This is a genomic window from Aeromonas sobria, from assembly GCF_050266975.1.
In the GTDB taxonomy this organism is placed as follows: Bacteria; Pseudomonadota; Gammaproteobacteria; order Enterobacterales; family Aeromonadaceae; genus Aeromonas; species Aeromonas sobria_B.
Map to the genome: position 1 here is coordinate 1 of NZ_JBKISU010000010.1, position 111,566 is coordinate 111,566.

The 111,566-nt window shown below is 63.7% G+C and carries 108 protein-coding genes and 1 other RNA gene (1 of these 109 running past the window's edge); 73 read left to right on the top strand and 36 right to left on the bottom strand.

Translation table 11 applies throughout. The features are described 5' to 3' along the window. Both ACLHZ1_RS07405 and ACLHZ1_RS07410 read right to left on the bottom strand, forming a co-directional pair. Nucleotides 1–205: helix-turn-helix domain-containing protein (locus ACLHZ1_RS07405; protein WP_427261549.1), on the bottom strand; the 205-nt coding region annotated here is incomplete at its 3' end. Between the two features lie 126 nt (nucleotides 206–331). Next, on the bottom strand, nucleotides 332–1,177 hold the full coding sequence (locus ACLHZ1_RS07410; RefSeq protein ID WP_427261550.1) for an endonuclease/exonuclease/phosphatase family protein: 846 nt from the start codon (nucleotides 1,175–1,177) through the stop codon (nucleotides 332–334). A 108-nt stretch (nucleotides 1,178–1,285) separates the two neighbouring features. On the opposite strand from ACLHZ1_RS07410, the gene ACLHZ1_RS07415 reads away from it, so the two are divergent. Continuing rightward, nucleotides 1,286–1,510, top strand: coding sequence for a hypothetical protein (locus tag ACLHZ1_RS07415; protein ID WP_427261551.1), 225 nt, complete (start codon nucleotides 1,286–1,288; stop codon nucleotides 1,508–1,510). 7 nt (nucleotides 1,511–1,517) lie between these two features. Here ACLHZ1_RS07415 and yciA read toward each other — a convergent pair whose 3' ends face one another. From yciA to ACLHZ1_RS07440, 5 genes are all read right to left on the bottom strand, one after another. After that, nucleotides 1,518–1,952: an acyl-CoA thioester hydrolase YciA gene (gene yciA, locus ACLHZ1_RS07420; protein ID WP_111873572.1), complete on the bottom strand. Its 435-nt coding sequence runs from the start codon at nucleotides 1,950–1,952 to the stop codon at nucleotides 1,518–1,520. Between the two features lie 94 nt (nucleotides 1,953–2,046). Further along, on the bottom strand, nucleotides 2,047–2,868 hold the full coding sequence (locus tag ACLHZ1_RS07425) for an NAD-dependent epimerase/dehydratase family protein (protein ID WP_427261552.1): 822 nt from the start codon (nucleotides 2,866–2,868) through the stop codon (nucleotides 2,047–2,049). A gap of 305 nt (nucleotides 2,869–3,173) precedes the next feature. Next, nucleotides 3,174–4,172, bottom strand: coding sequence for a LacI family DNA-binding transcriptional regulator (locus ACLHZ1_RS07430; protein ID WP_408773117.1), 999 nt, complete (start codon nucleotides 4,170–4,172; stop codon nucleotides 3,174–3,176). A 166-nt stretch (nucleotides 4,173–4,338) separates the two neighbouring features. Then, nucleotides 4,339–6,234 carry a transglycosylase SLT domain-containing protein gene (locus ACLHZ1_RS07435; RefSeq protein ID WP_427261553.1) on the bottom strand — a complete coding sequence of 632 codons (1,896 nt, stop codon included), beginning with the start codon at nucleotides 6,232–6,234 and terminating at the stop codon, nucleotides 4,339–4,341. 72 nt (nucleotides 6,235–6,306) lie between these two features. Further along, nucleotides 6,307–8,817 (bottom strand): putative bifunctional diguanylate cyclase/phosphodiesterase, encoded by a 2,511-nt coding sequence (locus ACLHZ1_RS07440; protein WP_427261554.1) that lies wholly within the window; start codon nucleotides 8,815–8,817, stop codon nucleotides 6,307–6,309. Between the two features lie 349 nt (nucleotides 8,818–9,166). Here ACLHZ1_RS07440 and hpf point away from each other — a divergent pair, with 349 nt between their 5' ends. Then, nucleotides 9,167–9,517 carry a ribosome hibernation-promoting factor, HPF/YfiA family gene (gene hpf, locus ACLHZ1_RS07445; RefSeq protein ID WP_427261555.1) on the top strand — a complete coding sequence of 117 codons (351 nt, stop codon included), beginning with the start codon at nucleotides 9,167–9,169 and terminating at the stop codon, nucleotides 9,515–9,517. 99 nt (nucleotides 9,518–9,616) lie between these two features. On the opposite strand, the gene ACLHZ1_RS07450 is transcribed toward hpf, so the two are convergent. From ACLHZ1_RS07450 to tamA, 3 genes are all read right to left on the bottom strand, one after another. Next, on the bottom strand, nucleotides 9,617–10,129 hold the full coding sequence (locus tag ACLHZ1_RS07450) for a VC2046/SO_2500 family protein (protein WP_427261556.1): 513 nt from the start codon (nucleotides 10,127–10,129) through the stop codon (nucleotides 9,617–9,619). A 175-nt stretch (nucleotides 10,130–10,304) separates the two neighbouring features. Continuing rightward, complete coding sequence (gene tamB / locus ACLHZ1_RS07455; protein ID WP_427261557.1) at nucleotides 10,305–14,063, bottom strand: autotransporter assembly complex protein TamB; 3,759 nt, start codon at nucleotides 14,061–14,063, stop codon at nucleotides 10,305–10,307. Beyond that, the gene (tamA, locus tag ACLHZ1_RS07460) at nucleotides 14,060–15,832 is read right to left on the bottom strand and encodes an autotransporter assembly complex protein TamA (RefSeq protein WP_427261558.1); all 1,773 of its coding nucleotides are present in this window, start codon (nucleotides 15,830–15,832) and stop codon (nucleotides 14,060–14,062) included. The genes tamB and tamA overlap by 4 nt, the downstream gene beginning before the upstream one ends. A 516-nt stretch (nucleotides 15,833–16,348) precedes the next feature. Between tamA and ACLHZ1_RS07465 the strand changes: the two genes are divergently transcribed. The 10 genes from ACLHZ1_RS07465 to mltB all read left to right on the top strand — a co-directional run bounded on the left by ACLHZ1_RS07465 (nucleotide 16,349) and on the right by mltB (nucleotide 26,007). Further along, entirely contained in the window at nucleotides 16,349–16,735 is a 387-nt protein-coding gene (locus ACLHZ1_RS07465; protein ID WP_427261559.1) for a hypothetical protein, read from the top strand. An 87-nt stretch (nucleotides 16,736–16,822) separates the two neighbouring features. Continuing rightward, nucleotides 16,823–17,101, top strand: coding sequence for a peptidylprolyl isomerase (locus tag ACLHZ1_RS07470; RefSeq protein WP_427261560.1), 279 nt, complete (start codon nucleotides 16,823–16,825; stop codon nucleotides 17,099–17,101). 124 nt (nucleotides 17,102–17,225) lie between these two features. After that, nucleotides 17,226–17,879 carry a DUF1499 domain-containing protein gene (locus ACLHZ1_RS07475; RefSeq protein WP_427261561.1) on the top strand — a complete coding sequence of 218 codons (654 nt, stop codon included), beginning with the start codon at nucleotides 17,226–17,228 and terminating at the stop codon, nucleotides 17,877–17,879. A 55-nt stretch (nucleotides 17,880–17,934) separates the two neighbouring features. After that, a complete protein-coding gene (locus tag ACLHZ1_RS07480; RefSeq protein WP_408794586.1) occupies nucleotides 17,935–18,522 on the top strand; it encodes a carboxymuconolactone decarboxylase family protein in 588 nt (195 codons plus the stop codon). Further along, nucleotides 18,519–20,723, top strand: a complete 2,205-nt coding sequence (locus ACLHZ1_RS07485; protein WP_427261562.1) for an FAD-dependent oxidoreductase — start codon at nucleotides 18,519–18,521, stop codon at nucleotides 20,721–20,723. The genes ACLHZ1_RS07480 and ACLHZ1_RS07485 overlap by 4 nt, the downstream gene beginning before the upstream one ends. Beyond that, a complete protein-coding gene (locus ACLHZ1_RS07490) occupies nucleotides 20,723–21,883 on the top strand; it encodes an ABC transporter substrate-binding protein (RefSeq protein WP_427261563.1) in 1,161 nt (386 codons plus the stop codon). Before ACLHZ1_RS07485 ends, ACLHZ1_RS07490 begins: the two co-directional genes overlap by 1 nt. Further along, nucleotides 21,884–23,521 (top strand): ABC transporter permease, encoded by a 1,638-nt coding sequence (locus ACLHZ1_RS07495; protein WP_427261564.1) that lies wholly within the window; start codon nucleotides 21,884–21,886, stop codon nucleotides 23,519–23,521. Continuing rightward, entirely contained in the window at nucleotides 23,518–24,186 is a 669-nt protein-coding gene (locus tag ACLHZ1_RS07500) for an ATP-binding cassette domain-containing protein (RefSeq protein WP_427261565.1), read from the top strand. Before ACLHZ1_RS07495 ends, ACLHZ1_RS07500 begins: the two co-directional genes overlap by 4 nt. 49 nt (nucleotides 24,187–24,235) lie before the next feature. After that, nucleotides 24,236–24,844, top strand: a complete 609-nt coding sequence (locus ACLHZ1_RS07505) for a CDP-alcohol phosphatidyltransferase family protein (RefSeq protein WP_427261566.1) — start codon at nucleotides 24,236–24,238, stop codon at nucleotides 24,842–24,844. 80 nt (nucleotides 24,845–24,924) lie between these two features. Then, nucleotides 24,925–26,007 (top strand): lytic murein transglycosylase B, encoded by a 1,083-nt coding sequence (mltB, locus tag ACLHZ1_RS07510; protein ID WP_427261567.1) that lies wholly within the window; start codon nucleotides 24,925–24,927, stop codon nucleotides 26,005–26,007. A 45-nt stretch (nucleotides 26,008–26,052) separates the two neighbouring features. On the opposite strand, the gene ACLHZ1_RS07515 is transcribed toward mltB, so the two are convergent. Beyond that, nucleotides 26,053–26,535, bottom strand: coding sequence for a MarR family winged helix-turn-helix transcriptional regulator (locus ACLHZ1_RS07515; RefSeq protein ID WP_427261568.1), 483 nt, complete (start codon nucleotides 26,533–26,535; stop codon nucleotides 26,053–26,055). Nucleotides 26,536–26,629: 94 nt separating this feature from the next. Here ACLHZ1_RS07515 and ACLHZ1_RS07520 point away from each other — a divergent pair, with 94 nt between their 5' ends. Next, nucleotides 26,630–27,511 (top strand): DMT family transporter, encoded by an 882-nt coding sequence (locus tag ACLHZ1_RS07520; RefSeq protein ID WP_427261569.1) that lies wholly within the window; start codon nucleotides 26,630–26,632, stop codon nucleotides 27,509–27,511. 84 nt (nucleotides 27,512–27,595) lie between these two features. Here the strand turns inward: ACLHZ1_RS07520 and pgm are convergent, their stop codons facing one another. Together pgm and seqA are read right to left on the bottom strand one after the other, a co-directional pair. Beyond that, nucleotides 27,596–29,245, bottom strand: a complete 1,650-nt coding sequence (gene pgm, locus ACLHZ1_RS07525; RefSeq protein WP_427261570.1) for a phosphoglucomutase (alpha-D-glucose-1,6-bisphosphate-dependent) — start codon at nucleotides 29,243–29,245, stop codon at nucleotides 27,596–27,598. Nucleotides 29,246–29,341: 96 nt separating this feature from the next. Next, nucleotides 29,342–29,863, bottom strand: coding sequence for a replication initiation negative regulator SeqA (gene seqA, locus ACLHZ1_RS07530; RefSeq protein ID WP_427261571.1), 522 nt, complete (start codon nucleotides 29,861–29,863; stop codon nucleotides 29,342–29,344). Nucleotides 29,864–30,150: 287 nt separating this feature from the next. Between seqA and ACLHZ1_RS07535 the strand changes: the two genes are divergently transcribed. Genes ACLHZ1_RS07535 through fldA form a run of 4 tightly spaced genes read left to right on the top strand, consistent with a single transcriptional unit; the run spans nucleotide 30,151 to nucleotide 32,071 of the window. Beyond that, the gene (locus ACLHZ1_RS07535) at nucleotides 30,151–30,915 is read left to right on the top strand and encodes an alpha/beta fold hydrolase (RefSeq protein ID WP_427261645.1); all 765 of its coding nucleotides are present in this window, start codon (nucleotides 30,151–30,153) and stop codon (nucleotides 30,913–30,915) included. A gap of 56 nt (nucleotides 30,916–30,971) precedes the next feature. After that, complete coding sequence (locus tag ACLHZ1_RS07540; protein WP_408794559.1) at nucleotides 30,972–31,193, top strand: DUF2788 domain-containing protein; 222 nt, start codon at nucleotides 30,972–30,974, stop codon at nucleotides 31,191–31,193. Between the two features lie 17 nt (nucleotides 31,194–31,210). Continuing rightward, nucleotides 31,211–31,507, top strand: coding sequence for a LexA regulated protein (gene ybfE / locus ACLHZ1_RS07545; protein ID WP_041997752.1), 297 nt, complete (start codon nucleotides 31,211–31,213; stop codon nucleotides 31,505–31,507). 39 nt (nucleotides 31,508–31,546) lie between these two features. Beyond that, on the top strand, nucleotides 31,547–32,071 hold the full coding sequence (gene fldA / locus ACLHZ1_RS07550) for a flavodoxin FldA (protein WP_041997751.1): 525 nt from the start codon (nucleotides 31,547–31,549) through the stop codon (nucleotides 32,069–32,071). Between the two features lie 40 nt (nucleotides 32,072–32,111). On the opposite strand, the gene ACLHZ1_RS07555 is transcribed toward fldA, so the two are convergent. Further along, nucleotides 32,112–32,630, bottom strand: a complete 519-nt coding sequence (locus tag ACLHZ1_RS07555; protein ID WP_408794556.1) for a DUF4442 domain-containing protein — start codon at nucleotides 32,628–32,630, stop codon at nucleotides 32,112–32,114. A 242-nt stretch (nucleotides 32,631–32,872) separates the two neighbouring features. Between ACLHZ1_RS07555 and fur the strand changes: the two genes are divergently transcribed. Then, nucleotides 32,873–33,301, top strand: a complete 429-nt coding sequence (gene fur / locus ACLHZ1_RS07560) for a ferric iron uptake transcriptional regulator (RefSeq protein ID WP_408794554.1) — start codon at nucleotides 32,873–32,875, stop codon at nucleotides 33,299–33,301. A gap of 105 nt (nucleotides 33,302–33,406) precedes the next feature. Here the strand turns inward: fur and glnS are convergent, their stop codons facing one another. From glnS to nagE, 3 genes are all read right to left on the bottom strand, one after another. Next, nucleotides 33,407–35,068 (bottom strand): glutamine--tRNA ligase, encoded by a 1,662-nt coding sequence (gene glnS / locus ACLHZ1_RS07565; RefSeq protein WP_427261572.1) that lies wholly within the window; start codon nucleotides 35,066–35,068, stop codon nucleotides 33,407–33,409. A gap of 409 nt (nucleotides 35,069–35,477) precedes the next feature. Continuing rightward, nucleotides 35,478–38,141 (bottom strand): beta-N-acetylhexosaminidase, encoded by a 2,664-nt coding sequence (locus ACLHZ1_RS07570; RefSeq protein ID WP_427261573.1) that lies wholly within the window; start codon nucleotides 38,139–38,141, stop codon nucleotides 35,478–35,480. A gap of 140 nt (nucleotides 38,142–38,281) precedes the next feature. Continuing rightward, a complete protein-coding gene (gene nagE / locus ACLHZ1_RS07575) occupies nucleotides 38,282–39,736 on the bottom strand; it encodes an N-acetylglucosamine-specific PTS transporter subunit IIBC (protein ID WP_427261574.1) in 1,455 nt (484 codons plus the stop codon). Between the two features lie 262 nt (nucleotides 39,737–39,998). On the opposite strand from nagE, the gene nagB reads away from it, so the two are divergent. From nagB to nagC, 3 genes are read left to right on the top strand one after another with little or no spacing between them, the layout of a single operon-like run. Beyond that, a complete protein-coding gene (gene nagB, locus ACLHZ1_RS07580; RefSeq protein WP_427261575.1) occupies nucleotides 39,999–40,799 on the top strand; it encodes a glucosamine-6-phosphate deaminase in 801 nt (266 codons plus the stop codon). Between the two features lie 9 nt (nucleotides 40,800–40,808). After that, on the top strand, nucleotides 40,809–41,954 hold the full coding sequence (nagA, locus tag ACLHZ1_RS07585) for an N-acetylglucosamine-6-phosphate deacetylase (protein WP_427261576.1): 1,146 nt from the start codon (nucleotides 40,809–40,811) through the stop codon (nucleotides 41,952–41,954). A gap of 4 nt (nucleotides 41,955–41,958) precedes the next feature. Then, on the top strand, nucleotides 41,959–43,173 hold the full coding sequence (gene nagC / locus ACLHZ1_RS07590; RefSeq protein ID WP_427261577.1) for a DNA-binding transcriptional regulator NagC: 1,215 nt from the start codon (nucleotides 41,959–41,961) through the stop codon (nucleotides 43,171–43,173). Nucleotides 43,174–43,370: 197 nt separating this feature from the next. Here nagC and ACLHZ1_RS07595 read toward each other — a convergent pair whose 3' ends face one another. The 3 genes from ACLHZ1_RS07595 to aspS all read right to left on the bottom strand — a co-directional run bounded on the left by ACLHZ1_RS07595 (nucleotide 43,371) and on the right by aspS (nucleotide 47,899). After that, a complete protein-coding gene (locus tag ACLHZ1_RS07595; RefSeq protein WP_427261578.1) occupies nucleotides 43,371–44,996 on the bottom strand; it encodes a phosphoethanolamine transferase in 1,626 nt (541 codons plus the stop codon). 304 nt (nucleotides 44,997–45,300) lie between these two features. Further along, on the bottom strand, nucleotides 45,301–46,041 hold the full coding sequence (locus ACLHZ1_RS07600; protein WP_427261579.1) for a YebC/PmpR family DNA-binding transcriptional regulator: 741 nt from the start codon (nucleotides 46,039–46,041) through the stop codon (nucleotides 45,301–45,303). A 79-nt stretch (nucleotides 46,042–46,120) separates the two neighbouring features. Next, a complete protein-coding gene (gene aspS / locus ACLHZ1_RS07605; RefSeq protein ID WP_427261580.1) occupies nucleotides 46,121–47,899 on the bottom strand; it encodes an aspartate--tRNA ligase in 1,779 nt (592 codons plus the stop codon). A gap of 418 nt (nucleotides 47,900–48,317) precedes the next feature. Here aspS and ACLHZ1_RS07610 point away from each other — a divergent pair, with 418 nt between their 5' ends. The 8 genes from ACLHZ1_RS07610 to ACLHZ1_RS07645 all read left to right on the top strand — a co-directional run bounded on the left by ACLHZ1_RS07610 (nucleotide 48,318) and on the right by ACLHZ1_RS07645 (nucleotide 56,162). Continuing rightward, nucleotides 48,318–49,178, top strand: a complete 861-nt coding sequence (locus ACLHZ1_RS07610) for a DUF72 domain-containing protein (protein ID WP_427261581.1) — start codon at nucleotides 48,318–48,320, stop codon at nucleotides 49,176–49,178. Between the two features lie 253 nt (nucleotides 49,179–49,431). Continuing rightward, nucleotides 49,432–50,175: a carboxy-S-adenosyl-L-methionine synthase CmoA gene (gene cmoA / locus ACLHZ1_RS07615; protein ID WP_427261582.1), complete on the top strand. Its 744-nt coding sequence runs from the start codon at nucleotides 49,432–49,434 to the stop codon at nucleotides 50,173–50,175. After that, nucleotides 50,172–51,149, top strand: coding sequence for a tRNA 5-methoxyuridine(34)/uridine 5-oxyacetic acid(34) synthase CmoB (gene cmoB, locus ACLHZ1_RS07620; protein WP_427261583.1), 978 nt, complete (start codon nucleotides 50,172–50,174; stop codon nucleotides 51,147–51,149). Before cmoA ends, cmoB begins: the two co-directional genes overlap by 4 nt. Nucleotides 51,150–51,231: 82 nt before the next feature. Next, the gene (locus ACLHZ1_RS07625) at nucleotides 51,232–51,990 is read left to right on the top strand and encodes an ATP-dependent zinc protease family protein (protein WP_427261646.1); all 759 of its coding nucleotides are present in this window, start codon (nucleotides 51,232–51,234) and stop codon (nucleotides 51,988–51,990) included. Between the two features lie 3 nt (nucleotides 51,991–51,993). Next, on the top strand, nucleotides 51,994–53,532 hold the full coding sequence (locus ACLHZ1_RS07630; RefSeq protein ID WP_408794524.1) for an inactive transglutaminase family protein: 1,539 nt from the start codon (nucleotides 51,994–51,996) through the stop codon (nucleotides 53,530–53,532). 3 nt (nucleotides 53,533–53,535) lie between these two features. After that, nucleotides 53,536–54,501 (top strand): alpha-L-glutamate ligase-like protein, encoded by a 966-nt coding sequence (locus ACLHZ1_RS07635; protein WP_408794521.1) that lies wholly within the window; start codon nucleotides 53,536–53,538, stop codon nucleotides 54,499–54,501. 175 nt (nucleotides 54,502–54,676) lie between these two features. Further along, entirely contained in the window at nucleotides 54,677–55,585 is a 909-nt protein-coding gene (locus ACLHZ1_RS07640; RefSeq protein WP_427261584.1) for a hydrogen peroxide-inducible genes activator, read from the top strand. 112 nt (nucleotides 55,586–55,697) lie between these two features. Then, a complete protein-coding gene (locus ACLHZ1_RS07645; RefSeq protein ID WP_427261585.1) occupies nucleotides 55,698–56,162 on the top strand; it encodes a C40 family peptidase in 465 nt (154 codons plus the stop codon). Nucleotides 56,163–56,202: 40 nt separating this feature from the next. Here the strand turns inward: ACLHZ1_RS07645 and ACLHZ1_RS07650 are convergent, their stop codons facing one another. Continuing rightward, entirely contained in the window at nucleotides 56,203–56,496 is a 294-nt protein-coding gene (locus tag ACLHZ1_RS07650) for a hypothetical protein (RefSeq protein WP_427261586.1), read from the bottom strand. 243 nt (nucleotides 56,497–56,739) lie between these two features. On the opposite strand from ACLHZ1_RS07650, the gene ACLHZ1_RS07655 reads away from it, so the two are divergent. Next, a complete protein-coding gene (locus ACLHZ1_RS07655; protein WP_427261587.1) occupies nucleotides 56,740–58,146 on the top strand; it encodes a coniferyl aldehyde dehydrogenase in 1,407 nt (468 codons plus the stop codon). A 62-nt stretch (nucleotides 58,147–58,208) separates the two neighbouring features. Here ACLHZ1_RS07655 and cysM read toward each other — a convergent pair whose 3' ends face one another. Next, entirely contained in the window at nucleotides 58,209–59,099 is an 891-nt protein-coding gene (gene cysM / locus ACLHZ1_RS07660) for a cysteine synthase CysM (RefSeq protein WP_427261588.1), read from the bottom strand. A gap of 175 nt (nucleotides 59,100–59,274) precedes the next feature. Between cysM and ACLHZ1_RS07665 the strand changes: the two genes are divergently transcribed. From ACLHZ1_RS07665 to ACLHZ1_RS07695, 7 genes are all read left to right on the top strand, one after another. Next, complete coding sequence (locus tag ACLHZ1_RS07665; protein ID WP_427261589.1) at nucleotides 59,275–59,532, top strand: GNAT family N-acetyltransferase; 258 nt, start codon at nucleotides 59,275–59,277, stop codon at nucleotides 59,530–59,532. Beyond that, nucleotides 59,522–60,103 carry a nucleotidyltransferase family protein gene (locus ACLHZ1_RS07670; RefSeq protein WP_427261590.1) on the top strand — a complete coding sequence of 194 codons (582 nt, stop codon included), beginning with the start codon at nucleotides 59,522–59,524 and terminating at the stop codon, nucleotides 60,101–60,103. The genes ACLHZ1_RS07665 and ACLHZ1_RS07670 overlap by 11 nt, the downstream gene beginning before the upstream one ends. 99 nt (nucleotides 60,104–60,202) lie before the next feature. After that, nucleotides 60,203–61,972 carry a SulP family inorganic anion transporter gene (locus ACLHZ1_RS07675; RefSeq protein ID WP_427261647.1) on the top strand — a complete coding sequence of 590 codons (1,770 nt, stop codon included), beginning with the start codon at nucleotides 60,203–60,205 and terminating at the stop codon, nucleotides 61,970–61,972. Nucleotides 61,973–62,051: 79 nt separating this feature from the next. Then, nucleotides 62,052–63,398, top strand: a complete 1,347-nt coding sequence (locus tag ACLHZ1_RS07680; protein ID WP_408794504.1) for an MATE family efflux transporter — start codon at nucleotides 62,052–62,054, stop codon at nucleotides 63,396–63,398. Between the two features lie 11 nt (nucleotides 63,399–63,409). Beyond that, a complete protein-coding gene (locus tag ACLHZ1_RS07685) occupies nucleotides 63,410–64,000 on the top strand; it encodes a hypothetical protein (protein WP_427261591.1) in 591 nt (196 codons plus the stop codon). A gap of 268 nt (nucleotides 64,001–64,268) precedes the next feature. After that, the gene (locus tag ACLHZ1_RS07690) at nucleotides 64,269–64,487 is read left to right on the top strand and encodes a YdcH family protein (protein WP_042042935.1); all 219 of its coding nucleotides are present in this window, start codon (nucleotides 64,269–64,271) and stop codon (nucleotides 64,485–64,487) included. Between the two features lie 178 nt (nucleotides 64,488–64,665). Next, complete coding sequence (locus tag ACLHZ1_RS07695) at nucleotides 64,666–66,462, top strand: MOSC N-terminal beta barrel domain-containing protein (protein ID WP_427261592.1); 1,797 nt, start codon at nucleotides 64,666–64,668, stop codon at nucleotides 66,460–66,462. Between the two features lie 78 nt (nucleotides 66,463–66,540). Here the strand turns inward: ACLHZ1_RS07695 and htpX are convergent, their stop codons facing one another. The 5 genes from htpX to bioB all read right to left on the bottom strand — a co-directional run bounded on the left by htpX (nucleotide 66,541) and on the right by bioB (nucleotide 71,294). Further along, entirely contained in the window at nucleotides 66,541–67,416 is an 876-nt protein-coding gene (gene htpX / locus ACLHZ1_RS07700; protein ID WP_427261593.1) for a protease HtpX, read from the bottom strand. Nucleotides 67,417–67,491: 75 nt separating this feature from the next. Beyond that, nucleotides 67,492–68,199: a dethiobiotin synthase gene (gene bioD, locus ACLHZ1_RS07705; RefSeq protein WP_427261594.1), complete on the bottom strand. Its 708-nt coding sequence runs from the start codon at nucleotides 68,197–68,199 to the stop codon at nucleotides 67,492–67,494. Between the two features lie 44 nt (nucleotides 68,200–68,243). Beyond that, nucleotides 68,244–69,056, bottom strand: a complete 813-nt coding sequence (gene bioC, locus ACLHZ1_RS07710) for a malonyl-ACP O-methyltransferase BioC (protein WP_427261648.1) — start codon at nucleotides 69,054–69,056, stop codon at nucleotides 68,244–68,246. A gap of 4 nt (nucleotides 69,057–69,060) precedes the next feature. After that, nucleotides 69,061–70,218: an 8-amino-7-oxononanoate synthase gene (gene bioF, locus ACLHZ1_RS07715; protein ID WP_427261595.1), complete on the bottom strand. Its 1,158-nt coding sequence runs from the start codon at nucleotides 70,216–70,218 to the stop codon at nucleotides 69,061–69,063. Then, a complete protein-coding gene (bioB, locus tag ACLHZ1_RS07720; RefSeq protein ID WP_427261596.1) occupies nucleotides 70,215–71,294 on the bottom strand; it encodes a biotin synthase BioB in 1,080 nt (359 codons plus the stop codon). Before bioB ends, bioF begins: the two co-directional genes overlap by 4 nt. A 191-nt stretch (nucleotides 71,295–71,485) precedes the next feature. Here bioB and bioA point away from each other — a divergent pair, with 191 nt between their 5' ends. Further along, complete coding sequence (bioA, locus tag ACLHZ1_RS07725; RefSeq protein WP_427261597.1) at nucleotides 71,486–72,760, top strand: adenosylmethionine--8-amino-7-oxononanoate transaminase; 1,275 nt, start codon at nucleotides 71,486–71,488, stop codon at nucleotides 72,758–72,760. A 131-nt stretch (nucleotides 72,761–72,891) separates the two neighbouring features. Next, complete coding sequence (locus tag ACLHZ1_RS07730) at nucleotides 72,892–73,701, top strand: HAMP domain-containing protein (RefSeq protein ID WP_427261598.1); 810 nt, start codon at nucleotides 72,892–72,894, stop codon at nucleotides 73,699–73,701. A gap of 209 nt (nucleotides 73,702–73,910) precedes the next feature. On the opposite strand, the gene ACLHZ1_RS07735 is transcribed toward ACLHZ1_RS07730, so the two are convergent. Beyond that, nucleotides 73,911–74,252, bottom strand: a complete 342-nt coding sequence (locus tag ACLHZ1_RS07735; protein ID WP_427261599.1) for a hypothetical protein — start codon at nucleotides 74,250–74,252, stop codon at nucleotides 73,911–73,913. Nucleotides 74,253–74,427: 175 nt separating this feature from the next. On the opposite strand from ACLHZ1_RS07735, the gene asnS reads away from it, so the two are divergent. Further along, nucleotides 74,428–75,828: an asparagine--tRNA ligase gene (asnS, locus tag ACLHZ1_RS07740; RefSeq protein ID WP_427261600.1), complete on the top strand. Its 1,401-nt coding sequence runs from the start codon at nucleotides 74,428–74,430 to the stop codon at nucleotides 75,826–75,828. Between the two features lie 77 nt (nucleotides 75,829–75,905). On the opposite strand, the gene ACLHZ1_RS07745 is transcribed toward asnS, so the two are convergent. The 3 genes from ACLHZ1_RS07745 to ACLHZ1_RS07755 form a co-directional block, all read right to left on the bottom strand. Next, nucleotides 75,906–76,910 (bottom strand): NADP-dependent oxidoreductase, encoded by a 1,005-nt coding sequence (locus tag ACLHZ1_RS07745; RefSeq protein WP_427261601.1) that lies wholly within the window; start codon nucleotides 76,908–76,910, stop codon nucleotides 75,906–75,908. Between the two features lie 175 nt (nucleotides 76,911–77,085). After that, complete coding sequence (locus tag ACLHZ1_RS07750) at nucleotides 77,086–77,883, bottom strand: SDR family NAD(P)-dependent oxidoreductase (RefSeq protein WP_427261602.1); 798 nt, start codon at nucleotides 77,881–77,883, stop codon at nucleotides 77,086–77,088. Between the two features lie 117 nt (nucleotides 77,884–78,000). Further along, the gene (locus ACLHZ1_RS07755) at nucleotides 78,001–79,092 is read right to left on the bottom strand and encodes an alkene reductase (protein WP_427261603.1); all 1,092 of its coding nucleotides are present in this window, start codon (nucleotides 79,090–79,092) and stop codon (nucleotides 78,001–78,003) included. A gap of 232 nt (nucleotides 79,093–79,324) precedes the next feature. On the opposite strand from ACLHZ1_RS07755, the gene ACLHZ1_RS07760 reads away from it, so the two are divergent. From ACLHZ1_RS07760 to ACLHZ1_RS07805, 10 genes are all read left to right on the top strand, one after another. Then, entirely contained in the window at nucleotides 79,325–79,921 is a 597-nt protein-coding gene (locus tag ACLHZ1_RS07760) for a TetR/AcrR family transcriptional regulator (RefSeq protein WP_427261604.1), read from the top strand. A gap of 349 nt (nucleotides 79,922–80,270) precedes the next feature. Then, entirely contained in the window at nucleotides 80,271–81,614 is a 1,344-nt protein-coding gene (locus ACLHZ1_RS07765; RefSeq protein WP_408773205.1) for an anaerobic C4-dicarboxylate transporter, read from the top strand. 360 nt (nucleotides 81,615–81,974) lie between these two features. Beyond that, the gene (locus ACLHZ1_RS07770; protein ID WP_041997705.1) at nucleotides 81,975–82,289 is read left to right on the top strand and encodes a hypothetical protein; all 315 of its coding nucleotides are present in this window, start codon (nucleotides 81,975–81,977) and stop codon (nucleotides 82,287–82,289) included. 447 nt (nucleotides 82,290–82,736) lie between these two features. Next, nucleotides 82,737–83,087, top strand: coding sequence for an ArsC family reductase (locus ACLHZ1_RS07775; protein WP_427261605.1), 351 nt, complete (start codon nucleotides 82,737–82,739; stop codon nucleotides 83,085–83,087). A 22-nt stretch (nucleotides 83,088–83,109) separates the two neighbouring features. Further along, entirely contained in the window at nucleotides 83,110–84,237 is a 1,128-nt protein-coding gene (gene dapE, locus ACLHZ1_RS07780) for a succinyl-diaminopimelate desuccinylase (RefSeq protein ID WP_427261606.1), read from the top strand. Between the two features lie 26 nt (nucleotides 84,238–84,263). Further along, entirely contained in the window at nucleotides 84,264–84,983 is a 720-nt protein-coding gene (locus ACLHZ1_RS07785; protein WP_427261649.1) for a M15 family metallopeptidase, read from the top strand. Continuing rightward, nucleotides 84,980–85,129 carry a hypothetical protein gene (locus ACLHZ1_RS07790; RefSeq protein ID WP_084205416.1) on the top strand — a complete coding sequence of 50 codons (150 nt, stop codon included), beginning with the start codon at nucleotides 84,980–84,982 and terminating at the stop codon, nucleotides 85,127–85,129. The genes ACLHZ1_RS07785 and ACLHZ1_RS07790 overlap by 4 nt, the downstream gene beginning before the upstream one ends. Before the next feature lie 207 nt (nucleotides 85,130–85,336). Beyond that, on the top strand, nucleotides 85,337–87,067 hold the full coding sequence (locus ACLHZ1_RS07795) for a potassium/proton antiporter (protein WP_111873617.1): 1,731 nt from the start codon (nucleotides 85,337–85,339) through the stop codon (nucleotides 87,065–87,067). A gap of 25 nt (nucleotides 87,068–87,092) precedes the next feature. Beyond that, a complete protein-coding gene (locus tag ACLHZ1_RS07800; RefSeq protein ID WP_427261607.1) occupies nucleotides 87,093–88,196 on the top strand; it encodes a beta-N-acetylglucosaminidase domain-containing protein in 1,104 nt (367 codons plus the stop codon). 10 nt (nucleotides 88,197–88,206) lie between these two features. After that, nucleotides 88,207–89,415 (top strand): cation:proton antiporter, encoded by a 1,209-nt coding sequence (locus ACLHZ1_RS07805; RefSeq protein WP_427261608.1) that lies wholly within the window; start codon nucleotides 88,207–88,209, stop codon nucleotides 89,413–89,415. Nucleotides 89,416–89,484: 69 nt separating this feature from the next. Here ACLHZ1_RS07805 and ACLHZ1_RS07810 read toward each other — a convergent pair whose 3' ends face one another. After that, entirely contained in the window at nucleotides 89,485–90,117 is a 633-nt protein-coding gene (locus ACLHZ1_RS07810) for a LysE family translocator (protein ID WP_408794443.1), read from the bottom strand. A 163-nt stretch (nucleotides 90,118–90,280) separates the two neighbouring features. Between ACLHZ1_RS07810 and ACLHZ1_RS07815 the strand changes: the two genes are divergently transcribed. The 3 genes from ACLHZ1_RS07815 to ACLHZ1_RS07825 all read left to right on the top strand — a co-directional run bounded on the left by ACLHZ1_RS07815 (nucleotide 90,281) and on the right by ACLHZ1_RS07825 (nucleotide 92,918). Then, nucleotides 90,281–91,903, top strand: a complete 1,623-nt coding sequence (locus ACLHZ1_RS07815) for a methyl-accepting chemotaxis protein (RefSeq protein ID WP_427261609.1) — start codon at nucleotides 90,281–90,283, stop codon at nucleotides 91,901–91,903. A gap of 176 nt (nucleotides 91,904–92,079) precedes the next feature. Beyond that, a complete protein-coding gene (locus ACLHZ1_RS07820; protein ID WP_408794437.1) occupies nucleotides 92,080–92,610 on the top strand; it encodes a DUF1523 family protein in 531 nt (176 codons plus the stop codon). Next, nucleotides 92,607–92,918, top strand: coding sequence for a winged helix-turn-helix domain-containing protein (locus ACLHZ1_RS07825; RefSeq protein WP_408794435.1), 312 nt, complete (start codon nucleotides 92,607–92,609; stop codon nucleotides 92,916–92,918). The genes ACLHZ1_RS07820 and ACLHZ1_RS07825 overlap by 4 nt, the downstream gene beginning before the upstream one ends. Before the next feature lie 25 nt (nucleotides 92,919–92,943). Here ACLHZ1_RS07825 and ACLHZ1_RS07830 read toward each other — a convergent pair whose 3' ends face one another. After that, nucleotides 92,944–93,420 carry a hypothetical protein gene (locus tag ACLHZ1_RS07830; protein ID WP_427261610.1) on the bottom strand — a complete coding sequence of 159 codons (477 nt, stop codon included), beginning with the start codon at nucleotides 93,418–93,420 and terminating at the stop codon, nucleotides 92,944–92,946. A 221-nt stretch (nucleotides 93,421–93,641) separates the two neighbouring features. On the opposite strand from ACLHZ1_RS07830, the gene ACLHZ1_RS07835 reads away from it, so the two are divergent. Continuing rightward, on the top strand, nucleotides 93,642–94,328 hold the full coding sequence (locus tag ACLHZ1_RS07835) for an RluA family pseudouridine synthase (protein WP_427261611.1): 687 nt from the start codon (nucleotides 93,642–93,644) through the stop codon (nucleotides 94,326–94,328). A gap of 67 nt (nucleotides 94,329–94,395) precedes the next feature. Here the strand turns inward: ACLHZ1_RS07835 and udp are convergent, their stop codons facing one another. Continuing rightward, nucleotides 94,396–95,151 carry a uridine phosphorylase gene (udp, locus tag ACLHZ1_RS07840; RefSeq protein WP_427261612.1) on the bottom strand — a complete coding sequence of 252 codons (756 nt, stop codon included), beginning with the start codon at nucleotides 95,149–95,151 and terminating at the stop codon, nucleotides 94,396–94,398. A 444-nt stretch (nucleotides 95,152–95,595) separates the two neighbouring features. Here udp and ACLHZ1_RS07845 point away from each other — a divergent pair, with 444 nt between their 5' ends. Continuing rightward, the gene (locus ACLHZ1_RS07845) at nucleotides 95,596–95,934 is read left to right on the top strand and encodes an outer membrane protein assembly factor BamE (protein WP_041997680.1); all 339 of its coding nucleotides are present in this window, start codon (nucleotides 95,596–95,598) and stop codon (nucleotides 95,932–95,934) included. Between the two features lie 127 nt (nucleotides 95,935–96,061). After that, nucleotides 96,062–96,694, top strand: coding sequence for an NAD(P)H-binding protein (locus ACLHZ1_RS07850; protein WP_427261613.1), 633 nt, complete (start codon nucleotides 96,062–96,064; stop codon nucleotides 96,692–96,694). 103 nt (nucleotides 96,695–96,797) lie between these two features. Here ACLHZ1_RS07850 and ACLHZ1_RS07855 read toward each other — a convergent pair whose 3' ends face one another. Together ACLHZ1_RS07855 and ACLHZ1_RS07860 are read right to left on the bottom strand one after the other, a co-directional pair. Continuing rightward, nucleotides 96,798–97,157, bottom strand: coding sequence for an RnfH family protein (locus tag ACLHZ1_RS07855; RefSeq protein ID WP_427261614.1), 360 nt, complete (start codon nucleotides 97,155–97,157; stop codon nucleotides 96,798–96,800). Further along, nucleotides 97,150–97,584, bottom strand: a complete 435-nt coding sequence (locus ACLHZ1_RS07860; RefSeq protein WP_408773233.1) for an SRPBCC family protein — start codon at nucleotides 97,582–97,584, stop codon at nucleotides 97,150–97,152. The genes ACLHZ1_RS07855 and ACLHZ1_RS07860 overlap by 8 nt, the downstream gene beginning before the upstream one ends. A 157-nt stretch (nucleotides 97,585–97,741) precedes the next feature. On the opposite strand from ACLHZ1_RS07860, the gene smpB reads away from it, so the two are divergent. The 17 genes from smpB to ACLHZ1_RS07945 all read left to right on the top strand — a co-directional run. Continuing rightward, nucleotides 97,742–98,230, top strand: a complete 489-nt coding sequence (gene smpB / locus ACLHZ1_RS07865; protein ID WP_041997675.1) for an SsrA-binding protein SmpB — start codon at nucleotides 97,742–97,744, stop codon at nucleotides 98,228–98,230. Between the two features lie 220 nt (nucleotides 98,231–98,450). Then, nucleotides 98,451–98,810, top strand: a transfer-messenger RNA (tmRNA) gene (gene ssrA, locus ACLHZ1_RS07870). A gap of 179 nt (nucleotides 98,811–98,989) precedes the next feature. Then, a complete protein-coding gene (locus tag ACLHZ1_RS07875) occupies nucleotides 98,990–100,240 on the top strand; it encodes an integrase domain-containing protein (RefSeq protein ID WP_427261615.1) in 1,251 nt (416 codons plus the stop codon). A 103-nt stretch (nucleotides 100,241–100,343) separates the two neighbouring features. Continuing rightward, nucleotides 100,344–101,159, top strand: coding sequence for a hypothetical protein (locus ACLHZ1_RS07880; protein ID WP_427261616.1), 816 nt, complete (start codon nucleotides 100,344–100,346; stop codon nucleotides 101,157–101,159). Between the two features lie 206 nt (nucleotides 101,160–101,365). Then, a complete protein-coding gene (locus ACLHZ1_RS07885) occupies nucleotides 101,366–101,584 on the top strand; it encodes a helix-turn-helix transcriptional regulator (RefSeq protein WP_427261617.1) in 219 nt (72 codons plus the stop codon). A gap of 9 nt (nucleotides 101,585–101,593) precedes the next feature. Further along, nucleotides 101,594–102,040, top strand: coding sequence for a hypothetical protein (locus tag ACLHZ1_RS07890; protein ID WP_427261618.1), 447 nt, complete (start codon nucleotides 101,594–101,596; stop codon nucleotides 102,038–102,040). 13 nt (nucleotides 102,041–102,053) lie between these two features. Next, nucleotides 102,054–102,653: a BRO-N domain-containing protein gene (locus ACLHZ1_RS07895; RefSeq protein ID WP_427261619.1), complete on the top strand. Its 600-nt coding sequence runs from the start codon at nucleotides 102,054–102,056 to the stop codon at nucleotides 102,651–102,653. 40 nt (nucleotides 102,654–102,693) lie between these two features. Beyond that, the gene (locus ACLHZ1_RS07900) at nucleotides 102,694–103,269 is read left to right on the top strand and encodes an ash family protein (RefSeq protein ID WP_427261650.1); all 576 of its coding nucleotides are present in this window, start codon (nucleotides 102,694–102,696) and stop codon (nucleotides 103,267–103,269) included. Continuing rightward, nucleotides 103,266–103,691, top strand: coding sequence for a hypothetical protein (locus tag ACLHZ1_RS07905; RefSeq protein ID WP_427261620.1), 426 nt, complete (start codon nucleotides 103,266–103,268; stop codon nucleotides 103,689–103,691). The genes ACLHZ1_RS07900 and ACLHZ1_RS07905 overlap by 4 nt, the downstream gene beginning before the upstream one ends. Then, nucleotides 103,688–103,846, top strand: a complete 159-nt coding sequence (locus ACLHZ1_RS07910) for a hypothetical protein (RefSeq protein ID WP_427261621.1) — start codon at nucleotides 103,688–103,690, stop codon at nucleotides 103,844–103,846. The genes ACLHZ1_RS07905 and ACLHZ1_RS07910 overlap by 4 nt, the downstream gene beginning before the upstream one ends. Next, on the top strand, nucleotides 103,843–104,100 hold the full coding sequence (locus ACLHZ1_RS07915) for a hypothetical protein (protein ID WP_427261622.1): 258 nt from the start codon (nucleotides 103,843–103,845) through the stop codon (nucleotides 104,098–104,100). The genes ACLHZ1_RS07910 and ACLHZ1_RS07915 overlap by 4 nt, the downstream gene beginning before the upstream one ends. Further along, the gene (locus ACLHZ1_RS07920) at nucleotides 104,097–104,255 is read left to right on the top strand and encodes a hypothetical protein (RefSeq protein ID WP_335862956.1); all 159 of its coding nucleotides are present in this window, start codon (nucleotides 104,097–104,099) and stop codon (nucleotides 104,253–104,255) included. The genes ACLHZ1_RS07915 and ACLHZ1_RS07920 overlap by 4 nt, the downstream gene beginning before the upstream one ends. Further along, entirely contained in the window at nucleotides 104,248–104,604 is a 357-nt protein-coding gene (locus tag ACLHZ1_RS07925) for a hypothetical protein (RefSeq protein WP_427261623.1), read from the top strand. The genes ACLHZ1_RS07920 and ACLHZ1_RS07925 overlap by 8 nt, the downstream gene beginning before the upstream one ends. Then, nucleotides 104,601–107,423, top strand: a complete 2,823-nt coding sequence (locus ACLHZ1_RS07930) for a DUF927 domain-containing protein (RefSeq protein WP_427261624.1) — start codon at nucleotides 104,601–104,603, stop codon at nucleotides 107,421–107,423. The genes ACLHZ1_RS07925 and ACLHZ1_RS07930 overlap by 4 nt, the downstream gene beginning before the upstream one ends. A gap of 407 nt (nucleotides 107,424–107,830) precedes the next feature. Continuing rightward, nucleotides 107,831–108,721 carry a hypothetical protein gene (locus ACLHZ1_RS07935; RefSeq protein ID WP_427261625.1) on the top strand — a complete coding sequence of 297 codons (891 nt, stop codon included), beginning with the start codon at nucleotides 107,831–107,833 and terminating at the stop codon, nucleotides 108,719–108,721. Nucleotides 108,722–110,138: 1,417 nt separating this feature from the next. Beyond that, complete coding sequence (locus ACLHZ1_RS07940; RefSeq protein ID WP_427261626.1) at nucleotides 110,139–111,068, top strand: hypothetical protein; 930 nt, start codon at nucleotides 110,139–110,141, stop codon at nucleotides 111,066–111,068. A gap of 341 nt (nucleotides 111,069–111,409) precedes the next feature. Beyond that, nucleotides 111,410–111,566, top strand: partial view of a MarR family winged helix-turn-helix transcriptional regulator gene (locus tag ACLHZ1_RS07945; protein ID WP_427261627.1) — the 5' end (the start) only. The gene runs 278 nt beyond the window's last position; only the first 157 of its 435 coding nucleotides appear in the window; the start codon lies at nucleotides 111,410–111,412; its stop codon lies off the right edge, out of view.

The window sequence follows — 111,566 nt, forward strand, 5'->3', positions numbered from 1 at the left end:
CCTCCTCTTTGAACTCAGCAGAGTAAGCCTTGGTCGTGATGGTCAAGCCAGCTTCACCACTGGCTTTCCAGTGCTCAGTCCAGCGGCGAACGGCGCCATGATCGACCCCAAACAGGGCGGCCGTCTTCTTGGCACCGTCATGACCGTTGAGATAGTGAAGAACGACCTGACGTTTGAAGTCGGTCGAGTATTTTTGCTTTCCCATAGAAACGAAGAACCCCTACTCGTTGGGCGTCCAACTTTCGGGGTTCACTTCACAAAGGGTGGTTTTTTTGTATCCGATGACGGCCCGTGGAACAGCGCCAGTGGGCCGACGAGCCCAGGCTGCGGCTCAAGGGGTCAGGGTCTGGGCGGCGAAACGGGCCATGATGGGGTTGTGATCCGAGGCCTGCGTGGCCGGGCTCGTCACCTCGACCAGATCCAGACTCCGATAGTAGAGATGATCCAGAGGACGACCGAAGGCGCGGCGGCGCAGATCCGGTGCCGGGATCGCCTCCTGCAGTCCCAGCTCCTCCACCAGCTTGCCGAGCCAGTACTCGCGCTTCTCGCTCCAGGTATTGAAATCACCGGCCAGGATCACGGGACCCTGATGACGGTGTACCAGGGCGGTCAGATCGTTGAGCTGCTCCCGGAAGGTGGCCATGCCGAGCTCGAAGTTGACCGCATGCAGGTTCACCACCAGGACACCATCGGGATCCCCCTGCAGGGGGTAGAGGCTCACCAGCCCGGACTTGGGAATGCGCACCAGCGGCTCCGGTGAGCGCACGCCGCAGACGAAGGCCTGGGGCGTCTTGGCCACCGTCATCACCCCGAACGAGACACCACCCTGGGTGAAGGCTTGCAGCTGCTGCCACTGGAAGCGGCCGGCCTGCAACCAGGCGAGCATCTCGGGACGGGTCGCCGACTCTTGCAGCAGCAGCAGATCCTGATCCCTGGCGAAGGCATCCATCCCCTCGCGCCATTGCTTGCGCTGGCCCTTGTAGAGATTCCAGACGGTGACGCCGAATTCCCTGGGCAGCGCCTCGGCGGCCAGTGCCACCAGGGGCGGTTGATGACAGCTCAGATTGGGCACTATGCCTTGGGCCGTCACCAGGTGATCCTTGGACGGCACCTCGAAACAGCCAACCAACCCCAGGGTCAGCAGTGAGGTTCCCAGAATGCGGTAACTATTTTTCATTGATTAACAACCATCTGCCTTTTCTTTGCATACAGCTTCAACAAAACATCACGGCTGCCGACTAGGCTGAACATTCGCGCCCAAAACCGAGCAACAGCGGAGAGCAGCATGTCCAGACAACAGCAATACCGAGTGACCTTCTACGATCAGCAGGGCAATTGCCATCAGGTTGAGTTGTCCACCCGATATCAGATCAGGCGAGACCCGCAGTGCGATCTCTGTGTGTTCGACACGAACCTGTGCGTGGGGTCTGAGGAGATGCTGGAGAGCATGATACGGCAAAAAACCGGGTTTGAGCAGGAAATCTCCATCATCAACGCCCGGCTGATCTGATGCCCGATCACACGGGGACGGCGCGCGGCTTGCCCTGATCGTCGATGGCGACGTAGGTAAATACCCCTTCGGTGACGCAGTAGCGCTGGGCATCATTCTCCCGCAGCACCGGCTTGACCCAGACCTCCAGCTTGAGGCGCATCGAGCTGCGCCCCACCTGCAGACAGGTGCCATAACAGCAGACCACGTCGCCCACCTTGACCGGACTGTGGAAGGTCATGCCCTCCACCGAGACGGTGCAGATCCGTCCCTTCGCCAGCTCCTTGGCCATGATGCCGCCACCTATATCCATTTGGGACATGATCCAGCCACCGAAGATATCCCCGTTGGGGTTGGTGTCTGCCGGCATGGCCAGGGTGCGCAGCAAGAGCTCTCCCTCGGGGTGACGCTCACTGGCGGTATGTCTGGCGGCGGGCTTGGCGGTATTGGTATCGACCATCATTACGACTCTCTATGACTGGAATGGCGGCATGATAGGGGCCAGCCCCGCCCTTGGCAAACCCAATGGCGGTTCGCCGTCCCCTGACGCCCCCGCCTCAGGCCAGGGCACCCGCCTCGCTCGCCAGCCAGGCCAGGGGATCCGGCACCCCATAGACGAACCCCAGTTCACGGCAGATGCGCTCCCCATGCAGGGGGAGAAACTCGCCGTCCGGCTCGACAAAGCAGGGAGCCGCCAGGCCAAGACGCAGGGCCGCCGCCCGGTAAAACGCACCTCGGGAGGGGTGACCCGGGGCACTCAGGGTGTAACACTGACCCCCTTCCCCTCTGGCCAGCAACAGCTGACAGGCGGCCACCAGATCCTGCTGATGCACCAGGTTGACCGCCTGGGCCGCGCCGCTGACCGTCTTGCCGGCGAGGAAGCGACCCGGGTGACGCCCAGGACCATAGAGGCCTGCCGGGCGCACTACCAGCGCGCTCTCTATGCCGGCGGCCAGCACGGCCCGCTCCGCCGCCAGCATCCGCTGCCCTCGCTCGCTCCGGGGCGCCGCCGCTTCCTCTTCCCCCTGGCCCGGCCCCCATACCGAGGTGGCACTGACAAACAGCAGGCGCCGCACTCCCCCTGCCTTCGCCAGGGCGCACAGGCTGGCCATGGCGGCCGGATAATCATCCACCTTGCCTGGCGGCACACAGACCACCAGCGCTTCGACCCGCAGAGGCCAGGGGGCATCCATCTGCGCCGAGATCAGCAGCGGATGGGCGTCCAGCCCCTCCCCCGTCAATCGATCGCACTTCTCCTGACTGGTCGCCGTCACGGCCACCTCCCACCCTTCCTCCCGCCAGGCGCGGGCCAGGGGCAGACCGAGCCAGCCGGCCCCCACTATGCCAATCCTGGCGCTCTTACCTTGCTGTCGTGGCATGTACTCTGTCATCGATCACCTCTGCTGGCCCAATGGTACCCCGCCACCTCCTGGGTCGGCGGTGAAAAAGGCAAAAAAAAACGGCCATCCATGATGACCGTCGAAAGTAACGAAGGAAATAGCTGGATAACCAGTCATCTCCCACAGCGGGAAAATCGGGAGCCGAGGCCCCTAATTCGTGGAGCCCATGCTAGTGATCTGCCGTGTAAAAAGCTATGAAGCAGATCACAGTTGAAAGGGATTTCTGAAAACGCTTTCAATTTTGAGAGGAAGAATGGCCCACATGGGGCCATTTTACCGCTCGATCAGGCGACCGACTCCCGGGGGATCAATTCCGCCTCGAACTTGAGGGCCAGCCCGGTGACGGGCTTGTGATCCAGCAGGCTGAGAGCCAGTTCCGCGGCCCTGCCCCCCATGGCCTCTATCGGATAACGCACCGTGGTGAGCTTGGGATAGATGTAGCGGGCATAGGGGATGTCATCAAAGCCGACCACGGAGATCTGCTGGGGGATCTTGTAGCCCCGCTCCAGCAGGCAGGAGATGGCGCCCGCCACCATGGCATCGTTGAACCCCAGCACGGCGGTGAAGTCGACACCCCGGCCCAGCAGCTCCGTCATGGCCACATAGCCGCCGTTCTCGTCGGCGAAGGCGCGGCCAATCAGGTCGGGATTGACCTCGATCCCCGCCCGCTGCAGGGCATGGGTATAGCCCGCCATCCGCTGCTGGCCGTCGACGAAGGCCTCGTCGTCGGAGGTAACGAAGGCAATCTTGCGGTGGCCCGCATCCAGCAGGTGCTGACAGGCGGTGGTGATGCCGGCCTGGTTGTCCAGCCAGACGCAGCGATCCTCCGCCCCCGGCACCTGGCGGTTGATGAAGACCACCGGAGTCGGCCCCGCCACCAGCTCGCTCAGCTCCTCGTCGGGGAGCGCCTTGCTGTGCAGGATCAGGGCGTCGCACTGGCGCTGCAGCAGCGCCTGGATGGCGTGGCGCTCCCGCGCCGCATCGTGGTTGCCCGACATCACTATGGTGAACTTGTCGGCACGGTCGACCACGGTTTCGATGCCGCGCATCATCTGGGCGAAGAAGGGACCGCCGCAGAGATCCCCCACCAGCACGCCGACACAATTGGAACGTTTGCTCACCAGGGCCTGGGCAAAGCTGTTGGGGCGAAAATTCAGCTCCTTCATGGCCGCCAGCACCGCCTCCTTCTTGTCGGGGGCGACCTGGGCCGTGCTGTTGATGACACGGGACACGGTCGAGATGGAGACATTGGCCAATCGGGAAACGTCTTTAATCGTTGCCACTCTCAATTCCTTCTTTGGGGGGTTCACCGCGCTGGGCTTGCCATTATAGCGACTCGTTCAATCCGGAACGCGGCGCCCGATCACCTGACAGGTATCTATTTGTAACAAAGCGTTGCCCCATGATACCCCCATCCAGGCCGGATGGGGATCTCACGTCCATCATGGGTCAATATTGGTGGCGCAACTCACGCTCCGACAGGAAGCGCAGGGGCTGCCCCAGTCTGTGCTGATAGATGAGGTCGAACGACAGCACATTCTGCACATAGTTTCGGGTTTCCCGATAGGGAATGCTCTCGACCCAGACATCTATCGGCTTGTCGGTGTGGGCATCGCGCCAGCGTTTGACCCGGCCTGGCCCTGCGTTGTAGGCGGCGGCGGCCAGGATGCGGTTGCCGTCATACACATCCAGCAAGCGCTTGAGATAGGCGCTGCCCAGGCGAATGTTGAGCTGGGGATCGAACAGCTGCTGGGGATCCCGGTAAGGTACCCCCAGCTTGCCGGCGGTCTCCTTGGCCGTGGCCGGCATCAGCTGCATCAGGCCCCGCGCGCCCACCGGCGACTGGGCCAGCGGATAGAGGGCGCTCTCCTGGCGGGAGATGGCATAGAGCAGGCTGGTATCCATGGTGCGCTCGCGCGCCATCTGGGAGAAGGTGCGTCGCAGCGGCAGCGGGAAGCGCAGATCCAGGGCATCCCAGGCCTCGGCCCGGATGCTGGCGAGGATCGCCAGCTCGTGCCAGCCCTGGTTGAGGGCGACGTGGCCGAACTCGATGCGCTGGGCCACGGGGTTGCGATCCATGTTATGGACCCACTCGGCGCGCGCCGCCGCAATCTCATTCATGGCGAGCAGCTCCTTGACCCGGGAGAGGAAGGGCCAGCGCCGGGCCGCGCTGTGCCAATCCGGGGCCCTCATCTGCGGCTCGTTCTTGAGGCGATAGGGCACCCCGCTGCGCTGGGCCGCCAGGAAACCATAGAAGCCACGCAGCCCCGCGGTCTCACGATAGAGGGTTTGCGCCGGTTGCTGCTGGCCTTGTGCCTCCTGGGCCCGGGCCAGCCAGTAGCGCCAGCGATCCTCTTTTTGCAGCGCCATCGGCATCTGCTTGACCCAGGCGGACAGGCCACGCCAATCCTGCTCCCAGACCGCGAGGCGCGCCCTCAGCTCCACCAGATCCGGCTGCGCCCTCACCTGAGTATCGACCCAGGCCCGCTGCTGCGGGGCGCGGTCCAGCAGGTAACGGCGGGCGATGGCATGCTCCACCGGCTTGAGCTCCAAAGCGGTCAGCGCGAAGCGGTTGCGGTAGCTGGCCAGGGTCCCCAGCACCCGATCCGGTTCGCTGTTGGCGTAACGGGCCAGCCCCAGCAGCAGCAACTGGCGCGAGTGGCGTTCACGGTTGAAATAGACGGGGTTCATCACCTTGGCCGGCTGACTCAGCAGGCTCGCCATCAGGGTGCCATGGGGCTTGAGCCCGGCCCCCAGCTGGTTGGCAAGATGGGTCACCAGGTTGTCATTGCCCGCCTCGAAGGCGAGCATCATCCGCGACCAGACCGCCCCCTGGCTGCGCAGTCCGGCCCCTTGCCAGAGGCTGAACAGGGGATCGCAGGCATCCGGGCGCGACTCGCCGCTCTGCCACAGCTTGCCCGCTTCACGCAGCGCCTCGTCGCGATGGCCCGTGTAGTAGCGCGCCTGATAGTGCATGCAGCGCAGATCGGTGGAGTTGGGCAGCTTGGGATAGAACTGCAGGAAGCGGGACCATTGACCGCTCTGGGCCAGATGGGTCAGGTAGCTGCGCTCGAGCCGGTTGGACTGGGGAGTGTCGCCGTGGTCACGGATGAAACGGGTCACCGCGCCATAATCGGCCGCCCCCGGACGAAAGGCGAGCCGGTAGTAGTCCAGATAGGGCAGCAAGGGGTAGTGGCTCAGCTGGTTTCTCAGGGTCTGGAAGCGGGCCATGTCGTTGGCGCGAACCGCGTCATAGGCCTGGCGATAGCGCAACTGATCCATGGTCTGCGCCATGGCCCCCGGCACCAGGAGGGCGGATAGCAGGATTCCCCAGACGACTCTCACTCGAATTCTCCCTAAAATCGGGCGCCCAATGGCGCCCTGACGAACCCTCATTCTACCCCTAAACCAGGCGGGCTACAGCTCCGGGATCAGGGTATTTCTCACCTCGTGGCGCCCGCCCACCCGCCGGACATAACGCTCCAGATAGGGAACCGGCAGCGGCTTGGAGGCCAGATAGCCCTGATAGAAGTGGCACCCCTGGGCCCGCAGAAACTCCAGTTGCTGGCGCGACTCCACTCCTTCCGCCGTCACGTTGAACCCCATGTGGCGCGCCATGGCGATCACCGCCTCGACGATGGCCATGTTGTCGCCATCCCGGGGAATGTCCTGAATGAAGGAGCGGTCTATCTTCAGCTCGTCGGCGGGCAGGCGCTTGAGGTAGCTCAGGGAGGAGTACCCGGCGCCGAAATCGTCGATGGCGAAGCTGATGCCCAGCTGCTTGAGCTCGGCCATCTTGTTGATGGTGTTCTCCGCATGGCCCAGCACCACGGACTCGGTGATCTCCAGGTTCAGGCACGCCGGATCCATGCCTGTCTTCTCCAGCACATCATGGATGCACTCGACGAAGTCGTGGGCGTGAAACTGCTTGGCGCTGACGTTGACCGACAGCTGGGGAATGTGGATGCCGCTCTCCTCCCAGCTCACATACTGGCTGCACGCCTCATGGAGCACCCAGTTGCCGATGTCGACGATGAGATCCGTCTCCTCGGCGATGGGGATGAACTCGGCGGGAGAGACCAGGGCTCGCCCGGGTGGCTGCCAGCGGATCAGCGCCTCGACCCCGATGAGATCCCCCCCGGCCACCAGATGCTGGGGCTGGTAGTGCAGGGTCAGCTCCCCTCCGGCGAGGGCGCTGCGCAGCTCGTTGTGGATGAGCAGGCGTCTGTCCGCCTGGTGCTGCATGGCAGCATCGAAGAAGCGGCGGGTCTTGCGACCGGCCGACTTGGCCTGATACATGGCGGTGTCCGCCTGCTTGAGCAGATCATCCACCCCCTGATCCCGACCCGGGAACAGGGTGATGCCGACGCTGGCGCCGATGTGCAGCATCTGGCCCCCCTGGTGGTAGGGGGCGGCAATCTCGCCGATCAGCCGCTCGGCGATGAGATCGGCCTGCATCTCCGCCTGGGGCGGGCTGCTGGAGAGGGCGGGCAGCAGCAGCACGAACTCGTCTCCCCCGAGGCGGGCCAGGCAATCCCCCTGGCGCACCAGGCGGCGCAGCCTGGTCGCCACCTCCTTGAGCAGCCAGTCTCCGCTGGCGTGGCCGAGGGAGTCATTGATGGTCTTGAAGTGATCGAGATCGATGAACAGCAGGGCGCCGATCAGGTGATCCCGGCTCGCCGCCACGAAGCTCTGTGCCAGCGTCTCGTGCAGCTGGCGCCGATTCGGCAGGCCGGTCAACTCGTCGTAATAGGCGAGATCCTGGATGCGGCGCTCGGCGGCCTTGCGCTCCGAGATATCCTCGAAACAGATGACGAAATGGCTGATCCGCCCCTTGTCATCCTGCACCGGGGTGACTATCTCCCACTGGGGATAGACATGGCCCCTGGCGTGGCGGCGCTGGGTCTCCCCCTGCCAGCGACTCAGGCTGTCGAGCTCATAGCCCAGCCCCCCCTGACTGGGCCAGAGATCCCTGCCCAGCCGCTTGCCGAGCACGGTCTGGCTGTCATAGCCGGTGATCTGGCCGAAGGCATGGTTGACTCGCAGGATCTTGTAGTCGGGATCCGTGATGATGATGCCTTCATGGGTCTCGAATGCCACGGCAGAGAGCCGCAGCTGGGCTTCGCTCTGCAGCCGCTCCAGCTCGGCCACCATGCGCACCGAGAAGATGGTCAGCACGGCGGCCAGGTTCGGGATGGCGACGGAGCCGGAGAAGAGCAGGGCCAGATGCCCCAGGATCTGGCCATGGCGATCGCACAGGGGATGGCCGTGATAGGTCTGTCCCACCGCGAGCCAGGGGTGGGCCGGCAGCGGCGCCTCGAGCACCCGGGTGCAGGCCTGGCGCGTCTCGTAGAGGCGCCGGCAGGGCATCTCCTCCAGCTGGTAATGTCCCAGGGTGGCGCCATGGCTGGCGATCACCCTCAGCTGCTGCAGCTCGCCAAGCTCCGCCAGCCAGACCGCATCGGCGTCGAGGATCTCGGCCAGCTCGTTGACAAGGGTGTCAAAAAAGTCCATTCCCGTCTTGGCGGAGAGGGCCTGGGCCAGCTGGGCCAATAGGGGGTCTTGTACCAGCAGGGGGGAGCGTGCGTCATTGAGTCGCACGGGGAAAGGGGCTTGAGTAGAGACTTCTATGGGGCTGACCCAGCCGCAGCAGAGACCCTGCGCCACCAGGTACTGGCCGCGCCAGAGGAAATGATGGGCCTGGCCTGAGGCGTCGTGGAGGTGGCCGATAAACTGGCCCGGCGTGTCGCCCCGCTGCAACCCGGCGAGAAATTCGGCGAAACCCGCCTCGTCGGCAGGATCCAGAGTGCCGCACCAGGGGTGGGCCCCCTCCCCTTGCCAGAGCTGGTTGGAGGCATGATCCGACACCCGCCACTGGCCCTGGGCCGGCTCATAAAACCACATCATCTGAGTGGCCTGCTGCTTCATGTACGACTCCACCTGTAGTCTCTGCCCTGAAATGGCCAGGGTCCCGAGATCGCCCTCGTCTTCCCGGCACTGGTGGGGATGAACAAGAGGGGAAGGAGGCGATGGGTGAAACCTGATTTCAAATCGGCAGACTGCGCTGCCAGAAGGGGCAGATACGATCCAATTCGCCCATACTGCCTGCCCATTTCATACAGCTCAAGCGCTTTTTGGTACAGAAGCCGAAAAGATCACAATTTGCAGCGCGGCGAACGGCAAAGGACAATTAATGTGACACAGATCACATTAACTGGCCGCACCATGGGTATTCTGGAGGTGAAGAGACAAGCAAGACGACCCGAAGGGGGCCAATATGAAAATTGAAATCACCAGTAAAATCATTGAGATCACCCCGGCAATCCGCGAGCGCATCGAATCTCGCTTCAACAAGCTCGAACGTCTTCAGGTGCCGCTCATCACTCCCCATGTGATCGTCTCCAAGGAAAGGTTGATGTTCAACATCGAAGCCACGGCCGGTATTCCCAACGGTAAGCTGTTTGCCCAGGCCGAGCACGAGGACCTCTACGCCGCCATCAATGAGCTGGGACAGAAACTCGAGCGCCAACTCAATCGTCACACCGAGAAACCGCTGGCTCGCCGCGCGCAATCCCCCCTCAAGGAGCAGGTCGAGCCCCAGGAGGCGGATGTGGAAGCCGACGCGTGATATGACAAAATAGTCAGTTGGAGAGATAAAGGCGGCTTGACCGCCTTTTTCTATGGTTGTTATTTGGCATTTCCCCTGGGGAGCCGTGCCTGGGGTCTCTCAACTCTGCCAGTGCAGACCCGCATCCACCCCCGCCGCCAGCCGATCGAGCAGGGGCAGCATCACCAGGGGCTGGGCCTCGCGCCCCTTGTTTGGCAATGACCACCCGGCCTGCACCCGCTCGCGTCCCAGGGCGCTCAGGTTGTCGAACACCGTCGGATCCAGCAGCGGCCGCCGCCCCGCCAGCGGCTGGGGGTGGAGGGCAAGCCAGAGTCTGGCATCCACCATGCTTCCCCCCTGTTGCAATCGCTCGGTGAGGTGGGCACTGCTCGCCGGCGTGTCGCTGTGCAGGGGGGTGGCCGGTGCCAGGCCGAACCGGGCGCGCCAGTCAATCTCCTCCCGGGGGAGGCTATCGGCCTCATCGAACCAGGGCTGCTCCTCCACCGCCTCGGTGAGCAGGGCCAGGTGCAGGCGAAAGTCGGCGCGATCGCCGCGCAGCAGATCCTGATTGAGGCGCTGATCGAGCTGGCTCTCATCGACCAGTAGACGTTCACGGATGGCGTTGGGTAACATGGCGAGCCAGGATGGGGACAGGTCCCCTGTTATCGGCGCCGGCTGGCCAAAGTTGAGGAAAGATGCCAGACGCCCGCCCCATAGACCCAGCCCCCCTCCAGCAACACGGGGCAAGGGCCGCCGCAATATAAAAAGAGAGGGGAGGCCAGGCCTCCCCTCTCTGCGGCTTCGCGGATCAGAGGGTGAAGCGGTAGAAGATATCCACCGCCTGGGCCACCCCACTCATGGCCTGCAGATAGAGCCTCGGCAGCACCTCGTAGCGCAGCTTGAACTCGGCGATGGGGCTGAACACCCCGACGCCGTACTGGAACTGCAAGCCCGGCAGCAGGTAGGCCGAGAGCGTGACCTGGGTGTCATCGCCGCTCCCCTCGGTATCGAGGGCGACACTGTTCATGCCCAGGGCCTCACCGATGTCGGAGACCACGCCGCCCACCTGACCGACCGCCCCCGCCACCAGCAGGCCGTTGAAGCCACCATCCTCGCCGCCGGTTTGCAGCCCCTTGCCCCGCAGCAGGTAGGAGAGCTGCTCGGACTGGGGCATCTGGGGCTCGGAATAGACGGTGATCTTCGGCTTGGCGGCCGGCCCCGTCACCCGGACCCCCACGGTCACATTGTCCTCGATGGTATCCGGATCCCGATAGGTCTCTATGTTGAGATAGGGCTTGTCCAGCGGGCCGGAGAAGATGATGCGTCCCTCCTTGATGATCAGGTTCTGGCCATAGGCCTTGAAGCGTCCCTCCTTGAGCTCCAGTTGACCCGCACCGGCCAGGGGCTTCTCCGGCTCTTGGAGCAGGCTGATCCCGCCGGTGACCCGGGTCTTGAGCCCCATGGCCTCGAGGCGAATGTCATTGCCGAGCACCACGGCCACCTTCATCTCGAGGGGCAAGGCGGTCTGTTCCACCGGCGGTGCCAGCTCGTCATAGATGATGGTGACGTCATCCGAGCGCGCCACCGCGCTCTCCGGCAGGTTCTTCACCAGGATCCGCGCCCAGGGGATCTCTATCTTGCCGGTCACCCGGGTCTGCTCCCCCAGGCTGATGGCGAGATCCGGCGAGACCCGCACCCGGCCCATGCCAGGGTACTGCGCCTCCAGCTCCTTGCCCTGTATGGTCAGGCTGCCCTCGATGGGGGCCTTGGCCCAGCTCAGCCAGCCCCCCAGGGCAAGCGGCCCCTTGCCCACCAGCATGCTGCCGTCCAGCTCGGCCCGGTTGCCCTCTATCTTGAGGCGGGTCTTGAGCTGCTTGAGGGTCACCATGTCGGTATGGGTCTGCACCTCCCCCTCCACCAGGTTGAGCTGGCCAAACAGCAAGGGGGTCTGCAGGGTGCCATCGAAGCGGGCATCGGCGCTGATCACCCCAGCCAGAGAACGTACCTCGGGGATCAGCGGCGCGAACGGGCTCAGCCTCAGGCCATCGAACTTGAGCTGGCCCGACAGGGTGCCACGGCCGCTGGGATCCAGGATGACCAGATCTGTGTCTATGGTGCCTATGTCGGCGGAGACGAAGTCCAGACGCAGGTTGGCCTGCCTGGGCTCAAGGTCGAAGCCGACGGCGAGCCGCTGATAGGAGGTCTTGATGGCATCGGCGACGAAGGTGCCCGGGGTGGTGCGCAGGGTGGCATGTACCCTGGGTTGATCCCCCTTCCAGCTGGCGCGCCCGTCGGCCGACAGCACCGCCTGCCACTGGAAGTTGTCCGGCAGCCAGGGGCGCAGACGCTTGAGATCAAACTCGGTCAAGGCAAAGGCCAGCTCCCCCTGGGCGGCCGACACCTGGCTGCCCTTGACGCACAGACTCGCTTGCTGGGAGCCGAGGCAGAGATCGCTCATGGCCAGGCGCAGCTTGTCGAGGTCGAGATCCAGGTTCCAGGGTGCCTTGAGCTGCCAGCGCTTCATGGGGGTCCTGAGGTTGAGCTCGGTCAGGGCGCCGCGCCAGTGCTCCTGCTGCAGACCGCCATTGAGCCGCAGGCTGGCGGCCAGGGGAGAGCCCTTGCTGTCGAAGGAGAGCCGGTGACGGCTGAGGTCCCCATCGAGATCCAGGGTTATCTGTCTGAGGGTGCTGTCGCCCTGGGTCAGGTTCGCCACCGTCAGGGCCAGCTTGCCGGCCGGCACCTCGCCTATCACAGCATTGCCGTTGAGGGCGATGCCCTTGAGCTCGGTATCGGTATAGAAGAGGCGCTTCGAGGTCAGGGCCGCGCTGATCCTGGGGGTCTGCTGATTGCCCCCCAGGGTCAGGGTACCGTTGAGATCGCCGCGCAGCCCAGGGTAGAGACCGGCGAGATCCGGCGCAGCCAAACGGGCATCGAGCTGCCACAGGGCCTGGCTGAGCTTGCCCCTGGCCTGCAGCTGGTTGGGGCCGGTCTGCAACGCGAAGGCGGGGATCTGCCAGTTCATGGCGTCATCACCGCTGAGCTGGCCCGTGATGGCGAGGGGATACTTGTTGAGCTTGCCGTCCACCTTGAGGGCCGGCACCTTGAGCTGCCAGTGGCCGTCATCACCCAGCACGAATTCGCTCTCCACCCGACCGGCCAGGGAGCCTTTGATCTCGGGCACCAGCTCGGCGGGGTCGATCCCCTTGAAGCTGGTCACCCCCTGCCACCGTACGCCCTGGCGCCAGGCGAGCTTGCCATCGAGCTTGAGCTCCCCCTGCAGGGCATTGAGCAGCAGATCGATGCTGCTGAGCTGCTCCAGGTTGCCCTTGCCCTTGAGGGCCAGCTTGAAGGGGGGCACGTCCGTGCCCTGGCCCGAGGTATTCAAGGCAAACTGGTAACCAGACAAGGCCCCCTTGGCCGTCAGGCTCCCCTTCTTCAGCTGGTAGCTGGGCTCGTCTTCCGCCGGCTTGTGCAGCGGCCAGTTGAGGCCTGGCCAGTTCAGCTTCACATCGAAGGGCAGGTCCGGCTCCAGGGCCTGCAGGGTTCCCTTGAGAGTGGCCGCCACCGGCCCACTGGCATCGAGGGTCAGGGCCAGCTTGCCCACCGAGCCCCCCAGGGTCAGGGTCGCCCGCTCCCCCTTGAGCTGGTTGTCGAGCAGTGCCTTGCGCGCCTTGGCGGTCAGGGTCAGGTCCAGGGGGTAGTCATCTTGCAGACTGACCTGGCCCTTGAGGTCGAGGTCGGCCATGGCATGGCGCAGGAAGAACTGGGTGATCTCGATGCGCTCCCCCTCCCCCGAGGCCGAGAGCTGCAACTTGTCGATGGCCTCTTTCAGCTCCCCTTGCCGGTAACTGAAGTCGGTGAGCAACAGCCCCTCGAGGCGCAGGGGAAAGGGCAGGGAGACCTTGGGCAGTTCGATGGCGATGTCGCCCTGGGGCGAGCTGGCCTCCAGGGTGGGGCTGGCGGGAACAGGCTCGGGGGCCGCCCCCTTGGGGGCCACCGCCTTCTCGTCCGACGCGGGCGGGGGCGTCTCGGCCAGGGTGATCCCCAGTCCGTCTAGCACGGGGCCGCGCACCGTCAGGCCCTGTCGGTCCAGCGTGGCACCGATGTCGAGATCCTTGAGAGCCAGCCTGAGCCCAGGCACGTCCACATCCAGGCCACTGACCTTGAGGGCGTCTATCTGGATGCGCAGGGGCAGCGGGCGCCAGACGAAGGGCTCGCCGGGGGGCTCGTCGCTCGGCGCCGACTCGGCCACCCTGACCACGGGGTCGGTCAGGGTCAGGGCGCGGATCCAGAGCTGACCTTGCAGCAGCTTGCCCAGATCCCAGTCGAGCACGGCGCGCTCTACCCTGGCATCCACCAGATCGTCCTGCCAGCCGACCCCTTCCAGGGTCCAACCGTAACCGAGCTGGCCCGATACCAGCTCCCCCTTGAGGGCCGGCAGCGCCGCCTTGGCCTGCTGCCAGAGCCATTTGTTGCCCTGGTGGGTGAAGCCGAGCAGGCTGATGCCGATGAGCAGCAGGAAGATGAGCCCCATCAGCCAGAGGAAGAGTCGTTTCAACCAGATCATAATTCAGGCCCCAGGGCAAAGTGCAGGCGCAAGGGTTTGTCCTCCTCCGAGATGCCCACCGCCAGATCCAGCCTGACCTGACCGATGGGAGTGACCCAGCGTACCCCGACCCCGGTGCCTATCTTCCAGGCCTCCTGGTAGTCGTCGGTGGCGGTGCCGCCATCCACGAACAGGGCCCCCAGCCACTTGTCGCTGAAGCGGTAATTGTATTCGCCGCTGACGGCCGTGGTGTAGCGTCCCCCCAGCAGCTGGCCGTCCTCATCCCGCGGGCCTATATCCTCGTAGCTGTAGCCGCGCACCGTCTGATCGCCGCCGGTGAAGAAGCGCAGGGAAGGGGGCACCAGGGAGAAATCATCCCCTATGATGGCCCCCTGCTCGGCCCGAAACAGGAAACGGTTGTTCTCCCCCAGGGTGCGCAGCCACTTGGTGCGTCCCCAGGCGCGCATGAAGCGGATATCCGAGCCCCAGGTGGGATCGGAGAACTCCAGGGTCAGCTGCTGCCTGTCCCCCCAGTCCGGCACCAGGTTGCCGCGCATGCGCAGTCGCGACCAGGAGACGCCGGGGATCAACAGCAGGCTGTTGCCCGCATCCGAGCCCTGCTCGTAGCGTTCGTTCTCGAGGCGCACGAATACGTCCCTGTCCCAGGCGTCCGGGCGCCGCTTCCAGCGGTGCACCCCGAAGGTGGTCAGGTCGGAGCGGGTGTCATTGTTGTTGGTGTAGCGATAGCCCGCCTGCAGCGAGTAGTAATCCTGCAGCGGGTTCTTGCCAATCACCGGGATCTGGTAATCGAAGCTGACGTCGGCCTGGGGCGCCGAGACCTTGGCGGTGGCGTTGAGACTGTGACCGTAGCGGTTGATCCAGGGCTTCTCCCAGGCGGCACTCACCCTGGGCCCCACGTCGGTGGCATAGCCGATGCCCGTCTCTATCTCGTGCTGGGTGCGCGGCGCCAGCGTCACCTGAATGGGGACCTGGTTGCCCTCGGCCTCACTGATCAGGGGCTTGAGATCCACCTGCTTGAACAGCTTGGTCGAGGAGATGTCCTGGGAGGTCTCCGCCATCTTGATGGCAAGATAGGGGTCGCCGCGCTTGATGCTGACCAGGGGCTGGATCAGACGCAGCTCCTCCGGGGTCGCGCTGTAGCGCACCTCGCCGAAGTGGTAGCGGATGCCGGAGCGAAACACGATGTAAATCTCGGCGGTGCCCTTCTCGGGATAGACCCTGACCTGGCTTTTGCTGATGCGGGCGTTGAAGTAGCCCCGGGCCAGCCCCAGGCTGCCCAGATCCGCCTTGATGGATTCATACTTGCCGTGGTTGAGGGGCTCCCCCTCCTTGAGGGGCAGATTGTCCAGCAGCTCGCTGTAGATCTCGTCGCTGCCCGCATCCCCCTCCAGCAGCACATCCAGCCGGGAGATGATCACGGGTTCCCCCGGCTCCACCGTCACCGTCACCTTGGAGGGCGTCTTCTGGTCCCGGCTCAACTTTACCTTGGGCTGGTAATAGCCATAGACCTGCAGCGCCTGCTCGGTACTCTCGATGATCTTGGCCCGGGCGGGCCTGAATTGCCGCTCCTGGTAGACGGGCAGGGCGTTGAGATAGGCCTCGACGTTCTCTTTATTGGCGCCCTTGAGCCCCTTGACCTGGTAGGTCAGCTTGGCCGCCATGGCGGGAGAGGCGAGGCAGCCGAGGCAGAGCATCAGCCAGAGCCAGGCGCGCACCCGGCGGCGCGGCTGCGATTTACCCGCAGGTATGGGCAGATTGCATCCTGTCAAACGTCAACTTCCCCGAATTCATGCTCAAGCGAACGATGCGGATCTCATCGCGGTGATAATGGCCACGCCAGGGCGAGGCGGAGTCATCCTACCATAGTCATTGGCGGGATTCAGACCCATCAGCGACCTGGATTTGCCATAAAACAGCACCCTTTGGCGATAAATCAACCTTCACTGATGAAATTGGCAGCGCCTCTGACCAATTGCTGCGCAGCCAGGCGCCATTTGCGCACGGGCTGGCACGACAGAAACTGTCGGCGTTAACTGTCGCCGTTGGCAGGCGCAATATTGAATCCCCATCCGGCCATGGCAGCCCGGGCAGAAAAGCAAGTCATGGCTGGCCTCCCCTTCCCCTCCCTCAGCCAGCTCTCCCCCGAGGGTGGATGATTTACTCGTTAGCAATCAATTGATTAGAAAACAAAAACGAGGCACTCGCTCGCCCTAATCTATTTATCCCGCTCACTCGCCGCCCAAGATTGCGCCACACTGCCCCCATCATCCATGAGGAGTCACCCCATGACAGCACGCAGCGAACAACTGGCCGACCACATCGCCGAGCGACTCGAATTCATCACCTTCCTCGCCTGCTGCAGCGCCCTGCTGGCCCTGCTGTGCGGCATGACGGGGCAGCAGGCCCTCGCCTTCACCGCCCTGAACCTTCCCTTTGGCCTCGCCATCCTGCTCGGCAGCGCCCTGCTGGCGCCCCTGGCCCTCCACTGGCGCCTGCCGCTCACGGCGGCGCTGCTGCTCGGCTGCGCCCTCACCGCCCTGCAACTGGGGGGCGAATGGCTCGATCCCCTGGCGCTCTGGAGCCTGCACGGCCTGCTCGGCCTCGAGCTGCTGTGGCAGTCCCGCCATCCCAGGGCCAGGATCCCGGCTGACGGGGAGCGACAATTGCGCTAATCTTGCGCCCCAGCCGGCCGGGCCCCATGAGCCACTCCCAGATGAGACTCACCCCGGCCGCCCCGCAAGATGCAACGAGGAGATCCCATGAACAAGGCCTGCGCCCAACACATTCTGGTCAAGACGGAGAAGGAGTGCCTGGAGATCAAGAGCAAGATCGACAAGGGCGCCGATTTTGGCCAGATGGCCAAGCGCCACTCCACCTGCCCCTCCGGCAAGCGCGGCGGCGATCTGGGGGAGTTCAACAAGGGGGACATGGTCAAGGCGTTCGATGATGCCGTGTTCAAGGGGGAGCTGCTCAAGGTGCTCGGCCCCATCCGCACCAAGTTCGGCTTTCACCTCATCAAGGTGCTCTATCGCAACTGATGACCCCGGGGGCCGTCCCCGCGCGGCCCCTTCTCTCCCTTATCCTGCCCGCTCAATCTAAAAATAAATTAACCTTATCAGTTAATTAGGTTTATCCTTTGGCCAGTTTCCCAAGGGTTATTCCATGCTGCCCCTCCCACTGCTTCCCCTGCTGGCCTGGTTGCTGCCACTCTCTGGCGCCCTGGGCAGCCGCGTCGCCCTCTGGCCCTGGTGGGTCGGCTTCCTCCTCTGCCTGGCTGGGGCCCTCGTCGCCCTCTGGCTGCTGCTGCGCCTGCCCTGGCATCCCAGGCCATACTGGGCCGCGCTCGGCGCCCTGCCCCTGCTGCTGCCCATCGGGTTCCTGACCCTGGCGCTGCGCGCCCCCTTGCTCAACGACGTCAGCACGGATCCCCTCCATCCCCCCAGGCTCGACTGGGCACACCAGCTGCGCACCGACGCCGATCTGCCCGTCAATGGGGCGCCGCTGAAATTTTCCGGCGACAACCCCGCTCCTATCTATACCCGGGCCAGCCGGGAGCGGGTGCTCGCCGAGGCCGCCAGCCTGATGCAGGCATCGGGCTGGCGGATCAGGGAGAGCGAGGAGGGACTGGAGGCCGTGGTGACCAGCCCCTGGTTCGGCTTTCAAGACGATGTGGCACTGCGCCTGTTCGAGGGGCAAAGGGAGCTGCGCATCGACATGCGATCCGCCTCTCGCCAGGGCCGATCCGATCTGGGGGCGAATCGGGCCCGGATCCAGGACTTCCTTGTCCGGCTGCAGGCCCGCCTGGCCACCCCCTGACCCCCATCCAGAGACGCCACGCCCCATGGCGCGGCAAGAGCAGTAGAGGAGCAGTATGCGCATCCAGCTCAAAGCAGACCGGGACTATGCCTGGTTCATCAAACCCTTTTTCTGGTTGCAGCGACGCAACTATGGCCAGGTGCTGATCCCGGGCAAGTGCTGGGGCCGATCCCCTCGCCTGTTCGCCGCCGTCGCCACCCTGTACGGCGTCATCAACCGCAAGCGATCCCCCATCGACCCCGTGCTGCGCTCCCTGGTGACGGTGCGGGTCTCCCAGCTCAACTGGTGCCGCTTTTGCGTCGACATCAACGCCATGACCCTGGTCAAGCGGGCGGGCTCCGGCGAGAAGGTGGAGGCCCTGGCCCGCTGGCGCGAAAGCCCCTTGTTCGATGCCCGCGAGCGGGCCGTGCTGGACTACACCGAGGCCATGACCGGGCTCGACGGGGTGAGGGACGAGCAGGCCGCGCGCCTCAAGACCTGGTTCGATGACGATGCCCTGGTGGAGCTGACCGGCCTCATCGCCTTTCAGAACATGTCGGCCAAGTTCAATGCCGCCCTCGACGTGCCGGCCCAGGGCTTTTGCCAGCTCCCGGTGCAACCGGACGCCGGCGACCCGCCCCCCCGGGAGGAGAACCCCTCATGAGACGCGCCAAGCTGGGATTGCTGCTGCTGATGGCCCTGCTCATCGGCGCCTTCTTCGCCCTGGATCTGGATAGCTACCTGACCCTCTCCGCCCTGCAGGCGCGCCAGAGCGCGCTCGAGGGCTGGGTGGACGCTCACTTCTGGCAGGCCAGCGCCCTCTTCTTCGCCGTCTATGTGCTGAGCACCGCCCTCTCCCTGCCCGGTGCCAGCCTGCTGACCCTGTTTGGCAGCGCCATCTTCGGGGTCGGCTGGGGACTGCTGCTGGTCTCGTTTGCCAGCACCCTGGGCGCCAGCCTGGCCTTTCTCAGCGCCCGCTTCCTGCTGCGGGACTGGGTCCTGCGCCGCTTTGGCGACAAGCTGTCGCAGGTGGATGCGGGCATGGCCAAGGATGGCCCCTTCTACCTGCTGAGCCTGCGCCTCATTCCCCTGTTTCCCTTCTTTCTCATCAACTTGCTGATGGGGCTGACCGCCCTGCCCCTGCGCACCTTCTACTGGGTGAGCCAGCTCGGCATGCTGCCCGGCACCCTGGTCTATGTGCTGGCGGGCAGCCAGCTGGCCCAGCTCACCAGCACGGGCAACATCCTCTCCCCCGGGCTCATCGCGGCGCTCTGTCTGCTCGGGCTGCTGCCCTGGCTGGCCCGCGCCGGCCAGGGCCTGCTCGCCCGGCACCGACTCCATGCCAGGTTTCGCCGGCCCGACCACTTCGACTACAACCTGGTGGTGATCGGCGCCGGGGCCGGTGGCCTGGTGACCAGCTATATCGCCGCCGCCGTCAAGGCGCGGGTGGCCCTCATCGAGCGCCACCAGATGGGCGGGGACTGCCTCAACACCGGCTGTGTCCCCTCCAAGGCGCTGATCCGAAGCGCTCGCTTCGCCGCGCAGCAGCGCAAGGGGGCGGAGCTTGGCTTCAGCCAGAGCCAGGCCCGTGCCGATTTCGCCGCCGTGATGGCGCGGGTGGCCCGGGTGATCACCGAGGTGGCGTCCCACGATTCGGTCGAACGCTACGAGGCCCTGGGGGTGGAGTGCATCCAGGGGGAGGCGCGCCTCGTCTCCCCCTGGGAGGTGGAGGTGGGCGGCAGGCGCCTGGCCAGCCGCCACATAGTGCTCGCCACCGGCGCCCGGCCCCTGGTGCCCGACCTGCCGGGGCTGTCCGAGGTGCCCTATCTCACCTCGGATAACCTGTGGCAGCTGCGCGAGCCCCCCCGCCACCTGCTGGTGCTCGGCGGCGGCCCCATCGGCTGCGAGCTGGCCCAGAGCCTGGCCCAGCTCGGCATCCGGGTCTCCCTGATCGAGCTGGCGGATCAGCTGCTGCCCCGGGAAGAGGCCGAGGTCGCCGCCCTGCTGCAGCGCCAGATGGCCGAGGATGGGGTCCATCTGCTGCTCGGCTGGCGCGCCGAGCGGGTGGAGCCTCTGGCGCAGGATCACGTCCGCCTGCACCTGCGCCGGGGGGATGAGAGCTGCCGGCTCGAGGGCGATCGACTGCTGCTGGCCCTGGGCCGGGTCGCCAATGTCGGCGGCTTGGGTCTGGAGGACTTGGGGGTCGAGCTGACGGCCCGGGGCACGGTCGCCGTGGATGGCTTCCTCGCCACCAACTACCCCAGCATACTGGCGGTGGGGGACGTGGCCGGCCCCTACCAGTTCACCCACTTCGCCGCCCACCAGGCCTGGTACGCCGCGGTCAATGCCCTGTTCGGCCAGTTCAGGCGATTCAAGTCGGACTATCGGGTGATCCCCGCCGCCACCTACACCAGCCCCGAGGTGGCCAGGGTCGGCCTCAATCGCAAGGAGGCCGACGCCCAGGGCATCCCCTTCGAGGCGACCCGCTTCGAGCTCAAGGAGCTGGACAGGGCCATCGCCGACGGCGAGACCCAGGGCTTCATCGAGGTGCTGACCCCGCCCGGCAAGGACAGGATCCTCGGCGCCACCATCGTCGGCCCCCACGCCGGGGAGCGCATCGCCGAATTCACCCTGGCCATGCGCCATCGGCTCGGCCTTGGCAAGGTGCTCGCCACCATCCACGCCTACCCCACCCTGATGGAGGGCAACAAGTACGTGGCCGGCCAGTGGCGCCAGGCCCATCAGCCGAAAGCCCTGCTGCCCTGGCTGGCCCGCTACCACCACTGGCGCCGCCGTGGCAAACTGGACGCCAGACAACATCCGCTGCAAACGGGTCCCGCCGCTAACCCCCACAAGGAGTCATGATGCCCATTCGCCACCTTCCTGCCCTGGCCGTCACCCTGCTCCTGCTCTGGGGCGGCCAGGCCCTGGCCGAAAACCCGTCCCCCTGGCAGGAAATCCAGGCCGAGGCCAGGGGAGAGACCGTCTACTTCAACGCCTGGGGCGGCAGCCCCGAGATCAACCGCTACCTCGCCTGGGCGGCCGGGGAGCTGGCCCGTGACCATGGCGTCACCCTGGTCCAGGTGAAGGTGGATGACATCGCCCAGAGTGTCAGCCAGCTGCTCGCCAACAAGCAGGCCGGAAAGAGCAAAGGGGGCCCCATCGACCTGCTCTGGGTCAATGGCGAGAACTTCAAGGCCCTCAAGGACGAGGGCCTGCTCGGCGCCCCCTTCAGCCAGGGGTTGCCGAACATGGCCCTGGTCGACCTGAGCCTGCCGGTGAGTGAGGACTTCACCGTGCCGGTGGAGGGGCTGGAGGCCCCCTGGGGGCTGGGCCAGCTCAACTTCATGGTCGATAAGGCGCAGGTGGCCAGGCCGCCACGCTCGGCCCAGGCGCTGCTGGCCTGGGCCAGGGCCAATCCGGGCCGCTTCAGCTACCCCAAGCCGCCCCAGTTTCATGGCTCCAGCTTCCTCAAGCAGATGCTGCTGGAGTTGACCCCAGACCCTGCCCCCCTCTACCAGGCGGCGGATCAGGCGGCGTTCGACCAGGTCACGGCGCCGCTCTGGGCCTGGCTCGATGCCCTGCATCCCCATCTGTGGCGCCAGGGGCGGGCCTTCCCCGCCAGCGCCGCCGAGACCCGGCAACTGCTCGACGATGGCGAGCTGGCCATGGCCATCAGCTTCAATCCCCAGGAGGCCATGGGGGCGGTGGCCAATGGCAGCCTGCCCGCCTCCGTCACCGCCGTCGCCATGGAGAAGGGGGCGCTCACCAACAGCCATTTCCTCGCCATCCCCTTCAATGCCAGCGCCCGGGCCGGGGCCCAGGTGGTGGTCAACTTCCTGCTGAGCCCCGCCGCCCAGGCCCGCAAGGCCGATCCCGCCTTCTGGGGCGATCCCAGCGTGCTCAGGCAGGAGAGCCTGCCGCAGGGCACGGCGCCCGCCCTGCGCTTCAAGGCCAGGCCTGAGCCCCACCCCAGCTGGCAGCTGATGCTGGAAGCGGCCTGGGCCGAGCGTTACGGCCACTAGATGCACCGGCTGATCCTGACAGTGACGGGACTGCTGCTCTGGCTCCCCCTGCTCGCCGGCCTGCTGCTCCTGCTGGGCCAGGGGCTGACCCCGGCCCCCTGGCTCCGGCTCCTTGCCCAGCCCGGGCTCTGGACCTCCATCGGCCTCAGCCTCTGGACCGCCCTCGCCGCCAGCCTGATCAGCCTGCTCCTGGTCGCCCTCCTGCTGGCCCACGGCGAGGGGCGCGGCCTTGCCCTGCTGCGCCGCCTGCTCTCGCCGCTGCTGGCCATGCCCCACGTCGCCTTCGCCATCGGCTTTGCCTTCCTCATCGCCCCCTCCGGCTGGTTGCTGCGGCTCGTCTCCCCCGCCCTCACCGGTTTTGTGCTGCCGCCGGACTGGCAGACCCTGCACGATCCCTGGGGCCTGGGTCTCATCGCCCTGCTGGTGCTCAAAGAGACCCCCTTCTTGCTGCTGATGGCCCTCGGCGCCCTCGATCCCGCCCTGACCGCCCGCCAGCAGTGGCTGGGGCAGAGCCTGGGGTTTCGGCCGCCCCAGATCTGGTGGCGCCTGATCCTGCCCAGCCTCTGGCCCAGCCTGCGCCTGCCCCTCTACGCGGTGGCGGCCTATGGCCTGGCGGTGGTGGATCTGGCCCTGCTGCTCGGCCCGACCCAGCCCGCCCCCCTGGCGGTGCGACTCTGGCGCTGGTATCAGGACCCGGATCTCCATTGGCGACCCCTGGCCAACCATGGCGCCCTGCTGCTGTTTGGCCTCAACCTGCTGCTGCTCGCCCTCCTGCGCGCCCTGGAGTGGGCCCATCTGCACGGGGGCAAGGGGCTCATGCTCGATGGCCGGCGCCAGGCCAGTCCCTCCCGGCTGGCCCCCGCCCTGGCCCTGGCCCTGACCACCCTGCTGCTGGCGACAAACCTGCTGGTGCTGGCGGCCCTGCTGCTCTGGTCCCTCACCCGGCGCTGGCCCTTTCCCGCCCCCTGGCCCAGCCAGTGGAGCGGCCACCACTGGCAGCAGGCCATGGCAGAGCTGGCCCAGCCCCTTGCCCACAGCGCCTGGCTCGCCCTGCTCAGCGCCCTGCTGGCCCTGGTGCTGGTGGTACTCGCCCTGGAGGCCCAGCGGGGCCGCCGCCCCTGGCCGCTCTGGCTCATCTGCCTGCCATTGCTGCTGCCCCAGGCCAGCCTGCTGTTCGGCGTCAGGCTCGGAGCGGACTGGCTCGGGCTGCCGGTGGGCATGGGGCTGGTGTTCTGGAGCCAGCTGCTGTTCGTCTACCCCTATGTCTACCTCTGCCTGTACGGGCCCTACCGCCAATTCGACGATCGCCTGACCCAGGCGGCGGCCACCCTGGGCGCCCGTCCCTGGCAGGCCTGGTGGCGGGTCAAGGGACCCCTGCTGCTGCGCCCCCTCGCTTTCGCCTGCGCCGTGGGGGCCGCCGTCAGCCTGGCCCAATACCTGCCCACCCTGCTGTTTGGCGCCGGGCGCGTCATCACCCTCACCACCGAAGCCGTGGCCATCGGCTCCGGCCTCAACCGCCGTCTCGCCAGCCTCTACGGTTTGCTGCAACTGGCGCTGCCGCTGCTGATCTACGCCCTGGCGCTCTGGCTGCCCCACAGGGCCGGTCGCGCCTCCCATCAACTGGAGCCAACCCCATGACGGAGCCCCTGCACCTGGCCCCTCTCACCCTCTGCCTGCACGGCAACCCCCTGCTGCAACTGCCCCCCTGCCCCATCGCCCCCGGCGAGGTGCTGACCCTGATGGGGCCAAGCGGCTGCGGCAAGAGCTCCCTGCTGGCCGGAATAGCCGGGGTGCTGCCCAAAGGCGGTCCCCTCGCCCTGCACGGGGAGATCCGCCAGGGCGAGCGGCTGCTCTCGCCCCTGCCCGCCTACCAGAGACGCGTCGGCATCCTGTTTCAGGAGGATCTGCTGTTTGCCCATCTGACGGTGGCCGAGAACCTGATGTTTGGCATGCCCGCCCACATCAGGGGGAAGGAGCGCCGCGCCCGGGCCCTGGCGGCGCTGGCCAGGGTCGAACTGGCGGGCTTTGCCGAGCGCCATCCCGCCGCCCTCTCCGGGGGGCAGAAGGCGAGGATCAGCCTGCTGCGGGCCCTGCTGGCCGAGCCCGCCGCCCTCTTGCTCGACGAGCCCTTCGCCCGGCTGGACAAGCCGCTGCAGGCCGCCTTTCGCGCCCTGGTGTTCGACGAGATAGCGGCGCGCGCCATCCCGGCCATCCTGGTCAGCCACGACGAGGAGGATGCCCCCGCCACCATACTGGATCTCGGCGCCCTGGCGGCGGCTCCGGGCAGGGGCAGCCCTTGCTGACCCGCCATCTGATAATCCCTATGCACCCTGATCCCGACAGGAGGATCCCTTGCTAGATCGCTACGCCATCGTGCTGATCCGTCGCCCCCTCAACGCCCTCGCCAGGCCCCTGGCTCGTCTGGGGATCAGCGCCAACCAGATCAGCATCGGCGGATTTGTCATCGGCATGCTGAGCCTGCCCCTGCTCGCCCTTGGCCAGTTCGAGGCGGCCCTGCTCTGCATCGTGCTCAACCGCATCATGGATGGTCTGGATGGCGCCATCGCGCGCCTCCAGGGCATCACGGATTGCGGCGGCTTTCTCGACATCACCCTGGACTTTATCTTCTATGCCGCCGTGGTGCTGGGCTTCGCCCTGGCCGATCCCGCCAACCATGCCCTGGCCGCCGCCACCCTGCTGTTCGCTTTTATGGGCACGGGGTCGAGCTTCCTCGCCTTCGCCATCATGGCGGGCAAGCGGGGCATAGCGAACCCCGTCTATCACCACAAGTCCCTCTATTACCTGGGGGGGCTGACCGAAGGCAGCGAGACCATAGGGGTGTTCGTGCTGATGTGCCTGTGGCCCCACTGGTTTGCCCCCCTGGCCTACGGTTTCGCGGCCCTCTGCCTGGTCACTGTGCTGACCCGGCTCTGGAGCGGTTACCACACCCTCAAGTCCTGAACCTGGCCATGGTGGTGCTTGCGCATCGCCATGGATCCACTACCATGGCGGCATCCCGTTTTTGTGCCGTTGGAAGCCCTATGCACCGTTTCATCCCCTTTGTCCTTCTCCTCCCCCTGATCTCCGGGTGCAGCAGCGCCGCCAACACGCCGGCACAGGCCCCCGCCCCCAAGGCAAAAAGCGGAGGCAGTTTCCTCATCACGCCCCCGCCCAAGCAGACGGCCGGGGTGCTGGCAGGGGATTTCGCCACCAATCCGGCGGTGGATCAGTTCATCGCCATGATGGTCAGCAAGCATGGCTTCGACCGTGCCGAGCTGCACCGGGTGCTCTCCCAGGCCTCTCGCGAGCAGTGGATCATCAATCTGATGGATCGTCAGGCCCCGGTCTCGACCGCGCCAAGCGGCCCGAACGGCGCCTGGAACCGCTACCGCGCCAAGTTCATCACCCCGGACAATGTGCAAAACGGTGTCAACTTCTGGCGCGAGTATGAGACCGAGCTCAATCGTGCCTCTGCCCAGTACGGGGTGCCCCCGGAGATCATCGTCGGCATCATAGGGGTGGAGACCCGCTGGGGCCGGGTGATGGGCAAGACCCCCATCCTGGATGCCCTGGCCACCCTGGCATTCGACTACCCCCGCCGTGCCAGCTTCTTTCGCGGCGAGCTGGAGCAGTTCCTGATCATGACCCGCAACGAGGGAATAGACCCGAGCGAACCGACCGGCTCCTACGCGGGCGCCATGGGCTATGGCCAGTTCATGCCCTCCAGCTTCCACGGCTATGCGGTGGATTTTGACGGCAACGGCCACACCAACCTCTGGGATCCGGTGGATGCCATCGGCAGCGTGGCCAACTACTTCAAGGCCCACGGCTGGCGCAAGGGGGATCAGGTTGCGGTGCGGGCCCAGGGCCAGGCGCCCGGCTTCGAGACCGGCTTTCAGACCAGCTACAGCCTGGATACCCTGCGCCGGGCCGGCCTCTCCCCCATCGGCCCCCTCGGTGCTCACAGCAAGGCCAGCCTGCTGCGCCTGGACGTGGGCAAGAGCTACCAGTACTGGTACGGCCTGCCGAACTTCTACACCATCACCCGCTACAACCACAGCACCCACTACGCCATGGCGGTGTGGCAGCTGGGGCTGGCGGTCAAGGCCGCCCGCGGCTACTGACAGCGCACCCTGCCAATGCAAAACGGGCCCGACGGGCCCGTTTTGCTATTCGTTTTCCAGCAGCCAGCGCTTGAGCAAGGCGGCCAGCTGTCCCTGCTCTTCCTGGGTCAGCGGGGCCAGCAGGCGCCGCTCGTTGGCCACGTGGCGCTCCACCGCATAGTCCACCAGCTCCCGCCCCGGCTCCGTCAGGCAGACCAAGAGGCTGCGCCTGTCATCGGGGGCCGCCTGGCGCACGATGAGGCCGCGCTGCTCCAGCTTGTCGAGCCGGGCCGTCATGGCCCCCGAGCTCAGCATGGCGGACTGGTAGAGGGCGGTCGGGGTCAGCGGTTCACCGGCCCGGCGCAGGGTCGCCAGTATGTCGAAGTCCGAGCCCAGCAGGCCGCACGCCTTGAGCTCTTCGCTCACCTCGCGCCCGGCGATGGCCGCCATGCGCGCCACCCGCCCCAGCACCCCCATGGGGGTGCAGTCGAGATCCGGTCGCTGCCGCGCCCACTGGGCCAGCAAGAGGTCTACATGATCACTGTCCATTCCGGCTCCATTATCTTTACGAAAAGATACTTGATAATAAACCAACTCATGGCTAATTTATCTTTACTTAAAGATACTTTGTTGCGAGACAATCATGCCACTGCTGATCGCCCTGCTCGCCCCCCTGCTCTGGGGCAGCACCTATGCCGTCGTCAGCCTCTACCTGACCGACTACTCCCCCTACTGGGTGGCCGTGTGGCGCGCCCTGCCGGCCGGGCTCCTGCTGCTGCTGTGCCATCCCCGCAGGCCGCCCCTCACCTGGAACCGGCAGTTCCTGCTGGCGTTTTGCAACATCACCGCCTTCTTCGCCCTGCTGTTCGTGGCGGCGTACCGCCTGCCGGGCGCCGTGGCGGGCACCCTGGGCGCCACCCTGCCCCTCGTCCTGATGGGGCTGGCCTGGCTGCAGGATGGTGTCAGGCCGACCCTGAAGTGGCTGCTGCTGGGGATGATGGGACTCGCGGGTGTGCTCCTGCTGCTTAACCCCTCCGCCAACCTGGATCCCGTCGGCGTGGCGTGCGCCCTGCTCGCCACCCTGCTCATCGGCCAGTCCAGCCGCTGGATGCAGCGCTGGCCGGTGAGCGATCTGCTGGCGCTCACCGCCTGGCAGCTGCTGCTCGGGGGGCTGATGCTGATCCCGATCGCCTGGTGGTTGGCGGGCCCCATGCCGCTGCCGCAGCCGGCGAGTGCCCCCGGGCTGCTCTGGCTGGTGCTGCTCAACACGGCGCTGGCCTACTGGGCCTGGCTGTGGGGACTCAAGCGCCATGGCCCCGAGTTGATGGGCATGCTGGCCCTCACCAACCCCATGGTGGCGGTCTCCTTCGGCGTGCTGCTGGTCGGCGAGACGCTGGACGGTTGGCAGTGGCTCGGCATCGCGGTGATCCTGCTCTCCCTCTTCCTGATGAAGCTGCCGACCCGGCCTCTCTTCAAGGGCAGGCAGGCGGCCAAGGCTTGTCCCGACCAGCCGGGAAATGGCTGATCGGGCACCAGATCCCCGTCAGGCAGATAGCAAAGAGGAGCCATTATGGCTCCTCTTTATGCGCTTCAGCGACTGGCCTCAGGCTCAGACGCCGGCCTTGGCCAGGGCCGCGGAGACGATCTGCTGGGCCTCCTGCTGGATGAGGTCAAGGTGCGCCTCGCCCTTGAAGCTCTCCATGTAGATCTTGTAGATGGACTCGGTGCCGGACGGACGCGCCGCGAACCAGCCGTTCTCGGTCACCACCTTCAGGCCACCGATGGCGGCATCGTTGCCGGGGGCGCGGGTCAGCTTGGCGAGGATGGGCTCACCTGCCAGGGTCGAGGCCTCCACCAGCGCCGGATCCAGCTTGGACAGCACCGCCTTCTGGGCGCTGTTGGCCGGGGCGTCGATACGGCGGTAGCTGGAGCGGCCAAATTTGGCCTCCAGCGCATCGTAGTGGGCCTGGGGATCCTTGCCGGTGACCGCCAGAATTTCAGCCGCCAGCAGCGCCAGGATGAAGCCATCCTTGTCAGTGGTCCAGACGGTGCCGTCCTTGCGCAGGAAGGAGGCGCCCGCGCTCTCCTCGCCGCCAAAGCCGAACTCGCCGCTGAAGAGGCCATCCACGAACCACTTGAAGCCGACCGGCACCTCTTTGAGGGTACGGCCGATCTCGCCGGCGACCCGGTCAATCATGGAAGAGGAGACCAGCGTCTTGCCGACCGCGGCCGCCTTGGGCCAGCCGGTGCGATGGGTGAACAGATACTGGATCGCCACCGCCAGGTAATGGTTCGGGTTCATCAGCCCCGCCTGGGTGACGATGCCGTGACGGTCGTAGTCGGGGTCATTGCCAAGGGCGATGTCGAACTTGTCTTTGAGGGCAATCAGGCTGGCCATGGCAAACGGGCTGGAGCAATCCATCCGGATCTTGCCGTCCTTGTCGAGCGTCATGAAGGAGAAGGTGGGATCGACGCGATAGTTGACCACCTCGATGTTCAGATCGTAGCGCTTGGCGATCACGTCCCAATAGGCCACGCCGGAGCCGCCCAGCGGGTCCACCCCTATCTTGATGCCAGCCTGCTTGATGGCGGCCAAGTCCAGCACGTTCTCGAGATCATCCACATAGGGGGTGACATAGTCATGTTCCACCACGAATTCGCTCGCCAGGGCCTCGGCGAACGGCATCCGCTTCACACCGGCCAGACCGGCTTCCAGAATGGCGTTGGCTCTGTCTTCCACCCACTTGGTGATCTCCCCTTCGGCAGGACCGCCGTGGGGGGGGTTGTACTTGAAGCCACCGTCTTCCGGCGGGTTGTGGGACGGGGTGATCACCACGCCGTCAGCGCGCGCAGCGGGTTTGCTGGCGTTGTGGCGCAAAATGGCGTGGGAGATGACCGGGGTCGGCGTGAAGCCCAGACCCGCCTGGATGCGGGTCTCGACGCCGTTGGCCGCCAGCACTTCCACCGCGCTGGAGAAGGCGGATTCAGACAGGGCGTGAGTGTCCATGCCCACAAACAGCGGGCCCGTGATACCGGCCTGCTGGCGATACTCCACCAGCGCCTGGGTCACCGCCAGGATATGGGATTCGGTGAAGGCGTTGTGCAGGGCGCTGCCACGGTGGCCAGAGGTGCCAAAAGCCACCCGCTGCTCGGGGCGGCTCATGTCCGGCTTGTTGAGGTAGTAGGCGCTGACCAGACGGGGGATGTTGGTCAGGTCACTTAAACGAGCCGGCTGACCGGCGTGAGCATGCTGTGCCATGGCGTTTTCCTTGCTTGCTAACTGCTTGACGAAACAGGCCCGGGTGAGGGCCCCGCACATTCAAAGATCAGAATCCATTGAGCCCAGGGCTCCTCATCACACCAGGGCGCAGGCCTCTGCGATCAGGGCCTCGTCATAGCCCATGCTGGCCATCAGCTGGGCCACCATGTTCTGCTTGCGGCTGGTGTTGGTGTTGGTGATGACCCAGAAGGGGGTCTCGGGCACCGGCTTGGGCTTGGTGGTGCTGCCGCTGGCGCGCAGGGCTTCCGGGTCCTGGGAGAAATAGACGCGCTTGCGCCCCTTGATCTCGGTGGCCTGGGTGAAGCCCGCCGGATCGTCCCGATAGAGGGTGCTGAGCAGCATCATGAAACGATTGATGGACTTCTCCTCCTGCTGCAGTGCGCCCGAGGCCAGCAGGCGCGTCAGCGCCTCGCCCACGGCGGCCGGTTGCGGCTCGGCGGGGGGGGTATCGGCCAGGACGGATGCAGGCGGTATCGCCTTGATGCGGGTAGGCTGCTCCAGCAGGCGGCGCAATATGTCGGAGGCACTCTCACCTATGTGGCGGGTCTGGCTGGCGATATAGAAGTAGAGATCGTCATCAAGTTCGATGGTTTTCATAGGGTTGGCGCTGGACTCACGAAAAGTGGGATGGGGCGATTATACATAGCCAGACCCGACGGCCCAAGCGGCCCGTCAGATGTGCATGAAACTCCACGAGAATACGGCATAATGGCGGGCCAAGTGTGTGATCCTCCGCACTGAGTCGCCTATTCGGGGCCATTTTTTTGAAAAAAAACCACAAAAAAATCCCCACCAAGGAATGAAATCCTTTTCTTTCAGTGCGTTAAAAAACAGGCGAAACAGCCCACGACCGACAAGGTGTCATTTTGCAACAACACTCATTATTGAACTTCAAGGAACAGGGCCAGGGCCCGGCCGTGGTGCTGATCCATGGCCTGTTCGGCAGCCTGGACAACCTGGGCCTGCTGGCCCGTCCCCTCGGCGAGCACTATCGCGTCATCAGCCTGGATCTGCGCAACCACGGCGGCTCCTTTCACTCAGGCGAGATGAGCTACCCGCAGCAGGCGGCGGATGTGCTCGCCCTGCTGGATCGGCTCGGGCTTGAACAGGTGGCCCTGGTCGGTCACTCCATGGGGGGCAAGGTGGCCATGCAGGTCGCCAAGCAGGCCCCCCACAGGGTCAGCAAGCTGGTGGTGGCCGACATGGCCCCGGTGGCCTATCCCCATGCCCGCCACCAGAATGTGTTTGCCGGCCTCAACGCCACCCTGCGCCAGCCGGTGCAGAGCCGCAGCGAGGCCGACGCCCTGCTGGCTCGCCACATCGAGATCCCCGGGGTGCGCCAGTTCCTGCTCAAGTCTTTTGCCAAGACCGATGCGGGCTGGGGCTGGCGCTTCAATGTGCCGGCCCTTGAGCGCAACTACGCCAACATCATGGGCTGGCCCGATGCCGACTCCCGCTTCGAGGGGCCAACCCTGTTCATCAAGGGCGGCGAGTCGGACTATATGTTGCCCGCCTATACCGAGACTGTGATGGTGCAATTCCCTGCGGCAAAGGCCCGGGTCATCGCCGGAACCGGCCACTGGCTCCACGCCGAGAAGCCGGTTTTGTTCAACAAACTGGTTGTGGATTTCCTGTCTACAGGCGGTTAACAGTTTCAAATCCTTTGTGATATAGTGCCGCCCGTCATAAGGAGTGTGCGCAATCCATGCTGAGCCAACATATTGAACTGATCGAGAGTCTGGGCCTGAAACTGTTCTTCGTGGCCATTTTTCTGTTGATTGGTCTGGCTATCCAGGACGTACTCAAACGAGGCAACGTGCCCCGTTTCGGTCGCTTCATCGTCTGGCTGGTACTGTTTTTAGGTTGCGCGGGTTTTGTCGCCAAGGGGCTGATCGAACTGAGCTGGGAAGGCTCGGGTCTCGGCTAACTGCTCATAGATGAAGTATGGCCAAACAGCAAACTGATCGAACAACACTGGATCTGTTCGCAAATGAGAAGCGCCCCGGCAGGCCAAAGACCAACCCACTCCCCCGCGAGACCCAGCTCAAGATCAACAAGCGCAATCAGCTCAAGCGTGATCGGGAGAATGGACTGAAGCGGGTAGAGTTAAAGGTGGAGGCCGAGTTGCTGGAGCGCCTGAACCAACTTGCGCTGCAACAGAACGTCAGCCGCGCCGAGCTGATCCAATCTATCCTGAAGCAACAGATCGACTCTGCCCTCGTGGCGGGTCAGCTGATCTGACCGTTAAGCATCAACACCAGATACGGGTAACGAAACACTATGGCAAGTGTAGGTCTGTTTTTCGGCAGCGATACCGGTAATACCGAAGCTGTCGCCAAGATGATCCAGAAAGAGCTGGGCAAACAACTGATTGAAGTCCGTGACATCGCCAAGAGCAGCAAGGCCGACATCGACAGCTTCAGTCTGCTGATGTTCGGCATCCCGACTTGGTACTACGGCGAAGCCCAAGCCGATTGGGACGACTTCTTCCCGGAACTCGAAGAGATCGACTTCACCGACAAGCTGGTCGCCATCTTCGGTTGTGGCGATCAGGAAGACTATTCCGAGTACTTCCTCGACGCCATGGGCACCCTGCGTGACATCGTCGAGGCCAAGGGTGCCATCATCATAGGCCACTGGCCAACCGCAGGTTACGACTTCGAGGCCTCCAAGGCCCTGGTCGATGACAAGCACTTCGTCGGTCTGGGTATCGATGAAGATCGCCAACCCGAGCTGACCGCCGAGCGCGTCAAGGGCTGGTGCAAGCAGATCCATGAAGAGATGTGCCTCGCCGAACTCGAGTGAGACACTTCTGTTGAAACAACGGCCCATCCGGGCCGTTTTTTTATGGCATTTTTCTGTCGGCAGACGCCGTCATGCTTCCCGATGTCCCCGTCTCTCTGTGCTCCTTGCGCTGGCGCACATAGAGGGTGCGCCTGATCTCGGCCACCAGTTCGCCCTTCTGATCCTGGACCAGCACGTCGAACTCGGGAAAATGCTTGTCCCCCTGGCGGGTCGCCGCCGCTATCTCGGCCAGCTTGGCCTCGGTCAGATTGAACTCGGCGATGAGCTTGCCCTTGCCCGGCTTGATGTAGTTGATGCTGCCCGCCTTGTCCCAGACATAATAGTGGTTCTTGAAATAGCCCATCAGCATCAGCGGGTAGATGGGATCCGTCATGGCGAACATGCTGCCGCCAAACTGGGTCCGGTTGGCATTCTTGTTCCACCAGCGGGACTTGAGCGTCACCCGGCAGAAACGAAAGTCATCGCTCAGGGTTTCTATCTTGATGCCGGCACCCCAGAATGGGGGCCAGGCGTTGAGGGCGCGGCGCACCCAGGCCGCATTGTCAAAAAGCCAATCCATGGATCTCATCCGACCAGACAAACAGGTGTTACATTTTAACAACAATTAGCAGGCAAGCAAGGGGAGGAAAATAATCCAACCCCAGTCTCTCGACGGAAAATAGCCGCTAAACCCTTTGAATTACTGGGTTTATTTTTTGTGACCGTACGACCTATAATGACATTGGATCTGAGTTCAAGGTTGCCATTCCCGCGCCAGTCACTCAGAATAACCCCACCTTCGAGAATGCGAATAAGTTGAATATGCCAGACAATAATCAAGCGTTAAAAAAGGCCGGGCTCAAAATCACCCTGCCGCGCGTCAAGATCCTCGAGATCCTGCAGCAGCCGGAATGCCAGCACACCAGTGCCGAAGACCTCTACAAACGACTGATCGATCACGGTGAAGAGATTGGTCTGGCGACCGTGTATCGCGTTCTCAACCAGTTTGATGATGCCGGCATCGTCACCCGCCACCACTTCGAGGGCGGCAAGTCGGTATTCGAGCTGGCCACCCAGGAGCACCACGACCACCTGGTCTGCCTCGACTGTGGCAAGGTGATCGAGTTCTCCGACGAGGTGATCGAGCAGCGTCAGCGCGACATCGCCAAGCACCACAACATCCGGCTGACCAACCACAGCCTCTACCTGTATGGTCACTGCGCCAACGGTGACTGCAAACACGACGAATAACGCCGTCGGCCGTGAGCAGCCATGAAAAAGCCAGCATCACGCTGGCTTTTTTTGTGTCCGCAGTCCGGACCAGAGTGGCAGGGTCTCCCCTGCCCTTCTGATTCATCAGGCCTCGGCCTTGCCCCAGACGTCGCGCAGGGCGACTGTGCGGTTGAACACCAGGTGCTCAGGGCTGGAGAGCTTGTTGTCGGCGCAAAAATAGCCTTCGCGCTCGAACTGGTAGGCAGACTCCGGCTGGGCGTCCTTGAGGGAAGCCTCGACCCGGGCGCCCTCGATGATCACCAGAGATTCCGGGTTCAGGGCCCCTTCGAAGTCCTCTTCGGCGCCCGGGTTCGGCACCTTGAACAGACGGTCATAGAGGCGCACTTGCGCCGGCAGGGAGTGAGTGGCGCTGACCCAGTGGATCACCCCCTTCACCTTGCGGCCATCGGCCGGATCCTTGCCCAGGGTCTCGGGATCGTAGGAGCAGTAGATGCAGGTGACCTTGCCGTCGGCATCCTTCTCGATGCGCTCGGCCTTGATCACATAGGCGTTGCGCAGACGCACTTCCTTGCCCAGCACCAGACGCTTGAACTGCTTGTTCGCTTCCTCTTTGAAGTCCGCCTCGTCGATGAAGATCTCGCGGGTGAAGGGAAGCGTACGGCTGCCCATCTCCGGCTTGTTCGGATGAACCGGCGCCGTCAGCACCTCGTCGGCGGTCAGGTTCTCGATCACCACCTTCACCGGGTGCAGCACCGCCATGGCGCGGGGGGCATTCTCGTTGAGATCGTCGCGAATGCAGGCTTCCAGCATGCTCATCTCGACGATGTTGTCCTGCTTGGTCACGCCGATGCGCTTGCAGAACTCGCGGATGGCGGCCGGGGTATAGCCACGGCGGCGCAGCCCGGAGACGGTCAGCATGCGCGGATCATCCCAGCCATTGACGTGCCCCTCGGTCACCAGCAGGTTCAGCTTGCGCTTGGACATGACGGTGTATTCGAGGTTCAGGCGGGAGAACTCGTACTGACGGGGGTGGCAGTCGATGCTGATGTTGTCCAGCACCCAGTCATACAGGCGGCGGTTGTCCTGGAACTCCAGGGTGCACAGGGAGTGGGTGATCCCCTCCAGGGCGTCCGAGATGCAGTGGGTGAAGTCATACATGGGGTAGATGCACCACTGGTCACCGGTCTGGTGATGGTGGGCAAACTTGATGCGGTAGATGACGGGGTCACGCATCACCATGAAGGGGGACGCCATGTCGATCTTGGCGCGCAGGCAGGCGGCGCCTTCGGCCATCTCGCCGTTCTTCATCTTGGCGAACAGGGCCAGGTTCTCTGCCACGGAGCGATCGCGGAACGGGCTGTTCTTGCCCGGCGCGGTCAGGGTGCCGCGGTACTCGCGCATCTGCTCGGCAGAGAGCTCGTCCACATAGGCCAGCCCCTTCTCGATGAGCTCGACGGCGTAGCCGTGCAGCTTGTCGAAATAGTCGGAGGAGTAGCGGATCTCGCCGCTCCACTGGAAGCCGAGCCACTGCACGTCCCGCTTGATGGACTCGACGAACTCTATGTCTTCCTTGACGGGGTTGGTGTCATCGAAGCGCAGGTTGCACTGGCCCTGATAGTCGCGGGCGATGCCGAAGTTCAGGCAGATGGACTTGGCATGGCCGATGTGGAGATAACCGTTCGGCTCGGGAGGAAAACGGGTCTGCACGCTCTTGTGCTTACCGCTGGCCAGATCCTCATCGATGATCTGACGAATAAAGTTGCTCGGGCTGTTCGCCTCAGTCATGGCTCACCTCAAAATGCGCGTCACTGGCGAGGGACGAGCCACTGGCTCCGATCCCCCGCCGTCAAGCCGGGTATGATCCCCTATTCGGGCGCCCGCCTCAACCTGAATTTTGCCCTTTCGGCCCAGGCGGCGGGCCATGACGGACAAGCGGCGTCAGGGAGGGTGGGCCCCCGGCGCCCCCCCCCATCGAGGGCCGTCCCGGCCGCCATGGGCACAAGGCCACGCCCCCATGCTGACCGGCAGGCAAAAAAAGACCCCGCACCAGGCGGGGTTGAAGGTGATGAAAACATCAAAACAGACTCACACACAACAAAGGTTCACACGCAGAGTCAACCTTTCCCAAGGCTGGCGACGCCGGCCTTGAGAAAGGCGGGTCTTGGACCCGCCTCGCGCTATGGTTTGCAGGCTGTCAGTTCAGCTCGGTCACCCGGCTGGTGCGCTTGCCATCGAAGCTGGTGGTGCGCAGCCAGACCTTGCCAGTGACGGTCGGCTTGGCCGCCGCGTCATAGGCGGTCCAGGTGGTGCCGTCCAGGCTGTACTGGATGGGCAGACCCGGCAGGTCCACGTTCGCTTCAAGCTTGCCGTTCACCACCTTGGCGCCCGGCACCGAGAGGCGGTACTCGACACCGGCCTGATCCAGTTTCGGCAGCTGGCGCTGGGCCAGGGCGTTGGCGAACTGGTTCCACTCCTGGTTCAGGGCAGCCTTGTTGACGTGCTTGGTCTCGCCGGAGAACTCGCGGCCCTTCACGTAGTCGAGCTCGAAGCCGCCCTTGTGCCAGGCACGCTCGGCCACGGAGAAGATACGCGGATAGACCATGTACTCGTACTGGGCGTCGGTGCGCACGGTTTCGCTCCACAGCTGGCCTGAGATCCCCTTGAACTTGACGCCATCCTGGTCGCCCTTGGCCACGAAGGCATTGCCGTCACGGTCCACCGAGGTCTCGGCGTTCTGGGGCAGGTTCTCCGGGGCGAAGGCGAACACCTTGCGGGTGTCATTGAAGCGGGTCGCCCAGTAGTAGCCGCGCTCGGCCGGATGCACCTCGTTCGGGAAGTCGAAGTAGAGGTAATCGGGGTTGGAGAGCACCACCTCATAGCCCTTGTGCGCCCACTTCATCGCCTCGTTGAAGCCACCCCAGTAGAGGGTTTCCCAGAAGTTGACCCGGGTGTTGTCGGTGGCGAAGTCCTTGGCGCCGCTGGCGTATTTCAGGCCATCTTCCCAGGCTTGCAGGGTGGAGAAGCCGTGGCTCTTGACCATCTCGCTCACTTCCTTGGCAAAGTACACCGGCAGCTCGCCCACTTCCTTGATCTTGCCCTCGTCGATCATCTTCTGGCACAGGGGGGACTTGCCGAACGGCTTGTCCTGCTTGCTGGAGTCGACGTTGCCCTTCCAGGCCACCAGATCGGCGGCCGGGGTGACGGCCGGATCCTGATAGCCGCCGCCCTGCATGATGTTCTTCGCCTCGTCACCACCGTAGTGCCAGGCGGTCAGGGGCTGACCGGCGGCCTGGTGCATCTGGGCCACTTCGTCCATCACCTTGGCCACGAAGGTGGCGGCGCCCGGCTGGCAGGGGTTGATGAAGGACATCTTGTCGTAGAACTGCACAGAGGTGACGTTGGAGGTATCGTCCGGGTCGGTCAGACGGAACTGGTTCGCCTCGGCCTCCTTGCCCTCGGCCATCAGACGCTGGTAGCGCGCCTCCATGGAGACCACGGCGGCACGGGCGTGGGCCGGCATGTTGATCTCGGGGATCACGGTCACGCCGCGGGCCTTGGCATAGCGCACCAGATCGATGTAGTCGGCCTTGCTGTAGAAGCCGGAGCCCTGGTTGTCGCTGCTGGGGCCTGAGCCCAGCTGCGGCATCAAGCACTGGGTCTCGGACTCGTCATGGCAACGCTGGCTGCCCACCTCGGTCAGCTCCGGCAGGCCCGGGATCTCGATGCGCCAGCCCTCATCGTTGGTCAATCCCAGGTGCAGCACGTTGAGCTTGGTGGCGGACATCTGGTCAACCAGCTTCTTCAGGGTCTCGGCGCTTCGGAAGTGACGGGCCACGTCGGTCTGCATGCCGCGGTATTCGAAGCGCGGCGCATCCTCGACGCTCATCTGGCTCACCAGCTTGTCATCCACTCCCAGCAGGGAGATCAGTGACTGGGCACCCCAGAAGGCCCCGTCGATGTCGCGACCCTGAATGACAGCGCCTTTCGTCCCTATGGTCATGTCGTAGCCTTCGGCCTGCTTGACCTTGCTGCCGAGCTTGATGGTGACCGGGTAGCCGGTGTCGGAGAGGGTAACACCCAGCCTGGTCAGTTGCGCCTTGATGGCATCGGCACGGTCGGTCGGCAAGTCGAGGGCATCGAGCTTGATGGTGGAGAGATCCACCTGCGGGCCCGCCTTGACCACCTGCTTCTGTGGGGTCGGCAGGATCTTGTTGTCCACCTTGGCCGCCGGCAGCAAGGTGCTGGTCTGGTTGGCGGCGAAGCGGGTCTCGCTGTTCATCAGGACGTTGTTGTCGTCCTTGGTGCGCTTCCAGCCGTCGGCCGGCATCGGCTTCTCGTAGCTGCTGGCGTCGTCGATGTTGCTCATGCTGGCGATCACCTTGGGCTCGGCGCCCTCGGCGGAGACATACCAGTTCGGCATGATGTCTGATTCGAACAATACCCAGTATTCCACCACCAGGGGCACCTCGACCGTGGCATCCTTGGCAAAACCCTGGAACTTCTCGGTTGGCGTCAAACGATAGAGGTCGCCGGTCAGGTGGGTGATGGTGAACTGGTCGTTATCCACCCGCTGAATGCGGCGAATGGAGGAGACATAGATGCTCCAGTCCTTGGAGGTGACGTCGGCACCGGTATGGGTCAGGTGCAGCTTGGCCACGCCGCAACTGGCCCACTCGGAGCCCAGCGCCTGACAGTCGAGGCCGGCGCCGGCACCGTCATTGGTGACGACTTCGTACTTGACGACGAGGTTGCTGGCGAGGGAATCGACCACGGCTTGCCTAGCGGCATCGGCGGCCAGTGCAGGGCCGGTGAAAACGGTAGACATGGCAATGGCTAACAGAGAATGTTTCAAGTTCATAACTGCTGCTCTCATTTGAAGTAAAGGTTGGATTGTCTTGGCTTTTTTATATGGGGCCCCAAGGCGGGGCCCTCAGTTATGTCAACAATGGACTTAGGCTTGAACGGACGGGCAGGGACAGACGCCCGTCCGGGTAACACTTAACGCAGGGCTTTCATCTCACCGGCGATGATCTCGGCCAGGGGGCCCAGAATCACCTGCAGGTTCTGCTCGCCGAGCTTGACCACACCGGCAGCGCCCAGGGCCTTGAGCTGACGCTCGTCGACGATGCTGCGATCTTTCAGGGTCAGACGCAGACGGGTGATACAGGCATCGATGGTGACCAGGTTGTCATGACCACCCAGCACTTCCAGGTACTGCTTGGCCAGTTCGGTACGGTCGGTGATCTCGGCCTTGGCCGGGATGGCTTCGTCGTCTTCGCGACCCGGGGTCTTCAGGTTCAGCTTGACGATGACCAGACGGAACACGCTGTAGTAAACCCCGAAGAACACCAGGCCTTGCAGCAGCAACATGTACCAGTTGACCGCCAGCGGGTTGCGGCTGGAGAGCACCATATCCACCAGACCGGCGCTGAAGCCGAAACCGGCAATCCACTGCATGGACGCGGCGATGAACACGGAGACACCGGTCAGCACGGCATGGATGACGTACAGCACGGGGGCCACGAACATGAAGGAGAACTCGAGCGGCTCGGTCACCCCGGTGAAGAAGGCGGCGAAGGCGGCGGCGATCATGATGGACGCAACCTTCTCCTTGTTCGCCTTCTTGGCGGTGTGATAGATGGCCAGCGCGGCGCCCGGCAGACCGAACATCATGATGGGGAAGAAGCCCGCCTGGTACATGCCGGTCACACCAGCGACGGCTTTACCGGCATCGATGGAGGATTGGCCACCCAGGAAGTTCGGGATGTCGTTGATGCCGGCCACGTCGAACCAGAACACCGAGTTCAGGGCGTGGTGCAGACCGATGGGGATCAGCAGGCGGTTGAAGAAGGCGTAGATACCGGCACCGGTGGAGCCCATGCCGACGATGGATTCACCGAAGTTCACCAGGCCACCGTAGATGACAGGCCAGATGGCCATCAGCACGAAGGAGACCGCCATCATGACCACTGAGGTGATGATGGGCACCAGACGACGACCAGAGAAGAAGGCCAGCGCCTTGTGCAGCTCGACGCTGCTGAAGCGGTTGTAGAGCTCGGCGGCGATGACGCCACACAGGATACCGATGAACTGGTTGCTGATCTTGCCAAAGGCAGCCGGCACCTGATCGGCCGGGATGCCCTTGAGCTGGGCCACGGCGCCCGGGCTCAGCAAGGTGGTGACCACCAGGAAGCCGACCAGACCCGCCAGGGCGGCGGAGCCGTCTTTGTCCTTGGACATGCCGTAGGCGACGCCGACGGCGAACAGGATGGGCATGCTGTCGATGATGGCGGCACCGGCCTTGATCAGGAACGCCGCCAGAGGGCTGCCGCCACCCCAGCCGTTCGGGTCAATCCAGTAACCAATCCCCATCAGGATCGCGGCGGCAGGCAAGACCGCTACCGGCACCATCAGGGCACGGCCGATCTTCTGTAAATAACCGAGAATGTTCACGGCTCCTCTCCTTAGTTAAGGTTTTGCTAGAAATTAAGTGCTTATTACGTTTGACGCATAAGCCATCAAGGCTTGATTGGCAGTCTAGGTCTTTTATTTCGCTGCGCAAATTAATAAAGCCGCAATCGTGATCATTGTCACCCAAATGAGATAAAGGTGGCCGATACATGTGGCTTAGTTCGCAATCTTTATTTACGCTATAAAACAACTAGAAACCCGCTACCGCGCCCATGCCGGTAACAACCGAATAGAGGTACTCGAAATGCGCCTGATCCCCCTCAAGTCTGCCAACCAGGTCGGTCTGTGGTCTGCCCGTTACATCGTCGACCGCATCAACGCCTTCCAGCCGACTGCCGAGCGCCCCTTCGTATTGGGTCTGCCCACCGGCGGCACGCCGCTCAACACCTACAAGCGCCTGATTGAGCTGCATAAGGCCGGCGAAGTGAGCTTCGAGCACGTGGTGACCTTCAACATGGACGAGTATGTCGGCCTGGCGGAAGATCACCCCGAGTCCTACCACAGCTTCATGTACAACAACTTCTTCAATCACGTCGACATTCGCCCGGAAAACATCAACATCCTCAACGGCAACGCCGAGGATCTGGTGGCAGAGTGCAAGCGTTATGAGGACAAGATCAAGTCCTACGGCAAGATCAACCTCTTCATGGGCGGCGTCGGCAACGACGGTCACATCGCCTTCAACGAGCCGGCCTCTTCCCTGGCCTCCCGCACCCGGGTCAAGACCCTGACCGAGGACACCCGCATCGCCAACTCCCGCTTCTTCGGCGGCGACATGGAGCAGGTGCCCAAGCTGGCGCTGACCGTGGGCGTCGGCACCCTGATGGATGCCGAGGAGATACTGATCCTGGTGACGGGTCACGGCAAGGCGCTGGCCCTGCAGGCCGCGGTGGAAGGTTGCGTCAATCACATGTGGACCATCTCCACCCTGCAGCTGCATCCGAAGGGACTCATGGTGTGTGACGAGCCTTCCACCATGGAGCTGAAGGTCAAGACGGTGCGCTACTTCCAGCAGCTGGAAGCCGACAACATCGGCCGTCTGTAAGGAGGCAACATGTACGCATTGACCAACTGTACCCTCTACACCGGCAGCGATGTGCTGACCGGGCACGGGGTGCTCATCGATGGCGACCACATCGTCGCCATCAAGCCCCTGGCGGACTTGCCCCGGGACGTGGCCCGCCACGATCTGAACGGTGCCAACCTGAGCGCCGGCTTCATCGACGTGCAGCTCAATGGCTGTGGCGGCGTCATGTTCAACTCGGCGATCACGGTCGAAACCCTGGCCACCATGCAGGCGGCCAACCTGAAATCCGGCACCACCAGCTTCCTGCCGACCCTGATCACCAGCCCGGATGCGGACATGAAGCAGGCGGTCGCCGTGACCCGCAGCTACATGCAGGCCCGTGCCAACGAGGTGCTGGGACTGCATCTGGAAGGGCCCTACACCAACCTCAAGCGCAAGGGCATACACCCGGCGGATCAAATTCGCCAGCCTGCCGACGAGATGATCGATTTCTTCTGCGCCAACGCGGACGCCATCGCCAAGATCACCCTGGCCCCCGAGCGCAACAGCCCGGAGCACATCCGCCGCCTGGCGGAGGCCGGCATCCTGGTCTCCGCCGGTCACACCGCCGCCAGTTACGAGCAGGCCATGGCCGGGTTTGACAGCGGCATGCGCTTTGCCACCCACCTCTACAACGCCATGACCCCGACCGTGAACGGGCGCGAGCCCGGCGTGGTGGGCGCCATCTATGACAGGGATGACGTCTATACCGGGGTCATCGTCGACGGCCATCACGTGCACTGGGCCAATGTGCGCCTCGCCCACAAGGTGCTGGGGGAGCGACTGGTGCTGGTCACCGATGCCACCGCCCCGGCCGGTGCGCCGGAAGGCTTTGAGAAATTTGATTTTTGTGGCGCCACCGTCTATTTCCGTGATGGTCAGTGCGTCGATGAGAATGGTACACTCGGCGGTTCTGCCCTCACCATGATCGAAGGGGTGGAGAATCTGGTCAAACAGGTGGGGCTGCCCCTCGCCGAAGCGCTGAGAATGGCCACCCTATACCCTGCACGCGCCATTGGATGGGACTCACGTCTCGGTAGTATCCAGGTCGGCAAGATAGCCAACCTCACCGTCTTTGATCAGGACTTCAGGGTCCTCGGGACCGTGGTTAACGGACACTACACACAACAGTGACATCATGACTGGCGGACAAATAGCAAACGTAGATCTCATCAAGCAGGTAAACAGCGCGGCCGTGTATCGGCTCATCGACCTGCAAGGCCCCATCTCCCGGGTCAAGATTGCCGAATTGAGTCACCTGGCCCCGGCCAGCGTGACCAAGATCACCCGGCAACTGATCGAGCATGGCCTGATCAAGGAGACCTCGCCGCAAGCCTCGACCGGCGGGCGACGCGCCATCTCCCTGACCACCATCAAGAGTCGGTTCCAGTTTGTGTCCGCCAAGTTGGGTCGGGGCTACCTGCACCTCTCCTTGTACGATCTCGATGGCAAGGAACTCGATCAGCACCTCACCGAGGTGACCGAGATCGACCAGCAGCCCGTGGTCGACATGCTGCTGCGGGAGATTGGCGCCTTCATCGATGCCCATCAGGAGCGCAGCCGCAACCTCATCAGCATCGCGCTGACCATGCCGGGGCTGGTCAACCCGGAATCGGGCATGGTCATCTACACCCCCAAGTACCAGATCCGCAACCTGGCCCTTGCCAAGCTGCTGGAAAACCACTTCAACCTGCCCTGCTATGTCGGCAACGACACCCGCTCCCTGGCCCTGGCCGAACACTTCTTCGGCGAGTCCCGCGACTGCATGGACTCCATTCTGGTGAGCGTTCACCAGGGGGCGGGTTCGGGCATCATCACCAAGGGCAAGGTGTTCCTCGGTCAGAACCGCAACGTTGGCGAGATTGGTCACATTCAGGTGGAGCCACTTGGCAAGCGTTGCCACTGCGGCAACTTCGGCTGCCTGGAGACCATCGCCTCCAACGAGGCCATCGTCGACAAGGTGAAGGAGCTCATCAGCCGCGGCCACCAGAGCAGCCTGCAGGACAAGTACATCAGTATCCAGGAGGTGTGCAAGGCCGCCCTGGCCGGGGATGAGCTGGCCCGCAGCGTGATCGAGAACGTGGGGGAGCACCTGGGACGGGCGGTGGCCATCACGGTCAACCTGTTCAACCCCCAGAAGGTGCTGATCGCCGGCGAAATCACCGAGGCCGAAGAGATACTCATCCCCGCCATCCGCCGCTGCGTCGAGCACCAGTCCCTGCCGAGCTTTCATCGCGGCCTGCCCATCGTCAAGGCGCGTTTCCAGAACCAGCCCACCATAGGCGGCTTCGCCCTGGTGAAGCGGGCCCTGCTGGAGGGGGATCTGCTGCAGATCATCATGGAGCAGAAGTAAGGGCCAGACCTTGCGAGACAACAACGGCAGCCAGTGGCTGCCGTTTTTTATGCTCTTTTTGCCGGATCACCTCGCCCGGCACGACCTAAACAGGCCCAGCTTGCCGTCATAGACCCGGGTCTGCACATCCATGATGCCGAGCATGGCGCGGGGCAACAGGTTGTCGCGTTCCATCAATCCGACTCACCCACTCTGACTCACCCTGCCCGGCACGGCTTGAACAAATCCAGCTTGCCGTTGTAGGCCTCGGTCTGCACATCCATGATGCCGAGCATGGAATGAAACAGGTTGTCATGGGAGAAGCGCTTGCTGGCTGCCTCCTGGCGCAGGCAATCCAGATTGAGCTGACGGTCCGCCTGCAACTGGGGCGAGAACCAGGTCAGCAGCGGCACCCGGGTCTGATCGTCCGGTGCGAACTGGTAAGGGGTGCCGTGCAGATAGAGCCCCATGGCGCCGAGGGATTCACCGTGATCCGACAGGTAGACCAGCCCCACGTTGTACTGGCTCTCCAGGCGCTTGAGCTTGTCGATGAGCCGGGCCAGCACCTTGTCGGTATAGCGGATGGTGTTGTCATAGGTGTTCACCAGCGCTTCGTTGCTGCAGTTTTCGATGTCGCTGCGCGGGCAGTCCGGCAGGAAGACGCGATCGGCGGCCGGGTAGCGGCGATAGTAGGTGGGGCCATGGCTGCCCATCAGGTGGAAGGCCACCAGCTTGCTCCCCTCCCGGCTCTGCATCCCGGCGATCTGCCGATCCAGCCCCTGCAGCAGCACCTCGTCATGGCAGGCATCCCCCGAGCAGTATGCGGGGAACGCCTTGGGCTCTATCTCTATGGTGGGGACGTTTTTGCACACCCCCTTGCAGCCGCCGTCGTTCTCCTTCCACAGCACCGAGATCCCGGCATGCTGCAGCACGTCCAGCAGGCCGTCCTGGGACTTGGCCAGGGTCTCGTCATAGCCGCGCCGGGTCAGGTTGGAGAACATGCAGGGCACGGAGAGCGCGGTGGCGGTGCCGCAGGCGCGCACGTTCCTGAACGAGATGACATCCGCCTCCTTCGCGGTGAAGCCGTTGGTCTGCTTCTGGTAGCCGTTGAGGGAGTAGTTCTGGCTGCGGGCCGTCTCCCCCACCACCAGGAACATCAGGGTCGGCTTCTCATGCTGGCCGATCACCCTGGCATCTGTGCCTATCTGCTGGTAGGGAATGGGGGTGGCGAAGAGCACATCCCGGGCGTACTTGTAGAGACCGTGCACATAGTTGGCGGGCACTATCTCCTTGCCGAGGGACTTGTTGTTGCGCCCCACCGAGGCGTAATCCTGGTAGTAGAGGGCGGCCACCCCCGTCAGGAGCAGCAGGGAGAGGGCGATACTCCCGAGGCGCAGCGCCAGCCCCTTGAACCAGGGACGGGGATATTCAATCTTCACCCACAGCAGGGCCAGCACCGGCAGCACGGCGGTGAGCAAAAACCAGAGCAGCACGGAGCCGTTGAGGTAGGAGCCCGCCTCCCCGCCGTTGGTCTCGATGACGTTCTGCACCATTCCTATGTCGAAGATCACCCCGTATTTGAGCATGGCGTAGCTCGCCAGGGAGCCGGTCATGATGAGCAATATGAAGAAGGGCTTGAGCAGATAGCGAAAGGTAAAGGGCAGGAACACCCCGTTGAGGGCCGCCACCAGCACCAGGGGGATGGAGAGGACAAACCCCGCCTTGACGTGCTCGAGGGCGGTGAGAATGCGATAAAAGTGCAGAAAGATGGGCCAGTTGAACGCCAGTGCAAACAGCAGCACCAGCAACAGATTGACCTTGATCACTCCCAGAGTGGGGCGCATAGAGAGACTCCGACAAAACAGTGTGAACTGAAGCCCGCCAGCGGGCTTCGTTGTGAAACTCCCGGCGCACTTCCCTGACAGACAGGGCAAGCGCCGGAAAGGTCCGGATGGAGTCATCCTAGAGAGGCAAACTTAAGTGGGAATTAAGGGGGAGCATCGAAGGGTGGCGGGCAGAGGCGCACGTTGACGGACAAAAAAACGGCAGCCTGCGGGCTGCCGTTTAGAGGGTGATTGCCGGCCTGATGCCAGGCCAGCTACCACAGTGGGAAGAGGAAAGACACCGAGGTGCCCCTTAACCCGATGATTACAGGGTCGCGGCGATCTCGTCGGAGATGGAGCCGTTGTGGTACACCTCCTGCACGTCGTCCAGGTCTTCCAGCATGTCGATGAGGCGCATCAGCTTGGGCGCGGTCTCGGCGTCCAGCTCGGCTTCGGTGGAGGGGATCATGGTCACCTCTGCGCTCTGGGGCTTGAAGCCGGCGGCTTCCAGGCCGTCCAGCACGGTGCCGAAATCGTTCGGGCTGGTGTACACCTCGATGGAACCATCCTCTTCGGTGACCACGTCGTCGGCGCCCGCTTCCAGGGCCGCGTCCATCAGGGCGTCTTCATCGGCGCCCACGAAGGTCAGCAGACCCTTCTTGCTGAACAGATAGGCCACGGAGCCGTCGGTGCCCAGGTTGCCGCCGCACTTGCTGAAGGCGTGACGCACTTCGGCCACGGTACGGTTGCGGTTGTCGGTCAGGCACTCCACCATGACGGCGGAGCCCGCCGGTCCGTAGCCTTCGTAGACGATGGTTTCCAGCTGCTCGCCATCGGCGCCGCCGGCCCCACGGGCAATGGCGCGGTTGATGGTGTCGCGGGTCATGTTGCCGGTCAGGGCCGCCGTCACCGCCGCCCGCAGGCGCGGGTTGTTGGCGGGGTCCGCGTCACCCAGTCGAGCTGCGGTGGTGATTTCACGGATCAGCTTGGTGAAGATTTTACCGCGCTTGGCATCTTGCGCCGCCTTGCGGTGTTTGATGTTGGCCCATTTACTGTGACCTGCCATAGAAACTCTCCGTTATATTTTTTAAATCAATAAGATAAAACCATGATGTGGGCGAGGCTCAGGGCCCCGCCCCTCTTCATCAGGCTTCCCCTTGGGCCTCGGCCTTGGCAACGGTGGCGATGGCCAGCTCGGTCAGCTGGGCCTGATTGGCGAAGCTCGGGGCATCCGTCATCAGGCAGGCGGCCGCCGTGGTTTTCGGGAAGGCGATGACATCCCGGATGTTGTCGGTGCCGGTCAGCAGCATGCTCAGGCGATCCAGACCGAAGGCCAGACCCGCGTGGGGCGGGGTGCCGTATTTCAGCGCATCCAGCAGGAAGCCGAACTTCAGGCGCTGCTCGTCCGCCGTGATCCCCAGGATGTCGAACACGGTGGACTGCATCTCGCTGTTGTGGATACGCACGGAGCCGCCACCCACTTCGTAACCGTTGATCACCATGTCGTAGGCGTTGGCGTAGGCACCCACCGGGTTGGCTTTCAGCTCGGCCGGGCTCATGTTGCTCGGGGCGGTGAAGGGGTGGTGCATGGCGGCCAGGCCACCTTCGCCATCTTCCTCGAACATGGGGAAGTCGATGACCCAGAGCGGCTTCCAGACGTTCTCCACCAGACCCAGATCGCGGCCCACCTTCAGGCGCAGGGCGCCCATGGCGTCGCACACCACCTTCTTGGCGTCGGCACCGAAGAAGAGGATGTCGCCATCCATCGCGCCGGTGCGGGCCAGGATCTCGCGCACGATGGCGTCAGAGAGGAACTTGGCCACCGGGGACTGCACGCCCTCCAGGCCATTGGCGGCGGCATTGACCTTCATCCAGGCCAGGCCCTTGGCGCCATAGATGCCGACGAACTTGGTGTACTCGTCGATCTGCTTGCGAGACAGCTCGGCGCCGCCCGGGACTTTCAGGGCCGCCACGCGACCTTTCGGGTCGTTGGCGGGACCGGCGAACACGGCGAACTCGACCGCGGTCAAGAGATCTGCCACGTCCACCAGCTCCATGGGCAGGCGCAGGTCCGGCTTGTCGGAGCCGAAGCGGCGCATGGCCTCGTCGAAGGTCATCACCGGGAAGTCCCCCAGATCCACGGCCAGCACGTGTTGCCACAGCTGGCGGATCATCGCTTCCATCAGCTCGCGCACCTGGGGCGCGGTCATGAAGGAGGTCTCCACGTCGATCTGGGTGAATTCCGGCTGGCGGTCGGCACGCAGGTCTTCGTCACGGAAGCACTTGACGATCTGGTAGTAGCGATCGAAGCCGGACATCATCAGCAACTGCTTGAACAGCTGGGGAGACTGCGGCAGGGCGTAGAACTTGCCCTTGTGCACCCGGCTCGGCACCAGATAGTCACGGGCCCCTTCCGGGGTGGCCTTGGTCAGCATGGGGGTCTCGATGTCGAGGAAACCCTGCTCGTCCATGAAGCGGCGCACGAAGGCGCTGGCCTTGGCGCGGGTCTTCAGGTACTTGGCCATCTCGGGACGACGCAGGTCCAGGTAGCGGTACTTGAGGCTCACCTCTTCGCTGTTGACCTGGTTGAAGTCCAGCGGCAGCGGCTCGGCACGGTTGATGATAGTGAGCTCGTGGGCGAACACCTCGATGGCGCCGGTGGCCATGTCACCGTTGCGCTGGGAGTCCGGGCGGCTACGCACCACGCCGGTCACCTGGATGCAGAACTCGCCGCGCAGCTCGGAGGCCAGGGCGAAGGCCTCGGGTTTGTCCGGATCGAAGAAGACTTGCACGATCCCTTCCCGGTCGCGCATGTCGATAAAGATGAGGCCGCCGAGGTCGCGGCGACGATGGACCCAACCGCACAATGTAATGGTCTGACCGGCATGGGCCTCATTGACCTGTCCGCAATAGATAGAGCGCATGGACTTCTTCCTTCGAAATTGTATGAGAGACGGTTTACCTTGAGTCGCCGGGCACGATTGGCAAGCACCGTCTGTCTCGCAGCTGGCCAGATCCTCGTTCTTACCCGGTGTGAAATCAGTCTCGTACCATCCGGCCCCCTGGCGCCGGAAGCGTGCCGCCGAGGCAGGCGTGCGACAGCCAGGCAGTCGGTCGGCGGAGCATCGGAGAGCACTCGCAATCTTGCCAATTGATGATATCCGCACTGGCGCCCTCGGCGTCATCCTGTGCTGTCATCAAAAATTGAAAAACAAAAGGGCTGGCATTATAGAGGAAAACTCCCATACGGGTAAAATGACCAGCCCCCTCCTTTGCCCTGTTTTTTAGCGCCAAGGGCAAAAAAGGGGGCCAAACGCGAGCAATCTGTCGACAGGAAGCCTCATGAGCCTCTTTCTGGGCCTGCCCCAATGGTCCCACCCCGCCTGGCCCGGCCAACTGCTCGGCCAGGGCGCCAAACCCGCCGAGCACCTGGCTCACTATGCCAGGGTGTTCAACACGGTGGAGGGCAACACCACCTTCTACGCCCTGCCGACCCAAGAGACGGTGCGGCGCTGGCGCGCAGCCGTACCCGACGGGTTTCGTTTCGCCTTCAAGTTTCCGCAAACCATCAGCCATCAGAGCGACCTGGTGAGCGCGGACCGGCAGGTAACGGACTTCATCGCCCTGCTCGAACCGCTGCACGACACCCTGGGGCTGCTCAAGCTGCAACTGCCTGCCCGCTTCGGCCCAGACGGCCTGCCCCGCCTGCAGGCCTTCCTCCAGCGGCTGCCAAAGGATTTCTGCTATGGCCTCGAGGTGCGCCACCCCGACTTCTTCGCCAAAGGAGAGGCGGAGCGGGCCCTGAACCGGATGCTGATGGCGCTGGGGGTGAACCGCATCATGCTCGACAGCCGGCCGCTGTTCTCGGTGCCCGCCACCCTTGCCGCACGAAGTGCCGCCATGATCGATGCCCAGGGCAAGAAGCCGAGGCTGCCGGTACACCTGCTCGCCACGGCAAACAGCCCTGTGGTGCGCCTGATCGGCCTCCCTCAACCCGAGGACAATCACCCCTTCCTGCCCTCCTGGCTGCCTCATTGGCAACAATGGCTCGCCGAGGGCAAGGATCTCTACCTCTTTGTCCACACCGCCGACAACGCCCTGGCCCCCGATCTCGCTCGGCAGATCAGCCGCCTGCTCGGCCAGGAGATGGCCCCCTGGCCGGGGGAGTGCGACCGCGCCCGCCAGGGGGTGCTGATGTTTTAGTCAGGGGCAAAAAAAAGCCGAAAATTTGCCGTCCCGCCCCCGCCCCGTTCAAGACAAATGAACGGCAATCCTCTACACTAGCGCCCCTATGACGGGTCAGCAGGATGGCCCGTGCGAGCGGCCCGACCATCAGGAGTGCCCTGGTCCTTGTCGCCCTTCGCCAGTCGATGGCATTCGGCACCCTCCGGCCGCCATCCAACACCTACATTGAACAACACAGGGGCATGCTCTCCCCTGCCGGGTTGCACCACATATGCATGATCAGATCTTTGCCGCCCCCATCGCCCAACTGGGCGATTTTTGCTTTGACGAGCAGGTCGTCGATGTCTTTCCGGACATGATCCAGCGCTCAGTGCCTGGCTACAGCAACATCATCTCCGCCATCGGCATGATGGCCGCCCGCTACGCCCAGCCCCACAGCCGCCTCTACGATCTCGGCTGCTCCCTGGGGGCCGCCAGCCAGGCGATGCGTCGCAACCTGACGCAGCCGGGCTGCCGCATCACGGCGGTGGATCTCTCCCGCCCCATGATAGAGCGCGCCCGCGCCCACCTCTCGGGTTTCAAGTCCGAGGTGCCGGTTGAGCTGGTGGAGGCGGACATCTGCGACGTCAGTATCGAGAATGCCTCCGTGGTGGTGCTCAACTTCACCCTGCAGTTCGTCGCGCCCGAGAAGCGGGCCGCCCTCATCGCGCGCATCCATGACGGCCTGCGCCCCGGTGGCATCCTCATCCTGAGCGAGAAGTTTCGCTTCGACGACGAGCCGGTCAACGAACTGCTCATCGAGCTGCATCTGGACTTCAAGCGGGCCAACGGCTATAGCGAGCTGGAGATCAGCCAGAAGCGCACGGCGCTGGAGAACGTGATGCGCACCGACACCCTGGCGGTGCACCAGGCGCGCCTGCGGGACGCCGGTTTCGCCCATCAGGATCTCTGGTTCCAGTGCTTCAACTTCGGCTCCATGATCGCCATCAAATCAAGCGAGCCCGCCCAGCCATGATCGACTTCGCCAATTTTTACCAGCTGATCGCCAAGAACCGGCTCAGCCACTGGTTGCACACCCTGCCCGCCCAGCTGCACGCCTGGCAGCATGACAACCTGCACGGCGACCTGCCCCGCTGGAGCCGGGCCCTGGGCAAGCTGCCGGCTGTCGCCCCCGACAACGTCGAGCTGAAAAGCCGGGTCGAGATAGGCTCGGCCGAGAGCCTGAGTGAAGGGGAGCGCAAGAAGACCGAGAGCCTGCTGCGCCAGTTCATGCCCTGGCGTAAAGGACCTTTTACCGTACACGGCATCCACATCGATACCGAGTGGCGCTCCGACTGGAAGTGGGATCGGGTGCTGCCCCATATCAGTCCCCTCGCAGGGCGCTATGTGCTGGATGTGGGCTGCGGCAGCGGCTATCACCTCTGGCGCATGGTGGGGCAAGGAACCCGGCTCGCGGTGGGCATAGACCCGAGCCCGCTGTTTTTGTGCCAGTTCGAGGCCATTCGCCACTTCATGGGCAATGACCAGCGCGCCCACCTGCTGCCGCTGGGCATCCAGGAGCTGCCTTGCCTGCGCGCCTTTGACACCGTCTTCTCCATGGGGGTGCTCTATCACCGCAAGTCCCCTATCGAGCACATAGAGCAGCTGCGCAACCAGCTGCGCGATGGCGGCGAGCTGGTGCTGGAGACGCTGGTGGTCGACGGCGATGTCAACCAGGTGCTGGTGCCGGAGGATCGCTACGGCAAGATGCGCAACGTCTGGTTCATCCCCTCGAGCGCGGCCCTCAAGCGCTGGGTGGAACGCTGCGGCTTTACCGATGTCAGGATCGTCGATGAGAATGTCACCAGCACGGACGAACAGCGTCGTACCGACTGGATGATCAATGAATCCTTGTCCGATTATCTGGACCCGTCCGATCCCACGTTGACCGTGGAGGGGCTACCCGCCCCCAAACGCGCCGTCCTGATTGCGACCAAGGCCAAGGACTAGCCGGGGGCAGCCCAGGAAGTTACACTGATTCAATTCCAGGAAGCACAGCTAAATGAATGACATGAAAAGCAAATTGAAAGGAATGACCCTGCTCTCTCTGCTCAGCCTCGGCGGGTGCGCCCAGTTGGAACCGGCTCCCTCGGTGCCGCCCCTGACCCTGGCCGATCTGCGGACCGAATTGAGCCTGAATGAACAGAAGGTTCAACTCGCCATGGCGCAACAAGAGCGCCAGGCCGCGCAGCAACAACAACTGTTGACCCAGCTCAACGCCGATGTCGCCAAGATGAAAGATTCCGTGAAGAAAGTTGATAGCAAGCTGGCCACCCTGCCCCCAGCGCCGCCCAAGCCCATGATGCCTCCCCCCGAGCAGTGTGCCGCGCCGGAGGCGGGTCACACCGTCGATGGCAAGCTGCTGGTAGGTGAAGCCGAATGGCTCTGGGTCGATGCGGCCAACGATGCCTTCCAGGCCCGGGTCGATACCGGTGCCACCACCTCCTCCATCAGCGCCCAGGAGATCACCATCTTCGAGCGCAACGGCAAGAACTGGGTGCGCTTCTTCCTGAGCCATCAGGACCTGGATGACAAGATCCAGATAGAGGCGCCCCTGGTGCGCCACGTGCGGGTGCGTCAGGCCTCCGCCGACGATCTGGACCGTCGCCCCGTGGTGCGCCTCGCCGTGCGCATCGGCGACATGACCGAAAAGGCCGAGTTTACCCTCAAAGATCGCAGCGACATGACTTTCCCCGTGCTGCTGGGTCGCGAATTCTTGAAAGATATCGCCGTGGTCGACGTGGCCCGCGAATATATCCAACCCAAACCCAAGCTCAAGGATGTGAAATAATCCATGGTTTCCCGTAAGCCGTTCTATTTGCTGGTTGCCCTGCTGTTCATCGTCGGCATGGGGATGACCATCTATCACCATATCGCCCTGGACGTGCCCTTCACCCCGGGCGAGAAGCGCCAGATCTGGTCCATCGAGGCCAAGCTGGAGTTCGATGCGAGCGGGGAACCCGTCATCGCCTCCCTGGCCATCCCGGGTACCCAGCCGGGTTATACCCTGATGAACGAGAATGCGGCGAGCCCGGGCTACGGCCTGTCGTTCGTGGAGAAGAACGGGGATGCCCGCGCCGAGTGGTCCATCCGCACAGCCACCGGCCGCCAGGAGCTCTACTACCGGGTCGACATGATGGCCGATGCCCATGCCAAGCCGGCCGCCCTGGCCCAGCCGCCCGCCATCGAGAAACAGATCGAGAGCGAGCCCTACGCCACCGCCATGAAGCAGATCCTGGAGCGCGCCCAGGAGCGTTCCGCCGACGGCTACACCCTGACTCGCGAGATCATCAAGGAGATCGAGAAGCAGGAGCAGAACGCCGAGCTGCTGAAATCCCACAAGAGCCGCGCAAACCTGATTGCCGAGCTGCTCAACAATGCCGATGTGCCGACCCGGGTGGTCCATGCCCTGAGCCTGGAAGATGGCCGCCGTCGCCAGGAGCTGATCGACTATCTGCAGGTGTTCAACAGCCCCACCGACTATCAGCTGTTCAATCCCCAGACAGGCGAACAGGGCCGTCCGGCCAACCTGCTGCTGTGGGAATACAACTCCGGCGCCCTGCTGGACGTGACCGGCGGTCACAACTCCAAGGTCACCTTCTCGATGATCGCCCAGGAGCAGCCGGTGAGCGTGGCCCTGGCCCAGAAGTTCGAGCAGTCCGACATGATGAACTTCTCCATCCACGGCCTGCCCCTGGAAGAGCAGGCCCTGTTCAAGGGGCTGCTGCTGATCCCCATCGGCGTGCTGATGGTGGTGTTCCTGCGGGTCATGGTGGGCATCAAAACCTCGGGTACCTTCATGCCGGTGCTGATCGCGGTCGCCTTCATCCAGACCCAACTCATCACCGGCCTGGTCGGCTTCCTGCTCATCGTCGGCACCGGTCTCATCATCCGCTCTTACCTCTCGAGGTTGAACCTGCTGCTGGTGGCCCGCATCTCGGCAATCATCATCATGGTGATCTCGATGATCGGCCTCTTCTCCGCGCTGGCGTTCAAGCTGGGGCTGACCAGCGGCATGAAGATCACCTTCTTCCCGATGATCATCCTCTCCTGGACCATAGAGCGGATGTCGATCCTGTGGGAGGAAGAGGGGTCCAAGGAGGTGTTCCGTCAGGGGGGCGGCTCCCTGCTGGTGGCGGTCATCGCCTACCTGGCCATGGACAACGAGCTCATTCGTCATCTCACCTTCAACTTCCTCGGCCTGCAGCTGGTGCTGATGGCCACCGTGCTGGTGATGGGCAACTACACGGGTTACAAGCTGAGCGAGCTCAAGCGCTTCAAGCCGCTGGTGGACGAGATGAAGTCCGGTGTCACCATGGGTAAGGACAAGTAACAGATGTGGTTCTGGGAAAAATACACCAGCCCGTGGAGCCTGGCCCAGTCAGGCATCCTCGGCATGAACAAGCGCAACCACTCCTACATCAGCCGCTACAATCCGCGCAACCTCTATCCCCTGGTGGATGACAAGTTGCAGACCAAGAAGATAGCGCTCGATGCCGGCGTCACAGTGCCCGATCTCATCGGCACCATCCGCGAGCAGCACGACGTCACCCGCATCGCCGAGATGGTCAGGGAGTGGCCGGGCTTTTGCATCAAGCCGGCCCGGGGCTCTGGGGGCAAGGGGATCCTGGTGATCCTGCGCCAGGAGGATGGCCTCTTCTACAAGCCCAACGGCAGCGCCTCGACCGTGCAGGATCTGGAGCGCCACGTCTCCAACATCCTGGCCGGGCTCTACTCCCTTGGCGGCAAGCCCGACGTCGCCCTGGTGGAAGGTCTCATCAACTTCGACGACGTGTTCGACGGCTACTCGTTTGAAGGGGTGCCCGACTCCCGGGTGATCATCTTCAAGGGCTTCCCGGTGATGGCCATGATGCGCCTCTCCACCGCGGCCTCGGACGGCAAGGCGAACCTGCACCAGGGCGCCGTGGGGGTGGGGCTGTGCCTGCGCACCGGCCGCGCCCTGCGGGCGGTACAGTTTGGCGCCCCCATCCGTCACCACCCGGATACCGGCCTGGATCTGTACGATCTCAAGGTGCCCCACTGGGATACCCTGCTGACCCTGGCGGCCTCCTGCTACGAGATGTCGGGTCTGGGCTACATCGGCACCGACATGGTGCTCGACAAGTTCCGCGGCCCCATGCTGCTGGAGCTCAACGCCCGCCCGGGCCTCGCCATCCAGATCGCCAACGGCCGTGGCCTGGTGCCCAACCTCAAGACCATAGAGAAGCTGGGTCAGGTCAAGATGACGGTGGCCCAGCGGGTCGCCTTCTCCAAGGAGCACTTCGGCATCTTCGCAGAGTGACGGCTCGCCAAAACGCGACTCAAAAGCGCGCCTTCTGGCGCGTTTTTTTATGCCGATGCCACGCCCTTGCCCGCACCCTGAGTCCCTTGCGCCGTTTTATTAGAGCGACAAGCCAGGGGGGCGATGTTAGATTACTCAAATCAAATTAAGTAGATAGAAGGGATCAGGTCTTCCTATGCAACGCTGGCCCAGCCTGAAACAGCTCCAATATCTGATAGCGCTCGACGAGCACAAGAACTTCAATCGCGCCGCCAAGGCCTGCCATGTCAGCCAGTCCACCCTGAGCACCGGGATCCAGACCCTGGAAGACATGATGAACCTGCAACTGGTGGAGCGGGATCACAAGAGCTTCATCATGACCCCCATCGGCCTGGAAGTGGTCGAGCGGGCCCGCAACCTGCTCTCCGATGCCCGGGATCTGATGGAGCTGGGCCAGCAGCAGGGGGGCGCCATGCAGGGCACGGTGCGCCTGGGCTGCATCCCCACCATAGCCCCCTTCCTGCTGAGCCGGCTGATGCAACGCTGCGCCCAGACCTACCCGGAGCTGGAGCTGCTGCTGCGGGAAGACACCACCAGCAACCTGCTCAAGCAGCTGGAGCAGGGGCAGCTCGATCTGCTGATCCTGGCGCTGCCCATCGAGATCGGCGGCTTCCACTGCAAGGCGGTGGGCCAGGATCCCTTCCACATGGTGATGCCTAGCGCCATGGCGGCCGGGCTGCACATGCCGTTCGACTACAAGGAGCTGCCCAGCCAGAGCATCTTCCTGCTGGAGCGGGAGCACTGCCTGACCGACCATGCGGTGAGCGCCTGCCGTTTGCGGGACAAGAGCAAGATCAACCCCTTCGCCGCCACCAGCCTGCATACCCTGGTGCAGATGGTGGGCGCCGGGCTCGGCACCACCTTCCTGCCCCAGATGGCCATAGATGCCGGGATCCTGGATAACACGGATCTGGTGGCCATCCCGCTGCCCGGGGAGCAGGCCTACCGGGAGATAGGCCTGGTGTGGCGCCCCAGCACCACCCGGGTGCAGACCTTCTACAAGCTGGCGGAGCTGGTCACGCCGCTGATCGAGCGCAAGCCCTGACGCGGATGCGGCCTGTGCCCGCCCTGGCGCCCTCGCCCATCCAAGAGGGCACGACCCTGGCAGGGGTCGGCTCGAGGCGTTAGTCTATATGGGTCCGTCACGAGGGAGTCCGATGTCATTGAAAGCCCTGCTGCCCCCTTTGGCCCTGCTGCTGGCCGCCTGCTCCAGCACCCCGCCGCCGCCCCCCTCGCCGCCGAGCAAGGCGTTCGACGGCTTCTTCCAGCAGTGGCGCGGCGTGCCTTACCGCATGGGCGGCAGCAGCCGGGCCGGCCTCGACTGCTCCGCCTTCACCCAGCTCGCCTACAGCCAGGTGCTGGGCTTCCCCCTGCCCCGCACCACGGAGTCCCAGGCCAGTCTGGGCAGCTCGGTGCCGCGCAGCGAGCTGCGCCACGGGGACCTGGTGTTCTTCAAGACGGGGTGGAACCAGTACCATGTCGGCGTCTATACCGGAGCCGGGGAGTTTATCCACGCCTCCACCAGCAAGGGGGTGATCCGCTCCCGGCTCGACAACGTCTATTGGCGCAAGCATTACTGGCAGGCGCGCCGCCTGGTGCCGCTGGCGTCCCCCGCCGGCTGAGGCAAACAAGGCCCCGATGGGGCCTTGTGGTCAAACGGGATCACACCTTGCGGTGCCAGCGCGGCGAGCTCGCCGCCTCCCCCCAGGGGGTGAGGCAGGGCAGATGGGCCCCCTCGATCAGGCGATCGCTGCCCGCCAGGGCCGCCCCTACCCGGCCATGGAGCAGCTTGAGCACAGGCTGGGACTGACTCCCCAGGGAGTGCCCCGCCGCAAAATAGTCCCCCTGATGATGCAGTGCCAGCTTCTGGACAAACTCGTAGGTGTTGAAACTCGCCGGCATGCGATCCACCACGTCATCGACCCTGGCCAGCAGGCTATCCAATTCCGCTGTCATGACACTCTCTCCCATTGATGTGATAACCACAAACTACCCCTTAATGGCTAGCAAAGGCCAGCACTATTGCCTCCCTGGATCGCCGTCAGCCACGCCGTCCCGGGCAGAGGCCAGAGCCCATGCCGCTGTTGCCGGGGAAGAGTCGGCGGCGCGGAGCCTCCGAGCGCCATCAGGGCGCCACGGCTTTACAGGGGGCGCACCGGCAGGCTAACGTCTTAGCTCTTCCCTCTCCCAGGAGCCCCCATGGAACAGGTCATGCACCTCGCCACCCGGCTGGATCGCCTCAAGGCCGCCTATCTGGCCGCCCCCGCCCCCTCCCTGGCAGAGCGACAGGCGCGGCTCGCGCGCCTGCAGCGGGCCCTGCTCGTCCACAGGGAGCCGCTCTGCGAGGCCCTCGCCCGCGACTATGGCCAGCGCAGCCGGGCCGACAGCCTGATCGCCGACATACTGCCCTGCCTCCAGCAGCTCAAGCACACCCGCAGGCACCTCAAGGGCTGGCTCACGACCAGTCGGCGCCAGCCGGGTCTGCTGCTGCAACCGGCCCGGCTCGAGGTGGTCTATCAACCCCTGGGGGTGGTGGGCATAGTGGTGCCCTGGAACTTCCCGGTGATGCTGAGTCTTGGCCCCCTCATCGGGGTCATCGCCGCCGGCAACCGGGCCATGATCAAGCTCTCCGAGTTCACTCCCGCCACCAATCGGGTGCTCACCCGGCTGCTGGCCGAGGCCTTTGCCGATGACGAGGTGCAAGTCTGCGAGGGGGAGGCCAAGGAGGCGGCCGCCTTCTGCGCCCTGCCCTTCGATCATCTGCTGTTCACCGGCTCCACCGCCATCGGCAAACAGGTGATGGCCAATGCCGCCCGCCAGCTCACCCCCCTCACCCTGGAGCTGGGGGGCAAGTCCCCCTGCCTCATCGGCCCCGACATGCCGATGGCGCTGGCGGTCGAGCGCATCTTGTTTGGCAAGAGCCTGAACGCAGGCCAGATCTGCGTCGCCCCCGACTATGTGCTGCTGCCCAGGGGCCAGGAGAGCGCCTTCATCGATCTCTACCGCGCCCGTTTCCAGCGCCTCTATCCCGGGGGGTTGGCGAGCGATGACTACGCCGCCATCATCAATGGGCGTCAATACCGGCGCCTCATCGACTGGCTGGAGGAGGCGGTGGCGGCCGGTGCCCAGGCCCACCCCTGCGCCAGCCCGGCCCGGGACGATGAGGGCCATCGCCTGCTGCCCCATCTGCTGACCGAGCTGCCTGCCCACTGCCAACTGATGCAGGAGGAGATCTTCGGCCCCTTGCTGCCCCTGGTGCCCTACGACAGCCTGGATGAGGCCATCGCCTACTTGCAGCAGCGTCCGAGACCCCTGGCCCTCTACCTGATGAGCCAGGATCCCGCCCTGCAGGCCAGGGTGATCAGGGAGACCCACTCGGGGGGCGTCGCCATCAACGAGACCCTGCTCCAGGCGGCGGCCGACGACGCCCCCTTCGGCGGCATAGGCCCCTCCGGCATGGGTCACTACCACGGCCGGGAGGGCTTTCTCACCTTCTCCAAGGCCAAGACGGTGCTGCGCCGGGGCAAGTGGAGCCCGGCCGCCCTGCTCCAGCCGCCCTATGATCGCTGGTACAAGAAGCTGCTGCTGGGCTGGTTGGTCCGCTAAGCGCTCAATGAACAGCAGGGGCCCATGGCCCCTGCTGTTCATTGATTTATGCCAGGCAAAGTTCAGATAGGTGCATCGAACACCCCGGTGGAGAGGTAGCGATCCCCGCGATCGCAGATGATGGCCACCACCAGGCCCCGCTCCAGCTCGGCCGCCACCCGCAGGGCGCCGGCGACCGCCCCCCCCGAGCTGACCCCGCAGCAGATCCCCTCTTCCCGGGCCAGGCGGCGCATGGTGGCAAGCGCCGCCTCCTGATCGATGTCCAGCACCCGATCGACCCGCGCAGGCTCGAAGATGGCGGGCAGGTAGGCGGCGGGCCAGCGGCGAATGCCGGGGATCTGGCTCCCCTCGGCCGGTTGCAGGCCGATCACCTGCACCGCCGGGTTCTGCTCCTTGAGGTAGCGGGAGACCCCCATGATGGTGCCCGTGGTGCCCATGGCCGAGACGAAGTGAGTGACCGCCCCCTCGCTCTGGCGCCAGATCTCGGGGCCAGTGCTCTGGTAGTGGGCATCCGGGTTGGCCGGGTTGTTGAACTGATCCAGCACCAGCCCCTCGCCATTGGCGGCCATGGCCTGGGCCAGATCCCGCGCCCCCTCCATGCCATCGTCCACCAGTACCAGCTCGGCCCCATAGGCCTGCATGGCCGCGCGCCGCTCCTGGCTCATGTTGCTCGGCATGATGAGCCGCATCCGGTATCCCCGGCTGGCCGCCACCATGGCGAGCGCGATGCCGGTATTGCCCGAGGTCGCCTCGATGAGGCGGGCCCCGGGGGCGAGCTGACCGCTCGCCTCGGCCTGCTTGATGAGGTTCAGGGCCGGCCTGTCCTTGACCGAACCTGCCGGGTTGTTGCCCTCCAGCTTGACCAGCAGGGTCACGGCGGGGTTGGGATTGAGGCGCTTGAGGCGTACCAGCGGGGTGTTGCCTATCAGATCGTCTAGGGTGGCAAAGGCCATCTTGGCTTCCTGTGCAAATGCGCGGATGAGTTGGCGCGGCTAACGTGGCATCATGACGGGAATCAAAGAGACGGCCCTCGGCCCTCCCCGTCACGGGATGGCCAGTGTAAGCGAGCCATGACCACCGGCAAAGGGGCACGGGGCCCGACGGCCCATTGAGCGAACAGGAGTTGCCATGACAGACATCATTCATGATCCCCAGCAGCAGGCCTTCCTCTGTGTGGTCGACGGCCACCAGGCACACCTGCGCTACCGGATACTCGACCAGCATCAGGTCGATGCCTACAGCACCTTCGTCCCCGGAGAGCTGCGCGGCCAGGGCTTGGCGGACAAGCTGGCCCGGGCCTTCTTCGACTGGACCCAGGCCCGGGGCCTGACGATCATCCCCAGTTGCAGCTATATCGAGACCTGGTTGCGCCGCCATGACGGTTGATCCCGTCCTCGAAGCCAGCTTGGCGCGCCAGACCCAGGCGCTGCTGCAACAGGATCCCTATCGCATGGCCTGCCTGAGGCTGGCCCGGACGCTGGCGCTGCCGGACTGGGCCCTGGGTGCCGGTTTCGTGCGCAACCTCATCTGGGATCACCTGCACGGCTGCACCGAACCGACCCCCCTCAACGATCTGGACCTCATCTATCTGGATCCCGCCGACGAGACCGGCGCCGGGGAGGCGCGGCACGAGGCCTGGCTGGCGGCTCGCCTGAGCGGCCCCTGGCAGGTGCGCAACCAGGCCAGGATGCACCTGCGCCAGGGGGTGGCCCCCTTCACCAGCAGCGAGCAGGCCCTGAGCCACTGGGTCGAGCTGCCCACCTGCATCGGAGTGCGCCTGCTGCCCGATGACAGCCTGCAGTGGCTGGCGCCGTTTGGCTTCGCTCCCGGCTGGTCCCTCGCCGTTCAGCCCAATGACCGCTGCCGCCAACCCAGGGCGGTGTTCCATGAGCGGGTGGCGAGCAAGGGGTGGCGCCAGATCTGGCCGCTATTGCGCATCCCGGATCCTGCCATCTAGCCCTGGCAGCGCCTCGGCAGAACGATAAAAAGCCGCTATGGCACAACAACTTAACTAAAGTGACTGATATAAAGTGGCTTTCATAATACGAGTTTCATGATGCGCGATTTCTTCTCCCTCGAGCGCTGGCTGCCCGGTTTGGCGGCCCTGTTGCACTATCAGCGGGCCTGGCTGATGCCCGATGTGCGGGCCGGGCTGTCGGTGGCGGCGGTCGCCCTGCCGGTCGCCATCGCCTACGCCGAGCTGACCGGGGTCGGCGCCATCGTCGGCCTCTACTCCTGCATACTGCCCATGATGGTCTATGCCCTGTTTGGCACCTCGCGCCAGCTCATCGTCGGCCCCGACGCCGCCACCTGCGCCGTCATCGCCGCCGTGGTGACGCCGCTCGCCGCGGGGGATGCCACGCGCCACTGGCAGCTGGTAATGACCATGACCGCCATGACCGGCTTATGGTGCCTCATCGCCAGCCGCTTCAAGCTGGGGGTGTTTGCCGACTTCCTCTCCCGCCCCATCCTGATGGGGCTGCTCAACGGGGTGGCCATCACCATCATGGTGGGCCAGCTCTCCAAGATCCTCGGCTTCACCTTCGACGAGCGTTACCTCATCGAGCGGGTGCTCAGCGGCAGCAACTACCTGGCCCAGACCCATCTGCCCACACTGGCCATGAGCCTGTTCACCCTGCTGGTCCTGCTGCTGAGCCGGCGCTACCGGCCGGGCTGGCCCTCCTCCATGGTGGCCATGGTGCTCACCGCCGCCCTGGTCTGGATCTTTGGCCTGGACCGGTTCGAGATAGCGACCCTGGGGACCATCGGCTCCGGCCTGCCCGCCTTCCAGGTGCCGGAATTTCCCCCCGGCCTGCTGCGCGAGCTGGTATTGCCCGCCTTGAACCTGGCCATGGTGAGCTTCGTCTCCATGATGCTCACCGCCCGCAGCTTCGCCGCCAAGAATGGCTACGAGATCGATGCCGACAACGAGTTCCGGGCCCTCGGCATGGCCAACCTGGCCTCGGCTGTCTCCCAGGGGTTCGCCATCAGCGGCGCCGATTCGCGCACCGCGGTCAACGATGCCAACGGCGGCAAGAGCCAGTTGGTCTCCATCATCGCCGCCGTCATCATCGGCTTCATCGCCTTCTACCTGACGGCGCCGCTGCAGTTCATCCCCACCGCCGCCCTCGGGGTGGTGCTGGTGATGGCCTCCTTCTCCCTGCTCGACCTCAAGGGCTTGTGGGGGCTGAAAGACTCCGATCGCGCCGCCTTCTGGCTCGCCCTCATCACCTTCGTCAGCGTGCTGGCCATGGGGGTGATCCCCGGCATCACCCTCGCCGTCTTGCTGGGTCTGTTCCAGTTCCTGCGCAACGTGATGCGCCCCACCGATCAGCTGCTCGGCATGGACGGGGACGGGGTGGTGCGCACCCTCGGGGACAACGAGCAGGCCAAGGCGATCCCGGGGATCCTGGTCTATCGCTTCAACTCGCCGCTCACCTACTTCAACGCCCCCTATTTCAAGCGGCGGGTATTGGCGCTGCTGGTGCAAGATCCCCACAGTCCCAAGTGCCTGGTGGTGGACGCGGTCGCCTGCTTCACCCATCAGGACATCAGCGTGATGAGCATGGTGGGCGAGCTGCACCGGGAGCTGCGCCGACGGGGCATCCACATGGTGATGGCGGGGCGCCACGGCCAGCTCAGCCACTGGTTCCGCCAGGCCGGGATCCGGGTGGGTGACGAGGGCATCATCCTCTGCCCCGACATGTACCAGGCCCTGCGCATGACCCGCTGCTACCGGGAGCCCCTGTTCAAGGACGAGGCGCCCGAGCCGCAAGCCATGGCGCCCAGCGAGAGCGAGCAGGAGGCCAGCGGCGCGATTGCGTGAAGGGGGCGCTTGGTGTTAAATGCCACTCCTGCGGCGACCCCAGGGCCGCCTCCCTCTGCCGTTGCTGGACATGTCACTCATGCACACTCAAGCCCAAGCGGGGCCAGGTTCCCTCTTCTCCCTGACCTGGCCGCTGTTTATCGATCTGGCCCTGCACTTTCTGACCGGGGCCCTCAACACCTTCATGGTGGGCCACGTCTCCTATCAGGGGGTGGCGGCGCTCGCGGTGGGCAACCAGGTGTTCGATCTCGCCATCACCTTGTTCAGCTTCGTCAGCATCGGCACCAGCGTGGTGATCACCCAGTACCTGGGGGCCGGCGATAGGGAGAAGGCCCGCGTGGTCATCCACACCGCCATCGGCTTCAACCTGCTGGTGGGACTGGTGGCCGCGGTCGGGGTCATGGCCGGGGCCGGCACCATGCTGGGGCTGATGAACCTGCCCGATCACCTGATGGGGGACGCCAGGCTCTACCTGCAGATCATCGGCCTGTGCCTGCTGCCGGAGGCGGCGGCGCTCTGTCTGGCCGCCACCCTGCGGGCCCATGGCCACACCCGTCAGGCCATGTACGTGACCCTCATCGTCAACCTCATCACCTTCGCCGGCAACCTGCTGCTGCTCTACGGCTGGTTCGGCCTGCCCCAGCTCGGGGTGGCCGGGGTCGCCATCAGCACGGTGGCGGGCCGGGTCGTCGGCGTGGTGCTGCTGGTGTGGCTGGTGGCCCGCAAGACCGGCATACGGCTGCGCCTGCCGGAGATTGTCCGTCCCAGCAAGCCGATGCTGGGCAAGGTGCTGCACATCGGATTGCCGGCGGCGGGGGAGAACCTCTCCTGGATGCTGCAATTCATGGTGGTGACCGCCTTTGTCGGCCTGCTGGGCGACAAGGCGCTGGCGACCCAGAGCTACTTCTTCCAGATCTGCCTGTTCATCCTGCTGTTCGGCCTCTCCATCGGCCTTGGCAACGAGATCATCATCGGCCACCTGGCGGGGGCGCGCCGTTTCGATCAGGCCTATGCCCAGCTGCTGCGCAGCCTGAAACTCGGCCTCATCGTCACCGCCCTGATCGCGGTGGCCGTGGCCATCAACGGCCGGCAGATCATCAGCCTGTTCACCACGGATGGCGACATCATCGACATGGTGGCCCAGCTGTTTCTGATCAGCCTCATTCTCGAGCCCGGCCGCACCTTCAACCTGGTGGTGATCAACGCCCTGCGCGCCACCGGGGATGCCCGTTTCCCGCTCTACATGGCGCTCCTGTCCATGTGGGGCATCGCCGTTCCCCTTTCCTATTACCTTGGTATCATGCAAGGCTATGGACTGGTCGGCATCTGGCTGGCGCTGGCCTGCGACGAGTGGGTCCGCGGCCTGGCCATGTTCTGGCGCTGGCGCAGTCGTCGCTGGCAACACAAAATTCTTGTCGAAACATAAGCGGAATCACAATGAAGAAAATCGGACTCTTGCTGGCGGCCCTCCTGCTCAGCCCCCTGGCACTGGCACAAACCGCCCCGGCAGCCCCCAAGGCGCAGGCTCCCCAGACCTGGTACGTGGCCCCCATCGTCATCGACGAGACCAGCGAGGCGCAGAAGGCCCTGACCAAGCAATTCATGGCCCAGATGATCAAGACCATCAAGGTCAACGAGTACCAGACCGGCAAGGCCCTGGGCAAGACCCAGGATCCCAAGTGGCTGATCCGCACCAGGCTGATGCCCGCCAGCAGCGAACCCCTGGTCGGCAAGAAGCACCCCCAGGGGCTGACCTACGGCAAGGGCATCCCCACCCAGGAGATCGTCGGCGAGCTCATCATGGATGGCACCCTCGTCGCTCATATCGGCCAAGGCTGGCGCGAGCCCATCGTCCCCGGCACCCCGGTGGCCGAGAAGCTCTCCATCACCAACTACCGCTATGCCATCGGCAACGAGGCCAAGGCGGGGGATCTGGAGGAGCTGGCGGCCCAGATCGGTTTCGAGGCGGGCAAGGTGATTGCCAGAGGCGGCAAGCCCCTGCCCGAGAAGGTCACGAAGAAGAAGTGAGCCGGGCCTCGCGCCTGCCATGGGAAGGGGCCTTCGGGCCCCTTCTGCTTTTCGCACCCGCCCCTCCTGTTGTGACGCTCGTCGCATCTCACGCCAGACGCCCCGCACCACGGCATAAAGACCACGTCAATTCAGCCACTTATGACAGCATCATGACGACGCGGCGATTTGGGGCGATAAGTGGGATCCCGATCACATCTATCCCGCGTCCCAGGGTGTAGCTTGAGAGGTGTCGGCACACCCAAGCGCAACAAGGAGGCGACATTACATGTTCCCAGAGTACAGAGACCTCATCTCGCAACTGAAGAGCAGTGATGACCATTTCCATGAGAAGTTTGCCTTACACAACGAGCTGGACGGGACCATCAGAAAACTGGAAAAGCATCATGCCAGCGACTTCAGTCCTGAGTTGAGAGATCTGAAAAAACAGAAACTTAAACTCAAAGAGGAGATATACGACATCCTCAAACAACATCAGTCTCATTGATTGCCCAGAACATTGATTGCGTTAACGCACGGATAAGCAATTTATCCGCTCGACCCGGCCCATAGGCCGGGTCTTTCGTCTCTCCCCCAGCCGGTCAGGTTGACCTCGACTCGATTGAGCTTTGCAGGCCAAACCGCTATCGTGTGCCCTCGCCATCGCCACGCTCAAGGAGAGCCCCATGCCCCGTCTGGACAGCATTCACCTCTATCCCATCAAATCCACCGCAGGCATGGTGCTGCCCCGGGCCCGGGTCGGCGAGGAGGGATTGGACGGCGACAGACGCTACATGGTGGTCAAGCCGGACGGCACCTTCATCACAGCACGCACCCATCCCCAGTTGCAGCAGGTGGTGGCCACCCCGGTGGAGGGTGGCCTGCAACTGCGTTACCCGGGCCAGGAGATGCTCACCCTGCAGCCGCAGGATTTCAGCCTGGCCCCCCAGAGCACGGGCGTCTGGCGTGACAGCTTTACCGCCCTGCGCACCCATGAGCAGGCCGATCTGTGGCTGAGCCGGGTGGCGGGTGAGCCGATTCACCTGCTCTGGCTCGGCGAAACCTCTGATCGCTTTCGGGAAAAGACTGGCACCCGGGTCAGCTTTGCCGACGGCTACCCTCTGCTGCTCATCGGCCAGGGTTCGCTGGAGGATCTCAACCTGAGATCCGACGCCCTGCACCAGATGAGCCAGTTTCGCACCAACCTGGTGGCAAGCGGCACCCGCCCCTTCGAGGAGGACGGCTGGAAGCGGATCCGTATCGGCGAGGTGGAGTTCCTGGTGGCCAAGCCGTGCAGTCGCTGCATCATGACCACGGTGGAGCCCGGCACCAGCCGCTTCAATGCCCTCAAGGAGCCGCTCGCCACCCTGGCTCGCTACCGGCGCGGCGAGGATGGCGATGTCTACTTCGGCCAGAATCTGGTGGCCCTGAACGAGGGGTGGATCGAGGCGGGCAGCGAGATAGAGGTGCTGGAGCGGGTGCGTCCCCTCGTCTATGGCAACGGCGCCCCGAAGAAGCGGGCGCTGGTGTGCGTCGCCCGCCAGCCCCTGGCCCGGGATCTGGAGACCTTCTGGTTCGAGGCCGAGGATGGCGAGCCCCTGCCCGACTATCAGCCGGGCCAGCACCTGCCCCTCTTCGTGGACAGCAAGGGCGAGCGAGTGCAGCGCCGTTATACCCTCTGCTCCAGCCCGGATGAGCCAGGCCGCTACGCCATCGCGGTCAAGCGTCAGGCCGATGGCCGTCTCTCCTCCTGGCTGCACCGCCACCTCAAGGTGGGGGACAGGGTGCTGGCGGCCGACCCCGCCGGCGAGTTCCAGCTTGGCCGCGAGCGCCGCCTGCTGCTGCTCTCGGCAGGCTCCGGCATCACCCCCATGCTCGCCATCGCCCGCACCCTGGCCCTGCGCGGCGAGCTTGGCGAGGTTCACTTCATGCACCAGTGCCGCAGCCAGGTCGACATCCCCGCCCCCGAGGAACTCCACGCCCTGACCCGGCAAGGCATGCAGCTGACCCTTATCCTGAGCCAGGCCGACGAGAGCTGGCAGGGGCTGCGCGGCCGGCTCGGCAGGGATCACCTCGAGCGTGTCGGCGGCCTTGGCGAGCGGGAGGTCTTCCTCTGCGGTCCCCAGGGGTTCATGGTCTCGGCCATCGCCCTGCTCGGCGCGGCCGGGGTGAGCCGGATCCGCCAGGAGAGTTTTGGCGGTGCCCCCCTCATCACCGACCGGCCCCACCAGGCCCTGACCCTGAGCATCGCGGGCAAGCGCTTCGCCGGCAACAACCAGGGCACCATCCTCGATCAGGCCAGCAAGCAGGGGGTGGAGCTGCCCTGGAGCTGCCGCGCCGGGATCTGCGGCAGCTGCAAGCAGACCCTGCGCGCGGGGGAAGTGAGCCAGCCCGATGCCCCCGCCCTCAGCGAGGCCGAGCGGGCCCAGGGCAAGATCCTCACCTGCTGCGCCGTGCCCCTGACCGACATAGAGATAGCCTGAGCAGGGACAACCCGGGTTTACCTCGGCACAGAGACAAAAAAAACGGCTGCCGAGGCAGCCGTTTTCCATGGTTTCCCATCAGCCCTGACGCAGGGCCTGGATGCGCTGTTCGATGGGCGGGTGGCTCATGAACAACTCGCTCACCGAGCGCTTGCCGTTGATGCCAAAGGCCATCATGGCCCCTTCCATCTGCGGCTCGGCACCGCGGGAGAGGCGCTGCAGCGCCGCTATCATCTTGTCGCGGCCCGCCAGCTTGGCGGCACCCGCATCGGCGCGAAACTCGCGCTGACGGCTGAACCACATGACGATGATGGAGGCAAGCACCCCGAAGATCATCTCCAGCACGAACACGGTGATCATGTAGGCAAAACCACCCGAGCTGCTGCTCTCCTCGTCGCTGCTTGAGCTGAAGACATTGCTGATGACCCCGGCCACGATGCGGGCGAAGAACATCACGAAGGTGTTCACCACCCCCTGGATCAGGGTCAGGGTCACCATGTCGCCGTTGGCCACGTGGCTCACCTCGTGGGCCAGCACGGCCTCGGCCTCGTCCCGGCTCATGCTGTAGAGCAGGCCGGACGACACGGCGACGAGGGAGCCGTCGCGGCGGGCACCGGTGGCGAAGGCATTCATATCGGAGGACTCATAGATGCCCACTTCCGGCATCTTGATCCCGGCCTCGCGAGCCTGACGGGCAACGGTACTGACCAGCCAGTGCTCGGTCTCGTTGCGGGGCTGCTCGATGACCTGGACACCATAGCTGCGTTTGGCCATCCATTTGGACATCAGCAAGGAGATAAAGGAGCCCCCAAAACCGAACACGGCACAGAAGATCAGCAAGCCAGAGATACTGGACTTGTTGATGCCAAGCACCGAGAACAGGATATTGAGTACCACCCCCAGCACCAGCATGACGGCCAGGTTGGTCACCAGGAATAGCATGATTCGCTTCATATAGACTCCTTGTGAGAATGAAAGGGGCGCGCGCCGGTCAACCGACCCACGCCCACCTGCCACACATAGTAGCGGTTATCTATGAATGCTCCCTGAATGCCCGCCCCTGCGCAACGGTGAAATATCGATATATTCCCGTAAGTTAGCGCTGTCTGGGTCACTCAGGGTCGGGATTTCCCCCAGCAGGGGAGCGGGCAGACGCTGGCGCAGGGTCGCCAGGTTCTCCTCGTAGCAACTCATGCCGCAGGGCAGCCGGTTCATCACCCAGCCCGCCAGGGACAAGCCCGCCTGCTCGATGGCGGCCAGGGTGAGCAGGGCATGGTTGAGACAACCCAGCTTGGCCCCCACCACCAGCACCACCGGCAGGCGCTGCTGCGCCACCCAGTCCGAGAGCAGCCTGTGCTCGTTGAGGGGCAGGTGCCAGCCCCCCGCCCCCTCCACCAGCACCCAGTCGGCGCCACTGCCCTCGAGGCGGCGCAGACCGGCCGTGATCCCCTCCTCCTCGATGGGTTGCCCCGCCTGGGCCGCCGCTATGTGGGGGGCGATGGGGGGGGCATAGGCGAAGGGGTTGACCCACTCATAGGGCAGCGCGACGCTGGCGGCTTGCTGCAACAACAGGGCATCGCGGTTGCGCAGCCCCTCGGGGGTCGGCTCACAGCCCGCCGACACCGGTTTGTAGCCGGCGCACGCCAGCCCCTCGGCACTCAAGCCCTGCAACAGGGCGCGGGTGACCAGCGTCTTGCCCACATCCGTGTCCGTGCCCGTAATAAAGAAAGTCGCCATCTCAGCTCCTCGTCGGATGATTGTTCGCCCTGTCAGCGCCGGGCTCAGACCCGCTGCAGCTGCACCAGGGCCACGTGGTAGCTCGCCTCGAGCAGGCCATCGCCACGGCGAAAGCCCTCATAGGCCTGGGTGAGGCGCACCAGCCGGGCCCGGCCCCCCAGGCCCCCCTGCCCCCCTTCGTTGACCTGGCTCGCCCCTATCCCCTTGAGGTCGCGCAGCAGTTCGGCCAGCTGGCCATACCCCAGGTGCCAGGGGCGCACCTCGATAACTGGGGTCTCAAAGCCTGATTTTTCAAGGGCCTCCCTGAGCCGGGCTTCCCCGAGGAAGCGATTGACGTGGGGTTGGCCATCCACCGCCTGCCAGGCCTGGGCCAGTTGCCAGAGCGAGCCGTCCAGCAGGGTGGAGAAGAGGACCCGCCCCCCTGGCCTCAGCACCCGGTGCAATTCGGCAAAGGCCTGCTGCGGGCATTCGCACCACTGCAGGGCCAGGCTGGAGAAGACCAGATCCAGGCTGGCATCGGCCAGGGGCAGGGCCTCGGCATCGCCACACAGCAGGCGGGCACCGCTGCCCCGCCTCGCCGCCTGGGCCAGCATGCCGGGGGCAAGATCCAGCCCGTGCAGGCGCTGGCAGCGCTTGGCCAGCGCGGGCAGGAAGAAGCCGGTGCCGCAACCCAGATCCAGGGCGTCCCCCCACTGCCCTTGGGGCAGCTGGGTCAGCAGCGCCTGGCCCACCTCCTGCTGGAAGCGGGCGTGGGCATCATAGCCGGCGGCGGCGGCGCCGAAGCGTCGGGCCAGGGCCTGTTTGTCGACCCGCTGAAAGACTTGCCCTTCAGCGCCCCCCGACAAGGCGGCGCGCATCGATTCAGTCACGGGATCCGGCCTCACCGAGCGCCTCCAGCAGGCGGTCTATGTCCTGGGCCTGGTGACTGGCGCAGAGGGTGATGCGCAGCCGCGCCTTGCCCTGGGGCACGGTAGGGGGGCGAATGGCGCTCACCCAGAGTCCCTGTTCCCGCAGCCGGGCCGAGAGCCCCAGGGCGGCCTCGCTCTCCCCCACCAGCAGCGGCTGGATCGGGGTATCGCTCTCCCCGAGGCGCCAGCCGAGTTGGCGGGCCCCCTGGCGAAAACGGGCGACGAGCTGGCCAAGATGAGCGCGGGCATCATCGGCGCCACGCACCAGTTCGATGCTCTTGCTGACCGCACAAGCCTGGGCGGCGGGCATATGGGTGCTGTAGACATAGGGGCGGGCGAAGTTGACCAGATACTCCACCAGCTCGCGGCTGCCGCCGACGAAGGCGCCGGCGACCCCAAGCGCCTTGCCAAAGGTGCCCATCTGGATATGCACCCTGGCAGGATCCACCCCTTGCGCCGCCAGACTGCCGCGCCCCTCGGCGCCGAGCACGCCGAGGCCATGGGCGTCGTCGATCATCAGCCAGTTGCCGCTTTGGGCGGCCAGTTGGCCCAGCTCGCGCCAGGGGCCCTGATCCCCGTCCATGCTGAACACCCCCTCCGAGACGATGAGGCCCCGGCCGGGTTCGAGCTGGGCGGCGAGCTGGGCCATGTCGTTATGGCCGAAGCGCTTCATGGTGCAGGGCAGCTGGCTCCCCATCTCCTGCAAGGAGGCGTGGTTGAGTCTGTCTTGCCACAGCAGATGCTCCTTGCCGAGCAGGGCCTTGAGCACCGCCTGATTGGCACAGAAACCGCAGTTGAACAGCAACACAGCCTCCAGCCCCAACCAGTCGGCCAGCGTCTCTTCCAGCTGCTGGTGGGCACGGCTGTAACCTGTCACCAGGGGCGAGGCGCCGGCGCCCGCACCATGGCGGTCGATCCCCGCTTTGAAGGCGGCCTTGATGGCGGGATGCTCGGCCAGCCCCAGGTAGTCATTGCCGGAGAAGTTGAGGTAGTCGCGGCCATCGACCACCAGCCTGGCGCCAGTGGGGCCATCGGTGGCGGTGCGGCGGCGCAGCAGGGCCGCCTGCTCGCGCCCGGCCAGGGCCTCCCCCAGGGCGAAGGGGGAGCTCATCGTCCGGCCTTGGGCTGGCTGGCATCATGGAAGAGATCGCCAGCCACCGGCTGGCTGGCCACCCGGGCCAGCAGCTCCTCTTCTTGTACCTGATCCGGCTTCTGGGCCCGCTGGGCGGGACGGATGCCCAGGCGCTTGAAGAGCTGCATGTCGCTGTTCTCGTCGGGGTTGGGGGTAGTCAGCAGCTTGCAGCCATAAAAAATCGAATTTGCACCTGCCATAAAGCACATGGCCTGCATCTGCTCGTTCATCTTCTCCCGCCCGGCGGAGAGGCGCACATGAGAGCTGGGCATCATGATGCGCGCCACGGCTATGGTGCGGATAAACTCGAACGGGTCCAGATTCTCCTGGTTTTCCATGGGAGTGCCCTTCACCTTGACCAGCATGTTGATGGGTACGCTCTCCGGGTGGCGCGGCAGGTTGGCCAGCGCCATCAAGAGGCCTGCCCTATCCTTGGCCTGCTCCCCCATGCCGACGATGCCGCCTGAGCACACCTTCATGCCGGCGCCGCGTACGTGCTCCAGGGTATCCAGTCTGTCCTGATAGGTGCGGGTGGTGATGATGTCACCGTAGAATTCCGGCGAGGTGTCGAGGTTGTGGTTGTAGTAATCAAGGCCAGCGGCCCCCAGCCGCGCCGCCTGATCCGCGGTCAGCATCCCCAGCGTCATGCAGGTCTCCATCCCCAGCCCGCGCACCTCCTCGACCATGCGCAGGATATAGGGCATGTCCCTCTCCTTGGGGTTGCGCCAGGCGGCCCCCATGCAGAAGCGCGACGAGCCGTTGGCCTTGGCCTCCCGGGCCCGCTCCAGCACCTTTTCCACCTCCATCAGCCGCTCGGCTTCGAGCCCGGTGTGGTAGCGAGCGCTCTGGGGGCAATATTTGCAATCCTCCGGGCAGGCGCCGGTCTTGATGGAGAGCAGGGTGCTCACCTGCACCTCGTTCGGGTCGAAATGGGCGCGGTGTACCGTCTGGGCCTGGAACAGCAGATCGTTGAATGGCAGGGCAAACAGGGCCTGAACCTCGGCGAGGGTCCAGTCGTGACGAAGGGCGTGGCCGCCCAGGGTGAGAGCATTCATACATGGCTTCCGGTTGTTATAAGTGGGATCCTGCGCCGCCATCCCGGGATGAACGACCACAGAAGCCGCCACGGGCCTTCCTCCTCGTGGTGAGGCCTGGCGCCAAGTGGCTGAAATTGTTGGCTAGTGTAGAGAGCGCGCGTAGACTGTCAACACCGACCAGATCAAACAAATTGACAACAGAACACAAAATGACCAACCAAGAATTCGACCTGCACCACGTCTGGCACCCCTATACCTCCCTCACCCATCCCCTGCCCTGCTATGAGGTGGCCAGCGCCAGGGGGGTGACCCTCACCCTCGGCGATGGCCGCGAGCTGGTGGATGGCATGAGCTCCTGGTGGGCCTGCGTCCACGGCTATCAGGTGCCGGAACTGGACGCCGCCGCCAGCGCCCAGCTCGGCAAGATGTCTCACGTCATGTTTGGCGGCCTGACCCATGCTCCGGCGGTCGAGCTGTGCCGCAAGCTGGTGGAGATCACCCCAAAGGGGCTGGATCGGGTGTTTCTGGCGGATTCCGGCTCGGTGGCGGTGGAGGTGGCGCTCAAGATGGCCCAGCAGTACTGGCACGCCAAGGGCACGCCTCGCGCCAAATTCGTCGCCCTGCGGGGCGGCTATCACGGCGACACCTTCGGCGCCATGAGCGTGTGCGACCCGGACGGCGGCATGCACGAGCTCTACCAGGGCTTCCTGCCCGAGCACCATTTCGTGGCCGCCCCCAGCTGCCGCTTCCACGCCCAGTGGGACGAGAGCTGCGTGGTGGAGCTGGCGACCCTGGTGGCCGATCGCCACGAAGAGATCGCCGCCATCGTGCTCGAACCCATCGTCCAGGGGGCGGGTGGCATGCGCTTCTATCACCCCCGCTACCTGCAGTGGGTGCGCGCCCTGTGCGACGAGTTCGGCCTGCTCTTGATAGCAGATGAAATCGCCACCGGCTTTGGCCGCACCGGCCAGCTGTTTGCCTGCGACTGGGCGGGGATCAGCCCCGACATCCTGTGTCTGGGCAAGGCGCTCACCGGCGGCTATCTGACCCTGTCGGCCACCCTGACTACCGAACATGTCGCCCGCACCATCTGTGACGGCAAGGCCGGGGTCTTTATGCACGGCCCCACCTTCATGGGCAATCCACTCGCCTGCGCGGTGGCCAACGCCTCCATCGATCTGCTGCTGGCCTCGCCGTGGCAGGAACGGGTAACCGCCATCGAGCATCAGCTGCGCACCGAGCTGGTGCAGCTGACCCTCCATCCGGCGGTGGCGGACGTGCGGGCACTCGGCGCCATCGGTGTGGTGGAGATGAAGGAGCGGGTGGACGTGGCGCGCATCCAGCGCAAGTTCGTGTCGCTTGGAGCCTGGATCCGCCCCTTTGGCAAGCTCATCTACCTGATGCCCCCCTTTGTCATCAGCCCCGAGGAACTGAGGGTGCTGACCCATGCCATCCATGAGGCCATCGCCTGCGGCGAATGCTGAGCCTCGACCAATAGGCCTCACATGGAATTGCGGGGCCTTTTGGGGCTTTTTCCCCAGAATGTGAGCGAACCATCAGACCATGGCGGCCGAGGAGAGTAGACTGCGCGGGTTTGACCAACCGACAAGTTCCCATGCGCCTCTCCATTGCCGCCAAATTCAACTTCTTCCTGCTGTTCATCTTCTCCATGGTGTTGGTGTTCTCGGCGTCCTATCAGGCAGTGCGCGAGCGCGACCTCATCCTGAGCCTCATCAAGGAGCAGAGCCGCGAGCAGACCGAAGCCTATTTCGACGGCCTCAACATGCTGATGCTGACCAACAAGATGGCGGCCCGCGACACCCTGAGAAACAAGTTTCTCGACCACGCCCACGTGGAGGATGCCCGCATCGTGCGCGGCGAGGCGGTGAACCGCCAGTTCGGCCCGGGCTATGACAACGAGCAGCCCAAAGACGAGTTCGACACGCTGGCGCTGGCGGGCAAGGGCAGCATGGAAGTGGTACACGACGGTCAGCACAGCCGGCTGGTGGTGACCCGCCCTCTGCTGGCCCAGCGCAACTTGCGCGGCACCGACTGCACCAGCTGTCACCAGGTGCCGGAGAACAGCGTGCTGGGGGCGGTGCGCTTTGACTACTCCCTCGATGCCCTCTTTACCCGGGTCGAGCAGAACATCCTCACCTCGGCCCTGAGCCTCACCCTCATCTTCGGCCTGGGGCTGCTGCTCACCCTCTGGGTCATCCGCACCTGGATTGTCAGCCCCCTCAACCGGCTGATCCGCGCCATGGAAGAAGCCACCGACAGACACGACTTCGGCCACCGGCTGGAGGGGGATGAGGGGGACGAGATTGGCCGGGTCGCGCTCGCCTACAATCAGATGCTCGACAGTGTGGAGCGCCAGCTCGGCAAGCGGCGGAACAAGGCACCGGAGTCCAGCCAGCCGAAATAACCCAGCTCAAGGCAGATTCGCTGTGGCAGACGCTGCGCGGCGGCAAACCTCAGGAGCCGGGTCAGCCGAAATAACCCAGCTCAAGGTAGATTCGCTGTGGCAGACGCAGCGCGGCAGCAAACCTCAGGGACCGAGTCAGCCGACATAGCGCAGCACAAGGCAGGTTCGGCGCGGTAGACGCAGCGCGGCGGCACACTTCAGGAGCCAAGTCAGCCGAAGTAGAACAACAGCAGGCTGGTGGTCAGGATCAGCAGCAGCAGGATCAGGGAGGCGCCATAGCCATCGTCTTCCCGGCGACTGCGCCTGTATTGCAGCGCCAGCACCAGCAGGGTGAAGGCGGCGCAGCCCCACAGGCTCTGCTCCAGCCAGGGAGTGAGCGCCGGATCCCAGTGCTCGCGCACCTCGATGCCGCCATAACGCAGGAAGCCATAGGCTATCTCGGGCCTGGCATAGTGATAGAGGGTGAGCAGCACCAGGACGCAGGCCCAGCAGAGCAGAGCCAGCCAGTGCAGCAGCACTATCCATCCATCCGGTCCGCGTCGTCGCTCCATCCCGCTTCTCCCCTCCCGTCGATTGGCCCCCCCAGCGTCTGACATTTTTGCTTGTTTATCAAACCTGCGCGGGTAAGATTGACGGCTTAGTCTGCCATGGTGGGCCATCTGTGCCCGGGTCAGACCCCTAGTGTTGCAAATAGCGCTGCAAGAACAAGCTGGAGACAATATTTCGATGACGCACGCATCCGTAGTAGATGTGCTGACCGGTAAGTATGCGGTTGGCACCACCCAGACAGTGAAAGGGTGGATCCGGACCCGCCGCGATTCCAAGGCGGGGATCTCATTTTTGGCCATATCCGATGGCTCCTGTTTCCATCCGGTGCAGGCCGTCGTTCCCAATACCCTGGCCAATTACGAGAATGAAGTGCTGCGTCTGACCACCGCCTGCTCCGTGGAAGTGACCGGCGTGGTCGCCGCCTCCCAGGGCAGCGGCCAGGCGTTCGAGCTGCAGGCCTCCGAGGTCAAGGTCGTCGGCTGGGTCGAAGATCCGGACACCTACCCCATGGCCGCCAAGCGCCACAGCATCGAATACCTGCGTGAACAGGCCCACCTGCGCCCGCGCACCAACATCGTCGGCGCCGTGACCCGGGTACGCAACTGCCTGGCCCAGGCCATCCACCGCTTCTTCCACGAAGAAGGCTATCTGTGGATTGCCGCCCCCCTCATCACCGCCTCCGACACCGAAGGGGCCGGCGAGATGTTCCGCGTCTCCACCCTGGATCTGGAAAACCTGCCGCGCACCGACGCCGGCAAGGTGGATTACGACAAGGACTTCTTCGGCAAGGAGACCTTCCTGACCGTGTCCGGTCAGCTCAACGTCGAGACCTATGCCTGCGCCCTGTCCAAGGTCTACACCTTCGGCCCGACCTTCCGCGCCGAAAACTCCAACACCAGCCGCCATCTGGCCGAGTTCTGGATGGTGGAGCCGGAAATTGCCTTCGCCAACCTGGAAGACAACGCCGCCCTGGCCGAAGCCATGCTCAAGTACGTCTTCAACGCCGTGCTGGCGGAGCGCCGCGACGATCTGGAGTTCTTCGCCCAGCACGTGGACAAGGATGCCATCGGCCGTCTGGAGCGCTTCGTCGCCTCCGACTTCGCCCAGATTGACTACACCGATGCCATCGAAGTGCTGAAAAACTGCGGCAAGACCTTCGAGTTCCCTGTCTCCTGGGGCATCGACCTCTCCTCCGAGCACGAGCGTTATCTGGCCGAGGAGCACTTCAAGTCCCCCGTGGTGGTGAAGAACTACCCCAAAGACATCAAGGCCTTCTACATGCGCCTCAACGACGACGGCAAGACCGTCGCCGCCATGGACGTGCTGGCCCCGGGGATCGGCGAGATCATCGGCGGTGCCCAGCGTGAGGAGCGCCTCGAGGTGCTGGATCAGCGCATGGCCGAGATGGGCCTGAACAAGGAAGATTACTGGTGGTACCGCGATCTGCGCCGCTTCGGCACAGTGCCCCACGCAGGCTTTGGTCTGGGCTTCGAGCGCCTGGTGGTCTATGTGACCGGCATGGGCAACGTGCGCGACGTCATCCCCTTCCCGCGCACCCCGCGCACCGCCGAGTTCTAAGACGTGCGCCTGCTCGCACCGTGCAAAAGCCGACCCTTGGGTCGGCTTTTTTATTTCCTGCCATCGCCCTGCGTCTGTCACGCCAGGCTGACGACCACCTTGCCCTTTGCGCGACCGGTAGCCAGATAGGCGAGCGCCTCGCCGGCCTGCTCAAACGGAAAGACCTGGTCGATGACGGGCCTGAGCTTGCCCTCGTCCAGCAACGCGGCAATCCGGGTCAGCTGGGCGCCATCCGGGCGCACGAACATCATGGCGTAGGTGACGCCCCGTCGCCGGGCAAGACGGTGGATCCTCCAGCTCATCAGGCCAAACAGAGCCCTCATAACGACATTCATGTTTCTCCCCCGCGCAAAGGCCGCATCCGGCGGGCCGACCAGCGACAGGAGCCGTCCCCCCGGCGCCAGGATCGACAGCGCCCGCTCGAGCGTGTCGCCCCGCAAGGTACCCAGCACCAGATCGTATCCCTGCAATAGCGCATCAAATTCCTGCCGTCTGTAGTCGATCACCACCTCGGCTCCCAAGCGCCCTACCCACTCGACGTTCGCCGTGCTGGTGGAGGTCGCGACCAAGGCCCCCAGGTGCCTGGCCAGCTGAATGGCAAAGGAGCCTATGCCGCCGGATCCAGCGGGAATGAACACCCTCTGACCCGGTGCGAGGGGGGCCTGCTCGGTGAAGGCCTGCCAGGCCGTCAGCGCCACCATGGGAATGGACGCCGCCTGGACGAAGTCGAGGCTGGCCGGTTTGAGGGCCGCCGCGTGTTCGGGCACCACCACCCATTGCGCCAGGGCGCCGCGCCCCAGATCGAACAGGCTGGCATAGATGGCATCCCCCGGCCGAAACCGCGTGACCCGGCTGCCGACCGCCACCACCACACCGGCCAGATCGCTGCCGAGCACCGCGGGCAGCTCAAACCTGAGCAGGGGCTTGAAGGTGCCTTTCGGGATCATGTTGTCGATGGGGTTGAGGCCGACGGCATGCACTTTGACCAGGATCTCGTCCGGCTCCATGGTCGGCTGCGGCAGGTCGGCGAACTCGGGCCGTGCCGACCGGCCATAACGTTTGAACACAAAGGCTTTCATCATCTTGCTACCAGGAAACATGAGGTGGCCGAAACCGGGCAAACCGCCCTTGTCCAACACAGGGCAGCGGCACAGGCCGGGCGCACCTCATCACGGGGATAAAAGAGGCGCTCTGGAGGGAGAACTGCGGGTTGGGCATGGCGCCGTCTCCAACAGACCGCCGGTCTTGTTGCCGGGATCAGCGGCCCTGAGGCGCAGCCTGATAACGTTCGGCGGCATGGGCCTGCCGAAGGTCGGAGAGCAGCGCCTTGCGCGCGCCATCGAGCTCATCCCAGCGACTGGCCTCATGCAGCGGTGGTATGGTGACCCCTTCCCGGCGATCGAAACCGATCAGGGCCGCATCCACCAGCTCCTCCACCGCCATCAACTCCGGCAAGCTGTCGGGATCGATGCCGGAGCGCGCCCAGATCTCGGTGCGCGTGCCGGCAGGCAGCACCGCCTGCACATAGACCCCGGCGGGAGCGAGCTCCAGGCTCATCCCCTGGGAGAGGAACAGCACGAAAGCCTTGGTCGCACCATAGAGCGTCATGCCGAACTCGGGCGCGAGCCCGACCACGGAGCCGATGTTGACGATGCTCCCCTCCCCGGCCTGTACCAGCCGTGGGGCGATGGCGGCCGCCAAGCGTGCCAGCGCCGTGCTGTTCAGGGTCACCAGTTGCTCGACGCTGTCGGCGGTCTGGGCGAGGAAGTGACCCGTCTGGCCCATCCCTGCGTTGTTGATCAGGATGCCGATGCTGGCATCATCCCGTAGCCGGGCCTCCACGGCGGCCAGCTCCCGGGATTGGGTGAGGTCGGCGGGCAGGATGTCGACGGCGACGCCATACGCCTGGCGCAGGCGGCCTGCCAGCGCCGTCAGCCGTGCCTCATCGCGGGCGACGAGCACCAGATCGTGGCCGCGCCGGGCGAAGCGGTCGGCATAGGTGGCGCCAATGCCGCTGGAGGCGCCGGTGATAAGCACTGTGGGTTTAATGGTCATGATGTCATTCTCTCGGGTGAAGGTGTTGCACTGTCTTGGATGCCGCGCCAGGCACTGGAGGGCCATGGCGCAATGTCGACGGGGCGTCATGGGATGACGCTTCCCGTCGATGCGCGGTTACTCGTCGGCCCCCGCCAAGGCCGGGTAATCGATGTAGCCCTCGGCGCCGCCGCCATAGAGGGTCTCGGGTCTGAGTGCGGCGAGCGGGGCCCCCTGCTGCAGGCGCTCGACCAGATCCGGATTGCTGATAAAGGGGCGACCGAAGGCAAACAGGTCCGCCTTGCCCTGGGCCAGGGCACTGCTGGCCAGCGTCAGGTCATAGCCGTTATTGGCCAGATAGGTCTGCTTGAAGCGCCGACGCAGGGAGGCGAAGTCGAAAGGGGCGACATCCCGGGGGCCGCCGGTGGCGCCCTCGATCACATGCAGATAGACGACCCCCAGCGCGCTGAGCCGCTCGACCAGATAGTCGTACTGCGGCTGGGGATCGCTGCAGGAGATGCCATTGGCCGGTGAGACGGGGGAGATGCGGACCCCGGTGCGATCGGCCCCGATCTCCTCGGCCACGGCGGCGGTGACCTCGAGCAGCAGCCGCGCGCGGTTCTCGATGGAGCCGCCATAGCCGTCGGTGCGCAGGTTGGCGCCATCCTTGAGAAACTGCTCCAGCAGATAGCCGTTGGCACCGTGGATCTCGACCCCGTCGAAGCCCGCCGCCATGGCGTTGGCAGCCGCCTGACGAAAATCATCGACGATGCCGGGGAGCTCCTCCAGCGCCAATGCCCGGGGCATGGACACCTCGACGAAGTCATTGTTGACGAAGGTCTTGGTCTGGGCCCGCAGGGCCGAGGGCGCCACCGGCGCCGCGCCATCGGGTTGCAGCGCGACGTGGGAGACGCGACCGACGTGCCAGAGCTGCACGAAGATGCGACCGCCCCTGGCATGCACCGCATCGGTCACCTTGCGCCAGCCCGCAATCTGCGCCGCCGTGTAGAGGCCCGGGGTGTCCTGGTAGCCCTGAGCCTGGGCGGAGACCTGCGTCGCCTCGGCGATCAGCAGCCCCGCCGTGGCCCGCTGGCTGTAATAGGTGGCGGCATGCTCGCTCGGTACCAGGCCGGGGCCGGCACGGTTGCGGGTGAGCGGCGCCATCACGATGCGGTTGGCGAGGGTGATGGGGCCAAGGGAATAGGCCTCGAAGAGTCTCTTGTCTGTCATGGCGTGCCTCTGTCGGGTGGAACCTGGATCTGGGAAGGAGGGTGGTCTCTCTCTGCATCGCGCCGCCCTGCTCTGAGCTTGCAAGCGTCAATCCGGGGTCAGGGCGTTCAACCCCTTCCCGGGGTCTGCGCATTAAAGATGACGATCATCATCTTTTTCGTCAAGCGTTTTGATGATGACCAACATCAATGTATAGTGTTCACCACTTCCATGATCCAGAGGACGACCGGGTATGAGGGTCACCAAGGCACAGGCTCAGGCCAACCGGGCACACATAGTCGCCACCGCGGCCAGGCTGTTTCGCGAACGGGGTTACGATGGCGTGGGGGTGGCAGATCTGATGGGGGCGGCCGGCTTCACTCACGGCGGTTTCTACAAGCACTTTCCCACCAAGGCGGATCTGATGGCAGAGGCCGCCACCTGCGGGTTTGAACAGAGCCTGGAGAAAACCGGCGCGCTCGATGGCCCCGAGTTTGTCAGGCACTACCTCTCCAGAGAGCACCGCGATGTCCCTGGGGATGGCTGCATCATGGCCGCACTGTGTGCCGATGCGGCGCGCCAACCGGCCCAGGTCAAGGCCGCCTTCGAGGCCGGTATTGAGGCCATGCTGGCCCGCATCGGTGGCCCGCGCGGCACGTCGGATGCACAGGATCGCGCCAAGGGGATCGCGCTGATGGCGCAGATGGTCGGCGCCATCATGCTGTCGCGGGCCTGTCCGGATGAGTCGCCACTGGCCGATGAGATCCTGGCTGCCTGCCGCGCAGCCCTCTTGTCTCAGCGCTCGTCTCCAACAGAGGCGGCCACCGCCGAGTCAAACCAGGACACTTGAGCCGACCAGTCGGGCCCATTGCCAGGATCGCAGGCCAGCCCTGACCTGCGATGCCCTTCATCGACCCCTGCCGTCTCCCGGCAGGGACGATCTCCGCCTCTCATTCTGCTCCTCGCATCAATCCCCCACCCCTCTTCCCCTGCCTGCCAGGCCCCAGCCACCTCTGTACAGGGGTTATCCGTAGTTTTTATGCACTTAATTCGGAAAAGGGCCCGTTATTGAACCACCTCAATTTTTTACCCCTTTAGGGGTGGCAGAATGCCCACTGACCCGTTAGGGACAATGACGACAGAGGCTCCCTGGCCCCAGGGCCGGTGCGGACATGGGTTCAATCACACGAGGTAATGGAATGATCTTGATGGAATTTTTGGTGGTACTCGGCTGCTTGCTGCTGGGTACCCGCTTTGGAGGCATGGGGCTTGGCCTCATCAGCGGCATAGGTCTGTTCCTGCTGACCTTCGTGTTCGGGCTGACCCCGGGCGAGCCCCCGGTGCAGGTGATGCTGACCATACTGGCGGTGATAGGGTGCGCCTCCGTGCTCCAGACCGCCGGCGGCCTCAACCTGATGATGCAGATAGCCGAGCGCCTGCTGCGCCGCCACCCCCAGTACATCACCATACTGGCCCCGCTCACCACCTGGACCCTCACCTTCCTGTGCGGTACCGGCCACGTGGTCTACACCATGTTCCCCATCATCAGTGACATCGCGCTGCAGAAGAACATCCGTCCCGAGCGCCCCATGGCGGTGGCCTCCGTCGCCTCCCAGATGGCCATCTGCTCCTCCCCCGTCTCGGTGGCCGTGGTCTCCCTGGTCTCCATCCTGGCGGCCGGTCATGGCATAGGCGAGGCCTATGGCCTGCTCGACATCCTGATGATCTCCATCCCGGCCTCCCTCACCGGCGTGCTGGTGGCGGCCCTGTGGAGCCTGCGCCGCGGCAAGGACTTGGACAAGGACGAGGAGTTCCAGGCCAGAATCCAGGATCCGGAACAGCGCGCCTTCATCTATGGCGGCAACCAGACCCTGCTCGATCACGCCTTCCCGAAAGAGGCCTACTGGTCGACCTGGATCTTCTTCGCCGCCATCGCCGCCGTGGTGGTGCTGGGGGCCAACGAGGGACTGCGTCCCGTGTTCGAGATCAAGGGCAAGACGGGCCCCCTCTCCATGAACCTGGTGATCCAGATGATGATGCTGATCGCCGGCGCCATCATACTGATGCGCTGCAAGGTCAAGCCGAGCGAGATCTCGAACGGTCCCGTGTTCAAGGCGGGCATGGTCGCCATCTTCTCGGTGTTCGGGGTGGCCTGGATGAGCGACACCTTCTTCATCAGCCACATGGACGCCCTCAAGGAGAGCCTCTCCCATGTGGTGCAGTCCCAGCCCTGGACCTATGCCCTGGTGCTCTTCCTCATCTCCAAGCTGGTGAACAGCCAGGCGGCGGCGCTCACCGCCATCGCCCCCATGGGGCTGGCCCTGGGGGTGGATCCCAAGCTACTGATCGCCTTCCTGCCGGCGAGCTACGGCTACTTCGTGCTGCCGACCTACCCAAGCGATCTGGCCTGCATCGGCTTCGACCGCTCAGGCACCACCCGCATCGGCAAGTTCATCATCAACCACAGCTTCATCCTGCCCGGCCTCATCGGGGTGGGCACCGCCTGTACCCTGGGTTACCTGCTGACCAGCCTGCTGCTCTGAGGCGGGCAAACCAGGACAACAACAAACGGGAGGCCATCGGCCTCCCGTGTCATCTTCCCGGGTTGAGCCAGCCCCCCGACGGCATGAGGCACGCGGCCATCCGGCCCACGATGCCAGAGGCTCATACGCCACTGACGCTGGATCATCATCTGCAAATATCAATAAACCACCAAAAACCAATCGTAATATCTAAAAAATAATTGAAATTAAGTTTTTTAAACTACCGCCTACGTTCTAGAATTCCCGCCTATGACCGGGGGAGATTAATGACCCGCTTTTTGCGTTGGATCAAGACTCGCCACGACCAAGCTGCCAAGATCGGCACCGATACCCAGCGACCACTTCGCACCGGAGAGAGCTATGACAAACCAGGCCACCGCAAGCATGACAACCTGCGACTACAAGCTGTGGGATATTCTCGTCGCGTCGGCAAAGGAACGCTCAACCATTCGTTACTCCAAGCTGGCCAAGATGGCCGGGCTGGAGACCTGCCAGGATGAGCTGCGCACCCTGCTGCAACGCATTCGCATGTACTGCACCGAACACCAGCTGCCCGTGCTCTCCACCATAGTGGTGGACGATGTGGGCAAGTACGCCGGGCTCAGCTCCGGCCTGCCGGAAGCCCCCTGGGAGCGGGCACGGGTCTTCGATTATCAATGGCCCGTCGCCCCCTGACCCCTCTTTCCACAAGATAAAACGCGCCTCGATGGCGCGTTTCGTCTCTCTGGCCCGGGGCATGCCACAAAAAAAGCCCGCCATGATGGCGGGCAGACAAGCAAGCAACACTCGGGTTTGCAGAGTCAAAACGTTCAGGCGTCGCCGCCGCCCCTGGCACCACGCGAAGAGGGCGGCGGGCCGTGCCGGATGGCGCTGGCCATGACCGGCGCCGACATGGACGCGAGACGGCCAGCAGACTAGAGCAAAGACTCTTGCCAAGGAAATGTTTTATTGCCATTGCATGATGCATGCCCTGCATTGGGGGCCCTCCCCCTCAGCCGCCACGGGCTCGCCATGCCCGGCGTCAGCAAGAGATGGCCCAGGCCGTTGCCTTGCAACGGCCACAATGCCAGAATCTGGCCTTCGTTGAATTCAGGGCCCAGGCCCGCAGACAAGGACACCCCCATGGCCGTCACCCTCTATGGCATCAAAAACTGCGACACCATCAAGAAGGCGCGCAAGTGGCTCGCCGATGCCGGCGTCGATCACCGCTTCCACGACCACAGGGCAGATGGCCTGAGCCCGGCCCAACTGGATGGCTGGCTGGCACAGCTGGGCTGGGAGGCGCTGCTCAATACTCGCGGCACCAGCTTCCGCGCCCTGCCGGAGGAGGCCAGGCAAGGGCTCGACACCGCCAAGGCCCGCGCCCTGATGCTCGAACACCCCGCCATGATCAAGCGCCCCCTGCTGGATCTGGACGGCGAGCTGCACCTGGGTTTCAAGGCAGACCAGTATCAATCCCTCTTCCCCCGTTAACCTCTTCTTTTAAGGAATGCCGATGTCGGATGTCATCGCACTGGCCAAGGATCTGATCCGCCGCCCCTCCGTTACCCCGCAAGATGAAGGGTGTCAGACCCTGATGGCGGAGCGCCTCGCGCGCCTGGGCTTCGTCATCGAGCCCATGGTGTTTGAAGACACCACCAACCTCTGGGCGCGCCGCGGCAGCGAGGGCCCCCTGTTCTGTTTCGCCGGCCACACCGACGTGGTGCCCGCCGGGCCGCTCGACAAGTGGCACACCCCGCCGTTCGAGCCGACCATTCAGGATGGCGTGCTCTATGGCCGTGGTGCCGCCGACATGAAGGGGTCCCTCGCCGCCATGGTGGTGGCCACCGAACGCTTCGTGGCCGCCCACCCGGATCACTCCGGCTCCATCGCCTTCCTCATCACCTCGGACGAAGAGGGCCCCTTCATCAATGGCACCACCCGGGTGATCGACACCCTGGAGGCGCGCAACGAGAAGATCCGCTGGTGCATCGTCGGCGAACCCTCCTCCACCACCGAGGTGGGAGACGTGGTGAAGAACGGCCGCCGCGGCTCCATCACCGGCGATCTGCTGGTGCGCGGGGTGCAGGGCCACGTGGCCTACCCCCATCTGGCGGACAACCCCATCCACAAGGCGGCCCCGGCCCTGAGCGAGCTGGCCGCCACCGTGTGGGATGAGGGCAACGCCTTCTTCCCCCCCACCAGCTTCCAGATAGCCAATATTCAGGGGGGGACCGGCGCCTCCAACGTCATCCCCGGCGAATTGCACGTCCAGTTCAACTTCCGCTTCAGCACAGAGCTCACCGATCTGGCCATCCGCGAGCGAGTCGAGGCGCTACTGGACAAGCACGGTCTGGACTTTGATCTGAAATGGACCCTCTCCGGTCAGCCCTTCCTGACCGATACCGGCGCCCTGCTGGAGGCCACCGTCGCCGCCGTGGCCGAGGTCAACGGCCAGCGTCCTGCCCTGCTCACCACGGGCGGAACGTCCGATGGACGCTTTATCGCCCCCACCGGGGCCGAGGTGATCGAGCTCGGGCCCGTCAACGCCACCATCCACAAGGTGAACGAGTGCGTGAAGGCCGGCGATCTGGATCTGCTGGCGGACATGTATCAGGGTGTGCTGACCCGTTTGCTGCCATGAAGCCTGCCGCGGGAGGAGAAACCGTGCTGACCCAGGAACAACTGCTTGGCCAGGATGAGGGGCACCTCAGGGTGCTCGGGGCCGGGCCTCACCGCCTCACCCCGGCCGCCGCCGACGCCTTTCACGCCATGCAGCTGGCCGCCGCTGCCGCGGGCCACAATCTGCAACCCGCCTCCAGCTGGCGCAGTTTCGCGCGCCAGCTGGCCATCTGGAATGGCAAGTGGCGCGGCGAGCGACCGCTGCAAGACGGCGACGGCCAGCCCCTGGATGCCCTGCAACTGGGCGAGGTCGAGCGGCTCCATGCCATCCTGCGCTGGAGCGCCCTGCCGGGCACCAGCCGCCACCACTGGGGCACGGATCTGGACATCTATGATCCGGACCGCCTGCCCGATGGCACCCGGCTGGCCCTGGAGCCCTGGGAATATGAGGCGGGAGGCTGGTTTGCCGAACTGGCGCTCTGGCTCGACGCCCATATGGGCGACTTCGGGTTTTTCCTGCCCTATGACAGGCAGGATCGCCAGGCGCTAGGCAGGGAGGTCGCCTTCGAACCCTGGCATCTGAGCTTTGCGCCCGAGGCGCAACATCAGCGGCTCGATGCCAGGGCGCTGGCGCTTTGCCTGCAACAGGCGGATATTGAGGGTAAGCAGACGATCCTGACCCACCTCGACGAGATACTGGCCCGCTACGTCTTACCCCAGCGCACAGACCATGACAGCGTCCATGACATCAATAGGAGCACCCCATGAGTCTCTGGTTGTTAATCGGCTTGCCACTCCTGTTTCTGCTTGGCGTATTTCTCAATGCCATCAAGGACATGAAGCGGATAGAGAAAGAGCTGCCCAAGTACAAGGACAAGATCCGCGAAGTCAAGGATGACGAGGACGACTACTGACAAAAAAGCCCCGAAAGGGGCTTTTTTTCATCCGGCCCCCCCTCTCTCCCCCCTCGCCACGCCCCCTCACCATGACGGGTTGGCAACCATGGCCACCCGTGACGCAAAATGGCGTAAATTGCAAAATAATGCACAAATAGCCCACACAAGCAGGGGGTAAATGCATATAATGTGCCTGATTTGCATTTTGACAGAAGGAGTTCGCCATTGGATGCAGTGACCATCAACAGTTTCTTTCTTATCGGTGCCCTGTTGGTGGGAGCCAGTGTCCTGTTGAGCGCACTCTCGTCCCGGCTCGGGATCCCCATTCTGGTGATCTTCCTCGCGGTCGGCATGCTGGCGGGAGAGGATGGCCCAGGGGGCATCCACTTCGCCGATTACTCGGTCGCCTACCTGGTGGGCAACCTGGCCCTGGCCATCATCTTGCTCGATGGCGGCATGCGCACCCGGGTCTCCTCGTTTCGGGTCGCGCTCTGGCCCGCCCTCTCCCTCGCCACCCTGGGGGTGGCCATCACCACGGGCCTGACCGGGCTGATGGCGGCCTGGCTGTTTGACCTCAACCTGATGCAGGGGATGCTGATCGGCGCCATCGTCGGCTCCACCGATGCCGCGGCCGTCTTCTCCCTGCTCGGCGGGCGCAGCCTCAACGAGCGGGTCGGCGCCACCCTGGAGATAGAGTCCGGCAGCAATGACCCCATGGCGGTCTTCCTCACCATCACCCTGATCGAGGTGCTGGCCACCGGCCAGCAGGGGCTGGACTGGTCCTTCCTGCTCCAGCTGCTGCAACAGTTCGGCCTGGGGGCCGGGCTGGGGCTGGGGGCCGGCTGGTTGCTGTGGAAGCTCATCAACACGGCCCGCCTGGCGCCCGGGCTCTACCCCCTGCTCACCGTCAGCGGCGGCCTGCTCATCTTCGCCCTCACCACGGCGCTGGGGGGCAGCGGCATCCTCGCCATCTACCTGACCGGCCTCTTGCTGGGCAACCGGGTGATCCGCAGCCGCAGCACCACCCTCTCCGTGCTGGACGGCCTCACCTGGCTGAGCCAGATAGGCATGTTCCTGGTGCTGGGCCTGCTCGCCACCCCGAGCAACCTGATGCCCATCGCCTTGCCGGGCCTGGCCCTGGCCATGTGGATGATACTGATCGCCCGCCCGCTCTCGGTCTGGATAGGGCTGCTGCCCTTCAAGAACTTCGCCCCCCGCGAGCGCTGGTTCATCTCCTGGGTGGGCTTGCGCGGCGCCGTGCCCATCATACTGGCAGTCTTCCCCATGATGGCCGGGCTGCCCAACGCCCAGCTCTATTTCAATGTCGCCTTCTTCGTGGTGCTGGTCTCCCTGATCCTGCAGGGCAGCTCGCTGCCGCTGGCCTCGCGCCTGGCGCGGGTGGAGGTGCCGGCGCCGCCCTCCCCCATCAACCGCGCCGGGCTGGAGATCGATCTCGACAGCCAGTGGGAGACCTTCGTCTACCGGCTCGGCTCGGAGAAGTGGTGCATCGGCTCCCCGCTGCGGGATCTCAAGATGCCGGCGGGCACCCGGGTCTGCGCCCTGTTTCGCGGCCAGGATCTGCTCCACCCCTCCGGCAGTACCTGCCTGCAGGCCGATGACATCCTCTGCGTCATCGGCCACGAACACGACCTGACCGCCCTCGGCCAGCTGTTCAGCCAGGCCCCGGAGCAGGATCTCGGCCCCCGCTTCTTCGGGGACTTCCTGCTCGATGCCTCGGCCCGCCTGATCGATCTCGCCCCCCTCTATGGCCTGGATCTTGGCGAGCTGGACGAGCCGGAGCAGAGCCTGGGCGACTTCCTCGCCGGCCGCTTGGGCGATAATCTGGTGGTGGGTGACCAGTACCCATGGCAGGGCATGATCTGGACCGTGGCCGAGATGGACGAGGACGAGGCGAGCAAGATAGGCGTGCGCTTCCTCGACGAAGACCCGGTCTGATCGCCCCTTGACGGAGCAATACATTATGTCTGAGCACAGCCTGATGGCGGGCGTCGGCGCCCCCAACCCCCACCTCGGTCTCATCGAGGGCTTCTTTGGCAAGGGCTGGCGCTGGGACGCCCGCGCCCGCTACGCCCAGTGGCTGCCCCGCCACGGCTATGGCTTCTACCTCTACGCCCCGAAAGAGGATGGCTATCTGCGCAAGCACTGGGCCCTGCCCTGGCCCGAAGATCAGCTGAACGCCCTGCGCCAGTTTGCCGGGCAGTGCCGCGCCAATGGCCTGGATTTTGGCATCGGTCTGAGCCCCATGGGCGCCCATCACGACTACGAACGCCAGCGCCCCGCCCTGCTCGAGAAGCTGAGGGTCATCGATGCCGAGCTGGCCCCGGACATGCTGGCCGTCCTGTTCGATGACATGGTGGGCGACAGCCCCGAGCTCGCCCCCCTGCAGATCCGGATCGCCCACGACATCGCGGCCCACAGCCGCGCCCGCCGCCTGCTGTTCTGCCCCAGCTACTACAGCACGGATCCCGTGCTGGAGAAGGTGTTCGGCGCCATGCCGGCCAACTACCTCCAGGATCTGGGCCAGGGACTGGATGCGCGTTTCGACATCTTCTGGACCGGCCCCAGGGTCTGCTCCACCGAATACCCGGCCGCGCACCTCAAGCAGACCGCCGACTGGCTGCAGCGCAAGCCCTTCCTCTGGGACAACTACCCGGTCAATGACGGCAGCAAGGCGAGCAGCTTCCTGCACCTGCGCGCCTTCGAGCACCGTCCGGCGGAACTCGCCGAGCTCACCTCGGGCCACGGCGTCAACCCCATGAAGCAGGCGGCGCTCTCGGCCCTGCCGCTGGCCTCCCTGCCCATGAGCTACCGCCTCGGCAGACGTTACGACCCGGACAAGGCGCTGCACGACGCCCTCCATGCCACCTGCGGCCCCCAGATCGCCGCCATGATAGGGGCCGATCTGCCGCTGTTTCAGGACGTTGGCCTGGCCCAGCTCACCCCGGAGCAGATCGCCACCTTGCGCAGCCGTTACCTGCCGTTTCGGGATCAATCCTGCGTCGACGAGATAGTGCGCTGGCTCGATGGCGAATACGCATTCGACCCCGATTGCCTCACCGACTGAAAGGCGCACCATGGAGACGACACAGCTCTACCAGAACCTGGCCATCCTCGCCGCCTTCCTGCTGATCTACAGCCTGATAGCGGGTCGATTTGAATCCAAACTCGTCAATGGCCCCCTGCTGTTCCTGCTGGCGGGGGCCCTGCTCGGCCCGGGCGGGGTCGGCCTGCTCAGCCTGGAGATCAATCACGAGGGGATCCGGCTGCTGGCCGAGCTCACCCTGGTGATAGTGCTGTTCACCGATGCCGCCAACACCGACTGGCGGGTGCTGCTGGCCAACCGCAGTCTGCCTGTCCGCCTGCTGCTGATCGGCCTGCCACTCACCCTGGTGCTGGGCACCCTGTTCGGTCGCTGGCTATTTCCGGACCTGCCCCTGCTCGAACTCGCCATCCTCGCCACTATTCTCGCCCCGACGGACGCGGCGCTGGGCAAGGCCGTGGTCAGCAATCCCGCGGTGCCCGCTCCCATTCGCGAGGGACTCAACCAGGAGAGCGGGCTCAACGACGGCATCTGCGTGCCCGTGCTCTTGCTGCTGCTGGCCCTCATCGCCCCGACCGAGCAGCATCAGGGCACGGGCGCCCTGGCCCTGACCCTGATGCTCGAAGAAATTGGCATAGGGATAGTGGTGGCCCTGGCCCTGAGCCATGTCACCCTCTGGCTGCTCAGACGCTCCTATCTCAATGGCTGGCAGCTGCCGCTCTGGCGTCAGCTCACCCTGCCCGGGCTGGCCCTGCTCTGCTTCGCCCTGGCCCAGACCCTGGGGGGCAGCGGCTTCATCGCCGCCTTCGTCGGCGGGCTCTTGATAGGCCACCGCTTCGGCGAGCACAAACATGAGTACCTCGACAGCTGCGAGGGCTATGGCGACCTGCTCTCCGTGGTGATCTGGATGGTGTTTGGCGCCACCCTGCTCCCTGTGCTGCCGGATCTGCTGCACTGGCCATACTGGCTCTATGCCCTGACCAGCCTCACCCTGCTGCGCATGGTGCCGGTCTGGCTCTGCCTGCTCGGCTCCGGGCTCAGGCCCGAGCTCAGGCTGTTCGTCGGCTGGTTCGGCCCCCGGGGCCTCGCCAGCATCGTCTTCGCCGTCATGGTGCTGCAACACAGGCCGGCCCTGCTCGGTCAGGGCCCCATCATCAAGACGGTACTCTGCACTATCCTGCTCAGCGTGATCCTGCACGGCATCAGCGCCAACCCCTGGGTCAGGCGCTTCAAATCCGGCTAGTCCCGGCGTGCGCCCATGAAAAATGCCACCCCCCGTGCAGGGAGTGGCATTTTTGCGAGGCCCAGGCGCTCAGCCCAGGGCCAGCCAGACCCCGACAAACAGCATGAGCGAGCCGGCGATGCGGTTCATCAGGGCCACGTTGCCGCTCTTGGCGAGGAAGTGGCGCAGGGTGCGGCCACCGCTCGCATAGAGCAGCATGCAGGCGAACTCGATCACCAGGATGAGCGCGACCAGGGCCCCTATCTGCGGCGTCATCGGCTTGGCGGCATTGATGAAGGGGGGCAGCAGGGAGACCATGAAGGCCCACCCCTTGGGGTTGGCGATGGCGGTGACAAACCCCTGCACGGCCAGTCCCATGGCGCTGGTCTGCTGGCCGGCCGAGAGATCCGCCGGGATGGCCATCTTGCCCTTGGCCTGCCACATCTGAATGCCGAGCCAGATGAGGTAGGCGCCCCCCACGTACTTGAAGGCCGAGAACAGGGCCGGATAGTTGAGCATGACGGCCGCCACCCCCACCACCGACAGCACGGAGACCAGCCCCACGCCAATCAGCTCTCCCCACATCATGGAGAGGGTGCGGCGCACCCCCAGGCTCATGCCCAGGGTCATCGCCAGGGTCATGCACATGCCGGGGGTCACCGAGACAAAGAAAAACGTGGGAACAAACAGCGCCAAGATGGCGGGATCAATCCAGTCGGACACACTACACCTCCAGGGTAACAGGCAGACGATCTTGCCTATCACACTCTTTTAACACAAGAAAAACCATTTCCTTCAGCAAGATTTCAGCATTAAAAACCCTGTGACAAGAGTTGTCGCGCCTGTGTAAGATGCCGCCTCACTCCTCTTCGGGCCAAGATCTTTCATGTCGTTGAACAACCTCTCCATTCGTCTGCAAGTGCTCATCCCCCTCCTGCTGGCCAGCCTGCTGATGCTGCTGATGGCCGTTGTCAGCAAGCAGGAGATAGACGGCGCCATTTCGGACATGAACGAAACCACCGCCAGCGTCACCCGCCACAAGGACGACATCGCCGCCCTGATCCACGCCAGCTACCGGCTGCGCACCAACGCCATCTACGGTCTCTACGAGCAGGCCCGCTTCGCCGAGCTGCCCGCCGTCCTCAACGGGGCCGAGCAGGAGCTGGGGACCATCTTGTCCCGGCTGGCCATCCCCGGCGCCGAGCAGGACAACAGCCAAGTGGCGGCGGCCCTGCAGGCCTACTTCGCCCACACCCGCACCACCATGCTGCCGCTGTTGTCCCAGCGCTTTGCCGGCAGCGGCGATCCCGCCGCCTACGAGCAGGCCAGGCTGCACTTTCGCGATCTGGGAGAGCGGCTGATCAAGCAGATAGACACCCTGTCTGCCCACATCAACCGGCTGAGCCAGCAGGAGATAGCCCAGGAGCAGGCCCACTATCGCGCCACCCTGCTGCAGACCCTGCTGATGATGAGTGCCACCCTGGTGGCGGCCCTCTGCGGCGGCTGGTGGCTCTCCGGCCGCGTCGTCCAGCCCATCGGCCAGTTGCAGGAGGTGATGCACGCCGTCGCCCAGGGGCGCTTCAACGTGCGCGCCAAGGCCGAAGGCAGCAACGAGCTGGGCCAGCTGGCCAAGGACATCAACCTGACCCTGACCCAGCTGGGCAGCACCCTCCATGCCCTGACCGGCATCAGCGGCAACGTGGCCTCCGCCGCCACCGAACTGGCCGCCGTCATGACCCAGTCCGAGGCCAACGCCCAGCAGCAGCGCAGCGAGACCGAGCAGGTTGCCTCCGCCGTCACCGAGCTGGCCAGCACCGCCGACAACGTCAACCACAACGCCGCCCTGGCCGACGAGCTGGCGCGCGACGCCCACAGTAGGGTCGAGCAGGGGCTGGCCCTGTTTGCCGAGAGCATCCAGGCCAACGGCCGCATGGCGGGCAGCCTGGAGAGCGCCGCCAGCGTGGTGGCGCGGCTCAAGTCCCAGTCCGAGCAGATTGGCAAGGTGATCGAGGTGATCCAGAGCATCTCGGAGCAGACCAACCTGCTGGCCCTCAACGCCGCCATCGAGGCCGCCCGCGCCGGGGAAACCGGCCGCGGCTTTGCGGTGGTGGCCGACGAGGTGCGCCTGCTGGCCGCCCGCACCCAGGACTCCACCAAGGAGATCCAGGTCATCATCGAGCAGCTGCAGAGCCAGAGCCAGTCCGCCAACGACGGCGTGCAGGAGACCCTGGAGATCCTGGGTCGCAACCAGCGCCTCTCCGCCGAGGTGCAGGACCTGCTGGGGGGCATCACGGCGGCGGTCACCCAGATCAATGGTGCCAATGCCCAGGTGGCCACCGCCGCCGAGGAGCAGTCCTGCGTCACCGCCGACATCAACCGCAACCTCACCAACATCTACGAGATAGTGCACCAGAACGCCGCCGGCATCAGCCAGAGCGCCGCCGCCAGTCACGAGCTGTCACAGCTGGCCGAGCAGCAGCGCAGGCAACTGGCCCAGTTCCAGTTGTGATACCCGCTCTGCCAGCCGGGCGAGAGGTGCCGCCTGCGGGCCTCTCGCCCGAAGCAGGGTGCCATTGGCCATTGTTTTAAACGGCCTTTTTACAAGCTGGCTTCATTGAGGGCTGTGCCTGACCGGCAAATATGGGTATGGTAGAGGCACGCCAACTCCCCCCTTATGAGAGCACCATGAATCTGAAGCTCAGGAAACCCGCCTTCATCACCCTGGGATTGATCGCCCTGCTGTCCGCCATCTGGCTCGATTACTACCTGCCCGAGCACACCATCGCCACCATCACCGGGGTGGAGGTGAAGCGCACCGACAAGGACGGCCCCATCAGCAAGAACAACCCCGCCGACGGCCCCACCACGGATGTCTATTACATCTATACCGAGCGCCCCGGCGAGAAGATACGGGTGTTTCGCAACGAAGACACCGGCTGGGGTTTCCCCTTCTACTTCAAGTTTGATGCCGCCGATGTCCAGGCCAAGGCCAAGTCCATGGAGTTCGAGAAGAAGCTGGCCATCATCACCTCCTACGGCTGGCGGGTGAACATGTTCTCCATGTTCCCGAACGTCACCAAGATCAAGACCACGGAGGCGGATGCCTCCAGCTGGAGCTTCTTCCGCTGGTTCTGGTTCGGTATCTGGGCCCTGGTGATGGGCAAGTCGGCCATCGCCCTGTGGCGCTACTTCGAGCGTATCGAGGACGAGATATGAGCAAGGCGCAGGCGCCGGGGATCAGCAAGACCCGCACCAGCTTCTACCGCCGCCTCTATCTCGCTCACCTGATCGACAGCGGCACCAACACGGTGGCGGCCATCATGGCCGCCACCGGCATGCCGAGGCGCACCGCCCAGGACACCCTGGCGGCCCTGGCCGAACTGGATCTGGTGTGTGAGTTTGAGCAGACCCCGGGGGCGCGCCATCAGCAGGGCGGCTACCGCATCAGCGACTGGGGCCCCATAGACCCGGCCTGGGTCGCCCGGCATATCGACGAGATACGAGAGACCCTCGGTTACCCCTAGCCAGCCCCTCGCCGGCTCCTGCCGCTCACTCTTGCACCTCGTATGCCTCTGGCCTGTATTCCTCACCCCCGTCGTCCCGGGTGCAGTCGAGGATCGAACGCTTGGGGTTGTTGGGGTCGCGCAGCAGCAGCGGCGCCTTGCCGGCCTGGTGGCGCGCCTCATTGGAGAAGTCATCGCCATAGCGTTCCAGCAGCAGCTGGCGGGTGTTGGCGATGGGGGCATCGATGAAGAGGGCATGGACCTCGAAGGTCGAGGTCGGGATCAGGAAGCCGCTGATGGGCAACTCCCCCAGCTGGGTGCGGGTACGATACCAGGCAAAGCCATTGTTCACCTTGTAGGGGGTGAAGCCGGCCAGATCGGGATGGCCCGGCTTGAGGGTGTCAGCATCCAGGGAGAGGCCATCGAATTCGCACTCGGCCACCCCTTCCCACAATCGCTCGAACGGGGTGCTGCATCCGGCAAGGGGCAGACTGAGCAGCAACAGCATTGGCATCCGGCGCATCACTGCCCTCCTTACGGGTCAAACCGCCAGGCTCATCCGGGCAGGTGTCATCCCATACCTTAGCAAGGGATGAGGAGGCTATCCCCCATTCCGATCACAGGATGAACCTGAACCCGCCCCGCCTCCCCTGCCAGGGTCAGGATCCGACGCAAGGCAGATGTCAGAGAGGGCGCCCGGGTGTATCATGCCCACCCCATTCGACCCGAGCCCTCGCCCGCCCCATGCAGCCCAGTCCAGATGAGTTCATCGCTCCCCCCTGCCAGGCATCGATCCGCATCCTCCATGAAGATGAGGCCCTGTTGCTGATCGACAAGCCCTCCGGCCTGCTCAGCCTCTCCGGCAAACATCCGCAGAACCTGGATTCGGTCCATCATCGACTGGTGCAGGACTTCCCCGGCTGCACCCTGGTCCATCGCCTCGACTTTGGCACCTCGGGGCTGATGCTGGTCGCCCGCAACAAGGCGGTCAACGCCGCCCTCTGCCGCCAGTTCAGCGAACGCACCGTCGGCAAGGAGTATCTGGCGCTGCTGCTGGGTCACCTGGCCGAGGATGAGGGGGTGATGGACTTTCCCATCGCCAAGGATCCCCCCAACTTCCCCCTGATGAAGATCTGTGCCCGGGAGGGCAAGCCCGCCCGCTCCCGCTATCGGGTCCTGGCGCGGGAGCAGTGGCCCCATGGAGCAGGGAGCCTGGCCGTCAGCCGGGTGGCGCTGCGGCCGGAATCGGGGCGTACCCATCAGCTGCGCATCCACAGCCAGCAGCTGGGTTACCCCATGCTGGGGTGTGATCTCTATGGCGGGCAGGCCCATGCCCTGGCCGGGCGCCTGATGCTCCACGCCCATCGCCTCGACTTCCATCATCCCCTGAGCGGCAAGCCCATGGCGGCGGTGTGCGACTGCCCCTTCTAGGGCGCAGACAAAAAGATAGGGGCCGCGCTTTCGCAACGGCCCCCACCCCCCACTCTTTGTGGTGCTATCAGATCAGCTTGCGGGCGGCGCCCAGCACGATCTTGATGGCATCAGATTCGGTTCTCGCCATGGTTTCGGCGTTCGGGATTTCCTGCTGGGTACGGTTGACGATAACGCCGGCTACCATGCCGGCACGCAGGCCCTGGCTGGTGCACATGGTCAGCAGGGTGGCGGACTCCATCTCGTAGTTCAGCACGCCCATGGCTTGCCACTCTTTCATGGAACCCTGGAAACGGCTCACCACGCGGCCGGAGACGGTGTCGTAACGCTCTTGACCCGGGTAGAAGGTGTCGGAAGAGGCAGTCACCCCCACGTGCAGGGTGGAGCCCAGCTCCTTGGCGGTGTTGACCAGCGCCGTGGTGCAGTCGAAGTCGGCCACGGCCGGGAACTCCATCGGCGCGAAGTGCAGGCTGGCGCCGTCGAGGCGCACGGAACCTGTGGTCACGATGACGTCGCCCACGTTCAGGTGCGGCTGGATGGCGCCCGTGGTGCCGATGCGCAGGAAGGTATTGATACCCAGCTGGGCCAGCTCTTCCACCGCAATGGAGGTGGACGGGCCACCGATACCGGTGGAGCAGATGATCACGGCCTTGCCGTCCATCTCGCCGCGCCAGGTAGTGAATTCACGATGGCTGGCCAGGTGCACCGGGTTGTCCAGCAGCTCTGCGATGCGCTTCACGCGCTCGGGGTCACCGGGAACGATCGCCAGGGTGGCGCCTTGCAGATCCGCTTTCTTCAAACCCAAGTGGAAAACATCAGACATAGTGGACTCCTGGTTGCGCCCCGCCGCCGGGCGGCCGAGTGCAGTAAAGGTGATTCTTCAGGGTACTTTCAAGCATGGATCCCCTCATTCGGGGAGGCGCCAACTATGGTCGAAAGCGCTTTCCAATTCCTTGACGCGCCTCACACTTCCACGCATCAATCGCTGCAAAAAAACCGCAAAACGTTTGCTAAGTTGATGAATTTTTAAGGAAAACGTTTCGCTTCCTCCCTGTTTGACCAGGCGGGCCGCCAGCGCATGGAGGGCGTCGGTCTCGTGCCTCTGCCACCCCAGGAGGGAGCGGGTGCCCTCCCCTTGGTCTGACCATGGCGGCCATGCCCCCAGGCCTTTTTAATGGCAGGAGGATCAATGGCTTTTTACTTCCGCACGGGGAGTGGGTATGATTTGCCGAGCTAAAAAAGACTGTATGGATGACTTGAACCCGATATGCGGATGAAACACCTGATTGCCGCGGCGCTGACCGCCCTCACCCTCTCTGGTTGCAGCCTGGTCTATCGCATCGATATTCCCCAGGGCAACTATGTGGAACAAAAGCAGGTCGACAAGCTGCGCCAGGGCATGACCCGCGAGCAGGTCGAGTTCGTGCTGGGCTCCCCCATGATGCGCGACAGCTTCGATCCCGACACCTGGTACTATCTGTATGAGTTCCAACCGGGCCGTGGCGACAAGGAGCGCAAGGAGCTGACCGTCAAGTTTCTCGGCGACAGGCTGAGCACGGCCAGTGGCGACTTCCCGCTGCCTGCGGCCTTCACCACCCCGCTCTGATCCCCTCCACGAAACCGGCCTCGCGCCGGTTTTGTTTTATCTCCTTCAGTCAGAGGGATGCCTGGCAGATGGCCGCCCCTTGTCCGATGCTGAAGTGCGTCCCATGCCATGAAACAGGGAGAACCTCATGAGCCGGATCCTGATAGCCGGTGCCACCGGCCTCGTCGGCCGTCAGCTGCTGCAACAGTTGCCCGCGGAGCATGAGCCGATCCTGCTCTGCCGCACACCGGACATCGCGCAGCCTGCCCGGCACTGGCTGCCGGTCGATTTTGATGATCTGGCCAGCGTGGCCTTGCCCCAACCAGTCACCCTCGCCTTCTGCTGCCTCGGCACCACCCGCAGTGAAGCGGGCTCGGCCGCCGCATTTCGCCGGGTCGATCTCGATTATGTGCTCGCCTTCGCCGAGCTGGCCCGTCGCCATGGTTGCCGGCGGCTGGTGGTGATCTCCAGCATGGGCGCCAATGCCGCCTCTCCCCTGCTCTATCCCCGCACCAAGGGCGAGATGGAGCAAGGCCTGCAAGCCCACGACTGGCAGCGCCTGGCCATATTGCGTCCCGCCATGCTGCTCGGCCAACGCCAGCCGCCACGCCTCTCGGAGCAGTGCTTTCAAGGGATCTACCCGCTGTTGCGCCCCCTGCTGGTGGGCAAGTTGCGCCGCTGGCGCGCCATCGAGGCGAGCCAGGTGGCCAGCGCCATGGTGATCCTGAGCGAGGGGGACGGGGTCGAGGTGGTGGAAAACGAGCGACTGCTGGGCCTGTGAGCGGGCCTGCATAAGCACGTATGCAAAAGAGGCGCCATGGCGCCTCTGCTTGTATTGATGAATGCCTTGATGCCTGCGTCGAGAGCGCCCCAGGCAGCCGCCTTCAGCTCCCATCCTCCTCGCCGCGCTTGCGGCTGGCATTGGGGCGACCACCGGTGACCACATCGGCACGGCCCTCCTCCTTGGCCCTCTCCGCCCGCTTCTTGCGCATCTCCTTGGGATCGGCGGTGAGCGGGCGGTAGATCTCGATGCGATCCCCGTCCTGAAGCAGATCAGTCGCCTTGGCCAGGCGACTGTAGATGCCGAACTTGTTGACCGAGAGATCGATCTCGGGATGCCTGGCCAGGATGCCGGACTGCTCGATGGCCGCCTGCACGCTGGTGCCGGCCCCGACCCTCAGGGTCAGCACCGTCTGGCGATCCGGCAGGGCGTAGACCACTTCGATCGTCAGGGCATCAGACACCGTAGACCTCCTTGGCGCGGTTGGAGAAGGCGAGCACCATGGAACCCACCAGATCCCGGAAGATCTGGCCAAAGGCCAGCTCGATCAGCTTGGAGGTAAATTCGAAGTCCAGGTCGAACTCCACCTTGCAGGCGTCCACATCGAGGGGGGTGAAGGTCCACCAGCCGGCCAGCTTGCGAAACGGGCCATCGACCAGTTCCATCCTGATCTGGCGGTTGGCATCGAGCTGGTTGCGGGTGGTGAAGGTCTTGGCGATGCCCGCCTTGGCCACATCCACCGACGCCGTCATGAAGTCGTCGCCACTCTCGTGGACCCGACTGCCGACACAGCCGGGCAGGAACTCAGGGTAGGCATGAACATCGTTGACCAGCCGGAACATCTGTTCCGCGCTGAACATCACCAGGGCACTGCGGGTAATACGGGGCATGGGGTTTCCTCATCCAATCCCCGGGATTTTATCACCATATCCCCGAAAATCACCGCCGAAACTGCTCACAAAGTCGCCACTCGAGCGGCTGCGCGTTTTACAGCCGCCGCCACCCACGTATAATGCGCCTTCCACGTCATCGCCGAAGGCGCCCGTCATGAGCAAAAAAAACAGTAAAAACAAAGCCGGGTCCAGCACCATTGCCCTCAACCGAGCCGCGCGCCACGAATACTTCATCGAAGAGAAGGTCGAAGCGGGCCTGGCGCTGCAAGGGTGGGAAGTCAAATCCCTGCGGGCGGGCAAGGCCAACATCAGCGAAGCCTATGTCATCTTCTTGCAGGGAGAGGCCTTCCTGTTCGGCGCCAGCTTCCTGCCGCTCAATGCCGCCTCCAGCCATGTGGTGTGCGACCCGACCCGCACCCGCAAGCTGCTGCTGAGCCGCCGCGAGATAGACAGGCTCGAGAGCCTGACCGCCCGTCAGGGCTACACCATAGTGCCCCTCTCCCTCTACTGGAAGCAGTGCTGGGTCAAGGTCGAGATCGGCCTGGTGAAGGGCAAGAAAGAGCACGACAAGCGGGAAGACACCAAGGCCCGCGAATGGGATCGCGAGAAGTCCCGCATCATGAAGAACAAGCGCCTGGGCTGACTGCCCTGCCCTGGTTAGCGCCTTGCTGCCACGCCGGACCTTGTGTCCGGCGTGCTGCTTCTTGCGTCGCGCCATGGGTGACGGGGGTTCATCTCCCCCCAACACGGCCCAGGCCCGTCATAGCGAGTAATAAATCGGCAAACGACCGGCCAATTTGGCTCATTGCCGGCCAACGCCTTGCCATGGCTGGTTTTTTGCGTACAATCCTTCTTAACAACTTGGGGCTGATTCTGGATTCGACAAGATTCACGAAACCCAAGGTGCATGCCGAGGTGCGGTAGGCCTCGTTAATAAACCGCAAAAAAATAGTCGCAAACGACGAAAACTACGCACTCGCAGCTTAATAACCTGCGCTGAGCCCTTCTACCCTAGCTTGCCTGTGTCCTAGGGAATCGGAAGGTCATCCTTCACAGGATCGTGTGGAAGTCCTGCTCGGGGCGGAAGCATTAAAACCAATCGAGCTAGTTGATTCGTGGCGTGTCTCTCCGCAGCGGGTTGGCGAATGTAAAGAGTGACTAAGCATGTAGTACCGAGGATGTAGTAATTTTGGACGGGGGTTCAAATCCCCCCAGCTCCACCAAATAATGTTCCGAGTAGGAACGAGAAAGACCAGAAACCCGCATCGCATAAGGCTTTGCGGGTTTTTTGTTGTCCGCAGTAGTCCGAGGAAGTCGCCTAGAGCCAGCTCAAAGAGTAACATGTGCGGTAACAAGGTTCTGGTAACACCGTTTTGGGTGTTACTGCTGGAGGGGTAACACCATGAGCAAGGACAAGCTGACCGACTCAAAGTTGAGGACAGCCAAGCCCGAGGGGAAGGAATACAACTTGGGGGATGGTGATGGCCTCTACCTGAGGGTTAAAACGAACGGGGGCAAGCTGTGGCTGTTCAACTACTACCGCCCTGGTGACAAGAGGCGGGCCAACCTCAGTTTCGGCCCCTACCCTGACGTTACCCTCTCCGCCGCCCGAGAACGACGGCGACAAGCCCGCGCCCTGCTGGCCGAAGGTATTGATCCCCAACTCCACCAGCAAGAACAGGTCGCCATTGCCCAAGCCAAGCAAGAGGCCAGCGCCAACACCTTCGAGCGCATGGCCGCCAAGTGGCTGGAGCTGAAACGGCACGACGTGAGCGAAGCCTATGCCGCCGATTCGTGGCGCTCCCTTGAGCTGTATGTGCTGCCCTTCATTGGCTCCATGCCCATTGACCAGATACGCGCCCCCCTGGTGATCGAACTACTGCGCCCCCTTGAGGCGGACGGCAAGCATGAGACCGTGCGCCGCCTCTGTCAGCGTATCAATGAGATCCTCGACTACACGGTTAACCATGGCCTGTTGGCCGCTAACCCATGCGCTGCCATTCGCAAAGTGTTCAAGAAGCCCACCAAGAAACACATGCCCACCCTCAAGCCGGACGAACTTCCTGCGCTGATGGCCGACATTGCCAATGGGCGGCTTGATCACACCACCCGTTGCCAGATTGAGTGGAGCCTTCACACTCTGGTGCGCCCCGGTGAATCGGCGGGCACCCGTTGGGATGAGATCGACTTTGAGGCCAGAGTCTGGAATATCCCCAGCGGCAGAATGAAGATGGAGCGCCCCCACCGGGTACCACTCACCCCGCAAGCCCTTGCCCTGCTGGAGCGGATGAAGCCTATCAGCGGCCACCGCCCTTTCGTGTTCCCCGGCTACCGTAACAACATGAGCCATATAAACGACCAAAGCGCTAATGCGGCCCTCAAGCGACTGGGCTACGGCGGACGGCTGGTGGCTCATGGCTTGCGCTCACTGGGCAGTACCACTCTCAACGAACAGGGGTTCAACCCCGACGCCATCGAGGCTGCCCTATCCCATGCCGATGACAACGAGATCCGCCGCGCCTATAACCGGTCGGACTACTTCGAGCAGCGGGTGATCATGATGGGCTGGTGGAGTAACCATATCGAGCAGGCCAGCCAGGGGAACCTCTCTCTGGCTGGCGGTTTTAGAGCATTGAAGGTGGTGGGAGAATAACCCCAGCCTAACGACTTGCCGGGCCTAGATAGGCCAATCGAAAAGCGGGGAACCTTGCCCGCCTGACCCGGCACCCATTTCAAGGCAGCGTTAAGGTGACGCTATGAGCATAATGAATTTCATCCGCCTCAATAGGCTTGTTACCGCTGAACAAGCCGGGCTAGTGGCTGCGGGTATTCTTCCCGCAGAAGTTAATAGCAGCATATTTACAGCCAAAAATGGAAACTATACCGGCTGGCAAACAGCGGTAACCATCAGGGATGCGCTGCTTAATAACGTGGTGGCATACCTCACTCCAGCACCTGCGTTGATCACATATTGGGATAGTTTTGGCGACGGTTATGCTGAGTATCGCGATATTGCGGACATAACAGACGCGATATTCGAGAGGGGCACACCAAACGCCGTCAGCTTCGAGGCTTCCACCCTGTGGCCGTGGATAGCGAACCACGTCGATATAGATCCCGAGCTACATGCCTGCATTCAGAAATACTGCGACGCCCAAAAGAGCGCTAATGAGACGACCGTAAACAGCACCCAGGAGAATAAACCGGCTGACGATACGCAATCCGTTGAACAGGTGACCGCCCTTGCCGAGAAAGTGGCGGAGCTGACAGAACGCCTACAACAGGCCGAAGCCGAGATCGCCGCACTCAAGGGAAGGGCGCCTACCTTTCGTCACATGACGCCACTCCTTGAGCTGGTGGCCGAGGTACAAGAGCGGTATTGGGGGGATAACTGGGATCAGAGTGACCCTGACACAAACACCAGACAAGATGACATCGTCGAGTGGATCAAAGCCGATCCGCGATGCGGTAAAAACAACAAGGGAGAGCCTTCTGAAAAGCGGGCCGAAATGGTGGCGATTGTCGCAAAGCCAATCACCCGTTCCCCATCAAACAGCCCGCCTGAACCCTGAGGATGCGCATATAACCGCCCTGATGGTTCGCCCATCAATGCCCCGCTCAAAGTATTCACCCTCAGGGTATCAAACCCAGCAATGGCAAGGGTTGCGACAACCCTTAGGGTACACACACGCCGCCACCCTGAGCCCTCAAGGGGTTGCCCTTAGTGTTAGCTGACGTGTTTCCATTGCCCCGTCAACATCGACCGAGGCGAACCAATATGGAACAACACTATTCCCTTAACTGCCCCACAACGCGCTTTATCCGAGTGAGGGAGGTGATCAAGAAAACCGGCCTGAGCAAAACGAGCGTCTATGACTTGATGGCGCAAGGTCTTTTCCCGCAAACCGTGCGCCTAACTGGACGCTCAGTTGGATGGATCGAGGCTGAGGTTGATGACTGGATGGCAGAACGTATCGCTGCTCGCAAAGCGGCATAAGGGGGCAACATGAGCAAAAAAGAAAAGGCCGCACCGCAGAACGGCACGACCCCAACAACTCCAAGCCCAGGCCATGCTACCACCAGGCCGAGTGGTGAGGCTACCAAGCTTGAACTGGTGGCCCTTCACCTGGTGGAGAACAGCACTCAGGGGGTTAGCGCCTTGTCTGGCCTAGCGGGTCTCCATGATCTCAACATGCGTAACAGCATCAGCCTGCTGCGCCGAAATCACGCTATTCGCATACTGGACGAGTTATTCGAGCACCAGCATAGCGGCGGGGGAACCACCCGCCTAAAGCGCTATTGGCTGTCCGACCGTGCCGAAGCCCGTAAAGTGGCCGAACTGGTGAACCTCAAGCGCCGCCAGCGCAACGCCTTGCCGATGGAGCAGGAGCAGATTGCCCGTTACCTTGCCGCCTTCCCTGCCACCCCCGACGAGCTTCCGCCCGCCGCTTAACGGAGCCACCACCATGACTATTCAAAAAAGCAGATTCAGTTCTGAGGCCGCCCCGCAGCCTGCTGGCAGCCAAGCGGTTAATTTAGCCGTTCAGGCTGGCGATATATCCGTTATCAAGTTTGAGGGGGTGAAGGTGCGCATTGTGAATGTTCACGGCGTGCCATGGTTTATTGCCAAGGATGTGTGTGACGCGCTGGAGCTGACCAATCCGAGTCAGGCGCTCAAGGCACTGGATGACGATGAAAAGGGGGTAACTTTAAGTTACACCCTTGGCGGCGCCCAGAAGATGCGAACCATCGCCGAATCCGGTTTCTACAAGCTGCTTGCCCGCAGCCGCAAAGCCACCACTCCCGGCACCCTCGCCCATCGCTTCTGTAACTGGGTATTCCGCGAGGTGATCCCCGCTATCCGCAAGACCGGCGCTTATGGCGTGCCGTTCGCCTGCCTGCATGACCATAGCCGTAGGCAAGCCCAGTACACCAAGGAGGCGAGTAAGCGCGGCCACGCCCTGCAATCCTGCCGGGGTGAGAAAGTCCGCCTGAAAGCCGAAGAGGCCGAGTTGTGGCGCACCTATCAACCTGAGTTGACGGGGGTGAGCGATGACCGGATATAAGAATGGGCTCACTGCCCAGGGCGAAGCCTTGCCCAACGCAATGGATTCAAGCAACCGCACAGCGTCAACATTCCGACACCAGCCAATTTTTGCAATTGGCTTGTCCGATAACATCCAACGAGGTACGATTCTTCCTGCAACGGCAAAATCCGTTGCCGGGCGTAGGAACCCGGATGAGACGATAGCGCCAACCCACGCGCTTGCGTGGTTTTTTGTTGGTGCTCGATCCCCTTTACTTGGGGCTCTGTTGGCCTATCTGGTCGGCGGGGTCTGCTGTGTAATGGTGGCTCGGGCGGGGCAGCTTTCGGGCTGGCCGGTTTCTATTGTCGCCGGTATTCCTACCCCCGTTCGGGCTACCGCCATGAGTGTAGGATCTCTGGTCGGTAGTGAATACCTATCGACAATAGAGGCTGCCATCATGGCTACTGTCCCCACCCCTGTTACATCCAAAATATTCACATTTTTGATCGCCTCGAGCGCCTGCCGACTGGCAGACCTGCGCCGTATCCGCACCGTTACCGCCGTTGCTGACACCGAAGCACAAGCCCGCGCCGCCCTGGCAGGTTTGCCGTTGGTGTTCCTGTCCCGCACTCCGACTGGGAGGGCCGCCGCATGAACCATAAGACCATCACCATTCCCGCACGCCGGAACTACAGCCCAGCAGTAAAACCCTCCTCAATTGCGGCACTACCGTTTGTTCAACTGCCCAAGAGCCTCAAGGGCGGGCCGGGTAGCAAGTGGCGGGTGCCACCGACAGACAACTATGAGCGGGCCTGTGACATTGGCATGGAGTACGCCGCGCACTATGTCCAGTTCCTCAAGGACAACCCGCGATGGGTTGGGGTGAACCTGCTTGGCGACATTGTGGCGGATATGGATTTCAACGACAGCACCGGGGCCAAGGGCTACCGGGTTGGATTCTTCACCTATCTGGAGCGCTTGATCCACACCCAAGCCAAGCATGTGAATGCGTTCACCGAGGTGGACAGGATAAGCGCCTATTACGCCGCGACTGCCGAAGCCGGGGAGGCCGTATGAACCAGACCCACTCCCCCCGCCTGGCTGAACTGCTGGCACAACTGGCCACGTTGATGGAACAAATCGACCTGTGCCCCGTGGAGCGTGCGCAATACAGCGCTTTGCTAGAGGCTCTGCGCATTGAGGCGGGGATCTGTCAGGAGGTGGCGGCATGAGATATTTCGCATGGGCAGCCGGTAGCACCCCGCCCACCTTCACCGGCACCGCCAACCAGCACACCGGCAAACGCTCCCAACTGGGCAGCCTGAGCGCCTTCCTGTGGCGAAGTGATCGGGATCGCTTCATCGAGCAGACCCGAGGCGCGGCGGTTGCTGTCACCGCCAAGCAAGCCCGCAAGCTGAAAGCCGGATTGGATGACCGGGCATTCGATGCGCTGGTGGTCGCGCTGACCGGGGGTGACACTCCATGAATAATCGACTGATCAACACCCTGAATGGCCGGATGTGGCGCGAGTTGTCACGCAATCCACTACGCCCCGCTGTACTGCGGGAACTCTTCAAGCGGGTGATCAAGGCCCAGAAACAACCAGGTGAGAGCAATGCAACAGGGGGTTGCCATGACTGAGATAAATAAGCTGGTGGAGCAGTTGGCCAAGGCTTACATGGTGGCGCGTGGTAACACGTTCAAACATCTGGGGGTTCAACTGCCACTGAATCAGGAAGTGCTGACGATGGCCATTCAAAACAACATCGTGGGCGCACACCTGGAACACGCTGGGGCGAAGCAGGGGCGAGAGGATGCCCTGCTGATGCTGCGCCACATGGTGGCCGGGGAGGCGCTCACCCCGCTGGGTGTGGTGGTGCTGGACGAGATGAACAAAGCCTTCTGCGCTGATGTGCGGCAGATGCTGGATCGGGGTTTGAATCCCATTGCGGAGATGGCGAGAGAGTGCGAGCGGAGGGCCACACAATGACCATGGCAATCAAAGGGGGCGCAAGCCCCCGATTCGTTTCTGATGTGGCCGCCGCTGCCTGTGGTCACTGGCCCGAGCTGCTGGCGGCGATGGGTATCGACATACCACGCCGTGGCAAGCATGGCCCCTGCCCTGCCTGTGGTGGAAAAGACCGATTCCGATTGGATGACAAAACGGGGCGCGGCACCTTCATCTGTTCGCAGTGCGGCAGCGGGGATGGGCTGGATCTGGTGTGTCGAGTGACGAACAAGAGCCCCAAGGAGGCCGCCGAGCTGATCGCCCCGCTGGTGGGCCTGTCCGCTGGTGGGCTTGACCCTGTTGAGCTGGAGCGTATCCACCAGCAACAACAGGCTAGAGCCGACGCCGAACGCAAGCGGGCCGAGCAAGAGCGCCAGAAGGCCACCCGCCGCGCCGCTGCCATCGCTGGTGATGTGGCCCAAGGGGTGAGCCCATATCTCACGGCCAAGGGCTTGGAGTGGCCGCAGGCGACGATTAACCGCACCTTGATCCGCGAGGGGGGCGAGAACTACCCAGCCGGTAGTCTGGTTATCCCGCTGACCAATGAGGCGGGCGAACTGGTGAACGTTCAACTTATCCGGGCTGATGGCACCAAGCGTTACCTGCATGGCGGCCAGAAGGCCGGGGCTTTCCACCGTATCGATGGTGGGGAGCTGGTGGCCGTGGTGGAGGGGTTCGCAACCGGGCTATCAATTCACCAAGCCACGGGGGCGACCGTCTTTTGCGGCATGGATTGCGGCAACTTGGCGTCGGTGGCACGGCTGGTGCGGGGGCAGCAGCCAGACGCCCGGATCCTGCTGTGTGGCGACAATGACGCACACACCCAAGGCAACCCCGGCAAGACCAAGGCCGAGCAAGCGGCCGCTGCCATAGGCGGGCTGATAGCTTTGCCACCGGTTGCCGGTGATTGGAACGACTACCACCGAGCCCACGGGCTGACCGCAACCAGAGAGGCCATCATGAGCGCCAGCGCCACACCTACCACCAATCAACCCCAAGACCAAGACGCCCACCAGAAGGAAGGGGCTCCCTGGCAGGCCGAAGTGGTTCCGCTTCACCCGGTTCGCGATGACGAGGCAGAGAAAGGGCAAGACCTGCCGGAGGGGTTCGAGATCCGGGGTGATCGCCTCTGTGTCTGGGAACAGGTGGGACGGGGAGACGATGCCCGGCAAGAGCTGGTGCCCATATCAAGCCCGGTGCGGGTACTGGCTGAAACCAGTGACGAACACGGGCGAGGCTATGGCCGCCTGTTGGCGTGGCAGGACAGCGCCGGACGGGAGAGGCAGTGGGCTATGCCGGTGCGTTCCTTGGTGCCGCGCAATGGGGAGGAGGTATTCGCCGCCCTGCTGGATGCGGGCTTACCGTTCATCGAGCTGGGGCACAAACGCAAGCTGAGTGCCTACCTGATGGCCTGCCAGCCCGAACGGCGGATCACCTGTGTGGAGCGTACCGGCTGGCATGGGCGGGCCTATGTACTGCCTCAAGGGTCAATAGGGCCTGATGCCGAGGGGGTGATCCTGCAAACGGCGGGCTATGCGGCCAACGACTTTACCGAGCGGGGCAGCCTGAGCGAATGGCAACAGGGGGTTGCAGGGCTGGCGGTGGGCAATAGCCGCCTCTGCTTTGCCTTGTCGCTCGCCTTTGCGGCTCCCTTGCTCTCCTTGGTAGGCATGGAGGGCGGTGGCTTCCACCTCAAGGGCGAGAGCACGGACGGCAAGACCACCATCATGAAGGCCGCCGCCAGCGTGTACGGCAACCCTGATCGCTACAGCCAAACATGGCGGGCAACCGGTAACGCCATCGAGGGGATAGCCAGCAGGCGCAATGACGCCCTGCTCTGCCTGGACGAGCTGGGAGAGCTGGACGGGCGCGAGGCGGGACAGGTGGCCTACATGCTGGCGAACGGTCAGGGCAAGGGCCGCAGTAAGCAGGATGGCGAGCTACGGGAGCGCAAGGCGTGGCGGCTGCTGTTCCTCTCCACTGGGGAACTGAGCCTAGAAGATCATGCCGCCAGCGCGGGCCAGCGCACCCAGGCGGGGATGGAGGTTCGCACCATCCAGATCCCGAGCGACACCGGCCACCATGGGGCGTTCGAGTGGCTTCACGGCATGGATAGCGGACGCACCTTCGCCGATACACTCAAAGCCCACTGCGACCACCAGCACGGCAGCGCCTTCCGAACCTATGTCGAGGCATTGGCCGGGGATCTGGAAGCGCACAGCGAGCGGCTGAGGGCCGAGATTAAGCGCATTGCCGCCGAGCTGACCCCGCATGGAGCAGGTAATCAGGTTGGCCGAGCTATCAACCGGTTCGCGCTGGTGGCCGCTGCCGGTGAGCTGGCAACCCGGCTAGGGGTAACCGGCTGGCCCGAGGGGGAGGCGCTGCGAGCGGTGCGGGTATGCCTCAAGGCATGGCTGGCGGAACGGGGCCACCTTGGCAACAAGGAGGATGCCGCCACCCTGGAGCAGGTGCGCGGGTTCGTCACTGCCCACCAGTACACCCGCTTTGCCGACTGGTTCGACGCCAACCACCGCCCGGCAAACATGGTGGGCTTTCGCAAGGTGGAGTCGGACGGCGTTAGCTTCTTTGTGCTGCCCCCAGGCTGGGCCGAGATCACCAAGGGGCGCGACCCCAAGCGAGCGGCGCACCTGTGCCTTGAAGCTGGCTACCTGCTGGCGAGCAAAGATAAGAAGCGGTTACAGCGGCTGTCACGATTGCCCGGCATGGGTAAGGCGGTGCGGGTCTATGTGCTGACCGAGCGGGTATTAGCCGATGAAGGGGATGGCCAAGAGGACGAATGACGCCAGCCAGAAGGGGCCAAGGGGCTGCCGAGTGCGGCCCTTTGTTTTTCTGCCTCATGCGTGTGCGCGTGTGAGGAACAGAGAAAAACGGTGGTTACAGTGGTTACACATCTATCAAACAGAGCTGTAAGCCTTATATATCAAGGGCTGTAGCTGTAACCACCTAATCAATATTCAGTGGTTACAGTGTGGTTACAGTGGTTACACCGAGGGCCTGTAACCACCAGCAAAGAGGATTGTAACCACCTGTAACCACCAATTTTCGGGGAAGTGGTTACAGCACAAACCCAGTCTTGGCGCGGGTTAGCGGGACGTTGTAACCACGTAACCACTGTAACCACCGTTTTTTCATATATAGAGCGCGAACAGCCGATCAACATCACACTTTTTCCGCAACAGGGGGTTGCATGAGATTGACCAACGAACAACGCGAGCAGGTGATTGAACTACGCCGCAAACATTCACTGAACGAGGTCGCTTCTCTGGCTGGCCTCTCTCTGGGAACGGTGAAAGCCATTGTCAGCCGGTCGGGCCTCTTCACCGATAACCCGAGGCAGCGGGCCATGTTCAGCCTGCCGCCATTGCAGAGCGGCGGGGAGACACTGCCAGCGGTGCCAGAGCTACCGAGGCAGGAAGTGGTGACCGGGGATAAGGAGATAGACGCCCTACTCTGGCTGCGTCAAGTGATAGGGACGGGCGACCCGGTACGCATTGCCCAGGCCAAGGAGGCGGCAGGGCGGATCACCACCCCACCCGGCGAGCTGGAGCAGCGTTACAGCAAATGGCTGGTGGCTAAGGCGGGCCACATGCTTGCGGGCCTTGGTAGCATAGGCTTTGCCAATCTGGATGGACTGGCCGAGCGAGCCATCACAAGGCGGGCCAATGAGGCTGAGGCCATAGGACGGTTCGGGGATGCGCTGTGGGACGACACCCAGGCGGAGGCGTTTTGTCAGGAGGTACTGAGAGGGCTTGAGCGGGACAGTTGGCAACTGCCGCCTGAACAGGTCGCGGAGCGGTTCAAGGCTGTGCCGGAACTGATGCCGCACACCCTGAGCGACTGCCTTCATGAACTGGAATATTGGAACGAGCTGTACCGGCTGCGCAATGCGTGCGACACCCAAGGCTATTACGAGAACAGCATAGAGGCACACGCCCGCGATTGGTTTGTGTTTGGTATGCTGGCTGAACTGCGACCGAGAAACAGGGAAGAGGCGCGGGCAACCCTGCGCTATCTGATGGGCAGTGAGCGGGACGACGCCCCCGAGGCAGAGCGGATCCTAGATAACCTGATCGGCTAGCTCTGCCCACGAATCCGGGTAGTTTTACCCAGAAAACAGGGCAGTTTTGCCAAGCTAGCGAGACACTCTTACCAACAGGAACAAGTGTGGGCAGACGAAAACCAACTCCGTCATGTCTGCGTGGTAGGCGGTATGCCGACTGGTACGCCATTGGAACCGTCCCCAAAACAGGGAACCTTTCCCCGAATGTGTATAATGTCACTCCAACCGGTACGCCAACCCAGACGCCTGCCAGCATGTGCGATTGAGGAAATACCATGACCAAATCAAAGGAGCCTGCCCCCATTCAAGAGGCCGCTTCGCCATCGTCTCAGGGAAGGCCCGAGGCCGAACTTAGGATGGCACCGATATTTCCGCCGCCGCATCCGTTCGAAACATATCTGTTCGAGAGGCTGACAACCTACGCGCAGGGGTATCTGCCGCTACCTTGGCCTCACGATCGCATACTGATGAGCGAGGAGGTACAGGCCGAGCTGGACAGGAGACAGGCAGAGAGGTCCGCCGAGATAGACGCGGAGCTGGCCGCACGTGAGAGCGCACGGTTGGCAGCGCTTGAGCGAAAGCGGATCACCTCGAGACGTTATGCCATGAAGCGTTGGGCCGCTACGGCCTGGGCACGGTTACGCCAATTGGCTGAGACTAAAGCCGATTAACCAGGTATCCACCGAGTCACGGTTTCTCGGACAGTGTCCGGGTAACCATGACAGCAACTCCGCACCCAAATTGGCAGTAAACCGCCACACCCCTCGCCACTACTGGCCGCAAACTCCGCAGTTAAACCGGCATACGAGCCAGATGAAAACGGGCATTCCCGCTTCTAGGCTCTACCCTGAACCGCAACGGCTACGACATAGCTGAACCAGCTACAAACCCCACCCCCAGCCGACCAGGGGAACCCCTCTCATCTGGATGGCTTCTTGCTGATCTCCATTCTGCGCAATTTGCGCAATTCAGCCAAAAACGAAAAACAACCGCGAGTTGCTCACAACTGTTGCTCATTAGCTGGCAGCCCTCGCCGCGCAAGCGATTGCGTGGAATTGATGTGATTAAGAAACTGCGCAATTTGCGCATTCATAAGTGCGCAGAACTGCGCAGATTGGTGAATTGTTCACAAGGGGAAATGAGGTGGTGAAGCACAGGGATTTGAACCCGCATCCGACAAGGGATTTGAACCCACCACCTGTGGTGCTGGAGAGGTGGAGCCAGTGGATCAAACACCAAAAGCAGAGGGGGGGACTTTCGCCAAAAGTAACACCAACGGTAACACCACGATCAATAATCAAACCACCATAAACAACAAAAACAATTACTTACACTTATGATTCAGACTCCCCCAGCCCACCACCTTCTAAAGCCCTGATTCGTCAGGGCTTTTTCTTTATGGCTGGTCAGGGAGTGACACATTGAGGTGTCACATATGCTCTATCCCGGTCTCATCAAAAACCGCTGTGGTGTCTACTGCTACCGCCTGATCTTCCCTCCGTCCCTCCGCCAGTACGGCGCTCCTCGTGAGACCCGTTTCTCACTCGGCACAAAAAGTCGCGCTAAAACGGGAGAATTGTGGATCCATGCTTTCCAACTTGGCAGGTTCCTGCTCGACGAATTATTGGCATTAGTTCAGGAAGTCGACATGGCTGAAATCTCAGAAATCATGAAGGCGAAGATCGCCGCGAAAAGAGAACAAATCCGGCTCGGTGAACAATTGGCCGCACTGCAAGACCAGATTAACGAGCAGCACCTTGAAGCACTGCGCTCTCGCAAGGAGCTGGCGACAGCTCAGGCCGTGACTCAGAAGGCTAAGGAGCTGGCCCGTACAGCGGTTGGCATTGCCCAACGGACACAAGGCCAGCTCATTGAATCCCGGCGGACGGCGGGCGCTCTCGCCACGTTGCCCACAACGATCAACGCCGAGCCTGTGCCCGTCGGTGATGCCTTGGTTGCCCCCTCTACATGCGGTCAATCGTTGGAATGGCTGGTGGCCCGATTCAACGAACACAGCGCAACAGTTTTGAAGTTGAGAACCTCCACGCTCAAAGATCGCAAGGGCAATCTTGCGCGTTTTCTCGATATTCTCGGCCCGCTAGACAGCGCGGCGCTTGGTGCCGCCGATATTGCGCATTATCGGGAAGTGATCCGTACCTTCCCCAAAGATCTTCCGAAAAAGTCGGTTTGGAAGGAGCGCCCCGAGGATCCCGTGCTGCGGCGTAACTGGTATCTGAGCCTAAATAAACATGGCCTTCCCTCTCTGCCGAACAAGGACAGAAGACGCACTTCAACGATGTCAGGCCCTTCCTCAGATGGCTCAAGGCCGAGCGATATGTCACCGAGGATTTCAGCGATATACTGACTCCGGTAAAGAACGAAGGTTATCAGGAGCGCGGGCGACCCCTCACTCCGGAGCAACTGGACAAACTCGTTAATGGACTTTGGAGAGCCGAGGGTAAATACCCCCGTGAACAGCCGAAAGATTGGCATTTTTGGGTGCCATTGCTCGGCTTGACTACCGGAATGCGTGGTGACGAACTCGGGGATAGCGTCAAGGTAGTCGAGCAAAGATTTCTGGGCTTAACTGCGTGGCTAAACTAAATACCGCACAAAATACCCATGCTGAAATCTTTCATATCAAAGCAAAAACGCCTATCATTTATCTAGCACACTATATAATAAGGCGACAGAGTATTCGTGAAAATGAATGACAAAGAAAATCAAGAAATCGGGAAGCAACTCTCGTTTGCCCTGTACGGAGCCGCAAACCGCATGAACCGGCTCCATAAACCCTTTCTCGACCCGCTGGGCCTGACGTTTCCCCAGTATCTGGTGATGCTTGAACTGTTCTCTGGCACAC

Bases quoted from the DNA above. Each gene is read 5' to 3' on its own strand.
- ACLHZ1_RS07410 (WP_427261550.1), bottom strand. From the start codon at position 1,177: ATGAAAAATAGTTACCGCATTCTGGGAACCTCACTGCTGACCCTGGGG.
- ACLHZ1_RS07415 (WP_427261551.1), top strand. From the start codon at position 1,286: ATGTCCAGACAACAGCAATACCGAGTGACCTTCTACGATCAGCAGGGC.
- yciA (WP_111873572.1), bottom strand. From the start codon at position 1,952: ATGATGGTCGATACCAATACCGCCAAGCCCGCCGCCAGACATACCGCC.
- ACLHZ1_RS07425 (WP_427261552.1), bottom strand. From the start codon at position 2,868: ATGCCACGACAGCAAGGTAAGAGCGCCAGGATTGGCATAGTGGGGGCC.
- ACLHZ1_RS07440 (WP_427261554.1), bottom strand. From the start codon at position 8,817: ATGAAGCAGCAGGCCACTCAGATGATGTGGTTTTATGAGCCGGCCCAG.
- hpf (WP_427261555.1), top strand. From the start codon at position 9,167: ATGAAAATTGAAATCACCAGTAAAATCATTGAGATCACCCCGGCAATC.
- ACLHZ1_RS07450 (WP_427261556.1), bottom strand. From the start codon at position 10,129: ATGTTACCCAACGCCATCCGTGAACGTCTACTGGTCGATGAGAGCCAG.
- tamB (WP_427261557.1), bottom strand. From the start codon at position 14,063: ATGATCTGGTTGAAACGACTCTTCCTCTGGCTGATGGGGCTCATCTTC.
- ACLHZ1_RS07465 (WP_427261559.1), top strand. From the start codon at position 16,349: ATGACAGCACGCAGCGAACAACTGGCCGACCACATCGCCGAGCGACTC.
- ACLHZ1_RS07470 (WP_427261560.1), top strand. From the start codon at position 16,823: ATGAACAAGGCCTGCGCCCAACACATTCTGGTCAAGACGGAGAAGGAG.
- ACLHZ1_RS07475 (WP_427261561.1), top strand. From the start codon at position 17,226: ATGCTGCCCCTCCCACTGCTTCCCCTGCTGGCCTGGTTGCTGCCACTC.
- ACLHZ1_RS07480 (WP_408794586.1), top strand. From the start codon at position 17,935: ATGCGCATCCAGCTCAAAGCAGACCGGGACTATGCCTGGTTCATCAAA.
- ACLHZ1_RS07485 (WP_427261562.1), top strand. From the start codon at position 18,519: ATGAGACGCGCCAAGCTGGGATTGCTGCTGCTGATGGCCCTGCTCATC.
- ACLHZ1_RS07490 (WP_427261563.1), top strand. From the start codon at position 20,723: ATGCCCATTCGCCACCTTCCTGCCCTGGCCGTCACCCTGCTCCTGCTC.
- ACLHZ1_RS07495 (WP_427261564.1), top strand. From the start codon at position 21,884: ATGCACCGGCTGATCCTGACAGTGACGGGACTGCTGCTCTGGCTCCCC.
- ACLHZ1_RS07500 (WP_427261565.1), top strand. From the start codon at position 23,518: ATGACGGAGCCCCTGCACCTGGCCCCTCTCACCCTCTGCCTGCACGGC.
- mltB (WP_427261567.1), top strand. From the start codon at position 24,925: ATGCACCGTTTCATCCCCTTTGTCCTTCTCCTCCCCCTGATCTCCGGG.
- ACLHZ1_RS07515 (WP_427261568.1), bottom strand. From the start codon at position 26,535: ATGGACAGTGATCATGTAGACCTCTTGCTGGCCCAGTGGGCGCGGCAG.
- ACLHZ1_RS07520 (WP_427261569.1), top strand. From the start codon at position 26,630: ATGCCACTGCTGATCGCCCTGCTCGCCCCCCTGCTCTGGGGCAGCACC.
- pgm (WP_427261570.1), bottom strand. From the start codon at position 29,245: ATGGCACAGCATGCTCACGCCGGTCAGCCGGCTCGTTTAAGTGACCTG.
- seqA (WP_427261571.1), bottom strand. From the start codon at position 29,863: ATGAAAACCATCGAACTTGATGACGATCTCTACTTCTATATCGCCAGC.
- ACLHZ1_RS07540 (WP_408794559.1), top strand. From the start codon at position 30,972: ATGCTGAGCCAACATATTGAACTGATCGAGAGTCTGGGCCTGAAACTG.
- ybfE (WP_041997752.1), top strand. From the start codon at position 31,211: ATGGCCAAACAGCAAACTGATCGAACAACACTGGATCTGTTCGCAAAT.
- fldA (WP_041997751.1), top strand. From the start codon at position 31,547: ATGGCAAGTGTAGGTCTGTTTTTCGGCAGCGATACCGGTAATACCGAA.
- ACLHZ1_RS07555 (WP_408794556.1), bottom strand. From the start codon at position 32,630: ATGGATTGGCTTTTTGACAATGCGGCCTGGGTGCGCCGCGCCCTCAAC.
- fur (WP_408794554.1), top strand. From the start codon at position 32,873: ATGCCAGACAATAATCAAGCGTTAAAAAAGGCCGGGCTCAAAATCACC.
- glnS (WP_427261572.1), bottom strand. From the start codon at position 35,068: ATGACTGAGGCGAACAGCCCGAGCAACTTTATTCGTCAGATCATCGAT.
- ACLHZ1_RS07570 (WP_427261573.1), bottom strand. From the start codon at position 38,141: ATGAACTTGAAACATTCTCTGTTAGCCATTGCCATGTCTACCGTTTTC.
- nagB (WP_427261575.1), top strand. From the start codon at position 39,999: ATGCGCCTGATCCCCCTCAAGTCTGCCAACCAGGTCGGTCTGTGGTCT.
- nagA (WP_427261576.1), top strand. From the start codon at position 40,809: ATGTACGCATTGACCAACTGTACCCTCTACACCGGCAGCGATGTGCTG.
- nagC (WP_427261577.1), top strand. From the start codon at position 41,959: ATGACTGGCGGACAAATAGCAAACGTAGATCTCATCAAGCAGGTAAAC.
- ACLHZ1_RS07595 (WP_427261578.1), bottom strand. From the start codon at position 44,996: ATGCGCCCCACTCTGGGAGTGATCAAGGTCAATCTGTTGCTGGTGCTG.
- ACLHZ1_RS07600 (WP_427261579.1), bottom strand. From the start codon at position 46,041: ATGGCAGGTCACAGTAAATGGGCCAACATCAAACACCGCAAGGCGGCG.
- aspS (WP_427261580.1), bottom strand. From the start codon at position 47,899: ATGCGCTCTATCTATTGCGGACAGGTCAATGAGGCCCATGCCGGTCAG.
- ACLHZ1_RS07610 (WP_427261581.1), top strand. From the start codon at position 48,318: ATGAGCCTCTTTCTGGGCCTGCCCCAATGGTCCCACCCCGCCTGGCCC.
- cmoA (WP_427261582.1), top strand. From the start codon at position 49,432: ATGCATGATCAGATCTTTGCCGCCCCCATCGCCCAACTGGGCGATTTT.
- cmoB (WP_427261583.1), top strand. From the start codon at position 50,172: ATGATCGACTTCGCCAATTTTTACCAGCTGATCGCCAAGAACCGGCTC.
- ACLHZ1_RS07625 (WP_427261646.1), top strand. From the start codon at position 51,232: ATGACCCTGCTCTCTCTGCTCAGCCTCGGCGGGTGCGCCCAGTTGGAA.
- ACLHZ1_RS07630 (WP_408794524.1), top strand. From the start codon at position 51,994: ATGGTTTCCCGTAAGCCGTTCTATTTGCTGGTTGCCCTGCTGTTCATC.
- ACLHZ1_RS07635 (WP_408794521.1), top strand. From the start codon at position 53,536: ATGTGGTTCTGGGAAAAATACACCAGCCCGTGGAGCCTGGCCCAGTCA.
- ACLHZ1_RS07640 (WP_427261584.1), top strand. From the start codon at position 54,677: ATGCAACGCTGGCCCAGCCTGAAACAGCTCCAATATCTGATAGCGCTC.
- ACLHZ1_RS07645 (WP_427261585.1), top strand. From the start codon at position 55,698: ATGTCATTGAAAGCCCTGCTGCCCCCTTTGGCCCTGCTGCTGGCCGCC.
- ACLHZ1_RS07650 (WP_427261586.1), bottom strand. From the start codon at position 56,496: ATGACAGCGGAATTGGATAGCCTGCTGGCCAGGGTCGATGACGTGGTG.
- ACLHZ1_RS07655 (WP_427261587.1), top strand. From the start codon at position 56,740: ATGGAACAGGTCATGCACCTCGCCACCCGGCTGGATCGCCTCAAGGCC.
- cysM (WP_427261588.1), bottom strand. From the start codon at position 59,099: ATGGCCTTTGCCACCCTAGACGATCTGATAGGCAACACCCCGCTGGTA.
- ACLHZ1_RS07665 (WP_427261589.1), top strand. From the start codon at position 59,275: ATGACAGACATCATTCATGATCCCCAGCAGCAGGCCTTCCTCTGTGTG.
- ACLHZ1_RS07670 (WP_427261590.1), top strand. From the start codon at position 59,522: ATGACGGTTGATCCCGTCCTCGAAGCCAGCTTGGCGCGCCAGACCCAG.
- ACLHZ1_RS07675 (WP_427261647.1), top strand. From the start codon at position 60,203: ATGCGCGATTTCTTCTCCCTCGAGCGCTGGCTGCCCGGTTTGGCGGCC.
- ACLHZ1_RS07680 (WP_408794504.1), top strand. From the start codon at position 62,052: ATGCACACTCAAGCCCAAGCGGGGCCAGGTTCCCTCTTCTCCCTGACC.
- ACLHZ1_RS07685 (WP_427261591.1), top strand. From the start codon at position 63,410: ATGAAGAAAATCGGACTCTTGCTGGCGGCCCTCCTGCTCAGCCCCCTG.
- ACLHZ1_RS07690 (WP_042042935.1), top strand. From the start codon at position 64,269: ATGTTCCCAGAGTACAGAGACCTCATCTCGCAACTGAAGAGCAGTGAT.
- ACLHZ1_RS07695 (WP_427261592.1), top strand. From the start codon at position 64,666: ATGCCCCGTCTGGACAGCATTCACCTCTATCCCATCAAATCCACCGCA.
- htpX (WP_427261593.1), bottom strand. From the start codon at position 67,416: ATGAAGCGAATCATGCTATTCCTGGTGACCAACCTGGCCGTCATGCTG.
- bioD (WP_427261594.1), bottom strand. From the start codon at position 68,199: ATGGCGACTTTCTTTATTACGGGCACGGACACGGATGTGGGCAAGACG.
- bioC (WP_427261648.1), bottom strand. From the start codon at position 69,056: ATGCGCGCCGCCTTGTCGGGGGGCGCTGAAGGGCAAGTCTTTCAGCGG.
- bioF (WP_427261595.1), bottom strand. From the start codon at position 70,218: ATGAGCTCCCCCTTCGCCCTGGGGGAGGCCCTGGCCGGGCGCGAGCAG.
- bioB (WP_427261596.1), bottom strand. From the start codon at position 71,294: ATGAATGCTCTCACCCTGGGCGGCCACGCCCTTCGTCACGACTGGACC.
- bioA (WP_427261597.1), top strand. From the start codon at position 71,486: ATGACCAACCAAGAATTCGACCTGCACCACGTCTGGCACCCCTATACC.
- ACLHZ1_RS07730 (WP_427261598.1), top strand. From the start codon at position 72,892: ATGCGCCTCTCCATTGCCGCCAAATTCAACTTCTTCCTGCTGTTCATC.
- ACLHZ1_RS07735 (WP_427261599.1), bottom strand. From the start codon at position 74,252: ATGGAGCGACGACGCGGACCGGATGGATGGATAGTGCTGCTGCACTGG.
- asnS (WP_427261600.1), top strand. From the start codon at position 74,428: ATGACGCACGCATCCGTAGTAGATGTGCTGACCGGTAAGTATGCGGTT.
- ACLHZ1_RS07745 (WP_427261601.1), bottom strand. From the start codon at position 76,910: ATGATGAAAGCCTTTGTGTTCAAACGTTATGGCCGGTCGGCACGGCCC.
- ACLHZ1_RS07750 (WP_427261602.1), bottom strand. From the start codon at position 77,883: ATGACCATTAAACCCACAGTGCTTATCACCGGCGCCTCCAGCGGCATT.
- ACLHZ1_RS07755 (WP_427261603.1), bottom strand. From the start codon at position 79,092: ATGACAGACAAGAGACTCTTCGAGGCCTATTCCCTTGGCCCCATCACC.
- ACLHZ1_RS07760 (WP_427261604.1), top strand. From the start codon at position 79,325: ATGAGGGTCACCAAGGCACAGGCTCAGGCCAACCGGGCACACATAGTC.
- ACLHZ1_RS07765 (WP_408773205.1), top strand. From the start codon at position 80,271: ATGATCTTGATGGAATTTTTGGTGGTACTCGGCTGCTTGCTGCTGGGT.
- ACLHZ1_RS07770 (WP_041997705.1), top strand. From the start codon at position 81,975: ATGACAAACCAGGCCACCGCAAGCATGACAACCTGCGACTACAAGCTG.
- ACLHZ1_RS07775 (WP_427261605.1), top strand. From the start codon at position 82,737: ATGGCCGTCACCCTCTATGGCATCAAAAACTGCGACACCATCAAGAAG.
- dapE (WP_427261606.1), top strand. From the start codon at position 83,110: ATGTCGGATGTCATCGCACTGGCCAAGGATCTGATCCGCCGCCCCTCC.
- ACLHZ1_RS07790 (WP_084205416.1), top strand. From the start codon at position 84,980: ATGAGTCTCTGGTTGTTAATCGGCTTGCCACTCCTGTTTCTGCTTGGC.
- ACLHZ1_RS07800 (WP_427261607.1), top strand. From the start codon at position 87,093: ATGTCTGAGCACAGCCTGATGGCGGGCGTCGGCGCCCCCAACCCCCAC.
- ACLHZ1_RS07805 (WP_427261608.1), top strand. From the start codon at position 88,207: ATGGAGACGACACAGCTCTACCAGAACCTGGCCATCCTCGCCGCCTTC.
- ACLHZ1_RS07815 (WP_427261609.1), top strand. From the start codon at position 90,281: ATGTCGTTGAACAACCTCTCCATTCGTCTGCAAGTGCTCATCCCCCTC.
- ACLHZ1_RS07820 (WP_408794437.1), top strand. From the start codon at position 92,080: ATGAATCTGAAGCTCAGGAAACCCGCCTTCATCACCCTGGGATTGATC.
- ACLHZ1_RS07825 (WP_408794435.1), top strand. From the start codon at position 92,607: ATGAGCAAGGCGCAGGCGCCGGGGATCAGCAAGACCCGCACCAGCTTC.
- ACLHZ1_RS07830 (WP_427261610.1), bottom strand. From the start codon at position 93,420: ATGCGCCGGATGCCAATGCTGTTGCTGCTCAGTCTGCCCCTTGCCGGA.
- ACLHZ1_RS07835 (WP_427261611.1), top strand. From the start codon at position 93,642: ATGCAGCCCAGTCCAGATGAGTTCATCGCTCCCCCCTGCCAGGCATCG.
- udp (WP_427261612.1), bottom strand. From the start codon at position 95,151: ATGTCTGATGTTTTCCACTTGGGTTTGAAGAAAGCGGATCTGCAAGGC.
- ACLHZ1_RS07845 (WP_041997680.1), top strand. From the start codon at position 95,596: ATGCGGATGAAACACCTGATTGCCGCGGCGCTGACCGCCCTCACCCTC.
- ACLHZ1_RS07850 (WP_427261613.1), top strand. From the start codon at position 96,062: ATGAGCCGGATCCTGATAGCCGGTGCCACCGGCCTCGTCGGCCGTCAG.
- ACLHZ1_RS07860 (WP_408773233.1), bottom strand. From the start codon at position 97,584: ATGCCCCGTATTACCCGCAGTGCCCTGGTGATGTTCAGCGCGGAACAG.
- smpB (WP_041997675.1), top strand. From the start codon at position 97,742: ATGAGCAAAAAAAACAGTAAAAACAAAGCCGGGTCCAGCACCATTGCC.
- ACLHZ1_RS07875 (WP_427261615.1), top strand. From the start codon at position 98,990: ATGAGCAAGGACAAGCTGACCGACTCAAAGTTGAGGACAGCCAAGCCC.
- ACLHZ1_RS07880 (WP_427261616.1), top strand. From the start codon at position 100,344: ATGAGCATAATGAATTTCATCCGCCTCAATAGGCTTGTTACCGCTGAA.
- ACLHZ1_RS07885 (WP_427261617.1), top strand. From the start codon at position 101,366: ATGGAACAACACTATTCCCTTAACTGCCCCACAACGCGCTTTATCCGA.
- ACLHZ1_RS07890 (WP_427261618.1), top strand. From the start codon at position 101,594: ATGAGCAAAAAAGAAAAGGCCGCACCGCAGAACGGCACGACCCCAACA.
- ACLHZ1_RS07895 (WP_427261619.1), top strand. From the start codon at position 102,054: ATGACTATTCAAAAAAGCAGATTCAGTTCTGAGGCCGCCCCGCAGCCT.
- ACLHZ1_RS07900 (WP_427261650.1), top strand. From the start codon at position 102,694: ATGGATTCAAGCAACCGCACAGCGTCAACATTCCGACACCAGCCAATT.
- ACLHZ1_RS07905 (WP_427261620.1), top strand. From the start codon at position 103,266: ATGAACCATAAGACCATCACCATTCCCGCACGCCGGAACTACAGCCCA.
- ACLHZ1_RS07910 (WP_427261621.1), top strand. From the start codon at position 103,688: ATGAACCAGACCCACTCCCCCCGCCTGGCTGAACTGCTGGCACAACTG.
- ACLHZ1_RS07915 (WP_427261622.1), top strand. From the start codon at position 103,843: ATGAGATATTTCGCATGGGCAGCCGGTAGCACCCCGCCCACCTTCACC.
- ACLHZ1_RS07920 (WP_335862956.1), top strand. From the start codon at position 104,097: ATGAATAATCGACTGATCAACACCCTGAATGGCCGGATGTGGCGCGAG.
- ACLHZ1_RS07925 (WP_427261623.1), top strand. From the start codon at position 104,248: ATGACTGAGATAAATAAGCTGGTGGAGCAGTTGGCCAAGGCTTACATG.
- ACLHZ1_RS07930 (WP_427261624.1), top strand. From the start codon at position 104,601: ATGACCATGGCAATCAAAGGGGGCGCAAGCCCCCGATTCGTTTCTGAT.
- ACLHZ1_RS07935 (WP_427261625.1), top strand. From the start codon at position 107,831: ATGAGATTGACCAACGAACAACGCGAGCAGGTGATTGAACTACGCCGC.
- ACLHZ1_RS07940 (WP_427261626.1), top strand. From the start codon at position 110,139: ATGCTCTATCCCGGTCTCATCAAAAACCGCTGTGGTGTCTACTGCTAC.